Source organism: Bradyrhizobium sp. CCBAU 11430 (genome assembly GCF_028128855.1).
Taxonomy (GTDB): domain Bacteria; phylum Pseudomonadota; class Alphaproteobacteria; order Rhizobiales; family Xanthobacteraceae; genus Bradyrhizobium; species Bradyrhizobium ottawaense.
Genome location: NZ_LBJV01000073.1, coordinates 1 through 113,652, shown reverse-complemented (window position 1 = coordinate 113,652; position 113,652 = coordinate 1). Strand labels below are relative to the sequence as shown.

The window sequence follows — 113,652 nt, the reverse complement described above, 5'->3', positions numbered from 1 at the left end:
CTTCATCGCGGGATCGTCGACGGCGTAGCCGCCCGACGTGGTCCTGGAGATCGCGTTGGCATAATTGCCATAGCCGAGCTGGGGGCCCGCCTCCTTCACCGTGCCGAGCCAGGTCTGGTCGATGAACTGGTAGAGCCCGTGGGCGGATGACGTCGTTGCACCCGCCGTCGGATCGAAATCCGATTCCATCTTGGCGGTGGTCAGCATGTACTGGAAGCTGACGCCGGAGACATTCGAGGCCTGCTTGATCGCACCGGCGACGCGCGCCCGCGACGGATCGAGAACCGCCGTCTGCGTGGCACTGAAATTGTCGACCGACATGATGAAGTGCCCGCCCCGCGCGGCGTTGAGCGGCGCCGGCAATTCGGCGCCTGTCGTCTCACCGTGGGACAGGTATGGTTAATGCGGGGTTAAACTGGCCCTCGCTGTCATGCCGGGGGGCGCGTAGCGCGAGCCCGGAATCCATCGCAAGGCATTACGCGCAGCTGAAGGGATTCCGGGCTCGCACCTGCGGTGCGCCCCGGAATGACAGCGAGCTACTTCTTGTAGACCGCGTTCGGGTCGAACAGCCGCTCCGCATCGGCGAAGACCAGCTTCGCCCCGCCGCCTTCGGCCTCGACCTTGCGATAGAAGCAGGATCGCCGCCCGGTGTGGCAGGCCGCGCCGATCTGCTCGACACGGATCCAGACCGCGTCCTGGTCGCAATCGGTCCGCATCTCGATCACGCGCTGGGTCTGACCCGAGGTCTCACCTTTTCGCCACAAGGCATTGCGTGAGCGGCTGAAGTACCAGGCCTCGCCGGTCGCGATCGTCTTGCGCAGCGCCTCCTCGTTCATGTGCGCGACCATGAGCACATCACCGGTGGCGACGTCGGTCGCGACGCAAGTCACGAGGCCGCTCGCGTCGAAGCGCGGGAGGAAGGACAACCCTTCCTCGATCTCATGGGAGTGAGCGGACATAGCGACCCTCGCCGTTAACTTGCGAGGTCAGCGCTGCAGGCCTCGCACCAGGGACAGGAAACGGGCCTGCTCCGCCGGGTTGTCGCGGAACATGCCGGTGAAGCGGCTGGTGAAGGTGGAGGCGCCATGCTTGGCGACGCCGCGCACCGACATGCAGGTATGCTCGGCCTCGATCAGCACCGCGACGCCGCGCGGCTTGAGGACCTCGTCGATCGCAGCCGCGATCTGCGCCGTCAGATGCTCCTGGGTCTGGAGCCTGCGGGCGAAGATGTCGGTGAGGCGGGCGAGCTTGGACAGGCCGACGACGCGTTCCACCGGCGTATAGGCGATGTGCGCCCTGCCGTAGAACGGCATCATGTGATGCTCGCATTGCGAGGTGAACTCGATGTCGCGCACCAGGACGAAATCGTCATACCCCGCGGTCTCGCCAAAGGTGCGGTCGAGCACCTCGGCCGGGCATTGGTGATAGCCCTGATAGAGCTCGTCGAAAGCCTCGACCACGCGGCGCGGCGTGTCGAGCAGGCCCTCGCGCTCGGTGTTCTCGCCGATATAGGCGAGCAGCGTCTTCACCGCCTGTTCGGCCTCGGTGCGCGCCGGGCGCGGCTGATCGGCGCGGACGGCGGCCGCGAGGAATTCGGCGGGATCAAGCTCGGCCGGTCGGCTCTCGGGCTGCCGGTCGGAGGGCATGTTGGGGCGGATGGATTTGATGGTCGCGTCCATGTCTACTCCGTTCGACGGCCTTGCGGCCGGAGTGTCACCGGCAGACGGGGCGGCATGCCGCCGGACGCCTGAAGAGAACAGTTGAACCCGGCGAAATGGTCCTCATCTCTCCCGTCGGCCGCATGGCCTATCGCCACCGCCGCTGGACTGTTTTTCCGCCAGTTCCGACCCTATATAGGACCGTGGACGGCGCCCGCCAAGGCCGATCCGATGCGGAAGTGCTGGACTCCATCACATGCTGAACGACATCTACAACAAGCGGATCATCGAGTTGGCCGGGAATATTCCGCGCCTCGGACGGCTGCCGGACCCCGATGCCTCCGCCACCGCCCACTCCAAACTGTGCGGCTCGACCGTGAAGATCGATCTCAAGATGGAGGGCGACAGGGTCACCGACTTCGCCCATGACGTGAAGGCCTGCGCGCTCGGACAAGCCTCCTCATCCATCATGGCAAGTCGCATCGTCGGCTCGACTGCGAGCGAACTCCGTGAGTTACGCGAAACTGTTCGCAAGATGCTGAAGGAGAACGGTGCGCCTCCTGAAGGTAAATGGGAGGAGATCAAGTTCCTCGAGCCGGTCCGCGACTACAAGGCGCGGCACGCCTCGACGCTCCTGACCTTCGATGCGGTGGTCGACGCCATTGGCCAGATCGAAGCCAAGGCCAAGCAGCCGGCTGCGGCGCAGGGCTGAACTCCCCGGAACGACACAGGGCGTCGCAAAGCGACGAACCCGGAATCACTATCAAGATTTCAGAGCTTACTTCTGCGTCGCCGGAGCCGGCGCGGCCACGCCACCGGTCGGCACCAAGGCTTCGGCCGTCTTGGTCGACTTGGCAGGCTGCGACTGCTCCGGTTCCGCGCCGAACCTCGCCTGCGTCTTCGGCGCAAGCTCCGCCATTGCCGGAGCAGAGATGTCCACATGCGGCAGCACGTCGGCGACGAGGTCGGTCGTCACGAGATTGGTGAGCTTCAGCTCGCCGGCGTCCAGCTCATGCAGGTCTTCCCAGGGCGGCACGCTGAGCGCGAGCGACAGCAGGTCACCGGCTCCGCCCATGTCGAAGGTGTATTTGGCAAGCCGGCCGATGTCGCGTTCCACGATCATCAGGTCCTGCGCGCTGTAGCTCGCTGCCTTGGCATCGTCGGCGCGGTCGCCCATCCAGATCTGGTGGACGCGGACATGGGCAGCTTCGGGCACGTAGCGCTTCTTGCCGGCCAGCAGCAGGAACACACACATGGATTCGCAATAGGCCTCTGGCGCAACCGCCGGGCGGGCGGACTGCCCGCCGCGGAGACTTACGCCGACCGTGGTCAGGAGTCCGAGATTGCGGAAGCGTCGGCCGAGGGTGATCGCGTCGTTGACGGAACCGCCGCTGGAATCGAGCACCACGGTGGCGCCGCCGAGCTGCCGTCCGCGGGAAAACTCCTCGAAATCCTTCGGTGTGTCAGCGGTGATGATGCCGACCGCGCTGACCCAGCCGCGGCAGTTCGGCTCGCAGGCAATCCAGTTGAACTTCATCGGCAGCTTGCGCTCTTCGAGAGCAACACCCGCGCGGGCCGATGACCCGAGTGTCGCGACGGCGCCAGCCAGCACGACTCCACAGACGGCGGTTCCCACCAGCAACCAGCCGCGAAGATTAAGGGAGTTCAGAAGTCTCAATCTGGTTCCTTCCCCAAGCCCCTAAGGTCCCTAACAATCCTTGGTAGCGCCCTCTGAGTCCATCATACAGGCGTATGTTTCTACACATGGACGTCACAAAAATGGTATCCGTGGGAATACAGATCGTCCACAGGTACTTGCTGCACTGCTCCCAAAAAGCACGCAAAATATGGCGCGCAAACAACAGCTTACAGTTCCCTGCGCCGGAACCGTGCAACACCTCGCCTAACCTCGCAGCACATCGCACATGAAGCATTCAGCCTGCGGGCATTGTTCCAGTTCCGTCGAAGGGGCGTTTCGGCTCCCGCGCAGATTCGGCCGTGCGTTGATTTGGCTCTACCGGCACACGCTGTCGCCCTTGGTCGGTTACAATTGCCGGCATCTGCCGACTTGCTCCGTCTATGGCGACGAGGCGATCGAACGGTTCGGGCTCTGGGCCGGCGGCTGGATGACGCTTGCGCGCCTGCTGCGCTGCAATCCGTTCGGCACGTCGGGCATCGACAATGTACCGCTCACGGCACCGCCAGGCGCGCACTGGTATCTGCCATGGCGCTACGGCCGCTGGCGCGGCGTCAATGCATCCTGAGATTGCTGTGATGCTTTGCGCATCGGTGGCCTGAGGGGAACCGCAAGCTTTCTTCCCGCGTTGTTTCGATGCTCCCCCGGGAGGAAACAACAATGCGCTGGAAAATCAGCCCTCATCTTCACTTCAGGCTTTCTCACTTCAGGCTTTCTCACTTCAGGCCTGGGCCCACCCCCGGCTCCAGGCGGCACCACGACCCCAGAACCCTGGATCTGCTCGCGATCGTCGCCTTGCTCGCGCTCGTGCTTGGCTCCGGCTGGTATCTGGCGACGAGCTTAGCCACCGCGCCGAGCACGACGGCGTTCATCGTGCCAAGCCAGAGCGTGCACTGGTAGCTAAAGCGCAATGAGAATTGGATGAATCGTTGTCGCTTTAGCCTGTTGTTTGCGCATGATCATTTCGGAAAACCGCTTCGCACTTTTCCGAATCATGCTTAGCGGAACCAGTAGAAGCGCCCGGGCGGCGGCGGGATCGGCTCGGGCGGCCGCAGCCGTTTCGGACGCGGCGGCTTCGGCGTCGGATCGGCCGACGAGGTGGCCTCCCCGCCCGGCGCCGTTTCGGTACCCGGCACCCTCACCGCCAGCAACAAATTGGACTCGTGCATCCGCCAGCGGTAGCCGACGCCGAAATCGATCGGCTGGGCCCGCGTGAACAACTCGGAATAGCGCTCCTGGTAGCGGCCGGGGAATTCGTCGATCGGCCCGAGATAGCGGCCGAACGGGAAGAACCGCCATTGCCGCGCGCCGTAGTTCGCAAGCGGAATACCGGAATCGTCCTGGATGATGGTGGCGCTGTTGGCGAGCAGCCAGTCGCGAACGACGGTGAAGTTTCCGGAGTGCATGAGATAGGACGCACTCTTGAGCAGGCTGTTGCCGGGCCCGAGCGTCTCGCAGAATTTCAGGAATCCGGTGTTGCGCGCGCCGGCATTGGAGAGGTCGGTCGAGAAATAATGCAGCGTGCGCGCCTCGCCATCGCTGCCGGCGAAGGTGATGCGAACGCCGCGCGTCGCGTTGCGCCCCGGATTGTCGTCGCCGACATGCAAGCCCCCCTTGTCGTCGAGCGCGATCATCTCGACGTTGCGGATGGTCTTGCCGGAGCGCGCGAGGAAGACATAGAGGATCGGCAAGGTCCCGTTGACCTGGTTGGCGTGCAGGTCGACCTTCATCTGCTTGGTGATGAAGAAGGAAAAGCTCAGGATCGAGCCGAGCGAGCGCTCGACATTGTAGAGCGCCGCGCCGACCGCGCCGCGCGGCAGCCGCGTCAAATCGGGCACGGCGCCGACCGGCTCCAGCGCGCCGAGCACGTAAGTGCTGGCCTTGGAATGGAAAGCGTTGGCGTAGAGGAAATCGGGGCCGCTGAACATGTAGAACATGGTCGGCCGGGGCGCGGCGAGATTGACGTCGGCCCAATCGCGGATCTTGGAGAGCTGGCGCTGTTCGAGCTGGGCGAAGGCGCCGTCGAAGAACTTTGCATGGCGCTGCCAGCCCGGATCCTTCGTGAGCGGCACCAGCGGCGAGTCCGCCGAAGGCTGCATGCCCGCGAGGAAGCGCGCGGTGTCGTCGAAGCTCACCTCGGCGGCGTGCGCGGACGAGACGGCCGCAGCCAGCAGGGCAAGAGCTGTGGCCGCAATTCTGAGGGGACGAAACATGTCTATGCGCGATCGTGTGAATTGCCAGCGGCGACCGGCCGCCTGCGGAAAACAGCATAAATCAACAGGCCCGAGAGCATGACGAGCATCCCCGCGAGCGACTGCAGCGGCCGCTCGGTCAACAGGTAGTACATCATGAACGCGGTCACGAGCAGGAAAACCAGCGGCGTGAACGGGTATCCCCAGGCGCGATAGGGCCGCGGCAGATCGGGATCGGTGATGCGCAGCTTGATGACGCCGGCGACCGTGAAGAACGAGCAGAACAACAGTGCGAACTGGATGAAGTCGAGCACCGCCTCGAAGCTGCGCGTGAACAGCAGCAGATTGGCGACGGCGAGCTGGAACAGGATCGCATAGGCCGGCGCGCCGCTCGCCGATCGCTTCGAGAACACGCGCAAGGCGGGAATGTCCTCCCCCATCGTCATCATCACGCGCGGGCCGATCCACATCATGGCGCTGATCGAGGAGATCAGGCCAACGCAAATCATCGCGCCGACGATCCGACCACCGAGGCTGCCGAAGATGGCGCTGCCGGCGACGCTGGCGACATCGAGCTGACCGGCAAGCGCACCGACCGGCGTCGAATGGAGAAACACCGCGTTCAGCGCGACGTACAGCACGAGCACGATCAGCGTCCCCGCCAGCAGCGCGCGCGGCAGATTCCGCTGCGGCATGTTCATCTCGCCGATGATGTAGGTCGCGGCGTTCCAGCCCGAGAACGAATACATCACGAAGACGAGCCCGATCGCAAACGGCGCGCTGACGATGTGGGCGAGATCGCCCGGCTGCGGCGTAAACGTGATCGGTTGCGGGGCAGCGATGACGAAGCCGGCGACCAGGAAGGCGACGATCAGCGCGACCTTGATGATCGTCGCGATCAGCTGGAAGGTCGAGGAGTGCCTGACGCCGGTCAGTTGCACGAGCGAGACCAGCCACACCACGGCGATGGCGAGCGGGATCGGGGGCAGATCGGGCACGACAGATTTGGCGTATTCGCCGAACGCCATCGCGGCGAGCGCAACGGGCGCGGCAAAGCCCACCGTCGCCGACACCCAGCCGGCGAGAAAGCCGAAGGCGGGATGATAGGCGCGACCGAGGAAATTGTACTCCCCGCTCGAGCGCGGAAACATCGCCCCGAGCTCGCTATAGGCGAACACGCCGCACAGCGCGACGATGCCGCCGACGGTCCACAGCAGCAGGATCGAAAAGCCGGACGGGATGTCCTTGACCTGGAAGCCGAGGCTGGTGAAGACGCCGACCCCGATCATGTCGGCCACGACGATGGCGGTTGCGACCAGAACTGAGACCCCGGTCCCGCTTCCGGTCAGCCGGCCAGTCCAGGGCGCGGTTCCCGCATTTGATGCCGTCATCGGGGTCCTTAACCTCAGGCGTCATGCCTCATGGGCGCATCGTGCAGGTTGGCCCAGTCAATTCAAGCAGGGTTAACAAGGGCTAAATGAGGCGACGGAAGCGGGTAATAAAGCACCGCTTATCCCGCCCCCGAGCGATAAAGCGGCGCCCGCCCCGGCATCCTCCCCACAATCAGGACACGATTGCATGGTCCTTTTGAGCGTTCCGGATGTGGGGAAGTTTCTCCGGACACTTAACGTCACCTAAACGCCAGCGGCGCAATTGTCTTGAGATGCCGATGGACGTGACTTTGGGGTCATGGGTGGATGGTCGGGGCCGTTCCGAAATTGAGAGCTGACATGCGTGCCGACCGGACGACATCCGGTGCGCGCGGTCATGCGCTCCGGATCGGCCTGATCTCAGCCTTGGTGCCGCTGTCCCTGACACTGGTTCAATGCGGCAAGGCGCCCAATCCGGCGGCGCTCGCCGCGAACTCGCAGGCCAATGTTCAGGTCGTTGCGAAGACAAATCAGCAAGTCGCGAGCGGCGACACGTTCGAGGATCGCTTCCCGGCTCCGCAATTCGGGGAGCGCTTTCCCTCGGCGAGCGAGAGTTTTCTGCAGCGGCAGATGTCGGACTTCTCGCCGAAGCGCGCCGTGCAGCAACCGTCGCCGGAGCAGGCTCCCTACAGGGTCGCTTCGCTCGAGCCGCAGGTCCCCTACAAGCGTTCGCCCCGCGACGACCTGACGACGCTCGTCAGCATGAAATCGTCGGCCTTTCCCTATTTCGGCAACAACCCCGCCTCCGACGCGCCGTTCCTCAACATCGCCAAGGGCGACCGCCGCGGCCATCGCAGCTATTCCGGTCGCGTGTTCTGGCAGGACGAGACCTACAATGACAGCCGCGTGCTGATGCACGTGCCCGAGCATTTCGACGTCCGCAAGCCGGGCGTGATCGTGGTGTTCTTCCATGGCAATGGCGCGACGCTCGAACGCGACGTGCGTGATCGCCAGCTGGTGCCGAAGCAGGTCACCGATTCCGGCGCCAATGCCGTGCTGCTTGCCCCACAGATGGCGGTCGATGCCGCCGATTCCAGCGCCGGCAAGTTCTGGCAACCGGGCGGCTTCAAGCGCTTCATGGCGGAATCGGCCGACCACCTCGCCCGCGTTACCGGCGATCCCAACAGCGCCCGCGCCTTCGCCAACATGCCGATCGTGATCGTCGGCTATAGCGGCGGCTTCCTGCCGACGGCCTGGAGCCTGGAGGTCGGCGGCATCAGCGACCGCGTCCGCGGCGTCGTGCTGCTCGACGCCGTCTATGGCGAAATGGACAAGTTCGCGTCCTGGATCGAGAGCCACCGTTCCGGCTTCTTCGTCAGCGCCTACACCCGCCACACCGCGCGGCGCGACCGCGAGCTGATGAGCATGCTCCGGCAGAAGGGCATCAGTGTCGCCGAGGACATGGACGGCCCCTTGCGTCCCGGCAGCGTGGTGTTCGTGGAGACCGGCGACGGCATCACCCATCGCGACTACGTCACCCGCGCCTGGACGCGGGATCCACTCAAGGACGTGCTGGTGAAGATGTCGGCGACGCCGGCGCTGGCGCTGACCCGCGTGGCGGCCACCAGTTCCGCCGCATCGAGCCGATAGGTTTGGATATTGGTGCAGCCGGTGTCCGGCTGCATTGCCTGCAATTCCCTCAGGCTCTGATCAAAATGTAATGTTGATGGTCGAAATCCCCGGAAGCCACCGGATTGCTTCCGCCAGCAAGGCTCATACTTTGCCGGCCAGTTTGTGATTGGAATTTCGCGGGGACAGGCAGTGCGTCAGGGATTGTACAAGGTCGACTTCCACACCGTTCATGGAACGGGCTGCGGCGTCGTCTACGTGATGGATGGCAAGATGCGCGGCGGCAATTCCGCTTTCGCCTTCATCGGCACCTATACGGGCGAAGGCGACAGCATCAAGGTCAAGATCTCGACCCAGCGCTACAACGACGACCCCTCCTTCAAGGCTCTGTTCGGCACCGACCGGATCACGCTGGCGCTCGCCGGCCGGGAGGACGGCGACAACGCGGAATTCGAAGGCAACGCGCTGCAGGCGCCGGGCGTTGCCTTCCGGGCCGTGCTGAGCCGGATCAGCGACTGAGCATCAGCTCATTCAAGATTAGCTCTTGTAAGTATTAGCTCTTGGGCAGCTTCGGAATGCTCTCGGCAAAGCCGTTGAAGCAGGCCAGCCGCTCGTCCTCTTCCTTGAAGAAGCGGCAATCGGCGTAGCCCTTGGCCTTCGCCGGCTTCGGCTTCGGCGCTGGCGCGATCACCGCGTCGTAGCAGTTGAGGCGGTCCTTGGTGCCGTCGTCGAGTTCGAGGCAGGCCTGGAGCCGGGCCGCGATCGACTGCGGCTTGCCCTTCGGCGCTGCGGCCGGCTTGGCCGCCGCCTCTTTGGTCCCTTTGGGCTTGACCTGCACCAAGGGCTTGTCCCCCACCATCGGTGGCTTGTCGGCTTGCGCAAACGCGGAGGCTGAATAGAGCACCGCGGCAACCGCCAGAATCATCCTCATTTCAGTCAACTCTCTTTGGTCCCCATGACCGGCGTTCTAGCGCTCCCGCGCGCGGTTTGCCAAGCACATTGCGTACACGAAGCCGCGGGATTCAGGCCGTTGCAGCCGCAGGCCGGGGCCGGGTCAGGACCACCAGGATCAGCGCCAGCACGACGAAACCGACCGCGACGAAGCCGAGCGCATGCAGGAGTTCGCGGGCGAACAGCAGCCCGCCGACGGCGGAGCCGACCGCCTGGCCGATATAGAGAACGGACGTATTGAGCGCGACGGTTGCCGATGCCAGTGGCGGCGCGGCCGCGACCAATCGCACCTGCTGCATCGAATTGGTCGAGGCAAAGCCGAGGCCCCAGATCGCGACCCCGACCGTCATGAAGGCAAGCGTGCCCGCGCCGAGCGCCCAGCCCGTGATGCCCGCAAGCAGCAGGCAAGTGAACAGCAGCGAGGTCCGATACGGTCCCGAGGTGTCGACGATGCGGGTGGCGATGACGACGCCGAGGAAGCCGCAGACGCCGTAAAGCGCGAACACCATGCCGATCGCATCGGGACCGGCGCCGGTGAGCTTCTTGAGCAGCGGGCCCATGAAGGTGAACACCACGAACTGCCCCGACATCTGCAGCATGGTGATCGCCAGCAGCAGCAGAATCGTCCTGTTGCGGCCGACCTCGCGCCAGGTCTTCAAATCCACCGGCGCGCCCTTCAGGCCTGCCGGAAGCCGCAGCAGCAGCAACAGGAAGCTGATGCAACCGAGCACGCCGATCTCGCCATAGGCCGCGCGCCAGCCGTAGCGGCTGGCAATGAAGGTGATCAGCGGAAGGCCGACGGCGGCAGCCAGCGACCAGCCGAGGAAGATATAGGCGATGGTGCTGCCCCGCCGCTCCACCGGCACGATCAACGCCGCCGTGCCGGCGGCCTGCGGCGTGTAGAGCGCACCGACCGCTAGCATCACGAGACGGATGGCGAGAAGGCTGGTGTAATCGGGTGCAAAGGCCGAGGCGAGATTGCCGAAGGCGAGCACCGCCAGCGTCGTCGTGAGCAGCGTCCGCCGTTCGATGCGGCTCGTCAGCCAGGCCGTCACCGGCGAGCCGATGCACAGCGTGATCGCGCCGAAGGTGATGAGGAGCCCGGCCGCGTGAATGCTGACGTCGAGCCCCGTCGCCAACTCCGGCAGCATGCCCGCCGGCGCCAGCACCGAGCAGCCGGTGACGAGATTGCCGAGCATCAAGGCGGTTGGCGCGAAACGCGGGGCGCGTGCATTTTCCATGCAAGTGCATGTAGAGCAGCCGCGGGCCAGTTAAAGGGCCGGTGCGAAATAGTTCGTGCGCACGCCCGTTTTATGCGCCAATTTTCTTGGATTTGCCGGATTGCGCAGGCCGAATCGCCTGATATATCGCTCGTTCCCGCTTACCTGCGCTCGTTCGCAGGAGTGAGCCTCAGGAGAAAAGCAATGACCGACCAGTCCAAGGACCAGCCGAAGTCCGAATCCGGCTTCCAATATTCCCTCAGCAATCTGAAGCCCGTGACCCCCGCCGCCAAAGTTACCCTCACCTTCCCGGACGGCGCCCAGCGCCAATACGACCAGAGCATCACCGGCCTCGATATCGCCAAGGGCATCTCGCCGTCGCTGGCCAAGCGCACGGTCGCGATGGCGCTCGACGGCGTGGTCGCCGACCTCAACGACCCCATCGAGGCCGACGCCAAGCTCGAGCTGATCAGCCGCGACGATCCACGCGCGCTCGAATTGATCCGCCACGATTGCGCTCACGTGCTCGCTGAGGCCGTGCAGACGCTGTGGCCGGGCACGCAGGTCACCATCGGTCCCGTGATCGAGAACGGCTTCTATTACGACTTCTTCCGCAACGAGCCGTTCACGCCGGAAGACTTTGCCGCGATCGAGAAGAAGATGCGCGAGATCATCGCGCGCGACAAACCTTTCACCAAGGAAGTCTGGGATCGCGAGAAGACCAAGCAGGTGTTCCGCGACAAGGGCGAGGCCTTCAAGGTCGAGCTGGTCGACGCCATTCCCGGCACCGAGCCGATCAAGATCTACTACCAGGGCGACTGGTTCGACCTGTGCCGCGGCCCGCACATGACCTCGACCGGCAAGGTCGGTAACGCCTTCAAGCTGATGAAGGTGGCCGGCGCCTATTGGCGCGGCGACAGCAACAATCCGATGCTGACCCGCATCTACGGCACCGCCTTCGCCAAGCAGGAGGACCTCGACGCCTACCTGAAGCAGATCGAGGAAGCCGAGAAGCGCGACCATCGCAAGCTCGGGCGCGAGCTCGACCTCTTCCACTTCCAGGAGGAAGGTCCGGGCGTCGTGTTCTGGCACCCGAAGGGCTGGACCATCTTCCAGCAGCTGATCGCCTATATGCGCCGGCGCCTGACCGGCGATTACAGCGAGGTCAACGCGCCGCAGATCCTCGACAAGGTGCTGTGGGAGACCTCGGGCCATTGGGGCTGGTATCGCGAGAACATGTTCGCGGCGCAGTCGGCCGGCGACGAGGCCGAGGACAAGCGCTGGTTTGCGCTCAAGCCGATGAACTGCCCGGGTCACGTGCAGATCTTCAAGCACGGCCTGAAGAGCTACCGCGACCTGCCCTTGCGCCTCGCCGAGTTCGGCGTGGTGCATCGCTATGAGCCCTCCGGCGCCATGCACGGCCTGATGCGCGTGCGCGGCTTCACCCAGGACGACGCGCACATCTTCTGCACCGAGGACCAACTCGCCGAAGAGTGCCTGAAGATCAACGAACTCATCCTGTCGACCTATGCGGACTTTGGCTTCACCGGCGATCTCACGGTGAAGCTGTCGACGCGGCCGGACAAGCGCGTCGGCACCGACGAGATGTGGGATCACGCCGAACGCGTGATGGCGACGGTTTTGCGCGAGATCCAGTCGCAGAACAATCACATCAAGACCGAGATCAACCCGGGCGAAGGCGCCTTCTACGGGCCGAAGTTCGAATATGTGCTGCGCGACGCCATCGGCCGCGACTGGCAGTGCGGCACCACGCAGGTCGACTTCAACCTGCCGGAGCGGTTCGGCGCGTTCTACATCGACCATGACGGCGGCAAGAAACCGCCTGTCATGGTGCACCGGGCGATCTGCGGCTCGATGGAGCGCTATATCGGCATCCTGATCGAGCACTATGCCGGCAACTTCCCGCTCTGGCTGTCGCCGGTGCAGGCGGTGGTCACGACCATCACCTCGGAAGGCGACGAATACGCCAAGGTGGTGATGGAGCAGGCACGGCGCGCCGGGCTTCGGGTCGAGATCGACCTGCGCAACGAAAAAATCAACTACAAGGTCCGCGAGCATTCGCTGGCCAAGATCCCGGCGCTGCTCGTGGTCGGCAAGAAGGAGGCCGAGACGCATGCGGTGTCGGTCCGCCGCCTCGGCAGCGACGGCCAGAAGGTGCTGACGACCGAGGAGGCGATCGCCGCCCTGGTCGACGAGGCGACCCCGCCGGACGTCAAGCGGGCGCGGGGCGCGGTCTGACGGCGTTCAAGCGGCTCTATCTTGCCCGACTTTGATGAGGGACTCGGCCGGAATGCCGAGGCCCTCATGCAGCCGTCGGATCATGCTGAGTGTCAATTCGCGCCGCCGGTTGAGCACTTCGTGGACCCGGTTGCGGCTGCCAATAAAGGGAATCAGGTCCCTCGGCTGCAGACCGCCCTGTCCATATGATATTTGATGGCTTCGACCGGGTCCGGAAGGTCCAGTCGGTAGTGCTTCCGCTCCCACGCCTCCACGAGCGTCACAAGCACGTCAAGTCGATCGCCCTCAGGCGAGTTCCGGCGCGCACTCATCAACGTCTCGATCTCCTTGAGCACGCGACGATAGTCTCGGTTAGACTTGATTGGAGCGATTTCCATCATCGACCTTCTAAATGGTTTGCGCATCGATTGCGTCGTCCTGCCGGTGTGTTCCAACAAAACGGATATAGACCACGCGGTATGGATAGTTGATCCAGACCACCACGCGATATTTGTTGCCGGCGACGTTGAACATGACGCGGCCATCCCTGAGGATACTGGCGGTTCGGATATCTCTCTTGACGTCCGCGGGCTTCGCCCAATCGGCCTGCTTTACCTGCCGAAACCAGGCCATCAGGGGATCGCGCGCATCGGAGGCCGCCTCGCCGGCCCGATCTAGAAAAGCCTTGATCGTGCTGAGCGCGATGATCCTCATTCAACTCATCTTAGCATAGTCCCATCTTGGGACCATAACCTTCTGGACGGGCGCAGCTGTCGAACTCATAATCACTCTAAAATCCCTTCCATTCGTCCCCTGCCGGGCCTATCTCCCGGCGAGAACAAAGCCATAAGGACGCCCCGTGCCCGACGCCATCGAACTCCTGAAGACCCGCCGCTCGGTCAAGCCGCGCGAAATGACCGGGCCTGGCCCCTCGGCGGCCGAGCTCGAGACCATCCTTACCATCGGCGCCCGCGTGCCCGACCACGGCAAGCTCGCGCCCTGGCGCTTCATCATCTTCGAGGGCGACGCCCGCCAGCGCGCCGGAGAGGTGATTGCCAAGGTGTTCGCCCGGAAGAATCCCGGTGCGCCCGCCGCCGACGTCGAGACCGAGCGCAAGCGCCTCACCGACGCGCCGCTGGTGATCGGCATCGTCAGTTTCACGAGGCCGCATCCGAAGGTGCCGGCGTTCGAGCAGGAATTGTCCGCCGGCGCCAGCGCCATGAACATCGTCACGGCCGCAACCGCGCTCGGCTATGGCGCCTGCTGGCTGACCGGCTGGTTCTCGTTCGATCGCGACGTGCTCGATGGCCTCGGCCTCAAGCCGGACGAAAAGCTCGCCGGCTTCATCCATATCGGCACGCCGACCAAGCCGAGCGAAGACCGTCCGCGACCGTTCCTTTCGGAAATCGTGACGCGTTTTTAATCGAACGCTTGTTGACGCCTCTGGCGTCTTGCGGCTTTCATCCCGGCCAGGGAGGAAGCCGGTATGAAGCGTCGTGATTTTCTGGTCGGGGCCGCGCTGCTCGCCGGCACGATGGCACGAAGCCGCGCCGCCGACATCCCCGCCCCGTCGTCCGAGGGGCTGGATCGCATCACTTCGTATTTCGACAACGAGGTGGGAAGCGGCCGGTTGCCGGGCGCCGTGATCCTGGTGCAGCAGCACGGCAAGCCGGTCTATCAGAAGACGTTTGGCGTGCGCGACGTCAGGACCAGTCTTGCGATGACGCCGGACACGATCTTCGCGATCCACTCGATGACCAAGCCGATCACCTGCCTTGGTGCGATGATGCTGATCGACGAGGGCAAGCTCGCCCTCACCGACCCCGTGTCGAAATACGTTCCCCTGTTTGCCGACACCAAGGTCGGCCTCGAAGTCACCCTGCCCGACGGCAAGCTGGAGCTCGATCTCGTGCCGCCGGTCCGCCCCGTCAACATCGAGGATTTGCTGCGGCACACCTCGGGCATCAGCTACGATTATATCGGCGGCAAATGGGTCGAGCAGGCCTACAAGGCCGCCAACATCTTCGAGGGCCAATTCAACAACCGCGAATTCGCCGACCGCATCGCCAAGCTGCCGCTGGCGCGGCAGCCGGGAACGCTGTGGCGCTACGGCCATTCCACCGACGTGCTCGGCAGCGTCATCGAGATCATCTCGGGCCAGACGCTGTATCAGTTCCTGAAGCAGCGCATCTTCGATCCGCTCGGCATGAGCAGCACCAAATTCGCGCTGGCGACCGAGGACGAACTCGCCCGGATGGCGCGGCCGCTGCCGAACGATTTCATCCTGCTCGCCGCCGAGCGAGACCGCCTCGATCATCCCGAATGGCAGTCCGGCGGCGGCGGCCTGCTCTCGACCATCACCGACTATCAGCGCTTCTCGCAGATGCTGCTCAACGGCGGCGAGTTCGAGGGCAAGCGTTACCTGAGCCCTGCCGCGTTCAAGGCGATGACGACCGATCATATCGGGCCCGGCTCCGGCGTCGGACGCGACTATTTCTATTTTCCGGGCGACGGCTTCGGTTATGGCTATGGCCTTGCGGTGCGGACCGATCCGGGCAACGCCAAACCGCCGCCGCCGGGCTCGCTCGGCGAGCTGAAATGGGACTCAGGGAGCGGCACCTATTTCGGCGTCGATCCCAAGCTCGACATGATCTACCTCATGATGCAGCAGACCCAGAACGAGCGCAGCCGCATCACGCCCGCCTTCAAGGCGCTGGTCTACGACTGCTACCCCGAGGGGCTACGCCGCCCGTGAGGCGCGCTGACCGAAATCGGCGAGCAGCTTTGCGATCTCGGCCGCAGGCCGCGCCGCGCTGAACAGAAAGCCCTGCACTTCGTTGCAGCCTTCGGCGCGGAGCCAGTCGAGCTGATCCTCGGTCTCGACGCCCTCCGCGGTCGTGGTGATGTTGAGGCTGCGGCCGAGCCCGGAGATCGCGCGCACGATCGCGCTGCAATCGGGCCGCTGCGCCAGATCCTTGACGAAGGAGCGGTCGATCTTGATCTTGTCGAACGGAAAGCTCCTGAGATAGCTCAGGCTGGAATAGCCGGTGCCGAAATCATCCATGGAGATGCCGACGCCGAGCTCGCGGAGCTGGTGCAGGATGGCAAGGTTGGCATCAGTCTCCGCCAGAAAGACCGACTCCGTGATTTCGAGCTCGAGCCGCCGCGGCGACAGGCCGGACTGCGCCAGCGCCGAGATCACGATTTGAACCAGGTTGCGGCTGCGGAATTGCGCCGGCGACAGATTGACCGCGACCTTGACGTCGGCAGGCCATTTGACGGCCTCGGCGCAGGCTTCGCGCAAGACCCACTCCCCTAACTGCGTGATGAGGCCGATGTCCTCGGCAACCGGGATGAACTCCGCCGGCGAGATCATGCCCTTGTCCGGATGGCGCCAGCGCAGCAGCGACTCGAAGCCGGAGATGCGGTCGGAGGCGATCGACACCAGCGGCTGATAGTGCAGCTCGAACTCGCCATTGGCGAACGCACGGCGCAGATCGAGCTCCATGTCGCGGCGCTTCTGCGCCTGCAGGTCCATCTCGCGCTCGAAGAAATGGTGCACGCCGCCGCCGTCGGACTTCGCCCGGTACAGCGCCATGTCGGCATTGCGCATCAGCTCTTCCGGCGTCGTGCCGTCGCCGGGCGACAGCGCGATGCCGATGCTGGCGCCGATCACCATCTCCTGACCGTCGAGATCGTAGGGTGCCTTCAGCATGTCGATCAGCAGGCCAGCGCAGGCGCTGGCCTCGTTCGGCGAGACGTCGGCGGCAAGGATCACCGCGAATTCGTCGCCGCCGAGCCGGGCCGCCAGATTGCCGCCGCGGACGGCAAGGGTCAGGCGTTCGGCGACGTCCTTGAGCAGGCGGTCGCCGACGGGATGACCGAAGGAATCGTTGATGTTCTTGAACAGGTCGAGATCGATGTAGAGCACGCCGACCCGTTTCCCCGCTGCCTGCTCCAGCGCCTGCTTCAGGCGCTCCCGGAAATATTCGCGGTTCGGCAGGTCGGTGAGCCCGTCATGGTGGGCCATGTGCGCGATGCGCGCCTCGGCCTTGCGGCGTTCGGTGATGTCGACCACTGCGACCAGATAGCCGTCGCGATCGTCGAAGGCGACACGGCGGCCGAAGGTGAGCACCTCGATCTCGCTGCCGTCGGCGCGCAGATGCCGCCAGTTGCGCGAGGAGTGATAGGCTTCGCCAACGCGCTCCAGCGCCTCGGCGTGGCTGTCCCACTCGTCTTCCGGCCAGATCTCGTGCAGCTTCATGCGCAGGAAGGTGGCGCGGCTGTAGCCGTAATGCTGGACCGCGGCGTCGTTGACGCCAAGGAACTCCTTGCTCTCAGCGTCGAACACCCACATCGGCATCGGGTTGCTGTCGAACAGCAGGCGGAACGAGGCGTCGCGCCGCTTCAACGCGGTGACATCGGAGATCGTCAGCGAGACCACGTCGGCGAAGGCCGTGGCGCTGAGGCGGAGGTGGCGTCCGTCGCTCTCGATCTCGAGCTGCTCGCCGCGGCCGCCCGCGACGGCCTTGAGCAGGAAGTCCATGATCTCGGGCGAGGCCAGCAGCGTGTTGCCCTCGCCGATCCGCCGCCACAACAGACCTCCGCTCGCGACCTTCAGCAGCGCGCTTGCGCTGTTGTTGTGATGCACGACCTGGAGATCGGACGGCTTGCCGCCGGCATCGCGCACCGTCGCCAGCGAGATCACCGCATCGTCGGTCGAGGCGAAAATCGCATCCAGCAGATTGTACTGCGTGCCGCGCTCGTTGATGTAGGCGCCGACCAGCGTGGCGCCCCAGCGCGAGGCCGTCGGCAGCGCCAGCACATCGTAGGTCCGGACCATGCCGTCGCGCACGCAATGCGCGCTGGCGTGGTAAGGTCGTCCATTGGCAAGCGCGCTCGTCGCCGCTTCCGACAGTGCGGTGGCGCAATCCGGCGACAATTCGGCGACGGGAATGTCCCAGCGCTCCTCGCCGAGCCATTTCTGCACGTAGCGTCCGCTGCGCGACAGCTCGAGCCTGCCGTCGTTTCTCAGCAGCGCGATGTGATCGGCGAGCCGTCCGAGACTGCCGAGCATCACGTCCTCGTAGCGCGGCAGCCGATCGCCCGGCTTCAACGCGGCACGCCATTTGCGCTGAAGCACCGGGATGTCGTCGAACATTTCGGCGGCCGGTTTTCCCGACACTTTCTTCGCGGCATTCATGGCAGTCCCCAACGCACTTTCTCGGCGCATCCAATGCAGCTGCGCTTAACGACATGTAAAAAGGCCGCAGGCGCGGGTTCCGTTCGGCGATTATGACAGTTTTAAGTCGGGTGTTGGTTAGTGGGCGTTAGCGACTATGACGGTCGCGCGAAGGGGCTACGTCCGGGTGTGCGTTCGAAGTTCGGGCCCGCGTCTCTCGTGTCCCGGACGCGCTGCAATGCTCTTCGCGTTGCGGCGCAGAGCCGGGACCCAGCAAGCCACAGCACGTGCTGCAACATGGGCCCCGGCTCTGCAGCGCACCGCTGAAGAAGCGCTGCGCTGCGTCCGGGGCACGAGAGTCGTCATTGCGAGCGCAGCGAAGCAATCCAGGCTGCCGCCGCGGAGACAGTCTGGATTGCTTCATCGCAAGAGCTCCTCGCAATGACGGCGTGTGAAGTAGCAGCTTCCGGCTCTCTCGTGTCCCGGACGCGCTGCAACGCCCTTCGCGTTGCGGCGCAGAGCCGGGACCCAGCAAGCCACAGCACGTGCTGCAACATGGGCCCCGGCTCTGCAGCGCACCGCTGAAGAAGCGCTGCGCTGCGTCCGGGGCACGAGACCTATTCAATAGACACACCTTCGCAGCCTCGCGGCGCATTTCGCCCGAGCTTTGCTTGATCGCTTCACCCCCATTTGAAAGAGGGCGCAGGGAAGGCCGGGAGCCGGTTGGCTCCCATGGCCGCCTGTGCGCAAGATCTGCGTGTGCAGAAAGGCACAGGCGGAAAGACCACAGGGCAACCGGAGCATCCCGGCCTTCCCTGCGCAGTGGCTTTACGGCTTATGTCGTGCTCTCCCCGGGGAGCGATGCGCTATTGCCCCCGTCGCCTTGCGGATGGCTGGCGGATGCGTCCGGTTGGACGACATCCATCACCACAAGACTTGGCGCACAGACCCCGGGCGCCAGGACCACACGATTTTGCCGTACGCCGATCACACCGGTCGTGTGCGCGATACTTTCGCTCACGGCTCTCCGCCCTGCGAAAGCACTTCGCGCCGATGCAACTAGCGTCCACCGCCGCCCGGCCCGCGTTCGTGACGATCGCGATACGCCCCTCTTCCTTGGGCCGGGTTGCGTGACACATATGCCATTTCCGAATTTCGGTAAAATGGAATATTTTTGATGACACGGATTGACCCACGGCTCGGGTGTTTTGCCCGTCGGGCAACGCAAGGGCTCGTGGGAACGCGTTCGTAGGTGGGCAAAGGCGCAAAGCGCCGTGCCCAGCATCTCTCTCCACTCGGGCCAATCGTGGGCACGCTTCCGCCTTCGCTCTCCGGGCTACGGAGCCGCGCCGGCGAGACGTTCGATCACGATATCGAGCAGCGCGCGCAGACGGGCGAGCCGCCTGAGATCGCGATGATAACCGACATAGGTGTCGCGGCCGGGCGGCGCCGTTCCGATGTCGAGCGCGACCAGACGGCGGTCGCGGTCGCCGAGCGGACGCGGCAGCACGGCAAAGCCGCCGCCGCTCGCGCAAAGCTCGGCCTGCACCTGCCTGTTGTTGCTGCGCGAGGCGACGGCTGCATTCGGCAGCGCGCGCTTCAGCCAGACGGCGTCCGGCATGTCGGCGAACTCGGCATTCATCGTCACGACGCGGACAGCGCTGCCGTCGCCGGCGCGCGGCGGCTTGCTGCCCCTCTTGCCATAGAGCGCGTAGGGAATGTGCAGCAGCTTTCTGGAGATCACCTCGGGCTCGCTGAACGGCTTGATGCGAAAGACGAGATCGGCTTCACGCCGCGGCAGACTGTAGAGCCGCGCATCGGTCAGGAGCTCCACCGTCACCTTGGGGTGACGCTTGCCGAATGCGGCGATCACCGGCGACAGCATCACCGTCCCGAACCAGTCCGACGATGACAGGCGGAGCAGGCCGTCGAGTTGCGTCTCCGCACCGGACACATGGCGCTCCAGCGCGAGCGCCTCGTCCTCGATCCGCTCGGCATGGCGGAGCACGGCGGCGCCCTCGTCGGTCAGCACCAGGCCATCCGCCGTGCGCTGGAACAGCGTCTGTCCCAGCGACGTCTCGAGCGCGCGAAGCCGCCGGCCCATCGTCGGCTGGGTCTGGCCGATTTTTCGAGCGGCAGCGCCGAGCGTGCCTTCGCGCGCAATTGCCAGGAAGATGCGCAGATCACTCCAGTCCATCAGGATTCCTGCCATACAGAAATGTATGACGATTGTACAACCTTGTTCCTTCTCATGCAAAATTTCATGGGCATATTGAGCCGATCACGGAGCAAGACGATCATGACGAGACAATCGACGATGCGCGCAAATGTCCTGGAGACCCACAACGCTCCCTTGCGCCTCTCAACCATCTCCACGCCCGAGATCGGCCCGCACGACGTGCTGGTGCGGGTGCGCGCAAGCGCGGTCAATCCGCTCGACACCAAGATCCAGGCCGGCGCCGCGGCGCATGCGCGCCACCCGCTGCCGGCAATTCTCGGCATCGATCTCGCCGGCGTGGTCGAGCTGGCCGGGCGCGAGGTCTCGCGGTTCAAGCCGGGCGACGAGGTCTACGGGATGACCGGTGGCGTCGGCGGCGTACAGGGATCGCTCGCCGAATTCGCCGCGGTCGATGCCGATCTCCTCGCATTGAAGCCTGCCAATCTCGGCATGCGGGAAGCTGCCGCGCTGCCGCTGATCGTCATCACGGCCTGGGAAGGCCTGATTGATCGGGCGGCGTTGAAGGCGGGCCAGAAGGTATTGATTCATGGCGGTGCGGGCGGCGTCGGTCATGTCGCGATCCAGATCGCGCGCGCCTTCGGAGCGGAGGTGTTCGCAACCGGTTCGCCGTCGCAGCGCGCCACCATCGAAGGTTTCGGCGCCGTATTCATCGACCGCGACAGTTCGGTCGAAGCCTGCGTGGCGCAGCACACCGGCGGCCGCGGCTTCGACATCGTCTACGACACCGTCGGCGGCAAGGTGCTCGACGCTTCCTTCGAAGCGGTGCGCCGCTTCGGCCATGTGGTGAGCGCGCTCGGCTGGGGCACGCATGCGCTTGCGCCGCTGTCATTCCGGGCAGCCACCTATTCAGGCGTGTTCACGCTGCTGCCGCTGCTGTCGGGCGAAGGCCGCGCGCATCATGGAGAGATCATGGCGGAGGCCACGCGCCTCGCCGAGGCCGGCAAGCTCGTGCCGCTGCTCGACGCCAGGCGCTTTACGCTGGAGAACGTCGACGACGCCTATGCCCTGATCAGGGATCACGCCGCCAAGGGCAAGCTGGTCGTCGATATCTGAGGTGGAGCTTGTAGCCGGATGGAGCTGTGCGCGCCGCTAGTCTTCGCTGGACGCGGCGGAGCGGTTGCGCAAATAGGCCTGCGACAACAGGAAGAACAACGCGCGCTCGCCATGATATTTGGCGGAGGGCCGGGTGCGCTCGAAACCGTCGGCAAAGATCTTGCCAGACTGGTCGCACACCTGCCATCGCCAGCCAAACCGCTTGCGCCTGGTGAGGATCACTTCGAACATGCCGACGAGCTTGGTCCCCTGCTCCTTGCCGGTCTGGCAAAGGCATCCAAGCCCCTGCTCCGGCCTCCCCCATTAGACGGATGCCCGACATATAACCCAGCGGAGTGGAAAGAGAATAAAATTGATGATCGGAAATTCGTCTCTTGCACCGCTGTGATGAGGACGGCGGGGGTGCGGGAATAAGCTTTCGCCAGCGGTGTTTGCCTCGGCCCCAGGAGGCAATCTGCTGGCGCTTGCAGTATTCAAAGCAGAACACAGGGGGTGGTGGGGATGAGCATTTTGCTTACCAGTCCCCACGACGCATGCGACGGTAACAGGAGATGCACGTTCGTGCGCTCGATGAGAATTGCCGTGCCGGACGTCAGGTCGGTGTCAGGTTGCGGGCGGCACCGCCGCCAGGACCTTAGCGCGCGAGACCTTAGCGCGCGACGGCCTTAGCGCGCGACGACTTCCACCTCGCCGTCGACGCCGTTGACGACGTTGAATCCGCGCTCGTAGACCTTGCCCTCGTTCTTGGCGATGGCGCGGTATTCGCCTTCGGAGAGCACGACGCGCGGGAAGGCGCCGATCGATTCCTTGATGACGTCGCCGCCCGGGGTCAGCACCGACCAGGCGGTGTTGGCGAGCGCCTCGCCGCCCCTGTCGCTGACCAGCTTGAGCGTGATCACGGCTGCGCGGTGGGTGATGGTGACGTCGGTGAGCTTGCTGGCCTGGACGCGGATGTCGGAGCGCACCACCGAATTGGCGTCGCCATAGTTGGAGATGATGTAGTAGGTGCCCTCCGGCAGCAGCACGACGTCGCCGGCGGCGACGTTCGGCACCAAGGAGGCACGCTCGCCGGATTCGAACTGGCTGCCCTTGTAGATCGCGAACGAGATCTGGTTCTGCGGAATGCGGCTGGTGCCGACCCGGCCCTCGATCCGCAGGCCCCCGGCCGGGAGCACGAAGGACTCGCGGTCGGTCTCGGCCTTCAGGCTGACGGTGCGCACCGCGCTGACGAGGCCGAAGGCGACGTGCACGACGTAATTGCCGGGCGGCAGCACGATATTGGGCGTGGCGCTGCGGTCCTCGCGGATCAGCTTGAAGGTGCCGTTCTCATCGGGACGGTCGGCAAACACGCGCCAGACCAGGCCGCTGGTGATCGCCGGAGAATCCTTGCCGTATTTCGCGGTCAGCGACAGCACGCCCTGTCCGGGCACGGCCGCATTGAGCGGGGCGGCCGGCGGCACGGTCGTGACCGCGGGCGGCGGCATGCTGGGGGTCGTCGGCTGCATCAGGGTCGGCGGCAGGCTCGGGGGGCCGGCGCCAGGGCCGGAGGGCGGCGCCAGGCTGACGGCGCCGCCGGGGTCGGGCACCGAAGCCGGCGGGACCGGCGGCGGACGATCGGAGAATAGCTGCGCCTGCGCAGCGTTTTGGCCTGAGGTAACGAGGCACGCGGCAAGGATCAGCGCCGGCAGCAGCCTGCCGCTGCGCCGCCATCCGATGATGCCGTCACCCCCGCGTGTCATGCCCCCTGCTTTTCACCGAAAACGCGGCAAATTCAAGCCTCTGAAACCCCAGGAAATACGGGCCCGGTCCGATTGATGGAACCCGGTTGACGCCTGCGTGATTAGTCCAGCGGCAGCCAGCTCTCGCCACACTGCTGCCCCCTGCTTCCCGAACGGTATAAACCATGCTTGGCCCTCGCTCTGGTGCGGCGGAAGTCCGGTGCCTACTCTGGTGTCGAGGGCTGGCCCGGGTAGGAGAGTTTCGGTGCTTGATATCTTGAAGGGTCGTGGTGGGAACGGCTCGAACGGTGAGAAGATTGGCCTTGGCCCCACCCGTCGGCCGATCATCGGCCTTGCCCTCGGCGGCGGCGCGGCGCGCGGCTTTGCCCATATCGGAATCCTCAGGACCTTGATCGCCAACGGCATCGTGCCCGACGTCGTGGTCGGCACCTCCATCGGCGCCGTGGTCGGCGGCCTCCATGCGGCCGGCCGACTCGAGACGTTCGAAGAGTGGGGGCGCAGCCTGCAAGGGATGCGCAACATCCTCGGCTATCTCGACATCCGCCTCAACGGCTCCGGCCTGCTCGGCGGCGAGAAGCTGGCGACCCGCCTCGAGAACGCGGTCGGACAGACCCTGATCGAGGACCTGCCCATCAAGTTCGCAAGCGTCGCGACCGAGGTCCGCACCGGCCACGAAATCTGGCTGACTCGCGGCCGCGTCGTCGATGCGATGCGCGCTTCCTACGCCCTGCCCGGCATCTTCTCGCCCGTCCTGATCGGCGACCGCTGGCTGGTCGACGGCGCGCTGGTGAACCCGGTGCCGGTCTCGGCCGCCCGCGCGCTCGGCGCCGAAATCGTCATCGCCGCAAATCTTTCCAGCGACATCTTCACCCATTCCACGACGATCTATTCGCACGGCGCACCGCCCACGCCGGTCGCTCCGGGGGCCGAGGAGCCGACGGCCAAGCGGCGCTTCCCGCGCCTGTTCTCGCCCGAGAGGACGATGAAGCGCGAGTTCTTTGGCGGCAATGGCCGGCCCGGCATCTCCTCGGTGATGGTGGATGCCTTCAACATCATGCAGGACCGCATCACCCGCGCCCGCCTTGCCGGCGATCCGCCGGATCTGTTGATCACGCCGCGGGTCGGCCAGTTCGGCTGGTTCGACTTCCACCGCTCCGAAGACCTGATCGCTCATGGCACCCGCGCCGCGGAGCGCGCGCTGGAGTCGATCCAGGAGGCGATCCATGTGCTGGCGCCGGCGCCCGAAGGCACCGCGCCGAAGGCGGGCGAGCAGACCTGATCAGGCCGTCTTGATGTAGTCGCGCAGGGCTTCCTGCTCGGACTCGTATTCCTGGACCCGGCGCTTGACGATGTCGCCGATCGAGATCAGGCCGACCACCTTGCCGTTGTCGATCACGGGCAGATGGCGGAACTTGCCCGAGGTCATCATCTCCATGAGCTCAGCGACTGTGTCGGTCTCCTTGCAGGTCACCACCTTGCGGGTCATGACCTGAGCGACCGGCTCCTCCAGCGCGCCGGCGCCGCGCTCGCCGAGCACGCGGACGATGTCGCGCTCCGACAGGATGCCCTCGAGCCGGCTCTGGTTCATCACCAGCACCGCGCCGATCTTCTTCTCACCGAGCAACTTGACCGCGGCAGCCAGCTTCGCGTCGGGCTCGACGCTCATGATCTGGTGGCCCTTGGTGTTGAGAATGGAACGTACCGTCATTGTTGCCTCCCTGAATCGGACCCGTCCGCCACTTGGCGGTCCGGACTTGTTCTTCGAGTCTTCAACTAACAGTTTAGGCGCCGGTTGCAGGCTCAGGCGCTTTGCGAAGCATCGCCGCTAGCGGCTTGCAGCTTCGGAACATTCTTCCTGCAAATGATGGATGAATTCGGGCCGCGCCGCAAGCGCCGCTTCAAATACGGTCTGAAACGTCCTGTGATGACGCATCCGCAGCATCGTTTCGCACGCGCGGCACGGGATCGAACAGGGCGAACAGCAGCAGGCCGGCAAAGAAGCCGCCGATATGCGCCTGCCAGGCCACGCTCGTGGTTTCGGAATCGATGCCGATCGCACCGACGCCGAAGATGATGTTGACGCCGAACCACACGGCGAGGAAGCCGACCACCCGCCCGTCGCGCAGCGCGCGCGACAGCGGCAGCGCCGGAACCTTTGCTGCGGTATCGGCGTCCGACCGGTTGAACGACAGGAAGCTGCCGCGGACGAAGGCGAAGCGGATCGCGGCTGCCATCGCGCCCGACACCGAGGCGGAGGCGCCGATCATCGGCGCCACCGCGTGCTCATGGGTGACGAGATGGGCGAGCGCGCCGGCCGCCGCCGTCACCGCCAGAAAAAGGAAGAACCTGACCGCGCCGAAGCGCCGCGCCAGCGCGCTGCCGAACGGCAAGAGCCAGAGCACGTTGAAGCCGAGATGGGTCAGATTGGCGTGCAGCAGCGAATAGGTGACGAACGTCCAGACCTTGGCGCCCGACCCGCCCGGGATCTGCAGATTGAGCAGCGAGGAATCGTAGCGCTTCGGGATGAAGCCGAAGACGTCGATGGTCCAGTTCTCGAGCTCGGCCGGCAGCAGCACCCGCAGATGGATCACCGCCAGCAGGACGATGTAGGCGGTCAGCGCCACAGGCAGCGTCAGGACCGGCTCGCGCGGAGCCTCCTCATGGGCGGCCGCCAGGCCGGGCTGAGAATCCTGCGGCGGAGAATCGTGCGGGGAATCCAAGGCAGCTTCGCTTTCAGGCGCGATCGGAACGATCCGTTTGGAGATAGTCGCCTTTGCCGGCCTTGCGCAAGTGCACAAAAGGAAAAGGCAGGGCCCTGGGAAGCCCTGCCTGTCCGTGTCGGCCTTCCGGTACCGGAGGAATGAAGGTGTATCCCCACCCCTCCCCGCGGCCCGTGACCAAACTGTTTGACGCCCTGTGTACAGACCCCGCCGAGAACCTGGATGAAAGCGGCGAGGCTTGCGACTGCGATCACCATAGCAGCGACGCGTGAGGCGCAAAGGCCATAGTTAATTTAACGTTAACGACGCAAAGACTACCTTAACGAGGGCGAAAACGCCCTCCCGGCATGGACGCTGCAAATCCCCTCCTGCACAACATCACAAGGGATCGCGGGTGCACTGAAGCGGGACAGCTTTGTCCCTTCGAGGTTGCACCCCGGGATAAGCGTTCAGACATGAAACATCCGTCGAGCCGCGCGTTCTTCGCGTATTGGGACAAGAAGCGCGGCGCCGCACGGGCCCCTGATAGGGCCGACATCGATCCGGCCGCGGTCCGCCGCCTGCTCGGCGACATTTTTGTCCTCTCCTGCGAGCCCAATCTCGGCTTTCCCTTCCGCGTCGCGGGCACGCGCGTCTGTGCGCTCGCGGGGTGTGACCTCAAGGACCAGAGCTTTGCGGCGCTGTTCACGGCCGCGAGCCGCGGCGAGATCGAGGAGATCACGACCATCGTCGCCGACGAGGCGTTAGGTGCGATCGCCGGCATCACGGCCGCGCGCGAGGACGGCAGCAAGGCCTATCTCGAGCTGTTGCTGCTGCCCTTCAACGCCCGCCCGCACACGCCGGTGAGCGTGACAGGCGTGCTCGCGCCGTTCGACGACGAATGCGGCGCGCTTTCAACCTTCACCCTCACCTCCTGGCGCTATCTGCACCAGCCGGAGAAGCTGCTGCCGCGCGCGATCCGCAAATTGCAGATCGCACGCGGGCTGATGGTGTATGAGGGGCTGAGATAGTCTCGCGCACGCGGATGGCCGTTTTTGCCGGATCTGCGTCATTCCTGATGTCGTTGCCAAGGGTTAGCTTCCGCCTCGCGTGAAGCAACGAGGTTCGGGTGACATCATCATGACATGGCGCGTTCTGGCGTTGAGCGGCCTCGGCTGCGTGGCGCTGCTGGCGGCGATCGGCGGAACCTGGCTATTGCTGCTGCCGGGCACTCCGGCTCGGGGAGCCGCGCCCGCAATTTCCAGGGACGAGACCGAGGCGACGCTTGCGGCGCTGAAGCCGCCGAAGCGCGAACGCCCGCTGATCGCCATCGTCGGCATCAACGACATGACCGAGACGACAGACTATCTGATGCCCTACGGCATCCTCGCGCGCGCCGATGTCGCCGACGTCCTCACATTGGCGACGCAGCCCGGACCCGTCACGCTCTATCCCGCGCTGAAAGTGCAGCCGCATGCGACCATCGCCGAGTTCGACGCTGCGCATCCCGACGGCGCCGACTACGTGATCGTGCCCGCGATGAGCCGCGAAGACGATGCGGTCGCCCTGCAATGGATCAGAAGCCAGGCCGGCAAGGGCGCGATCATCGTCGGCGTCTGCGTCGGCGCCAAGGTCGTTGCCAACACCGGGCTGCTCGACGGCCGGCAGGCCACCACGCACTGGTATTCGGTGCGCGATCTGCAGAAGCATTCCGCGATCCGCTATGTCGCGGACCGCAGGCTGGTGGTCGAGCGCGGCGTCGCGACGACGACCGGCATCACCGCGTCCATGCCGATGGCCCTGACCCTGGTCGAGGCCATCGCCGGCCGCGCCAGGGCCGAAGCGGTCGCCGGCGACATCGGTCTTGCGGAGTGGAACGCGCGCCATCGCAGCGCGGCGTTCCAGTTCACACGCCCGTTCGCGCTGACGGCGATCGCCAACACGCTCGCATTCTGGAACCGCGAGCAACTCGGAATCGCGCTGACGCCAGGCATCGACGAGGTCTCGCTTGCGCTAATCGCCGATGCGTGGTCGCGCACCTATCGCTCGCGTGCCCTCACCTTCGCTGCCACGGCAGAGCCGCAGACGAGCCGCGGCGGTCTCCGCATCCTGCCGGACAAGATCGCGGCCGACTGGCCGGCAAAGCTGACGCCGCCGGCCGCCGCCGGTTTGCCGCCGGCGCGAGCGCTGGACCAGACGCTATCCGCCATCGACGCGCGCTACGGCTCGCGCACGGCCGACTTCGTCGCGATGCAGCTCGAATATCCGAGATAGATGCGCCGTTACGGCATCGCCAGATGCCAGGCGCCGTTCAAGAAGCCGTCGCCGGTGACGTCGCCGGGCTTCTGGTCCTTGGCGAAGGTGTAGAGCGGCTTGCCCTTGTAGGCCCACTGTTTCGAGCCGTCGTCGCGGGTGATGATGGTGTAGCCGTCACCGGCCGCATCGCTCGCCTCGGCCTTCAGCACCGGCCAGTTCGTCGCGCATGGACCGTTGCAGGCGGACTTGCCGTCCGCGTCCTTGTCGAAGGTGTAGAGCGTCATGCCCTTGGCATCGGTGAGCACGTTGCCCTTGTCGGTCTTGCCGGTCTTGGTCGGCGGTGCGGCGAAGGCGGCGGGAACGATCGCGAGCGAGAGTGCCAGCGAGAGCGCGAGGCGGATCGGGGACGTCATGATATCTCCTGTCATGCAATTGGCTTGCATGGGTAGGACGCCGCACGCGGCGTCGTATTCCTGAGAGGGCGGCAAAGATATTTTTCGCTGCGCGCGCCGACGCGGCGGAATAAACTGGGTCAACCGAGACGGAAAGACATGAGCAAGCCGCACTGGCGTCCCGCGCACGCATCCGACCTGCCCGCGATCAGCGCGATCGCGGCGCAAATTCATCCTGCTCTTCCTGAGAGCCCCGAGGTGCTCGCGGAGAAGATGCGGCTCTATCCCGACGGATGCCGCGTGCTGGTCGCGGGCGACGAGATCGCCGGCTACGGTCTCGCGCATCCCTGGAAGCAATACCGGATCCCGCCGCTCGACGGCTTGCTCGCACGACTGCCTGACGATGCGGATTGCCTCTACGTCCATGACGTCGCGGTCCTGCCCGACTTTCGCGGCGGCGTCGTGCGCCCCTATGTTGCTGATGTTGAACAGTTGGCGCGTGCGTCAGGCATCGCAACGCTCGCGCTGGTCTCGGTCTATGCCACGCGGCCGCTGTGGCAACGTCTCGGCTTTCGGCCCGTCACGGCGGACGCGGCACTGCGCGCAAAGCTGGCATCCTATGGCGAAGGCTCGACGTACATGCTGCGCGACCTTACCGCGGTGTAATGTCCCTCGCCGGCCGGCCGGCTCACGCGGGCGTGAAGCCGCGCCCTCGAACCGGGTCAGGTGGCGCTCCGTCGAAGGTGTGTGCGAGCCGTTCCGGTCTCGCCGAACCGAGGCTGGAGAATATCCATGAAGCTCACGTTGTCGAAGATTGCCTTGATTGCATGCGTTGCGACGAGCGCGTTCGCCGCGACCAGCGCCAACGCGGCGCCCCACCGAACCGATGGCTGCCAGTTCGCCTTTTTCGAAGGCTGTGGCATCGTGTTCGAGCAGCCGAACCCCGGCCGCTCCCGCAGCAGCGTCATTCCCGTCCGCGATACCTCGCCGACCTACATGAAGCAGACCGACCCGCGCTACAGCTCGTCGATGCGCGATGCCGGCGGCGGCGGCGGTGGTGGCGGCGGCGGTGGTGGTGGTGGCGGCGGTGGCCGCTGAGCTCACACCCGACTTTTCAGATGATGTCGCCGGTGCAACCCGGCGGCATCATTGTCGTCTGCGCTGAACGGTGCCGGTTCAGCCGCGATGCTTTTTCTTCTTCGGCTTCTTTCCAGGCGCGCCCTTCGCGGGCCACGGCGTGACCGACGGCTCTGCGTGACCCGGCTTGTTCTTGTGCTTCTTCTTGCCGAAGGACGGAGCATCGTCGAATTTCGGCCCGCGCTCGCCCTGAGGCTTGCTGCGCGGCTTGAATTCACTCTTGTCGCGTGGACGATCGTCGCGACGTTCCCGATGATCGCTGTCGCGGCTCTCGCGCCGGGGCGGGTGTGACCGCTCCTCCGCAGGCGCCTGTTGCTGCGGCGCGCCCGCCATCGGCTCGAGGCGGATATTGTCTTCCTTGTCCGGACGCTTGATCTTGACCGCGAAAGACTCCGCGACCCGCTCGGAAATCTCGAACTCGGTCGTGGTGTCCATGATCTTGATGGCGCCGATATCGCCCTTGTCGATGCCGCCGCGACGGCAGATCATCGGCAGCAGCCAGCGCGCTTCCGCATTCTTGCGTCGTCCGATGTTGGCGCGGAACCAGACGCTGGCCTCTCCCATGCCGTGACGCGGCGAGGATTTGCCTGATTTCGATCGCGGCCCCGCAGGGCGATCGTCGCCGCGTGAGGTGCGGCCATCGTCGCGCGGCGTGCGAACATTGTCCCGACCGCGATCATCGCGCGGCCGGCCGCTGCGCTCGCCGGGATCGAGGATGTCCTCGGGCGACGGCAGCCGCGCGCGATAAAGCCGCGCCAAGGCAGCTGCGATATCCTCGGCCGACCGCTCGGCCAGCAGCGCCTGGGCCAGCACCAGATCGTCCGCCGTCGTCTCCTCGGTGAACAGCACGTCCTTCATGCGCTCATGGTCGAGCTTGCGGATTTCGTCCGCCTGCGGCGCCGTGCCCCAGTCGGCATCGACACCTGCGAGATTGAGCAGCAGCTCTGCGCGACGCCGGCGGGCGGGCGGCACCAGCAGGACGCTGGTCCCCTTGCGTCCGGCGCGCCCGGTTCGGCCCGAGCGGTGCTGCATCACCTCGGCGTCGTTGGGCAGGTCGGCATGAATGACGAGGTCGAGGCTCGGCAGGTCGATACCGCGGGCGGCAACGTCGGTGGCGACGCAAACGCGCGCGCGGCCGTCACGCAGCGACTGCAACGCCATGGTCCGTTCGTTCTGCGTCAATTCACCCGACAGAGCGACGACGGAAAATCCGCGCTCCAGGAGCGCCGCCTGCAAATGCCTGACGTGATCGCGCGTGCTGCAAAACACCAGCGCGCTCGGCGCCTCGTAGAAGCGCAGCACGTTGACGACCGCATGCTCGGCATCGGCGGGTGCGATCCGGATGGCGCGGTACTCGATATCGGCATGACCGCCTTCGTCGCCGGCGACTTCGATCCGGAACGCCTGCTGCTGATATTGCTTGGCGAGCGCGACGATGCCGCGCGGAAAGGTCGCCGAGAACAGCAGGGTGCGGCGCGTCTCCGGCGTGGTCTCGAGGATGAACTCCATGTCCTCGCGAAAGCCGAGATTGAGCATCTCGTCGGCCTCGTCGAGGACGACCGCTTTCAATTCCGAGATGTCGAGACGGCCGCGGCGCAAATGATCGCACAGCCGGCCGGGCGTACCGACGACGATGTGAGCGCCCGCGGCGAGCTCGCGCTGCTCGCGGCGCGGATCCATGCCGCCGACGCAGGAGACGACGCGTGTCTCCGCATGCTGGTAGATCCAGGCGAGTTCGCGCTGAACCTGCATCGCGAGCTCGCGGGTCGGCGCCACGATCAGGGCGAGCGGTGCGGCCGCCCGCTCGAACCGCTCGGCATCGCCGAGCAGATCCTTGGCCATGGCGAGGCCATAAGCGAGGGTCTTGCCGGAGCCGGTCTGGGCCGAAACCAGGAGGTCGCGGCCGGCGGCTTCGTCCGCGAGCACGGCGAGCTGAACGGGGGTCGGTGAATCATAGTTCCGCTCGGCCAAAGCGCGGGCGAGCGGCGGGGTCAGGGCCGGAAAAGACACGGGATGGAGAACCTTGGTTAATTCAGGCGCGCAAACGGTGAGCCGAGGGGCCTGAGCTCGCGTGCGCGGCAAACGGCCCACCCGCACGCTGGATTTGATCTGGGTGCTCTTTACGCCAAGAGTTTGGAAATCACCATGCCAATGATGCATGGCTTCGCGAAAAGAGCCGCGCCTCAGAGGTTGCAGCGGATTTTTGCGGCCACCTTGATTAACATCGGCGCAACGGGGTCCGGCGGCAAGGCAAATGGGCCGAGATCGAACCGAGTTAGAGGGGGAGCGCAACGATGCGATTGGCAGTCATTTCTGACATCCACGGCAATCTTGCTGCGTTGGAGGCCGTGCTGGCCGACATCAAGGCGCGCGGCGTCGATCGCACCGTGAACCTCGGCGACTGCGTCACCAGCCCTTTGTGGCCGAAAGAGACTTTCGAGGCCCTGCAATCGCTGGCGTTGCCGACCGTGCGCGGAAACCATGACCGCTGGATCGAGGAGTTTCCGGACGACAAGCTCTCGCCGGCAGGCCTGTTTGCGCGTCGCGCATTGACTGCGGAGCAACGACGCGCGCTCCATGGCCTGCCCTCGCAAATTCGTCTCGACGACGGGATCCTCGCCTGCCACGGCACGCCCGACAACGATACGGCGTGCCTGCTGGAAGAATCGCTCGACGACGGCCGCTTTGTCCCGGCACGCCGCGAGGTGCTGGCGACGCGCCTCGCAAGCGAGCCGACGGCGCGCGTGGTGCTGTGTGGCCATAGCCACCGCCAGGCCGCGGTTCAGGGACCGGGCGACTGCCTGGTTCTCAATCCGGGAAGCGTTGGTTGCCCCGTCTTCGCGGACATTCCGTATGCCGCAAACCTGGAGCACCGCTCGCCTCACGCCCGCTATGCGATCCTCACGAAAAAAAAGAGGGGCTGGCAGGTCGAGCTGCTGGCCCTCGAATATGATTGGGACGCCGCATCGGCGCGTGCGCTCGCCAACAACCGCCCCGAATGGGCGCAGGCCATGTTGACCGGATGCGTCAAATAGCCGGCTGCGGCGAGATCTCGGACCGCATCGGTACGGCAAGATCGACCGGTCAACGAGGACGATCTTGTCGCACCCGCCCCGCGATCCCAAATCGTGCCTCACGAGAGAGCAACGGAGAAAACATGACAGGTAGCATATCGCTGGCCGACAAGCTCGCGACCTTTGAGGATCATTGGTCGCCGCGCACGGTCACGACCTTCAACGATTGCGACGTGATGGTGGTGAAGGTGAAGGGCGAGTTCACCTGGCACAGGCACGAGGACACCGATGATTTCTTTCTCGTCCTGAAGGGCAATCTGGACATCGAGTTGCGGGATCGCACGGTGACGCTTGGTCCGGGCGAACTCTACGTCGTGCCCAAAGGCGTCGAGCATCGCCCGGTGGCGCGCGAGGAGGTTCATCTCCTGCTCATCGAGCCGACCGGCACGCCGAATACCGGGGACAAGGCAACCGCAGCAAAGCGCAAGCTCGCATAGCGCGCAGCGCGCCTGCGCGGTCTAATCCCTGGAGGCCGCCAGTCCGCTGAAGCTGCCGACCAGCCTGGCTCTCACGCGCGCAACAGCGTCCTTGACCGCACGGGCCAGCGCCCGGATGGCGCGCCAGGCTTCGGTCGCCTGCAGCCACGCCTTCGCCCCGGCGTATTTTCCGTAAGCCCAGGCAAAGGCGCGAATTCGCATCAGCTTGTCGCGTGTGAGATGAAACAGGCGCTCGACCAGCACCAGCTTGAGCAATTCGCCGACAATGAACGTTACCGCGCCGCTCAGGAACTGACCGGTTGCGGTGAGATAAGCAGCGACCGGCTTGACCGGCTCCAGAACGATGACGGGCACGGAGAACAGAGCGAGCGACGCATAAGGCGACAGCGATCTGATCCAGGTGCGCAAACGCCTGAATTCGAAATGCCGTCCGACCCAGCGCGCTATTGGCCGCGCCACGGCCATGAAGACCGCGTCCACCACGAAGTAGATGGCAGCTAGCACGTACGTGACGGGTTTCAGGATTCGCTTCACGATCGCTCTCCTGGGAACTGAAAGCCGCAACCTGGACCTAAGTTTCACCGCGGCGTGAATAAGTCGGGGATTTCCGGTGGAACTTTTCGGGCGACGGGACGGTAACCGCTAAATCTCGGCATAGATCTCCAGAAGATTGCCGTCGGGGTCGCGGAAGAACAGCGTGCGATGCCCGAACGACTGGTTGGTCGGCGGCGACACCAGCGCGACACCCTGCCGAACGAGTTCGTCGGCGCATGCATCGACCTCGGCCGCGGAGACCTTGAACGCCAGCTGCAGCGAAGCACTGCCCGGCGGCGTCGGCGCATCGGCGGCGGTTCGGCTCGGTCGCGCCAGCGCCAGCGTGTTGCTGCCCAAGCCAAACTCGATCCAGTTCGGCGACAGCTCGCGCAGCAGGGGAAAGGCGAGGATGTCCTCATAGAAGCGGCGCATCGCCGCCATTTCGCGCACGAAGATGACGGTGTAGTCGATCGCGCGGATGGCGTTGAAGGGGGAGGAGGCGCGTGGGGTTCGGTCGAGTGTCTGTTCGTTTGTCATCGCGTCCTTCATTCCGTAATTCCGTCTCGTAGCCGCATGGAGCAAAACGGAAAGCAGGGCCGGTGTCCCCGGATGTCGCTTCGCTCGTCCGGGCTCCAGGCTAGAGACTTATCGCAGCAAGCCGCCACTGTAGCGCAGCTCATACAACTGCGTGCCATCCTGCCGCGCAATCGTCTCGACCCCATGAAAACGATCGAGCGCGCCTTCGACCTCGTTGCGGTAGAGCATCCCCGCCTGTTCGAACCGGCGCGGTCCGCGGTATGGCTGCTCGACGCTCACAGCCAGCAGCGCGTGACGCAGGAATTTGTAGATCGCGAGGAAAGTGTCCCGGTCCGTGATCTCGGCACGGGCGCCACCGCTGTAACTCATCGACCAGATGACGCGGTCGTCCCGGGAGACGGTCTCCTGCCCGACGAAAAATCCCATCCCGAAATAGATATCGCGATAAGCGTAAGGCGGCGCGCGATGCTCGAGCTGTTTTGAGCCGGCGAGCAGCGGTGCGGCCACCGTCGCGTCGTCGTCGAGGCCGGCATAGGTGCGCCGCTTGGCCTCGACCAGGAACGCCGCGAGATCGTGCGGGATCGACGGCATCTTCTATTCCACCAATTCGGGCCACGGCACGATGGTCGACTTCACCGTCTTCATCGCCATGGCGTCCTTCACCGCCTGCGCGACGCCTTCCTCCGTGAACGGATAGATCGTCTGCATCTTCAGCCAGGGATATTTGCCCGCCGTGCGATAGAGCATGTCGACGCCGAGCGGCAGGTCGTTGCCGGTGAAGCCCCAGGACCCGAGCACGTTGAGGTCCTTGGCGCAGATGCGGTGCCACGAGGTATCGATCGAGCCGGCATCGGTGAACTGGCCCATCTCGACATAGGTGCCGCCGTCACGCAGCATCTCGATGCCTTCGGGGCCGGCGGTGGGGTGCCCCGAGCAGTCCATCACCAGATCAGCCCCGAAGCCGCCGACGATCTCGCGCACACGCGCGATGCGCTCCTGCGGCGATCTGATCTCCTCGATGTTCACGGTCGCCTCCGCGCCGAACTCGCGCGCCAGCTTGAGCCGCGGCTCCTCGGGCGCACCGACGCAGATCACGCGCCCTGCCCCCATCTCCTTCGCAGCCGCGACCGCCAGAATGCCGATCGGGCCCGATCCCTGGATCACCACCGTGTCGCCCCAGGAAAAACCACCGGCGCGGCTGGCGCGGTTGAAGGCGCGGATGCAGGAGGTCAGCGGCTCGGAGAGAGCACCGAGCCGCAGCGACATGTCGTCGGGCAATTTGTAGATCTTGGTGCCCGGCAGCATCTCGAGATCGACGTAGACATATTCGGCCCAGCCGCCCCACATGTGCGGCGCCTTGTCGAAGCCGAGATAACGGCCGTAATAGACCGGCGTTAGGCATTTGTTCGCGGTCTGCGGATAATGGATGCAGTAATAGCAATGGCCGCAGGGCATCAGCGGCGGGATCATCACTTTTGATCCGACCTTGAGCGGCTTGCTCATGAAGTCCTCGGTGAACTCCTCGCCGCATTCGACGATGACACCGCCGAGCTCGTGGCCGAGCGTAAACGGCCAGGGCAGCGGCTTCGGCCAATGTCCCTTGAGGATATGCAGATCAGTGCCGCAGACCCCGCAGGCGCCGACCTTGATCAGCGCGGCCTTGCGGCCGACCTTCGGCCACGGCACGGTGCGAATGACGGGCTCTGAGCCCGGCCCTGCATGGGTGCAGACGCGAATGGATTCCATGGCTATTTCCTCGATGCCCGTCTGTTATGATTGATTGGCGCGGGCTGAGGCGAAGCGTATGTGAGATGTACGCGCGTGCCAAGATGCAGGAATTCGTGGCCCTCATGAGCGACTTGTCCGCCGTAGCTCGGAGAGCGAAGGCGGAAGCGACATGCGGGATCAGCGGCCCCGGATATCGCTGCGCTCATGCGGGCTTCGGGGCTGCTACAACCTCAGCCGTCATCCTGAGGTGCGAGACGTGCGGCGCGTAGCGCCCCGCGGGGAGCCTTCGAAGGATGACTCCGGGAGCTTGCGGCTCATCCTTCGAGGCGCGCAACAGCGCGCACCTCCAGCGACAACCGCTTCGCGGTTGCGCAGGGATGATGATTGAGTGTGCTGCGACAGTGCATGGCTGATCTTCGTGAGCGTCCAAGTCTTGAGCGCATACCTGCGACCGTGTAGGGACGAATTGAACCCCACCCAGGTGCCCCCTTGAACCCCCTCCCCCAAAATCCCGTCGCTGCGTCCGGCTCGTTCGCGGCGATGAAGTCGGTGCCGTACCGGCTGCAGTTCACCGCCCATGTGCTGGCGATGATGGCCGACAACATCGAGCATGTGATCAGCTATTGGGTGGTGTTCCAGAAATTCCATTCGCCGGCGCTGGCGGGTTTTGCCGTGCTGTCGCACTGGCTGCCGTTCCTGCTGTTCTCGGTCGCCGTCGGCGGGCTTGCCGACCGGTTCGATCCGCGTCGCATCATCCAGTGCGGCATGCTGCTGTTCATCGTGGCATCGAGCGGATGGGGTTTCTTCTTCATCACCGACACGATCCAGATGTGGCACGCGATGCTGCTGCTGGTGATCCACGGCTGCGCCGGCGTGCTGTGGCAGACGCCGAACCAGTTGCTGCTCTACGACCTCGTCGGCCCCGCCGACCTGCCGAGCGCGGTGCGGCTGAACGCGATGGCGCGCTATCTCGGCATCCTGGTCGGGCCTGCCGTCGGCGGAATCATCATGCTGACGCTCGGCACCTCGCACGGCATCATCTTCAACACGCTGTTCTATCTGCCGATGCTGCTCTGGCTGTTCTGGGCGCCTGTGCGCGACAACAGCGTGGCGGTGCGGCGCTTTGCCGTGCGCGGCCTTGCCGACATCGTGCTGACCATCCGCGCCATCGGCACCCAGCCGACCCTGACGGCCATGACCTGGCTTGCCGGCCTCACCTCCTTCATGATCGGCAATGCCTACCACGCCCAGATGCCGGGCTATGCCGGCGATCTCGGTCATGGCGATCCCGGCGTCTCCTACAGCGTGCTGCTCGCGGCGGATGCGGCCGGCGCGGTGCTCGCCGCTATCGCGCTGGAATCCTGGGGACGGCTCAAGGGCACGCCGCGCACCGCGATCATGCTCGCGATGCTCTGGAGCGCGGCGCTGCTCGGCTTCGCCACAGTGCGGATCTATCCGGTTGCGATCGTGCTGCTGTTCTGCGCCGGCTTCTTCGAGCTATCGTTCAATACCATGGCGCAGGCCCTGGTGCAGGTGAATGCCCCGCACGACATTCGCGGCCGCGTCGTCGGTCTTTATAATATGGCGGGGCTCGGGATGCGGGCGTTCAGCGGCATCACCGTCGGGCTGTCGGGCGCTGCGATCGGCATTCACTGGTCGCTCGGGCTGTCCGCCGCGGTGCTGCTGGCGCTGCTGGTCCTGCTGCAGCGGCGGGCGATGAGGCCGGCTTGAGCATCCCTCCGGGTGTGGCTTTTCGAACGCATTGTGTCAGTCCGTTACCGCCGCACCCAATCCTAACGCGGCATTAACCCTATGCACCTTAGGGTCGTCCCGGACTCCGCCCGGGCGGGGGGTCGGGTGTTGAAAATGGCGTTGGCGAACAAAAAATTTCTTCCGGCCGCCGAAGAGCGTCGGCGTTTCCAGCGGGTGAAGGTGCACCTGCTCGGCCGCTACATGCTGCCGGACCGCCGCGAATTCCCCTGCCAGGTGATCAACATGTCGCCGGGCGGCCTCGCGCTGCTCGCCCCCGGCATCGGCAATGTCGGCGACCGCGTCGTCGCCTATCTCGACCATATCGGCCGCGTCGAGGGCAAGATCACCCGCATCATCGACAATGGCTTCGCCATGACGATCGGGGCGACGCCCCGAAAGCGCGACAAGCTCGCCGCGCAGCTGACCTGGCTCGCCAACCGCGACATCCTCAATCTGCCGGAGGACCGCCGCCACGACCGTATCGTGCCGCGCAACCCGATCGCGGTGCTGACGCTCGAGGACGGCACCAAGATGACCTGCCGCATCATCGACCTTTCCTTGTCCGGTGCCGCCATTGCCGCGGAGAACCGGCCGCCGCTGAAATCGACCGTCATGCTCGGCCGGGTCCAGGGCCGCGTGGTCCGAAACCTCGAAGACGGCTTCGCGCTGGAGTTCGTCCACGCGCAGCCGATCGAGACACTCGAAGAGAGCGTTACCGCGCGGTAAAGCGCAGGGACGCCAAATCCCCTGTATTTCCAGCCCCGAAGGCGGCTTCCGTAATGCGGACGCCGCCTTTTTCGTGCGTGATGACGAACCTCGCGCCGGTTAACGCACAGCCCCTTTGCACGTTGAAATGGCGGTTCCGCCAGTGTTTCCGCGTTAATCGATAAAATTTGAATCAATTGCAGTTGTTTCAAATTTTATGAGAATTCGATTCAAGTATAGATCGAATTCGCCGCGCCTTTTACTTGTATTCGTCTCGACTTGACTTGGTTGACTTAGCGGCAACTCAAAAGCTCCGTGCGAAATGTGGTCCCAACAAGAAACGGGGGCCGCAATGTTTGACTTCAAGGGACAGGGGAAAGGGCTGGCGCTGGCTGCCATGCTCTTCGGGATCAGCGTGGCAGCGCAGGCCGGCGAGAGCCGTCTGCTTTACGCAAGCCTCGGTGACACCACGCGTGCGCCGATCGGCTGGGTCGAGTTCTGCGCGGACAATACCGCCCAGTGCCAGGGCACGCCGGCACAGCCGCGCGACATCGTGATGTCGCAGGCCGCATGGCGTGACCTCGTCAAGGTCAATCGCTGGGTCAACGAGACCGTCAAGCCTTTGACCGACCAGGAGCACTGGGGCGTGATCGAGAAATGGTCGCTGCCGACCGACGGTTACGGCGACTGCGAAGACTACGTGTTGTTGAAGCGCAAGATGCTGATCGATGCCGGATGGCCGCGCCAGGCTCTGCTGATCACCGTCGTGCGCGACAAGAAGGGCGAAGGACACGCGGTGCTGACGGTGAAGACCGACAAGGGCGAGTTCGTTCTCGACAATCAGAACGAGAACGTCGTTGCCTGGACGGAAACCGGCTACCGCTTCGTCAAGCGCCAGTCGCAGAGCGATCCCAACGTCTGGGTCTCGCTGGGCGATACCAAGCCGGCGGTCTCCACCGCCAGCGCCAGAGATTAAGAACGAGACAAGGAGTTACGCGACCCGGTCACATCCCCACCCCTCCCCGTCCCAGACCGGTTCGCGCGCGGCCAGCCATCCCCCAATGGCTGGCCGCAACTTTTTGGGGGATGCGTGATCAGTCCTGTGAGGACCAAGGCACGCGCGCGGCGGTGAAATCGCGCCAGGTGCCTTGCAAGGCCGGCTTGATGCCGATCGATGCACGCGCCTGCCAGCCGGCGATCGCGGCGCCGGCGATGGCGCTGTCGGGATCGGCTCCGAGCCCGTCGAGCAGCGAAGCCGTGACCGCCATGTCGTTGTAGGCGCCGAGCTCCTCCTGCAAACCGGCCAGCCTGCGGGCAAATTTCCTCGCGGACTTGCGATCCGCAAACAGCGGCAGCAGGAACTCGCTGAGATAACGCAGCCGTTTGGTCGCGAGCCGCACCCGGTGCAGCTCGTCCATCGTGAGCGACTTGAAGCGGCGGCCGCGCTTGAGCACCTTGGCGTATTGCTCCGACAGAATGCGCTGGGCGAAGTTGACGGCGGGCTCGGCGAGCCGGCCGAGATCTTCGGCGGCGACGTGGTTGCGCCAGCCCCGTGTCTCGATCCAGTTGCCGAGGCCGATCAGGAACATGGCGCAGCGGCGATCGTCGAGCGCCTGATGCGCCTTGCGATAGGCCTCGGACTGGCGCTCGGCCGCAGCCCGGCCGAGCGCATCGAAGCCGGCGATTGAAGGGCAAGCCTTCGCGATCGTCGGCAGGGTCTCGAGCTGGAACACATCCCAGTCGCGTGCGGCGGACAGGTCTTGCGCCAGCCAGCGCGCTTCCGACCTCAATGCGTCGAGATTGCTCAGCGCGCCGACCGAGCGCATCAGGTCGAGCGCCGATCGAATCCGGCGCAGCGAGACACGCAGCTGATGCACGCCTTCCGGATTGCGCCCGTCCTCGGCCGCCGGCCGCGACTGAAGCAGATGAAGGAAGCACGAGCGCAGGATCGTCGCGAAGGCTTCGTCGAGCGTCACCGACGGATCGAGACGAAGTTTTCGCGGGCGTCGTGCCGAGGGCGGCACGCCCGCGGCAAGGTCGAAGCCGCGCGCCGACTTGCTGCGGATGGACGGCTTCACCGCGCCGTGCTCCGCAAGCCGCAACGCGACCTCGTAGATCGTGCTCGCGCTGCCGCTCTTGAGCTCCAGCTCGATCTCGCTTACCGGCAGCGATCGATCACTCGCCGTGAGCACGCCATGGTCGAAGGCGATCTCGACCGTGCCGGACGGCAGGTCGATCATCCGCGCGTGGCGATGGACATCAGCGGTGAAGATAGCTTCGAGCGGCTGCGCTTCGAGATGGCTGCGAAGTTTCTCTGGAATGAACGGCATCGCCAGAGCGAGATCGGGCGCAAGCGAGGCCACGCTCGCCTCCCACTCGCCGCGGCGCAGCGGATCGTCCGCCACGTCGGTCTTCACGGTCTGCACGAAGCGCGCGCCGCTCTGGCGAACGCGCAGGCTCAGGCCGTTGCGCCGAAGCATCCGATCGGGCGTATCATAGTAGACGGATTTGAGGTGTTTTCGCGAGCCCTTGTTGCGCGCATTCGCCGCAATGACCGGCGCGGCGTTGAAATGCGCCATGCGATCGGCATCGACGAGCAGCTTGAGCTCGATCTCGCCGGGGTGCGCGGCAAGGCTCGACCGAGTTGGTTCCGGAGCAGGCGGGGCATCTTGCGATGGCGTCTGATCACTCACAGCGCCCTCGACGATCGCAGGTTCCGCGCCGGGCTCGGCCGGTTCAATCTGCCTGAGGAAGCCGGCGACGACTTGCGTCCTGTTGTTGTCCTTCGGGACAGGATTCCCGTCCGGCGCACTCGGGGTTTTGCGAGCCGGGGTTGCGTCTGATTTCAGCATTTACGGTGACATGACAGTTCAATGACAGAGCGACAGCATATAGCGGGAGCGGCCGGCGAGGAATAGTCACGTTATGCAGCAGTGCGTGATCATCGACACGACGTGCCAGACGCAGGAATCCGGCAACGCTTGTCACAATCCGGCGTGCCAATACGAGCTAAACTGCCCTGAGCGCAGCAAATGATCAATTCGACGAGCGAAATTCGCTGCTCTCGAAACCGAAATGAACGCGCCAGCGAGTTTGACCCATGCTAGCCGAGAAATTCTTCCTGGTTCTGGAGACGCTGAGAAGCCATGCCCCCGATGACAGGCCTGCAATTGTGACAAGCCCTGGCCGGCCTGCCGCGGTTCCGGAGATCGCGGCTGGTTCGCGGCGCAACAGGCCGGTTGCGGAGGATCCCCCTAGGCCACCTCATGTCTGGCAGGCGCGCAAGATGTGATCGACGCGCGCGCTTGTCAGCGTGCGAGGATGTTCTTGTAGACCTTGCCGCCCTTCATGATCACCACAAAATTCTTCGCGGGATCTTCGACGAGCTTGATGTTGTCGAGCGGATTGCCGTCGACCAGAAGGAGATCGGCGAACGCGCCCTCCTCGACCACGCCGAGCTTGCCCGGATAGGGATTTCGCGGACCCGACAGGCTCAGCAATTCGGCATTGGCCGACGTCGCCATCGCCAACGCTTCGGCCGATGTGTACCAGCGCGTGAGTGCGGCCAGCATGGCGCCCTGTCGATCCGCCAGCGCCTGCGAGAACAGGACGTCGGTGCCCCACGCGGTCTTGATGCCGTACTTCTTCGCGAGCGCATAGACGCGGTCGGTTCCGGCAACCACCTGTTTCATCTTGTCCTGCTCGGCGGGGCCGAGCGCGGCGGCACCGGAGATATCCAGGAACGGTTGCGTGCTCAACCAGATCCCCTTCTCCGCAATCAGCTTGGCGCTCGCCTCGTCCATGAGATGACCATGCTCGATGCATCTGACGCCGGCTGCGACCGAGCGCTGGATCGCGACCGGCGTATAGGCGTGCGTAGCAACATAGGTGCCCCAATTGTCGGCGGCTTCGACCGCCGCGCGCAGCTCGGGCTCGGTGAAGGTGGAGACGTCGAGCGGGCTGCAGGGCGATGCAACGCCGCCGCCTGCGGTGAGTTTGACCTGCGAGGCCCCCTGCATGAGCTGCTCGCGCGCGCGCACACGCACCTCGTCCGGACTGTCGGCCACCATGCTGCCGCCGATCCGCTCCATGCGGCTCAGCATGCCGCCGATCGTTCGCGGCAGATCGGAGAGCTGGCGGAAGTCGCCGTGACCGCTGGTAACGGTGATTATGGCGCCGGAGGGATAGATGCGGGGACCTGCGACGAGGTCCTCGTCGATGGCCTGCTTCAGGCCGAAGCTCGGCCCGCCCATGTCGCGCACGGAGGTGAAGCCGCGCATCAGCGTGGCCGTCGCCTCGCTGGCGGCAAGCAGGTTGTTATATCCGATATCGCCCGCAAGCGCGGCCATCGGCGTCGGGCGCACCAGCATCACGTGCCAATGCGCATCGATCAGTCCCGGCATCAGCACGCGGCCGCCGCCGTCGATCACCTGGCCGGCGGCCGCGATGTCCGCGGCCGAAATCTTCTCGATCTTCCCATTTCTGACGAGGACGTTGGACGCGGCCGAGAGCGCGGCGCTCTTGCCGTCGAATATCCGGACGTTGCGAAACAGGACGGCGGAGTCCTGCTGGGCCTTCGCCGAGGAGGCGCTGCCGAGGATCATTGCAACGGCCGCAAGCAGCGTGGCGATTCCGGACACTCTGGCCGGCATCCTCAAACCCGACATGGCCGGCCTCCGCTGAGGTGCAGGGCTACGGGAGGGGTGATGGCAGGCACGCAACGTCTCGGTGCCAGTTGACGCCGACGTCTGGCCTCCGTCAACTGGCCACGACAGCGGCAAATATGCAGTCCTGCCATCTACATTGATGAGAGGTCGCCGCGATCGGCTCCAATTTGAATCAAACAGATATCGCCGTTGTGCGAAATCAGGGAACGCGCCCAGCGCGTCCGCAAGGACTGCACGCCTCACTCTGCGGCTTCAAGATTGGCGGGTTTGTCGATGTCGCCGAGCGGAGACACCGCAGGGCCGTTGAGCGCGGTGCCATCCGGGGCGAATTGCGAACCGTGACACGGGCAATCCCAACATTGCTCGAGCGCATTCCAGTGCACGACGCAGCCGAGATGGGTGCAGCTTGCCGAATGCAGATGCAAATGTCCGTTCCGGTCCCGGCACGCCGCGATCTTCTTCAGGCCGCTCCGGACGAGGCGCCCCTCCCCGGGGCGCAGACGTTCGACGCCCGCGATCTCGCTCGCCGTCAGATACTCCGCGAAATTCTTCAGCGGCGTGATGTTCTCGCTGATGAACTCGCCGATGTTTTTCTGAATCTTGCGTGCCGGGGCGTAGACTTCCTCCCACGGGCTCGCCCCGGTCATGACGAGATCTGCAATCAGCATGCCCGCCACCAGCCCGTTCGTGATGCCCTGTCCGGAGTCACCACTGACGATGAAGAGATGCTCCTCGCCGGGGCTGCGGCCAATGAAGCCGACGAAATCGCTCGGCTCCAGCACCTGACCTGACCATCGGTGAGTGACCCCGCGCAGCGCCGGCAATCGCTCGCGCGCCCAGCGCTCGAGCGCGGCAAGGCGCTGTGCGCCGTCGTCCGCTTCACCGGATTTGTGATCTTCGCCGCCGATGATGACGAGATCCTCCTCCGCAGAGAGCGGCTGAAGCCTGACATAGTGATAGGGATCGAGCGTGTCCCAATACAGCGCATCCTTGAGCGCGCCGGCCGGGATTTTGGCGGCGAGCGCATAAGTGCGGTAAGGCGCCTGCTTGGTATGGATCGCGACCTGCACATTGACCGGCGAGTTCGTCGCGACGACCACGTCGGCGGCGCGGACCTCGTAGCCCGAGCCGGTCGTCACGATCATGTCGCCACGCGCTTGACGGATGCTTTCAACGCAGGTGTCGGCGTAGAGCTGCGCCCCGCGGCGCTGAAGTGCGCCGGCCAGTCCGGCAAGATATCTGGTCGGGTGCAGGCGCGCCTGGCGGGCAAAGCGCAACGAGCGCACGAGACCTCCAGAATGGAATACGGTCGGCTCGGCGCAATTTTCGACGGGAATCCCGAGCTTGCGACAGCAATCCAATTCTGTATCCAGCTCGGATGCAGGCGTTTCGGGCGCCTGCACCCAGTAGCCGTCGACACGCCGAAAATCACAATCGATGTGCTCATCGCGCTGAATGGCCTCGGCGCGGGCGATTGCGGCTTCGACGCTCTGATAATAGTGCCGCGCACAATCTGGGCCGCGGACCCTGACCAATTCGCCGTAGCCATCGTCGAGCGCCGTCGCCAGATGCGCCGTGGTGCGCGCCGTCATCCCGCTACCAATGCCGCCGCGATCGAGCACCGCGACGGAGCGTCCATGGCAGGCCAGTTCATAAGCCACGGACAGCCCGGCTATTCCAGAGCCGATGATAACGACGTCCACGGCCACGGTGCGCGACAGCGCGGGGGCATCCGCGACCGAAACATCCATCCAGAGCGATCGCGTGTACTCGTCCCGTACGTTCATGACGCTGCTCCTTCGAAAAGAACAACGATGCGGCAGAATGTGGGTTCCTGCCCACCCTGCGCAGCGCAAACGCCATCGAAAGTCCCGGCGCTGATTAGGAACCTTCGTCGCGCTCGCGCTTGAACCGGCATGAAAGATCCATCACCCGGGATGCGCAGGGCATTACGTCATGCCCAACTGTACGGTCACTTGCTCGTCCGAAATGACAGGCTGTATTACCCGGGAGGTAACCATCCCATCTGCTCGGTGCAGCTTGCACGGGAGATGGTCAGGTCAGGATGGATGACAAAGCGAGGCGGCGACTACGAGATCACCCCCGACGGGCAGCTCGCCGCAGAACGCGAACTCAGCCACTGACGCGGGATCGCAGCTCTCGGCGGCGATTCCCGGCGCTTGCGATCGATGCGGATCAGACGCCCAGCACGTCCGCGAGCCGCAGCTCGTCGGCGGCGGGGTCCTTGAGGAACAGCTCGTCCTCGATCTCGGTCAGATGCGAGAGCATCTGCGCGCGCGCAGCCTGCTTGTCGCGCTTGCGGATCGCGGCGACGATGCCGGCGTGATGATCGGTGCCGCAAGCGGGCGTGTCGTGGCGGCGGTACAGCAGGATGATGAGCGAGGAGCGCGCGATCAGCTCCTTGAGGAAGCTGAGATAGATGCTGTGGCCGCTCATCTCGGCGACAAGCTTGTGAAACTCACCGGAAAGCCGAACCGAGGCGCGCGCGTCGCCGCGCAGCTCGGCCTCGCGCTCCTCGGTGAGATGTTGCTGGAGACGATCGAGCCAGGCCGGCGACATCGCGTCGATGGCATGATCGACGATGGTGGGCTCGATCAGGCGCCGCGCCTCGAACACCTCGCGGGCATCGGCGGGCGTGGGGCGCGCGACGAACGCGCCGCGGTTCTTCTCGATGTTGACGATGCCCTCATGCGCAAGTTGCTGCAGCGCGGTGCGGACCAGGGTGCGGCTCGCGCCGTAGATCTCGCCGATCTCGTCCTCGCCGAGCTTCGTGCCCGGCAGCAGGCGATGCTCGAGGATCGCGGCGGTCACGCCCTCCCGGATGCGGCTGACGCGATCGCTCGCGTCTGGCGCGTCGGATTTGGGGCGGGTCTTGGCGGCCATTGGTTCGAGAGTTGGGCTTGAGGGCTCGGTCGACGACGTTCGCTTTTGAATTTTAGTCGACGACCTGTATCCAATCACAGGCGAAACTTTATACAATCTTCGCCTATTTTGTGTGCAAATCACCGTGCAGGCGGCGGGCAGCCCGGATGCACCGGATTCGATCTAACGATCTGACTCCGCTGCACAGTTTTGAGAAATCGGCGGACCGAAGCTGGTTGGCACGGACCTTGCGGAGAGAGGCCGGAAGCACCGCCCCTCCCCGGACACGCCATGGCCACTCCCGCCGCTCTCGAACTGGTCGCCGTCACCAAGCGCTACGACACGACGCTGGCGGTCGACACCGTCAATTTGAAGATCCCGGCCGGCACCTATTGCTGCCTGCTCGGCCCGTCCGGCTGCGGCAAGACCTCGACCCTGCGGATGATCGCGGGCCACGAGGCGGTCAGCGGGGGCGACATCATCCTCGGCGCGCAGAACGTCACCGACCTGCCGCCGGCCGAACGCGGCACCGCGATGATGTTCCAGTCCTACGCGCTGTTTCCGCATCTCAGCGTGATCGACAATGTCGCCTTCGCCCTGAAGATGCGCGGCGTCGACAAGCCGACGCGGCACAAGCGCGCCGGCGAACTGCTCGAGCTGGTTGCGATGAGCCAATATGCGGGCCGTCTCCCGGCACAGCTCTCCGGCGGCCAGCAGCAGCGAGTCGCACTCGCCCGCGCGCTGATCACCGAGCCGCAGATCCTCCTGCTCGACGAACCGCTCTCCGCGCTCGATCCGTTCCTGCGCGTGAAGATGCGCGGTGAATTGAAGCGGCTGCAGCGCGAGCTCGGCATCAGCTTCATCCAGGTGACCCACGGCCAGGAAGAGGCGATGGCGCTCGCCGACCACATCGTGGTGATGAACCACGGCCGGATCGAGCAGCAGGGCACCGCGCGCGACATCTTCCACCATCCCCGCACCGAATTCGTGGCGCGCTTCATCGGCGGCCACAACGTGCTCAGCGACGCCGGCAAGCTGATCGCCGTGCGGGCCGATCAACTCGGCATCGCGCCGTTCATCGACGGTGGGTTCGGCGCGCCGGCGCGGCTGATCCAGACCGAGTACCAGGGCTCCTACATCGCCGTCTCGCTCACGCTCGACGACGGCACCGCCCTCTTCTCTCACGTTCCCGAAGCCACTTTCGACGTCCACCCGTTCCGTCCGGGCGATCGCGTGCTGGCCACCTGGGATCCCGCCAAGGCGCAACGCCTGCAATAGCGCCGATCGATCACTGGAATGCGCAACAGAGGAGTGACTGACATGAGCGAGACCACCAGGACAAAGGGCGTCAGCCGCCGCACGCTGCTCAAGGGCACCGCCAGTCTGGCCGGCCTTGCCGCCGGCTCCGGCGCCATCACCGGCTTTCCCTATGTGAAGTCGGCCGAGACCAAGGTGCTGCGCTATCTCGGCACCGCCGTGAACGAGGGCGACGACATCTCCAAGCAGTGCCTGAAGGACACCGGCATCAAGATCGAATACATCACCGCGACCACCGACGACGTCACCAAGCGCGTGATGACCCAGCCGAACTCCTTCGACGTGCTGGACACCGAATATTTCTCGCTGAAGAAGATCGTGCCGTCGGGCAACATCCTTGCGCTCGACGCCAGGAAGATCAAACAGTTCGACAACATCACGCCTGTCTTCACCAAGGGCAAGACGCCCGGTGGCAAGAAGATCGGCGGCCAGGGCACCGCGCCCTGGAAGGTCCTCTATCTCGAAGGCAAGGACTCCAAGAAGTTCGCGACGTCGGCGACTGAATTCGTCACGCTGATTCCAACGGTCTACAACGCCGACACGCTGGGCATCCGCCCCGATCTGATCAAGCGTCCGATCAGCTCCTGGTCCGAGCTGCTCAACCCCGAATTCAAGGGCAAGGCCTCGATCCTCAACATCCCCTCGATCGGCATCATGGACGCCGCAATGGTCGTGGAAGCCACCGGCAAGTACAAATATGCCGACAAGGGCAACATGACCAAGGAAGAGATCGATCTCACCATGAAGGTGATGACCGAGGCCAAGAAGGCCGGCCAGTTCCGCGCGTTCTGGAAAGACTTCAACGAGAGCGTCAACCTGATGGCATCAGGCGAAACCGTGATCCAGTCGATGTGGTCGCCGGCAGTCACCAAGGTCCGCTCGATGGGCATTGCCTGCACCTTCCAGCCGCTGAAGGAAGGCTATCGCTCCTGGGCCTCGGGCTTCTGCGTCTCCAAGGGCGTCTCGGGCGCGAAGCTCGAATGGGCCTATGAGTTCGTGAACTGGTTTCTGTCAGGCTATGCCGGCGCCTATCTCAATCGCCAGGGCTACTACTCCGCCGTGCTCTCCACCGCGAAGGCGCATATGGAGCCCTACGAGTGGGCGTACTGGATGGAAGGCAAGCCGGCCGAGAAGGACATCAAGGCACCCGACGGCTCGCTGCTCGAAAAGGCGGGCGCCGTGCGTGACGGCGGCTCCTATGAGGACCGCATGGGCGGCGTCGCCTGCTGGAACGCGGTGATGGACGAGAACGACTACATGGTCCGCAAGTGGAACGAGTTCATCGCAGCGTGATTTGATGGACACGTCAGAGGACATCCTGCAACAGGCATCCCCGGACCTCGCCCGGGGACCCGACACCGCGCGCGCCGCAAAGGCCGCGCGGTTGTCGCCGTCCTTCATCTCCTGGCTCCAGGCCGGGCCGATGATGCTGGTGTTTCTCGCCTTCTTTCTCATTCCGCTGGTCTTCGTCGTCATCGTCTCGTTCTGGGACTACAACGAATACCAGTTGCTGCCGGCGTTCTCCGGCCGCGGTTACACCGACACGTTCGAAGGCTGCATCGCGCAGCTGCCCGATCTCTGCACGATCGGCAAGACTTATGTGAAGACGCTGAAGCTCTGCTTCCTGGTCTGGGCGATCACGCTGTTCATCGGCTTCTGGGTCGCCTATTTCCTCGCCTTCCACGTCAAGTCCAAGACCTGGCAGATGGGATTGTCGCTGCTCTGCACGATCCCGTTCTGGACCTCCAACGTGATCCGCATGATCGCCTGGATCCCGCTGCTCGGGCGCAACGGCCTCGTCAATTCGGGCCTCGTCAAGACCGGCCTGATCAACCACCCGCTGGAATGGCTGCTGTTCTCCGAATTCTCGGTGGTGCTGGCGCTGGTGCACCTCTTCACCTTCTTCATGGTGGTGCCGATCTTCAATTCGATGATCCGCATCGACAAGTCGCTGATCGAGGCCGCCTATGACGCCGGCGCGACCGGATTCCAGACGCTGGTCAACGTCATCATCCCGCTGGCAAAGCCGGGCATCGTCATCGGCTCGATCTTCGTCATCACCATCGTGATGGGCGACTTCATCACCATCGGCGTGATGGGCGGCCAGCAGATCGCAGCTGCCGGCAAGATCATCGAGACGCGGGTCAACGCGCTGCAATTCCCGGCCGCTGCGGCCAACGCCGTGATCCTGCTCGCGATCACCTTCCTGATCATCACCATGATGTCGCGCATCGTCGACATCAAGAAGGAGCTCTGAGCATGAAGGAAGGACGCCCGCGCTCTTTCTACATCCTCGCGATCTTCTTCGCGGCCTATGTGCTGTTCCTCTACGGCCCGATGATCGCGATCTACGTGCTGTCGTTCCAGGGGCCGCAGGGCGGCCTCACCTTCCCGATGAATGGCGTGTCGACCTTCTGGATCGCAAAATTGTTCCAGGGCACCGGCATCGTCGATCTCGGCGCGGCCTTCCGCCGCTCGCTATTGCTCGGCATCATCGTGATGATCGTCACCGTCGTGCTGTCGGTCGCCGCCGGCATGGCCTTCCGCAGGAAGTTCAGGGCGCAGAGCATTCTGTTCTATTCGGCGATCGCCAGCCTGATCGTGCCTTCGATCATCACCTCGCTCGGCATCTCCCTTGAATTTCGCATCATCGACGATCTGATCAAGGCGCATTGGAACGAGAATTTCGAGACCTCGATGGGCCTGCTCACATCGGGTCTCGGCGCACACCTGACGTGGACGTTGCCGTTCGGCCTTCTGATCATGTTCGCGATCTTCAACCGCTTCGATCCCCGCCTCGAGGAAGCCGCGCGCGATCTCGGGGCGACGCCGTGGCAGACGTTCCGCCATGTCGTGCTGCCGATCATCCTGCCTTCCGTAATTGGCATCGGCCTGTTCGGCTTCACGCTATCCTGGGACGAACTCGCCCGCTCCAGCCAGGCGATCGGGGCGGTGAATACGCTGCCGCTCGATCTGCAGGGCCTGACCACCACGGTGACGAATCCCGACATCTATGCGCTCGGCACAGTGATCTCGGCTGTCTCGTTCACGGTGATCACGCTTGCGCTCGGCACCATCCACATGCTCAACAAGCGGCAGGCGGCCAAGGGTTCGGACGCCGGCAAAGGCCTTGTCTGAGAAGGGACTTGTCTGCGAAGGGACTCGTCTGATCGAAATGCGACTGCACATCGTCAATCCCAACACCACTGCTACGATGACGGCGAAGATCGCCGCTGCAGCGCGCAGCGTCGCCCTGCCCGGCACGGTGATCGATGCGCGGCAGCCGACAATGGGCCCGGTCTCGATCGAGGGATTTTACGACGAAGCCTTCGCCGTGCCCGGCATGCTCGGCTGCATCCGCGAGGCCGACCGCGATGGTGCGGAGGCCCACATCATCGCCTGCTTCGACGACACCGGCTTGGATGCCGCCCGCGCCATCGCGAAGGCGCCGGTGATCGGCATTGGAGAGGCCGGCTTCCACATGGCGAGCCTGATCGCCGCGCGCTTTGCCGTGGTGACGACGCTCGGTGTCTCCATCGTGCCGATCGAACATAATCTCAAGAAGTACGGCCTCGCCGAACGCTGCACCCGCGTCCGCGCCGCCGAGGTCCCGGTGCTTGCGCTCGAGGAGCGCAACACGGACGCGCTCGCAAAGATCTCCACGGAGATCACGGCCGCGATCCGCGACGACCGGGCGGAAGCCATCGTGCTCGGCTGCGCCGGCATGGCCGATCTCGCCGCTGAGCTCGCCACCACCCATGGCCTGCCCGTGATCGACGGCGTCGCTGCTGCGGTGACGCTGGCGGAATCACTGGTGCGGCTGGGCCTGAAGACCTCCCGCCTCGGGCCCTACGCGGCACCGCGCGCGAAGACCTATTCCGGGCCGTTTGCGCCGTTTCAACCTTGATTCCCGCGCCAGGGCGGAGCCTTGGAAGCCGCAAGACCCGCTGATTCCTGGTTTTTTGGCCCTTAGCCTCTTTTTGGTCCCATTCCTTGCGGAAACGTAACACTTTCGGGACGCCCCGGCGACCTCTGGTTGCCGGTCTTCGCCACTCACCAAGTTTCAATTTGGGTTTTGTCAGCGATGATCGATCTCGCCCAGGACACACCGTCGAACCCCCTGCTTCGCCTTGGCGCCCAGCCCATCGCGCTGACCGCCGCTGCGCTGCTGCTCCTGATCGCGGGGGTGACCTCGATCGCGATCTGGCGGGCCTATACCGGCGCCGCACCTGAAGCTGACCGGGTGGTGGCATCGCGGCAGCTCCAGGCCCGTACGGCCCAGGCCTCCGAGCAGCTGGTCGAGAAGACCAAGGGGCTGGAGGCGACCCAGCAGGAATCGATCGACCAGCTCCAGGTCGTGCAGGACCAGCTCCAGACGATGAAGCGGCTGATGGCGGCGCAGCAGGCCGACACCAAGCGCCTGTCCGAACAGGTTGCATCGCTGAACGAGTCCATCGACGGCTTGCGGCAGTCGTTTGCCAGCGCACGGGCGACCGAGGTTGAAACGCCCTCGGTTACCCGCAGGAAACCGGCGCGGCACCGTGTCCACGCCAGTGCGCGAAAGCGCTCGCGCGGCTAACTCCCACCACGCCCCGTGGAACTTTATTTTCGCCACTTGTGAACTGGATCACATTCAGCCGTATGATTCCGCGCGATGGTCGCCCTTACCGGATGGCGTGAGCCGATTTCAATGTCCGGGGCTGGCAAGGTCGTTGACGGTATACTGCGTCAACGGCCTTGTTTTTTGTGGGACGCTATTCGCAGACGTCCACGCGGCGAATACGCCAGCCCGCCGGCGTCATGACGCGCTTGCGCGCGACGTAGCAGCCGCCATAACCGTCGTTGTAGTCGCCGTAGCCGGTACTATAATAGTACGGATTGCCGTAGTAGGGGGAGCCGTAGCCGTAATAACCGCCGTAGTAGCCGGCACCGGCGATGCCCGCTCCGATCGCGACACCTGGCCAGAACCCGCCGCCATGCCAATGGCCGCCATGGCCCCAGCCGCCCCCGCCGTGCCCCCAGCCGCCATGTCCCCCGCCATGTCCGAATCCGCCTGCGTGGACCACCTGCGGCGCCGACAGCCCGACTGCCGCGACGGCCAGCGCCGCCATCATCATCCTGCGTAACATCACTCGATCCTCCGCGTGGACACGCTCCACGCTTCAAAGCGGGATCAAGCTAACGTCACTTGGGCATTCGGGACAGCCACGCTGTCTCACTTCCGCGCGAGGATCAGCAGCCGCGACAGATGCTCTTGAGCTTCTTGTCGAGCATCCGATTCTCGGCATTGACGGCGGCATCGGCGCCGCCGCCTGTGCCGCTGCCAGTCGTACCGCCGGAGCCCGGGCCGGATGACTGAGCCGTACCCAGGCTGTTGGTGCCGGGCGGTGGAGCCGGCGAGTTGGCGACGCCACCGCTCGATCCAACGGAGCCTCCAGTCGATCCCGCGGCGCCTCCGGTCGATCCGGCCGAACCGCCGCTCGCCTGCGCGAACGCGGCGGCCGGCATCGCTGCGAGGGCGAAGATCACCATCATGGTCTTGATCGAGACGGTTGCAGGCGATGCAGCCATGAGAATTCTCCTTTGCCGGTCAACCGCCGCGGCGAAGGCAGGTTCCGGAACAAATGCCGTCACGTCAGCTTGAAAGCGAGGAGGCTCAATCAGGATGACCGATCGCGATCCTTTTGCAGAAGGCGAACGCGCCGCGCGCGACAACATTCCGGCCGAGGCCAATCCCTATCTCGGCGGCAGCGACGAGCATGCGCTGTGGGCCGCCGGCCACGAGAAGGTCGCAGGCGCGACCGAAGCGCGCGAATCCGAGGGAAGCTGACGTCCCGCTCCGGATCGCGCACCGATCGCTATGCGGCCGCCACCCTATTCTCGGTCCGGTCCTCGACCATGGTCACGAACATGTGGGACTCTTCGCTGGCGCCGCCGATCTGAACCCGCCGTGCGGAGATCACGCGACGCCCGCGCGCGGGATTGTCGATGGTGTCGATGATCGGCGCGAGCTGCTGCTTCTGCGCGAGCAGCTGCTTGTCGCGCCGCTCGATCAGCTCGGCCGCCTCCGGGGAGAACAATTCCCGCGCGGTCTTGCCGATGATCTCGCCGCGCGACATGCCGATCATCTTCTCGGCCGCCTTGTTGACGAAGACGTAGCGCAGATTGCGCGCATCCTTGGCGATGATGCCCTCGGCCACGTTCTCGATGATGGTGGCGAGGAAGCGCTCCATCCGCTCGAGAATGCGCTCGCGCTGACGCTGTTCGGTGACGTCCTCCTGCACGGAAACCCAGCCGCCGCCGTCCATCGGACGCTCGTAGATCTTGATGATGCGGCCGTCGTTCAAGGCGATCTCGTAGGCCGCCGGCTCGCGCCTGGCGATCCGGTCGAGAACGGCCGCGACATATTTCGCGACGTCGCCGCTGAACAGCCCGCTCTTGACCCGGTGCTGGAGGATATCCTCGAGGGTCGATCCAGCCTGGATCGTCTCGGGCAGATTGTAGATCTGCCGGTAGTTCGAGTTCATCGCGACCACGACCGCCTTGCCGTCGAGCATGATCAGTCCCTGCGGCATGCTGTTGATAGCGGCCGAGAGCTGCCACTTCTTGGCCTGGTACTTGTCGTTGAATTGGTCGCGCTCGGTCCTCGCGGCGTCGCGCGCCTGGGCGGTGCCGAGCTCGAGCTCCTCGAGCTCGAAGATGCGCGCGACGGCGTCGCGGAAGTTCTGCACGGCGCGCGCAAGACGTCCGATCTCGTCGTGACGGCCGAGATGCGGCACCTCGCTCTTGACGTCGCCCTGCGCGATCCGGTCGGTCGCCTGCGTGATATCGGCCAGGGCGCCGACGACCGAACTGCGCATGACGACGACGTTGAGCGCCGCCAGCATCAAGGCGGCGAGTCCGAGTGCGAACAGATAGGCAGCCGCATAGCGGTTCTCATTGGCAAGCTCGTCCGCCTCGCGGGCGCGCTGCTGGTAGATGCGCTCGAGCGCCTCGATATCGCTGTTGAGCTTGCTGCGCACGATGCGGTTGGCGTCGTTGTCGCCCCATTCGCGCCCCGCGGCCGGGCTGATCTCGATCCCGCGCCGCACCAGTTCCTGACGGAAGTCGATGAATTGCATGATGCGCTGGCGGAAGCTCGCGAACAGCTCGGCGTCGTCGTTGCCGACGTTCTTCTCCATGCTCTTCACGGCCTCGGCGAGCTCGTGGTTGCGCCGCACCAGCCCGTCCGCGAACGGCTTCATCGCACGACGATCGGCCGACATGTAGATGCCGCGTGATTCCATCACGATGGCATAGATCAGCGCATTGATGCGCCCGACGCCGATCGCCGCCTCGGCGGCGGTGACATGCATGTGGCGATACGTCATCTGCAAGCGTACGGACTGGACCGACATCACCAGGAGGAAGGTGGTGACAATCGCAAGGAAGGCGGCAATGCTGTAGACCTTCTCGGCGACCGTCAGCGTGTCGGCGCCGCGCGCGAGTCTTACGAACTTCTTCAATAGATTGGTTCCGGCACCGAAGCCGGATCCCAGCGCCGTCGCATCCATGGCGCCGCTCCTCCTGGTTGAAAACGCTCAACAATAAGCGTGATCGCGCTAGCGGAGGATTAAAGTACCGGCCTGTATTTGTACGGTACGGAACCGTGCCACTGGGCGGACCGGCCGCGCAGACTTTCTCAACCGATCCGCTTCAAGCCCTTTTTGAAGCGCGGACCATTGGCGACGTAGAACCTGGCCGCGCTTCCCATTCGCTGCACCTGGGCGTCGTCGAGCGTGCGGATCACGCGCGCCGGTGAGCCGATGATCAGGGAACGTTCGGCAAACTCCTTGCCCTCGGTGATGACGGAACCGGCTCCGACGATGCTGTTGCGGCCGATCTTCGCCCCGTTCATTACGATCGAGCCCATGCCGATCAGCGCGCCCTCCTCGATGGTGCAGCCATGAAGGATGACATTGTGGCCAACCGTGCAGTTCCGGCCGATGTGAAGCGGAAAGCCGAGATCGGTGTGGCAGGTCGAGCCGTCCTGCACATTGGCGCCCTCGCCGATCTCGATCCATTCATTGTCGCCGCGCAGCACCGCGCCGAACCAGACGCTCGCACCCGGCTTCAGGCGCACGCGGCCGATCACGGTGGCGGTCTCGGCGATGAAATAATTGCCGTCGGCGGGAAGGTCGGGCGCCTGCCCGTCGAGTTCGTAGATCGCCATGGAGGTCTCCTGTCGCGTTGACCACTGGCATAGCCAAACGGCAGCCGCGACGCAAAGGCCCCGCGTCGGCAGCGCTCAATGCGCGGGCGTCAGCCCAGAACGCCGGCCGCGCGCAACGTCATCAGGAAGAAGGTGCCGCTCATCATGCTCCAGAAGCCGGCGATGAGGGTCGCCATCATCACGAACTCGGCACGGCGGCTTTCCACGCGCATGCCGCGCAGCGTGTTGCGCATGATGATGAAGGGCGCGGCGAACACCAGGAACGGCACCGCAGCGAAGGTCTTCGGCGCCACGCCGTCCTGCAGCAGGCCGAAGCCGGCGGGCCGCTGCGCCAGCGCCTGGTATCCGTTCACGAGCGCACCCGCGAGCGCGAAACCAATGCAGATCGAGAAGAAGGTGTTGAAAGCTTCAGGTGTCATCGGAACGGTCCGCCCTTACGCAACGCCGAGCATTCCTGTGACAAATGGTGCCGGTTAACGCTACATTATCCTTAAGGGAAGGTTAACGCCGCCGTCCCGTCCACGCAGGGCCGTCCCCGCCCCCCGCAGCCGGGAACGCTGCGCGAAATCGGCGCCGCATGGCATATTCGCCGCTGATTCGTCGGCCACCGGCCGACTTCCGGCTCGACCTCGCGCAAGCTCATGACGGTGTTTTCGGCAGTTCCCCATAGGTCCCCCCGCACGCGCACCTGGGCGCATGCCGTCCCGATCGTGCTCGGCGGCATTGCCGCGGTGTGCGCGGTCGCGCTCGTCGCCTATCTGTTGTGGCCGACCTGGGGCACCCGCGGCGCGAACGCCCCGGACAAGCTGCCGGTGAGCGTCGGCGGCACGCTGTTCAACCTGCCGGTCACGGCGATCCGCATGAAGATCCAGCGGCACTCCGGACCGCAGGAGCGTATCGACCTCGACTTCCTCTATCCCTCTCTGGAGCCGCCCGGCACGCCAAAGCACGTCACCGCCGACACGGTGGAAGCGGCGGTGCAATCGATCGACCGCATCTTCCTGTCGATCACAGCCCATCACGATGCGCTCTCGCCCGAGCAGCGAACTGCGACGATCTATCCGCGCTATCTCGACCAGGCCGCAGCGATGCCCGCGGACGGCCTGACGATGCGGATGTTCCGTGCTGACACGCCCTACGGCAGCGAAGATTTCTATTCGGCTGCAAGCCCCGCGCTGACCGCGCGCTGCACCCGCGATGCGTCAACGCCCGGCATGTGCCTGTCCGAGCGCCGCGTCGGCGGCGCCGACCTCACCTTCCGCTTTCCGCGCAGCTGGCTGTCACAGTGGCGCGATGCGGCGGAGGCGATGGACAGGCTGACGGCGCAGTTGCGCGGACCGAAGGGGTAAGCGCGGCCGCGAGATCGGCTTGCAGGCCGGGCTCAACCCACACCGAACAAAATCTCGAAAACAACCCCATGCGGGCAGGCTCAATCCTGCCCCTTCCGCGCCCGATAATGGCTCGGCGTCGTGCCGACCGCCTTGCGGAAGGCGCGGTTGAAATTGGCCTGCGAGGAAAATCCCGCGGCAAACGCGATATCGACCAGCGGGCGATCGCTGGTCGACAGGAGCCGCTTGGCGAGATCGAGGCGCTGACGGCTGACATATTCGTGCGGTGCAGTTCCGGTCGCCGCCTTGAAGCTGCGGGAGAAATGCGCCGGGCTCATGCAGGCCACCGATGCAAGATCCTTCACGGTGAACTCGCGCTCGACGGATGCGTCGATGAATTCCGTGACGCGCGACAGGCGCCTCGCATCGAGCGGTTTCTGCACGGCATAGGATTGCTTCAGCCGGACTGAACTGGCGGCGTAGCTGTGCACCAGATGGGCGGACAAGGCCCGCCCCAGGCTTTCGATCAAAAGGCGGCCTGTGGAGGTCTCCTGCGCGAGCTCCGCGAGAATGCGGTCCGCGACGTGCTCGATGAACATGTCCCGGTCGATGCTCTCGTAGCGGATCGACATGCCCGAGGGATCGATGTCGAGATCCCTGAGCATGGTGTCGTCGAACGGCTTGCCCGGAAGAAAGAGATGCAGGCATTCCTGCATCTGGTCCTCGACGCGGATGAAGTCTTCGCGGATGCCGGCCGGGCAGAGCCAGACGGTGCCTCTCCTGCCGAAGGTGCGCTGCCGCATGCCGGCGCCTTCGCGGTCGACGACCGAGCTGCCGCGGAGCAATATCGCGATCTCGGTGTCGCGCGGCAATTGCGGAGGGAGGTCGCCCGGCTCATGACTCCATCGTTCGGCCAGGAGATGCCCCCACCGCCGGTCGTTGGACGTCTGGAGCATTCTGCCGGTCACATATTTATCGACAGAGTTGCCAAGCATACCCATCGGAAATCTCCGCCAGATCACGCGATGTATGGGTAGAGAGGTATTGCCGGTTCAGGCAATTAGCATGCCAGAGAACCGGCAGGGCGTCCACCGGCCGAGAGCAGTCCGGGACAACAACACCGCACGTTTTGAAAAGCCAGGGCGCGCCCGGCCGCCGCATCCTTCGGACCGTCTTGAATCAGGAAGCGGAGAGATCCATGGCGAGGTCCACGGTCATAGGCGCATGCCCCCACGACTGCCCCGACACCTGCTCCATCCTGACCACGGTCGAGGACGGCAAGGCGATTGCCGTCCGCGGCAATCCTGATCACCCGTTCACGCGCGGACGCCTCTGCGTCAAGGTCAACAATTACGAGGAGCGCGTCTACAGCGACAAGCGCGTCCTCTTTCCGCTGAAGCGGGTCGGCCCGAAGGGCTCACGGCAATTCCAGCGGATCTCCTGGGACGAAGCCATCGACACCATCGCATCGCGCTGGAAATCAGTGATCGCCGAGCACGGCGCGCAGGCGATCCTGCCCTACAGCTATCTGGGCACGCAGGGCATCATCAACGGGTTGAATGTCGGAGATCCCCTCTTCAACAAGTTAGGGGCGACGGTTCTGGAGCGCACCTTCTGCGACTCTGCCTCTTGCACAGCGTACATGATGACGATCGGGCACACGCCCGGCGTCGACCCCGAAAGCTTCGTGCACTCGAAATACATCATCCTGTGGGCCTGCAACACGCTGAGCACGAACTCGCATCACTGGCCGTTCATCGAGCAGGCAAAAAAGGCCGGCGCCAAGCTCATCGTGATCGATCCCGTCCGCACCCGCACCGCGCGCCTCGCCGACTGGCACATTCCGATCCGGCCCGGCACTGACGCCGCGCTCGCGCTGGCGATGATCCACGTCATCATCAAGGAGAACCTGCTCGATCGCGATTACGTCGACAAATACACCATCGGCTACGACGAGCTGGTGGACCGCGCGGCGAGCTACACCCCGGAATTTGCGTCGCAGGAAACTGGCATTCCCGTCGACGACATCCTCAAGCTGGCCAGAGAATTTGCGACCACACCGCCCGCCGTCATACGCATCGGCGTCGCGGTCGAGCGGCATGCCGGCGGCGGCCAGACCGTGCGTGCGATCGCCTGCCTTCCGGGGCTGATCGGCGCCTGGAAGCATGTCGGTGGCGGCCTGCTCCAGCTGCCGATCTGGGCCTTCCCGGTCAGATGGGACGTCTTGATGCGGCCCGACCTCCAGCCCGAGAAGATGCGCGTGCTGAACTCCTGGCGCCTCGGCCTGGCGTTGACCGGCGAACTCGGCTTCGATCCGCCGATCAAGGCGCTGTTCGTCTACAACGCCAACCCGATGGCGATGGTGAGCGAACAGGCCAAGCTCGAAAATGGGCTCGGACGCGAGGATCTCTTCACCGTCGTCAGCGAGCACTTCCTGACCGACACCGCCAGATATGCCGACATCGTTTTGCCCGCAACCACGCAGCTCGAGCAGAAGGACATCATGTTCTCCTGGGGGCACCTTTACCTCTCCTACAACAACCAGGCGATCGCGCCGCTTGGCGAAGCCGTCTCCAACACCGAGCTGTTCCGCCGCCTGGCGCGCGCAATGGGCATCACCGACCCCACTTTCTTCCGGACCGACGACGAAATCATCGAAGCTTCGCTCGACTGGAGCAATCCGGTTCTCGAAGGCATCACGCTCGACGGCGTCAAGACCAAGGGCTATGCGCGCCTCAACATGCCGGCGCCCGCCGACTGGGCGCCGCATCGCGAGGGCAATTTCCCGACCGCCTCCGGCAAGTGCGAATTCAAATCGACGATCGCGGGCGGCGGCAACTTCGTGGTGCCGCTGTTCCGCCAGGGCTACAACGGCGACCAGGATGCCACGCCCGTCGATCCCCTGCCCCACTACATCCCGCCCAACGAGAACCCGCGCACGGCGCCGGTGCTCGCCACGCGCTACCCGCTCAGCCTGATCTCGCCGAAGAGCCACGCCTTCCTGAACTCGAATTACGGCAATCTTCCCGCGCAAACCGCCCAGGCCGGCGAAGAACAGGCGGTGCTTCTCAATCCAGATGATGCCGCACAGCGCGGGATCGTCGCCGGCGCGCCCATTCGCGTATTCAACGATCGGGGCTCATTCGAAGCCTTTGCGACCGTTTCGTCCGATATCATGCCTGGAGTCGTGGTGGCGCCGTCCGGTTACTGGCAGCGGTCCAATCGCAAGGGCGCGACGGTCCACGTGCTGACGCCGCCGGCGTTCGCCGACCTCGGCCGAGCCCCGACCTTCTCCGACATCCTCGTCCAAGTCAGCGGGGCCTGACGATGACTTATGTGGTCACCGACAATTGCCGGGGGTGCCGATACACCGAATGCGTCACGGTGTGTCCCGTCGAGTGTTTTCACCTCGATGAGTCCATGACCTATATCGATCCGGAAAACTGCATCGACTGCGGCGGTTGCGCGCCGGCCTGCCCGGTCGGTGCGATCGAGCCCGACTATCGCCTCGCAGCCGACAAAAAATTCTGGATCGACGTCAACCGCAAGCGCGCTGCCGAAACTCCCGTCATCAGTGGCCGCCTGCCGGCGCTGCCCGGAGCGGACGAACGCCGGCAGGCGCTGGGCCGATGACAGGCCTCGCTTCAAGCGAAGTCCGCGTCGCCATCGTCGGCAGCGGACCGAGCGGCTTCTACACGGCCGAGGCCCTCTTGCGTTCGGGTGCATCTGTGACGGTCGACATGTTCGAACGGCTCCCGGTGCCGTACGGGCTGGTGCGGTTCGGCGTGGCGCCCGACCACCCGAAGCTCAAGCAGGTGACGGCAGCGTTCGACCGCATCGCCGCCATGCCCGGCTTTCGCTTCTTCGGCGGTGTCACGGTCGGAGACGATGTCACGGTCGACGAGCTGCGTGAGGCCTATAACGCCGTCGTGTTGGCAACGGGCGCCGAACTGAGCCGGCCGCTGGGCATTCCGGGCGAGGCTCTGCCGGGGAGCCACAGCGCAGGCGATTTCGTCGCGTGGTACAACGGACACCCCGATTTCGCCGATCTCAGCTTCAATCTCGACCATCAGGCGGCAATCATCATCGGTCACGGCAATGTCGCACTCGACGTCGCACGCATTCTCGCCAAGACCGCCGACGAGCTGCGACAGACCGACATCGCGCGCCACGCGCTCGAGGTGCTGGCGGCGAGCCGGATTCGCCAGATCTCCATCGTCGGCCGCGGCGCACCGGTGCAGGCCAAATTCAGCGCCAAGGAATTGCGCGATTTCCTCGAATTGAGGTCATGCGACACGCTCGTCGACGACCGCGATGTCACGCCGAAGGACTTCGAACCGCAGCATCCCGCAGATCCGGAGCTGGTCGAGAAGCTGTCGCTGCTGCGCGGATTTTCGCAGCAGACCGCGACCAGGCCGCGCCACTGTGTCTTTCGATTTGGCTTCTCGCCCTTCGCGATCCACGGACGAGACCGGGTGGAAACCCTCTCGGTGACGCACCGGTCCGGCGCCGTCGAGGACATCGCCGGCGGCCTCGTGTTCGGCAGCGTCGGCCGCAGGACGGCGCCCGTCACCGGCGTACCCTACGACACACATCGCGGCGTTCATGCCAATGCCAATGGACGTGTCACGAACGGGCATTGCGTGATCGAGGGCCTCTATGCCTGCGGATGGAGCAAGCGCGGTCCGAACGGCACGATCGGCACCAATCGCGGCTGCGGCATCGCCACGGCAGAGGCCGTGCTGGCAGATCTTGCGCATCGGCGAGCGCGCCCGGACACGCCGGATGCGCTGCTGGCACGCGTCGTCGGCCGCGTCACCCGCGTCGTGAGCTATCCGGACTGGATGGTGATCGATACTGCCGAGAAATCCAGGGGAGCCCTGCTCGGCAAGCCGCGGGAAAAATTCGTCACAATCCCCGACATGCTCGCAGCGGTGGGCGCGTAACCCCGGAACCGATCGCGCCACCGGACCGCGCTAAAGCGCGATGCGATCAGGATGAATCGTCATCGCGCTTCAGGTTGTTGTTCAAGCATGATCTTTTCGGAAAACCGCTGCGCACTTTTCCGGACCACGCTCGCATCTATTCCTGATCGACGAGATCGTCTTCGAGGATCGCCATCTGGAACTGGAACGAGCGGTCGTCGTCCTCGTCGTCGACGAAGAGCACGCCGATGAATTCCTCGCCGATATAGACTTCGGCGGAATCGTCCTTCTTCGGCCGCGGCACGACGCGGATCTTGGGATTGCCGAATACGCGCTTCAGATACGCATCTAACTTTCTGACTTCTTTGACGTCCACGGCAAGTCTCCGATCGAAAATGGTCGGCGGGTTTTAGGACGAGACGCGACGAACCGCCAGCATGAATTGCCAAAGAATTTGGGGACCGAAAGGGCCGGAAATCCGGCCCTTTTCGCCTTCAAGGCCAGGTCTCAAAGCCCCATCGCGTTGATCATCTGATCCATCGTGCGCGACGGTTCGGCGCAGCCGGCCTCGCCGACGACCTTGGCAGGCACGCCCGCAACGGTCACGTTGTGCGGCACGGGCTTGACCACGACCGAGCCGGCCGCGATGCGCGCGCAATGGCCGATCTCGATGTTGCCGAGAATCTTTGCGCCGGCGCCGATCAGGACGCCGTGCCGGATCTTCGGATGACGATCCTCATTCTCCTTGCCGGTGCCGCCGAGCGTGACGCCATGCAGGATCGAGACGTCGTCCTCGATCACCGCCGTCTCACCGCAGACGAAGCCGGTGGCGTGGTCGAGGAAGATGCCGCGGCCGATGCGCGCGGCGGGATTGATGTCGGTCTGGAACACCGCGGAGGCGCGGCTCTGGAGATAATACGAGAAATCCTTGCGGCCTCTCAGATAGAGCCAGTGCGCGAGGCGATGGGTCTGGATCGCGTGAAAGCCCTTGAAGTAGAGCAAGGGATCGATGAAGCGCGAGGTCGCGGGATCGCGGTCGTAGACGGCCACGAGATCGGCGCGGAAGGCGTTGCCAAGATCGGGATCGTCGCGCAGCGCGTCCATATAGGCCTGGCGCACCAAGTCGCCCGACAATGCGGAGTGATCGAGCCGCTCGGCGACGCGGTGGACCACCGAATCCTCAAGGCGGCTGTGATGCAGCACGGACGAATAAATGAAAGTCGCAAGCTCCGGCTCGCGACGGACGATGTCCTCCGCTTCGCCCCGGATCCGATCCCAGATCGGATCGAGCGATGCGAGCTTTCCTCCCGGATTGACCTGATGCACTGCCATGGATTTGCTCTTTGGGATTTGCTCTTTCGAGTGGGCTCGTTTTGCCCGCTCTATAGCATAGTTTAGGCGACGAAGTCCTGACCGGCTTGCCTGGGAGTGAACAGCGCCTTGCCCCGCGAAAGCATGCCAAGACGTTGAAACAAAAGATTTTTTTCGAAGCCCCCAAGCGGCAAGGTTGGCTCAAAGTGGTCAGAGTTTTGCCAAATTCAAGTCGGGCGGCGTCAAACTATTGGTGAATTCTCTCCCGACCGTTATTGCGAGCATGGTTCGGGGCGAGGACGGGGAGCAGATTTGAGCATCACCACCGATCAATTGCGCGGGCGCGCCGCGGATACGCTTTGGCTGCGTCTGGCGGCGGTGGCCCTGCCCCTCCTGATGATCGCGCCGGCGTTCTGGAACGGCTACCCGCTGTTGCAATGGGATACCGGCGGCTATCTGGCGCGCTGGTACGAGGGCTATCTCGTCCCGAGCCGCTCCACGGTGTTCGGCCTCTATCTGCACTATGGCGAAAGTTTTGGCTTCTGGATCAACCTCGCGGTCCAGTCGCTGGCAACGCTATGGCTGTTGCAGCTCACCCTGCGCGTGCTCTCGATGATGCAGACCTTTCGCTTCGTCGCGATCAGCCTTGGCCTGATCCTGTCGACCGCGCTGCCCTGGCTTGCGAGCATGCTGCTCACCGACATCTTTGCCGGCCTCTCGGTGCTGTCGCTGTTTCTCCTGGTCGTCGGCGCAAGCCGCACCTCGGCGCTCGAGAAGATCTCGCTGTTCGTCTTCACCGCCTTTGCCGCCGCCACCCACAGCGCCACGCTCGGCGTGCTGCTCGGTCTTTGCGTCGCGGGCTGGATCGCCCGGCCGTTTCTCAAGGAGCGCCTACCGCTGGCGGGATTGGCGCAGGCCAGCCTCAGCATCGTTGCGGGCGGCCTGATGCTGGTCTCGGCGAATTATGCGCTGTCCGGCAAGCTGGCCTGGACGCCCGGCGGTTACGGCGTCGCCTTCGGCCGCATGATGCAGGACGGCATCGTCGCGCGTTACCTCGACGACCATTGCCCGCGCGAACGCTACAAGCTCTGTCCCTATCGCAATGAGCTGCCGGCGACGGCAGATGAGTTCCTGTGGGGCAAGAGCATGTTCAACACGCTTGGCCGCTTCGAAGGCATGAACGAGGAGATGGGTTACATCGTCGTGCAGTCGCTCAGGGATTATCCGGCCTGGCAGGCCGGCGCGGCGTTGCGGGCGATGGGCCAGCAATTGCTGCATGTCGCGACCGGCGAAGGCACCAATGGCTGGATCCCGCACACCCGTGGCATCATCGAGCGCTACATCCCCGCGCAGGCCGCGCCGATGCGCTCCGCGCGACAGCAGAATTGGCAGCTCGACTTCACCGCGATCAACTGGCTGCACGTGCCGGTGGCGCTGGCCTCGATGCTGGCCCTGGTCGCGCTGCTCGGCAACGCGCTGGCAAACCGCCGGCTCGACGACCTGACGCTGCTGGCGGCGACCGTGACGCTGGCCCTGCTCGGCAACGCCTTCATCTGTGCCGTCATCTCAGGCCCGCACGACCGCTATGGCGCGCGGATGGTATGGGTCGCCACCTTCGTGGTGCTGGCGGCGCTGGCGCGGCGGTTTGGCGACGACGTCAAAGCGCCATGAGATTGGAATGAAGAGTCATCGCGCTTGGTTTCGTCCGAGCAGCGAACGCTTTCATCGAAAGCAACACCCGGAACTGACTTGGCGTTCAACAGCCTATCCGCGTCGGCAAAGAACCAGAGTCCGATAGCAGCCCCTGGGCGGACTCCAAGCACTCTCGAGCGACCCGCTTGCACGTCCGCTCGTGGGCCCCTTTGCCGACGTTCCAACCCGCCTCGAGCTGAGGTCCGGACTCCAGGATGCCGAAAGGTCAGCGCCCGGCGCCGGAATTCCCGCCCGTTCCCAGGAACAAAATTTAATTTATTTAATTTATTTAATATGATTTAATCGCTTTTACCCCTCTGGAGACACTGCAATGCCAGACCAAGACGACGACCGACGGGAATTCTTGAAGACCTGCGGAAAGTTCGCCGCCGTGACGCCGCCGACCATCACCCTTTTGCTATCAACGTCCCTCACGTCCAACGCGATTGCACAGTCTGGCGCGAGGGCGGTTCACCACGACCATCAGCACCATGGCAACAATGGCTGGGGCAATGGCGGCCGCGATGGCAGCCCCAACGGGAAGGACGATAGAGGCCGCTGAGCCGACGCGCGGCCTCCGGAAGGAGACACAATGCACCCCAGGCGCCGCGACGTAGATTGGCACTTCGCCTCCACGATCGTCTCGTTGATATGGCTAGTGATCTTGGCTGCCGCGCTCATAGCGGTGCTCCTCCGAGCCCAATCCTGAACGCACAGGCGAAAAGGGCCTCGGGAAAGCGAGGATCGCGGCTGCCGGAACCACAAATGGGTTACCACGTGTTTCCCGATCGAGCGGAAGGACCGTGTTCCCGGGAGAGGCACCAGCTCGCATCCCGTTGCCCGCGATGGCGGCTTTCCTATCGCACGTCAGTTTGAAGGTCCGCAGGTGTGCACCGCTACCTGGCCAGCGGCGTTGAACTTCAAGACCGCGCTGACCAGGCCTTCACGCACGACGTAAGAGATCAGCGCTCCCTCCTCCGCCTGCTGTAAGTTGTCGAGCTTCGACGCAGGATATTGGATCATCCGATCGACCCAATACGCGCGATGACCTTCGGGCCCTGTAATGGTCTTCGTGCAACCGCAACCGCAGACGATGACCGCGTCTTCAGCGTACATCCGCAAGATCGTGTCAACATCGCCGGCGCGGTAGGCATCTAACCAATCGACCGCCGCGGCCATCGCGTCAAAGGACATACAAGCACCTCGATGCCAAAAATCGAGATTTGGCCGGCATACCAGCCAAGTCTCTCTTTCGAGAATTTTGGTGTCCTCGCCAGGTTAGGACCATATGCCGAAAGTCATAGCCTCAACGGCAAGTGGAACGGTTGGACGGGTATCCTGTTTTCCCGCCGCCATCCCCTAGGGCAACGCAGTCGGCCCGAGCTTGGAGCGGGAGGCGTTGATGAAGGAGTCTTGCGCGATCCTCTTCGCCCAACGGCTGAACGACCTCTCTTCCCGACTCTCAGAACTGGAAGATCTCCGCCTTCGAGTCGAAGAGGCGGAGCGACGCGCCCGGGCTGGGCATAGATTACAGTCGCCTCCCAAAATAGCCGCCTCACGCGGGGGGCATCTTACGTGCAAGCGCCCCGGGTTCGCGCGGACCTGAAGGGAGCGGACAGCCCCTTGTGATGGGACATTTCAGGATAGCGGGGCAACAACCTCCTGGCCTCAGACACCATGCCTCAGCCGCGGCGCGAGAGGAAATCCAGCACGCCGGTCTTGTAGACCTTGTCGCCGACCGCGCGCATGTGGTCGCGGTTCGGAATGTCGAGCACTTCGGAGCCGGGGATGATGGCACCGAGCGCGCTGGCACTTCCTGCGACGTCGTCGGTGGTGCCGACCGCGATCAGCACGGGCACGTCGATACGCGCAGCTTCGTCCCTCGTCATGAGGTCGCGTGTGCCGCGCAGGCAGGCGGCCAGCGCACGGCGGTCGGAGCGGGTCTGATCGGCGAACGCGCGAAAGGTGCGGCCGACGGGATCGGTGACGTCGTCGAGATCTGGCGCTTCCAGCGCCTTGGCGACGTTCTCGCCGGGGCCCGTGCCCTCGATCAGGCCGCCGATGCCGATGCCGCCGAGGATTGCCGAGCGCAGGCGCTGCGGCTCGTTGAGGGAGAGCCACGCCGCCATCCGTCCGCCCATCGAATAACCCATGATGTCGGCCTGCGGGATCGCGAGATGATCCATCAGCGCAAGCACGTCGCCGGCCATGGTCGGGATCGAATACTGCGCGGGCTCGTAGAGCTTTGCGCTTTCGCCATGGCCGCGATTGTCGAGCGCAATCACGCGGCGGCCGTTCTTGCGCAGCTCCGAGACCCAGGTCGGATAGACCCAGTTCACGTTCTTGCTCGAGGCAAAGCCGTGCACCAGGATGATCGGATCGCCCTCGCCTTCATCGAGATAGGCAATTTCAACGGCGCCGTTGTGAAAGCTCGGCATCAGCAGTTCCGTGGTGTTGTGGGGAGTGATTGATCTTAGAGCACGATCCGGCAAAGCGTGCAGCGGTTTTCCGGCAACATCATGCTCAAACAATAGCCTGGAGCGCCGCGCGCCTCACGCCGTGACGGCCGCGTTGGCCAGAGCAGCTTCCGCGGCGATCCGGGCACGGCGAAGCCGCCGCGCCCGTTTGCGATCGCACCAGGCCTGGGTCAGGCGCTCGGTGGTCGCCTTGATGGAGGAGAGAAGGCCGAACAGCGTCAGTGCCGCGCTGAGCAGCCAGAGCGCCAGATTGAACGCGCCGCCGATCAGCAGCAGGGCGCCCCGACCCAAAAGCTTCATGATCGCGCGCGTCTTGCCGCCTTGCGCTTCGGCAAGCCGCGCCGCGCGCGCGACATCCTTGGGACCTTCGGCGATGCGCAGCGTGTCCATCGCCCCGCGCGTGCCGGTCTTCTCGGCGACGCGCGTGACATCCTTGCCAAGCCGGACCAGCGCACCGGCCTTCTCGGCCCGGAACGCCGCCTTGATCGCGCTGACGGTCTCGCCCGGCCGCAGCACCGAGCCTGATACCACCGCATTCCGCAGCGCCGGCGTGTCGACGACCTCGCGCGCGGAACGGCCGGCCCAGACCGCCAGCCCCTCGCCGAGCCGCCCGACTTTGCGTGCATCCTTCACCAGCGTCAGTCCGGCGCGCACCGGCGCGGCACCACCGACGGACACGTAGGTTGCCGCCGTCACCGCAAGGCCGGCCGCCGCAAGCCCGAGCACGAGCCGGTCGGTGTCCTCGCCCATGGCAAGATGCTTGCCCTCGCGCACCACGTCCCTGATGTCGCCGATCACGAAGAGATCGCCCGCCACCGTCCCCGAGAGGCTCGCGACATCGTCGGCATTGCCGGTGACGAGGCCGGTGGCGAAACGTTTGGCGAAATGCGAGGTGGAGCTTTCGGCTTTGACCGCGTCATTGACGCGGCCCAGGAGGTCGTCGGGCAGCGCGATGTTGCGGTCGCGCGCGAGCGCGACAAAACTGTCGGCGAGATCCGCATCGCCGGCGGCGAGTGCGGCCTCGATGTTGTCCTGAACCAGATGGTCGTTCTGCCGCAGCAATGCATCGAGCTTCAGCTCGGAGAGCACGGCCGGATCATCCTGGGCGGCGAGGATCGCGCCGGCCTCGCGCGCGTGCGGTGCTACCTGCGCGAGCATGAAGCCGCACGCGGCGATACCGGTCAACGCTGTGGTGATTCGCAGCCACTTCATGTGGAAAAGCCCGGAAGTCCCTGGGATCCCTTGCGCCGGTCGATTCGTCATTCGGCGCAAATTTGCTCGTCCACAGACATAGTATGCCAAAATTGCGACACAACGTCCCCGACGAAAGAAGGGCTTCTCTCAGGCCTTAAGATTGTGTCGAATTTGCATGAGCAAATGAGCATGGGGCAATTGCGAACCTTTCGGTTCCGCTGGACTAGCAATCATCCACACCCACCAGTATGGTCCGCGGCGCCTTAAAGATGCCGCGTCAGTTCGTGATTGTGTCTGCCGCCATTGCCACTCCAGGATGAGTTACGATGTCCGACCATGTCGTCCCGCACTTCCATAACGATGCCGGTGTCCCCGTCATCGAGATCGGCTCGCAAGAGTTCATGTGCGTTGGCGCCAACCCTCCGTTCGACCATCCGCACGTCTTCCTCGACCTCGGCAACGACAACGAGATCATCTGCCCCTACTGCTCGACGCTGTACCGCTTCGCGGCCGATCTGAAGGCGGGCGAAGCCCGCCCGCCGGAATGCGTCCTGAAGGACAAGGTGGCCTGACCGTTTCCATCGGTCAGGGGTGGCGCTCTCCCGCACGATTGTCATCGCCGGTGCCGGCATCGGTGGACTGACGGCCGCGCTGGCGCTGGCAGCCCGCGGCTTCCGCATCGTTGTGCTGGAAAAGGCCGAGCGGCTCGAAGAAGTCGGCGCCGGCCTGCAACTCTCCCCCAATGCCAGCCGCGTGCTGGTCGAGCTCGGCCTCACCGAGCGCCTCAGGCTGCGCGCCGTCATCCCGGAGGCGGTCTCGATCATGAGCGCGCGGGCCGGCGGCGAGCTTTTGCGCATGCCGCTCGGCGAGGCAGCTTCGCTGCGGGCCGGCGCTCCCTATTGGGTGGTGCACCGCGCCGACCTGCAATCCGCGCTGGCCGGTGCTGTCGCCGATCATCCCGACATCGACCTCAAGCTGGGCGCGACCTTCGAAGATGTCGCGCCTCATGCCAAGGGGCTGACGGTGGTCCATCGCAGCGGCACGATCCGCCGCAGCGATCTCGCCAGCGCGCTGATCGGCGCCGACGGCATCTGGTCGACGGTCCGCCAGCATCTGTTTCCCGAGGTGCAGCCGCGCTTCTCCGGGCTGATCGCCTGGCGCGGCACGCTGGATGCCACGCAACTGCCAAAGGACTACACCGCGCGCCGGGTGCAGCTGTGGATGGGGCCGAACGCCCATCTCGTCGCCTATCCGATCGCGGGCGGACGCCAGATCAACGTGGTCGCTGTGCTGCCGGGCACCTGGAACAGGCCGGGCTGGAGCACGCCCGGCGATCCGCTGGAAGTGATGGACGCCTTCGCCGCGCCGCGCTGGCCGGCCTCGGCGCGGATGATGCTGGCCACGGTCGACAGCTGGCGGAAATGGGCGCTGTTCGGCGTGCCCGACGGCTGCCCCTGGAGCAGAGGTCCGGTGGCGCTGCTCGGCGATGCCGTGCATGCGATGCTGCCTTTTGCGGCCCAGGGCGCCGGCATGGCGATCGAGGATGCCGCGGTGCTCGCCCGGCATCTGAGCTTTGAAGCCGCCGAGAGCACGGCAGGCATCAGTGCTGCGCTGACGCAATACGGCCGTGCCCGTCAGGCGCGGGTGCGGCGGGTGCAGCGGACCGCGCGGCAGCAGGGCCGCATCTATCATCTCGGCGGGCCGCTTGCGGCCGCACGCGATCTTGCGATCCGCGCGCTCGGCCCGGACCGCATGCTGGCGCGGCAGGACTGGATCTACGGCTGGCGGCCCTGATGCGAAGCGCCGCCAGCGCGGCGCCTCAGCGGGACGTTTTCCCGGATTTCGAAGCGGGCTTGGCAGCCGCCGCGGGCGACAATTGCGTGGCAGGCGGGGTCGCCTCCGGCGGCGTTTCCCGGCACTTGTTGCGGCGCCAGGCGTCTTCGGCCATTTGCGCCGACCCGCGCACGGCAACATAGTCGTTGCGATAAGCGAGCTCGGACACCACGGCGCCACCCGTCCCGGTCTCCGCCTTCTCCATCAACCCCCGCAAATCGTCAGTGCGCTTGGCGAGCGACTTGCGCTCGGCCTCCAGCTGCTTGCAGTCGTACAATTCGTATTTGGCGGGATCGGCAAAGGCCGGCGCGACCGTCTCGCTCATGCCGGCGCAGCCGGACAGCGCGGCGCCGGCCGCAAGCAGCGCGAGGAGCGCGCCGAAGCCGCGCGGCGAAGTGGAAAACGAAGCAGCCATGCCGGATGAATAGTCCCCTTGGATTGAGAATGCCTAAAGCAACAACAGATGTCCGGATTGAGGCTTTGCCTTGTGCGCCCGGCTCGCTTAAGGAAGAACCGTCCCTCCGGGCTCGCAACGCGCCAATTCCAGACGGCCAGGATGGACTTAAGTGTTTGATCTCGTTGGATCAAGCGGGCATGGCGGAATTGGTAGACGCAAGGGACTTAAAATCCCTCGGTGCGCAAGCGCTGTGCCGGTTCGACCCCGGCTGCCCGCACCACGAGATTTGATGCTCCGCGATGAAGGCGGTCTACCCTCCGCTTCAGCTGAGCGATCATCGAACACGCCTCCGGTGACGTCTCGATCTGCCCAACAGCTCTGTTGCACGGCTTCAGCATCTGAAGATCGCCCTCGCCCGAGTCCAAGCAGCCGCTTCACCGAAAGCAGGCGACGGATCGATGATCGAGGCGGGATTTCAGCGCATCGAGCGCGCGTCGGAGCACATCATGTTCCTGTCGCATGAGCCGTCAACTTTAAGGCGATTGTGCTGCACATGTCCTTGAGAAATGTGGCGCTCGCTGCTAACCCGAGCGAGAACAAGGCGCAGGCTCCATGGCTCAAACCTCCTTTCCCGCCCAGTCCACGACGGAAGGCCTGAAAGTCGGGGCCGATACGTATTCGAGCGCAATCGCCGACGCGCAGAACTACATGAACTGGGTTATCGACCAGTTCCGTCCCTACCTGAAGGGTGCGATCCTCGAGGTCGGGTTCGGGCATGGGCTCTACAGCAGAGTGCTGGGCGAGCTGGGCGATTATTGCGGCGTGGACCACGACCGCGAAAGCGTCGAACGTGCCGCCAAGGCGATGCCCGATCGCAAGTTCGCCGTCTGCGACATTCTGGTCCGCGATCAGCTGAGTTCCCTGTTTCCCCAAGGCGTCGATGCGGTCTTCACCATCAATGTGCTCGAGCACATCGAGGATGACGCCACGGCGGTTGCCAATTTGGTCCAGGTGCTCAAGCCCGGCGGCCATCTCCTGATCAGCGTTCCCGCCCTGATGCTGCTCTACAACGATCTCGATCGCCTGGCGGGACACTGCCGCCGCTACACCACCGCGCGCCTCGCCAAGCTGCTCGCCGATCAACCGGTCGAGCTGGTCCGGCTGAATTACTTCAATCCGATCGGCGGGCTGGGATGGCTTGCCAATCGTCTGAAGCGGCATCAGTCGCTGAACGATACCGCCGTCAACGGGCAGATCGCCCTGTTCGACAAATATGCCGTGCCGCTGTCGCGGGCGCTCGATCCGCTCTCGCGAAGCTTCTTTGGGCAATCCGTCACCTGCATTGCACGCCGCTTATGATTTCAGTCGTCATTCCTGCGCTCAACGAGCGCAACGGCATCGTTGAAACCATTGATCGAGCCAAGGCGGCCCTCGACGGCGCTCAGCTCACTCCCTATGAGATCATCATTGTCGACGATGGTTCGGCCGACGGCACCGGCGAGCTTGCCGAACAGGCCGGTGCAAAGGTGCTGAGGCATCCCCACAACATCGGCTATGGCCGCTCGCTGAAGGATGGAATTCGCGCTGCGTCCTACGACACGATCGTCATCAGCGACGCGGATGGCTCCTACCCGATGGAGACGATCCCGGCGCTGGTCGCGCGCTTCAACCAGGGGTTCGACATGGTCGTCGGCGCCCGGACCGGGCCCAACTACCGCGAGTCGAGGCTGAAATCGCCATTGCGCGCGATCCTCAAGGCGATCGTCGAATTCACCGCCAACCGCGAGATCCCCGACATCAATTCCGGCCTGCGCGTGTTCGGCCGGCAGGTCGCGATCTCCTATTTCGAGCATGTCAGCGACCTCTTCAGCTTCACGACGTCGCTGACGCTCGCCTACATGATGAACGCGAAGTTCGTCGACTACATCGACATCGACTACAAGGAGCGCATCGGCCGCTCCAAGGTGAACCTGTTCCGCGACTCCATTCGGACACTGCAATACGTCCTGGAGGCCTGCACCTACTACAATCCGCTGAAGATCTTCGTGCTGCTGGCGATGATGTGCATGGCGCTCGCGCTGGTCTCGCTGATCGGCGGGATCATCCTGCAGGTCGTCAGCGCCTTCGTGCTGGGCGTCGGCGCGATCCTGCTCAGCATTCTCGTCGTCGCCATGGGACTGCTCGCGGTGCTGCTGAAGCAGATCATGAATCAGCGACCATGACCTCCCGCGGCAAGGGAACGCGATGTGCGGCATAGCGGGCATCTTTCATCGTGACGGTCGGCCCGCCGACGGCCGTGCGGTTGCGGCGATGTCGGCAGCGCTGGTCCATCGCGGGCCGGACGGCGAGAGCACCTGGCTGGACGGCCCCGTCGGCCTCGCCCACCGCCGGCTCGCCATCCGCGATCTCTCCGATGCCGGGCGCCAGCCGATGCTCGATGCCTCGGAACGCATCGTCGTCACCTACAATGGAGAGATCTACAACGATCACGAGTTGCGCAGCGAGCTCGAGCGATCGTTCGGCGTCCGCTTTCGCAGCACCTGCGACACCGAGATCCTCCCTTACGCGTATCTCGCCTGGGGTGAGGCGATGTTCGAACGCCTGGAGGGATTTTTCGCGATCGGCCTGTGGGATCGGCAGGAGCGCCGCCTGATCCTGGCGCGCGACGGCATCGGGATCAAGCCGCTGTATTATTCCGAGAACGGCAGCCGCGTTCTGTTCGCAAGCGAGATCAAGGGACTTGCGGCGGGCGGAGACCTCACCGCGCGGATCGATCCCGTGGCCCTGCATACCTATCTCGCCGCAGGCCATCCAGGGACGCAAACGAGCCTGTACCAGGACATCAAGCAGCTCCCGCCCGGCACGATGATCGGATTCACCGAGCGCGAGCGAACCGAGCGACGCTTCTGGCGGCCGGTGCGTGCGCCTGCGATCCGCGACCTCGACGAAGCCGTTGTCCGGCTGCAATCGACGATCGAGACCGTGGTCAAAAGCCAGATGGTGAGCGACGTGCCGCTCGCCGTGCTGCAGAGCGGCGGCATCGACAGTTCGCTGATCAGCCTGACGCTCGGCCGGCTCGGCTTGAAGCCGCCGCTGTTCACGGCCGGCTTCACCGAGAAAAGCCATGATGAAACCGCGGTGGCGCAGCAGATCGCCACCGCCGCCGGCCTGTCGCTCAACGTCATCGACGGGGAAGCGGGCGAGGATGCCGAGGCGTCGCTGCGGGCGGTGGTCTATCATTTCGACGGCCAATGCGCCGACACGGGCGCGCTGGGCTTCTATCATCTGGCTGGTGCGGTCCGCCGGCATTCCACGGTGGTTCTGTCCGGCGATGGCGGAGACGAGTTCTTCGCCGGATATGAGACCTATGCCGCGACCATGATGGCGGAGCGCGCGCGCCACGTCGTTCCGCGCGGCCTTGCCGGCCTGACCGGACGCCTCGCCTATGCGTCGGTGCGCGGCAACGAGAAGCGGCTTCCGGCAGCGGCGCAACTCGCCCGCTTCGCACTCGGGTTGGGCGAAGCCGGCAACAGCCCGCATCTGCAATGGCGGCGGCTCGTTCCCCGCTTTCTCGCCGAGAAGATCTATGACCGCGGTATGGCCGATCTTGCATCGACTGACCCGTTCGCGGAATACGCCGAATATTATTCGGAGCCGCATGACAACGTGCTGGATCGGGCGCTGATCGCCGACCAGCGCTTCCATCTGCAAAGCGTCCTCACCAAGGTCGATGCCATGAGCATGGCGCATGGTCTCGAAGTGCGCGTGCCGATCCTCGATCGACGGGTCATGGACCTCGCCGGCAGCCTCGATGTCTCGCTGCTCAATCCCTGGCCCAAGGGCGCACCGAAATATGTGTTGCGCAAACTCGCCGAGCGCCTGGGCATGCCGGGAGAGGCCGCATGGTCGCGCAAGCGCGGCTTCAACGTGCCGATCGCGCAACTGATGCGACGCGGTGGGCTGCGGCCGATCTGCGACCGGGTGCTCGACAGGGAGGCCGACGTTTTTGCGCCCTTCCTGAAACCGGAGGCGATCCGGCTGCTGTGGACTGCGCATCGCGAGGCCAGGAGCGACAATGCGTTCGCGCTGTGGCCGATCCTGACGCTGGGCATCTGGTTGACGGGGCTTGCGACCCCCTCGCCGCGCCGAGCGTAGGGAGCGGGCACATGCCGGACCTGAAGGACCAGACGATCAACGATTTCGGCGAGCAATGGACCGCGTTCCGCGAAAACCCCGCCTATTACGGCTCGGCGGACCTGCTTGCCGATCTGTTCGGTCCGTTGCTTTCCCTCGACGAGGTCAAGGGCAAGCGGATCGCCGATATCGGGAGCGGCACGGGACGCATCGTCAACATGCTGCTCGATGCCGGGGCGGATCGTGTCGTCGCGGTCGAACCCTCCGATGCCATGCTGGTCCTGAAGGACAACACGGTGGCCCGGGCGGAGCGCATCGACTATTTGCAGGCGCCCGGCGACCGCTTGCCGCCCGATCTCGGGCTCGACTATGTGGTTTCGATGGGGGTGCTGCATCACATCCCCGAGCCGGCGCCGGTGGTTCGCGCGGCCTATGATGCGTTGCGCCCCGGCGGACGCTGCATCGTCTGGCTCTACGGCTACGAAGGCAACGAGACCTATCTGTCGCTCGCGATCCCGCTGCGCAAGCTCACCGTGCTGCTGCCGCACCGGCTGCTGGTGGTGCTGTCGCATGGTCTGGAATGGGCGCTGACAGCCTATATCGGGCTGTGCCGGATATTGCCGCTACCGATGCGGTCCTACATGCGTTCGGTGCTGGCGAAGTTTCCGCGCAGCGTTCGCCGCTTGACCATCTACGATCAGCTCAATCCCGCCTACGCGAAATACTACACGCGCGCCGAAGCGGAGGCACTGCTGTCGGATGGCGGATTCGGGGATGTTCGGCTCTACCACCGCCACGGCTATAGCTGGACCGTGTCCGGCACCCGGCCCGCATGACGGGCGTCGAGCAGCAGGACCCAGAAGAACATCAGCGCGCTGAAGAGCTGGATGGAATTGTCCTCGGGGGAACTCCCCGTCACGAAGATCAATGAGGGCATCAGGAGACCGACGGTGAGCGCGGCGGCCAGTGCCCTGGCTGGAAGATCGACCAGCAGGATCGCGGCATAGAGCGCGAGCTCGAAGAAGGCATATTCCTTGAGGCGCGGCGAGCTGAGATAGAGCGCAAACATCGCCAGCACCGTGATGCGCATGGCTGCACGGGGGTGATCCATCAGCCAGCGATCCACTCGCGCAGGAAGCGAATCTCCCTCGTGCGCCGGGCGGCTCCCGATCAAGCGCAGGATGGACAGGGCGAACGGCACGAGCACCAGTGCGGTCACGGCGAAGGCATAGGTTGCGAAGATCGCCGGTTTGCTATCGATCAGGCCCACATGCCCCATCAGATCCCGCGCCAGCAGCAGCAGGGACGGATTGCTCTCGAACAGCTCGACGAGGTGCTGGTCCGGAATCTTTCCGGCCACCGCAAGTTGCCAGCTCGCGAACAGATCGGGGTATGCCAGCCGCGATATCAGGATCGGCAAGGCGAAGCTGAACACAGCCATCGCGATCAGCATCAGCTTGCGGCGGCGCGGCAGCGGCAGGAAGTACAGCGCGGCCAGCACGGGAAAGAACACCAGCTTGAACGACATCACGAGGCCGAGCAGCGCGGCGCCGGCGAGGCGCGACGGAAAGCTGCGGTCCTCTGCCGCTCCGGATGCGGGCGGAGAAAGCAGAAGCCTCAGCGCGATCGCGGTCAGCACGCCGCTCAGGATCGCGAAGTTGCCCGACGCCTGGACCCATTCGAAACCGACGAATGCGCCGAGCGCGCAGAGCACCCTGAGCCCAACGTCGCGAGCGCTCGGGCGCGCTCGGCCAAGACCGGGCACGCCAAGACCGGGCAAGCCAAGACCTGGCAAGAGAAGGCCGCAGAGCACGGCCAGCACGGGAAAGATAGTTTTGTAATGAGCGACCAGAATGCCATCCGCGCAAAAGGGACGGAAGGCCTCCAGCGTCACCGGCAGATAGGGGTAAGAGAGCTTGGTGCCCTTCAGGTTCTTGACGAAGTAGGGATCGAGTCCGCCGGCATAGGCATCCACCGCCGCGCAATTGACGCGAGTGTCCCAGCCATATTTCACATCGAGCCCGACGTCGCTGGCGAGATTGCCGATCACCAGAAGCGCGGTCAGTGCGATCAGGCAGGCAAGCCAGAGGTTACGCCTCGAAGCCATGTCGGCCGAGGGCTCCAACCAACGTGCTGTACCGCTGACATCAGACACAATCGGATACCTTGTTTGGCCTGGTTTCTCTCGGCGCCGGCGCGGCGCCTCATCGATCGGCCGCCACAGTGGACAGGAGGCGTTTCCGTTTCATCCCGCCGGACCCGACCTGCCCCGCTCGGCGCCGATCTTTAGGGAGGGATGGTGAATCACTGGTTTCCGGGCCATAGCAGGACCCGCGGTCGGCTCGCGCGGGGGCTTCCCCTCACCAATTCTTGTCCGCCCCTCCTCCGCCTGCCAGCCATCCCGAAACATGGGTTGTGCAACGCAGCATGAGCGATGGATAAAGTCGCTCAATTTCAGAGGTGAGCTTCTTGTCTGACGTCAATGCCGACGATTGGGTGTCCGCGGGACACCGCCCGATGGGATTTCCAGAATTCGTCATCGTGATCGCGTCCATCATGGCGCTGAATCCGCTTGCGATGGACATGATGCTGCCTGCACTGCCCAATATCGGGGCAGCCTTCAACATCCCCGTCGCCAACCATCTCCAGCTGGTGCTGTCGACCTTCCTGATCGGTTTCGGCGCCGGCCAGTTCGTCATGGGTCCCCTGTCGGACCGCTTCGGCCGCCGGCCGGTGCTGCTCGGCGGTATGGCGGTCTATGCGGTGGCGAGCGTGCTGGCGGTCGCGGCACCCTCATTCGAGACGCTGCTGCTGGCGCGCGCGCTGCAGGGGCTCGGCACCTCGGCCACGCGCGTGATCGCGACCTCGATCGTGCGTGACTGCTATGTCGGCCGCCGCATGGCGAGCGTGATGTCGCTTGCCATGATGGTGTTCATCGCGGTGCCCGTGATCGCCCCCTCGTTCGGACAGGCGGTACTGCTGGTGACGGCGTGGCGCGGCATCTTCGTCGTACTGATGCTGTACGGCCTGCTCGCACTCGCCTGGTGCGTGCTGCGGCTGCCGGAAACCCTCCCCGAGTCCGGACGTAGATCGCTGGCGCCCGCCGATGTGCTCTCGGCATTCCGGCAGACCCTGACCAATCGCCAGACCATCGGCTATGCCACGGCCGCCGGCAGCGTCATCGGCGCGCTCTTTGCCTTTGTCTTCTGCGCCCAGCAGGTCTTCACCGGCATCTATCACCTCGGCCATTACTTCCCACTCGCCTTTGCCGCGATTGCAGCCGGCACGGCCGTCGCCGGCTTCCTCAATGCGAGACTGGTCGGGCGGCTCGGCATGCGCGTGATCTCGCATGGCGCGCTGACGCTCTACACAATCGTCGCTGCCGTGATGCTGCTGACGGAAATGCTCGGCATCCTGCCGCTTGCTCTGTTCATGGTGCTCTCGGCTCTGATGATGTTCTCGTTCGGCATGATGGTTGCCAACTTCACGGCGCTCGCGATGGAGCCGCAGGGCCACATCGCCGGGACCGCCTCCTCGCTCTACGGCTCGATCACGACGCTGATCGGAATCGTGGTCGGCATGGCGATCGGACAGAGCTTCGACGGAACGCTATTGCCGTTCTCGATCGGCTTCTTCCTGTCGACGCTCGCTGCGCTCGCGATCGTGCTGGTGGTGGAAAAGGGCCGGCTGTTCAAGCCGTATCATCGTCCCGTCGCTTAAGGAACTTCCCGATCGCCTCGATGTTGTCCTGCAGCAATTCGAGAGGTCACATTCAATGGAACCGGAACACCGGGACGACCACCACGACGTCGAACGGCGGAAGACGGAACGTTCGGAGCCGAGCGCAGAGCAGGCCACGTTGACGACGCCTTTGGCGAGCGAGGGCCTCGAGCAGATCCGCGACAGTCATTGCTGAGCGCGGAGCCTATTCCGAACCGCGCCTGCTGGCGCTGAAATCATCCGCAGCGCTCTTGGGTATCATCCGCATTCCCCGGGGCCGCACGATCAGAGCGACCACCTCCCGCGAGAGACCGGGCCGCCCCCACAGGGTGGCCCGCACGGTGAACTCGCGCCTGACGAAGTGCCCGGTCTGCGAGGACGCCCACGCCATCCACCGCGTGCAAGATTCCTGGTCGCGGAAACACAGCGCGGCCCAGCCGCGGTCGAGCGACGTCTTGCGCGGCAAGCCCAAGGTCTGTTCGTACTCGAAGGGCGCCGCATGACGTGGATGGTCGGGGCTGTAGAACGCGGAGGCGAAGGCCAGCGAACCATCACCACTCACCGCGCTCAGCGGCACGCCGGTCTGCTCCCGCCACTCGCGCGTCAATTCACTAGCCGCCTGGGCGTAAAGATTCCGGCCCTCCTCATACCCGTGATCATTGCGATAGACGGCATGGATCGGCGCGGCGATCAGGACGGCCGCGAGCGCGACGCCGGCCACGATCACGGTGAGGTTGACCGTGTAGAAGCGCTCGATCGGGTAGCTCGTCCCGCAGACCACGAGAACGGTGAAGAGGAACAGTCCCTGCAGCGCCCATAGCGACGGCAGATCGGTGCCCATCACGAGCGACGTCACCACCGGCAGCACGATCGTGCCCATCGTGACGTAGAACAAGAGCCGCAGGCCCGGGCCCATTGCGGCGAAGTCCGCGGGAAACCGCTTCAAGCGCGTTCCTGCGACGAGCACCCAGAACACGGCCGACATGCTCATCGCCGCCGCCAGCCCCAGCAGAAAGTTTCTCGCCTCGCCGAGTGAGGTCGCAGCGTTGCCGCCGGTGTGCGCCAGCGCGTAGGTGAAGGTCGACGCGCCCGTCGTCGCGAGCCAATAGACGTGAGGTGACAGCGCCGCGAGCCCGACGACGACCGAGATCCAGGGCGAAGCGGAGGTGAAATAAGCGCGCCGCGCCGGGTGCGCCAGCGCGGCAAACGCGAAGCTCGTGACGAGAAAGATCGAATAATATTTGCCGACCATCGCCAGCGCCGTCGTGCATCCCATTGCGACCGCCCACAGCGGGGCGCGCGTCTCGAATGCGCGCAGGAAGCACCAGGTCGCCAGCGGCCAGACCGCCAGCAGCACCGAATTGGCATTGAAGCGCTGGGCATGGAATTGATAGACCGGCGTCAGCATCAGGAGCAAAAGCACCAGGATGCGCTTGTGCCCGGTCACGAATTGCCGCGCGATCCGATCAACGAAGATCAGCGCAAGCCCGGCATTGGCCATCGCCATCAATTGCAACGACCAATCGCTGAGCGGAAAGACAGAGGTCCAGCTGGCGGCAATCCAACCGGTCAAGGGCGGATGCTTGTGATAGCCCCAGGCGAAATGCTGCCCCAGCATCCAGGCCTCGAGCGTATCAGGGTGCAGTCCGCCGCCGGCATAGGCGATCGCCAGATAGAGCGTCCAGATCGCGACGAAACAGCCGATGAGGAGCGGAACGGCCCAGCCCGCCTCGACGCCATCGAGCCAATGCAGGAAAGGCCGCCGCCAACGTGCCGGCGCGCGATCGGACCGTTCGGCCATCGCCTGGAATGCAAAATCGATCGGCACGGGAATCAGGTTGAGGAGGGAAAGTGATGCGCAAGGACGACGCATCTATTTCAAGATTGAAACAAATAGCAATGACTGGAAACTGGAAAGGTTAAAAGCCGCAACGCCTTTTCCGCCGGCGCAAGACCACAAAAGACAACGGCGCCGCTGATGACAGCGGCGCCGCGTGGTGAAGACGAAGGCTACGTGAATTCGCCTCCCCTTACTCCGACTTGTCGACGTTCCAGAACAGCGGCGTCGCCGGGCCGTCGAGCACGCCGGTCAGCGATTTACGCCAGCCGCTCGGCAGCAGGTACTGCCCCAGCGGGATGTAGATCACCTGCTCATAGGCTTCCTTCTGGATGTCGGCGGCGATCTTCTTCTGCTCGTCGATCGACGGCGCGCGGACGAACGCGTCCTTGAGCTGCTCGATCTTGGCGCTTTCCGCCCAACCGAACCAGCCGCCCTTCTTGCCCTGGCCGCCGATCGAGAGATTGGCGATCGGGTTGGAGACGTCGGCCGCGACCCAGTTGGTGAAGAACATGTTCCAGCCACCCTCCTTCGGCGGCTTCTGACTGGCACGGCGGCTCACCACCGTCTGCCAATCGGTCGCTTGCAGATCGACCTTGAAGCCGGCTTCGCGCAGCAGCTGGGCCGCGACGATGGGCTGGGCCTTGAGCGTGGTGACGTCGCCGGGCGCCATCACCACGACCGGGGTGCCGTCATAGCCTGACTCGGCGAGCGCCTTCTTGGCCTCCGCCATGCCATTGCCCTTCACCAGGGTCTCGGCGCCGACCTCGGTCGCGAACGGCGTATCGCAAACGAAGAACGCACCGCAGATCTTCTGGTACTTGGCATTGCCGACCAGCGCGTCGAGAACGTCCTTCTGGTTCATCGCCAGAAGAGCGGCACGTCGCACCTTCACGTTGTCGAACGGCGGATAGAGGAAGTTCATCCGGCCGAGCGTCTGAAAGCCGAACTTGTTCGAGACCTCGATCGTGATCTCCTTGTTTGCCTCCAGCACCGGCAGCATGTCGTAGGGCAGGTTTTCCATGAAGTCGATGTCGCCCGACTGCAGCGCGTTCACGGCGGTCTGCGAGTCCGGCATGGTGATCCATTCGACGCGGTCGACCTTCGCCACCTTGCCGCCGGAGGTCCAGCTCGCCGGCTCCTTGCGCGGCACGTAGTCGGTGTTCTTGACGTAGACGGCCTTCACGCCGGGCTGGAATTCCGATGCCACGAACTTGAAGGGGCCCGAGCCGATCTGCTCGGGGATCTGCTTGTCCGGCGGCGTCTCGGCGAGGCGCTTCGGCATCATGAAGGCGACGCGCGAGGACGGCTTGCCGATGGAATCGAGCACGAGGCCGTAGGGCTCCTTCAGCTTCAGCGTGATGGTCTTGGCGTCGGTCGCCTCGATGCTCGCGGTGAAGTCCAGGAGCTTCTGGCCCATGCCGTCGACCGCGGCCCAGCGCTTCAGCGAGGCGACGCAATCTTCCGCCGTCACCGGCGCACCGTCATGCCACTTCAGGCCGTCGCGCAGCGTGAAGGTGTAGGTGAGCTTGTCGTCGGAGATCTTCCAGTCCGCCATCTGCGGCTGGATCTTGAAGCTCGAATCGGGAGCCACCAGCGTGTCGTAGACCATGTAGCCATGGTCACGCGTGATGTAGGCCGTGGTGAAGATCGGATCGATGATGCGCAGATCCGAATGCATCACCGCCGTAATGGTCTTGCCGGCTGCAAGCACTGGCGAGGCAAGCGCCGTCGAAAGCGCAACGACAGACAGCGCAAGTTTGGAGGCAAACGCGCGAGGCCCCCGGCGCATGAAGTGGAACATAAAAAGTTTCTCCTGACGTGAAACTGTTCAAAGGCAGGTTATTGGTTAAGCATGCGGCTCGTTCCTTGGGCGAACTAACCTCATGCAATGCCTTTATCTTTCGAGACTTGCAGACAGTGCCGAGCGCGTCAATCCGGTTTCGCTGCAAGCCCTGGCGGCGCGGGCACGGGCTCCACAAGGATCGGTTTGGCTCTACAACACTCTCCACTCGTCCTGCCCCGCAGCAGTGCAATGCGCATTCCATCTTTCGAAGCTTGAGAGACATTGAGATGAATCCAGCCAATCTTCCTTTCGATTCCGAGGCGATGCTCCAGGGTCTGCGCGGCTGGGTCGAATGCGAAAGCCCGACCTGGGACGCCGGTGCGGTGAATCGCATGCTCGATATCGCAGCGCGGGATATGGCGATCATGGGTGCGACGATCGAGCGCATCGCCGGCCGGCAAGGTTTCGGCGGCGTGATCCGCGCGCGCTTTCCGCATCCGAAACAGGGCGAACCGGGCATCCTGATCGCCGGCCATATGGATACCGTCCACCCGGTCGGTACCATCGAGAAGCTGAAATGGCGGCGCGAGGGCAACCGGTGCTACGGCCCCGGCATCTACGACATGAAGGGCGGCAACTACCTCTCGCTGGAAGCGATCCGGCAACTGGCGCGTGCATCCTTCCCCACGCCGCTGCCGATCACCGTGCTGTTCACGCCGGACGAGGAGGTCGGCACGCCCTCGACCCGCGACATCATCGAGGCGGAAGCCGCGCGCAACAAATATGTGCTGGTGCCCGAGCCCGGCCGCGCCGACAACGGCGTCACCACCGGACGTTACGCCATCGCACGCTTCAATCTCGAGGCGACGGGCCGGCCGAGCCACGCCGGCGCGACGCTGTCGGCGGGACGCTCGGCGATCCGCGAGATGGCGCGGCAGATTCTCGCCATCGACGCGATGACGACGGAGGACTGCACCTTCTCGGTCGGCGTCGTGCATGGCGGGCAATGGGTCAACTGCGTTGCCACGACCGCCACCGGCGAAGCGCTCTCCATGGCCAAGCGGCAGGCCGATCTCGATCGCGGCGTCGAGCGGATGCTGGCGCTGTCGGGCACGGCCAACGATGTCTCCTTCAAGGTGACGCGCGGGGTGACGCGTCCGGTGTGGGAGCCGGATGCCGGCACTATGGCGTTGTATGAGAAGGCGCGCGGCATCGCCAAGTCGCTTGGCGCCGAACTGCCGCATGCGAGTTCCGGCGGCGGCTCCGACGGCAACTTCACCGGTGCGATGGGAATCCCGACGCTCGACGGCCTGGGCGTGCGCGGAGCCAATGGCCACACGTTAGAGGAGTATATCGAAGTCGAGAGTCTCGTTGAGCGCGGCCGGCTGATGGCCGGGCTGCTTGCGACGCTGGAGTGACCGGATTGGATGAGCGCGCCTGGCGCGCCGCGATATTTCGTCTGGCGGGCACGCTCCGCTGGCCCCCTTGAAGAGGGGGCGCCAAAACAGCTGGCCGCACTGCAAAAACTGTGGCCCTGATGGCACGGGAATTGCTGAAATGTTAGGCTGGTGGCAGAACAGGCTATGACCGCTGCCGCCGATTTACTCTAATCTGACGGATCCAACTTGCTCGGATATCTCCTTCGCCGAATCTTCGCCGCCGTGCCCGTGATGGGCGTCGTCGCGCTGTTCGTCTTCCTCCTGCTCCGCCTCACCCCCGGCGATCCCGCCGCGATCCTCGCCGGCGACAATGCAACGCCGGAACGGCTCGAGCGCATCCGCACCTCGCTAGGCCTCAACGAGCCTTTGATCGTGCAGTTCATCACCTGGGTGAACAAGCTGCTGCACGGCGATCTCGGGACCTCGCTGATCTCCAATCTGCCTGTCATGAAGATGATCGGCCAGCGCGTCGAGCCGTCGATCTCGATTGCGCTGTGTACCATCATCCTCGCCGTGATCGTGGCGGTTCCCCTCGGCGTGATCGCCGCGTGGAAGCACGGCACCTGGATCGATCGCTTCGTGATGGGGCTTTCCGTGCTCGGCTTCTCGGTGCCGGTGTTCGTGGTCGGCTACATCCTGATCCAGATCTTCGCGATCGAACTGCGGTGGGTGCCGGTGCAGGGCTTCCGCAGCATCTTTAACGGCTTCGGACCGTTTTTCGAGCGCATGATCCTGCCGACCTGCGCGCTCTCCTTCATCTACATCGCGCTGATCGCGCGCATGACGCGCGCGGCGATGCTCGATGTGCTCGGCGAGGACTATGTGCGCACGGCGCGCGCCAAGGGCATCAACGAGGTCGCCGTGATGATGCGGCACGCGCTGCGCAACGCCGCCGTGCCCGTCATCACCGTGATCGGCACCGGCTTTGCGCTGCTGATCTCCGGCGTCGTCGTCACCGAGAGCGTGTTCAACATTCCCGGCATCGGCCGCCTCACCGTGGATGCGGTGCTGGCGCGCGACTATCCGGTGATCCAGGCGATGATCCTGCTGACGTCGCTGATCTATGTCGTCGTCAACCTTCTCATCGACGTCGCCTACACCCTGCTCGATCCCCGGATCCGGTACTGAGGCAAGGATAAGGACAAACATGTCGGTCGATACCCTTCCCCAGTCCTCCATTCCGATCACGTCGCCGCTACGGCCGCGCTTCGGCTTCCTCACCTCGACGCCGATCATCGCCACGGCGACAGTCTTGCTCGCACTGATCATCCTGATCTCGATCCTGGCGCCGCTGATCGCGCCGCATGATCCGATCCAGCTCGCGCCGTCGCAACGGCTCAAGCCGTCGTCCGCGCAATTCCTGCTCGGCACCGATGCCTATGGTCGTGACCTGTTGTCGCGCGTCGTTTATGGCGGCCGCATCTCGCTGCTGATCGGTATCGGCTCGGCGATCCTGTCGATCGTCATCGGCCTTGCGATCGGCCTCGTCTCCGGCTTCTTCAAGCTGGTCGATGCCGTGCTGATGCGGGCCATGGACGGCCTGATGGCGATGCCGAGCATCCTGCTCGCGATCGCCGTGGTGTCGCTGTCCGGTGCCAGCCTCTGGACCGTGCTGATCGCGATCACGATCCCCGAGATTCCGCGCGTGGCGCGCCTGGTCCGCTCGGTCGTGCTGTCGGCGCGCGAGGAGCCTTACGTCGAGGCGGCGATCTCGGTCGGCTCGTCCTTGCCGAAGATCATGTGGCGGCATCTGATGCCGAACACGGTGGCGCCGCTGATCGTCCAGGGCACCTATATCTGCGCCAGCGCCATCCTCACCGAGGCGATCCTCTCCTTCCTCGGCGCCGGCATCTCGCCGGAGACGCCGACCTGGGGCAACATCATGGCCGAGGGCCGCCAGTACTTCCAGATCAAGCCGTCGCTGATCTTCTGGCCGGGCCTTCTGCTCTCGATCGCCATCCTCAGCATCAATCTGATCGGCGACGCCGCCCGCGACGCACTCGATCCGCGCATGAAGCAGCGGGAAGGCAAGTGATTTGTCTCGCCGGCCCTGCCCCTTATTCCGTCATTGCGAGCGAAGCCAAGCAATCCAGTCTGCATCCGCGGAAGGACTTCTGGATTGCTTCGTCGCTTCGCTCCTCGCCATGACGATGGAGTGACCTGATGACCAACACCGTCCTCGACATCAACAACCTCGTCGTCTCCGTCGGCAAGAAGCCGGGTGGCCCAAAGATCATCGACGGCATCTCGATCCAGGTCCGCGAGCGCGAGACGCTGTGCCTCGTCGGCGAAAGCGGCTCGGGCAAGTCGGTGACCTCGCTGACCACGATGGGCCTCTTGCCGAAGGGCACGCTGGTTCCGACCAGCGGCAGCATCAAGCTGGTCGGCGAAGAGCTGCTCACCGCGACCGACCGCCGCTTGCGCCAGCTCCGCGCCACGCAGATGGCGATGATCTTCCAGGAACCGATGACCGCGCTCAATCCGGTGGTGCCGGTCGGCCGCCAGATCGACGAGGTGCTGCGCGCGCATACCAATCTCGACGCCAGGGCCCGCAAGAAGCGCATCCTCGACATGATGGAGCAGGTCCACCTGCCCCAGGTCGAGCGCATCTTCGCCTCCTACCCGCACCGCCTTTCCGGCGGTCAGCGCCAGCGCATCATGATCGCGATGGCGCTGGTGCTGGAGCCGAAGCTCTTGATCGCGGACGAGCCGACGACCGCGCTCGACGTCACCACGCAGAAGCAAATCCTGTCCCTGATCCGCGAGCTCCAGCGCGATCACGGCACGGCCGTTCTGTTCATCACCCACGACATGGGCGTGGTCGCCGAGATCGCCGACCGCGTCGCGGTGATGCGGCAGGGCCGGCTGGTCGAAACCGGCCCGCTCGAGACCGTGCTGCGCAATCCGACCATGGAATACACCCGCAATCTGCTCTCGGCGGTGCCGAGCCTGGTGCCGCGGCCGCCGCGCGAGGAGAGCCGCGAACCGGTGGTGCTGGAGGCCAACGATCTCAGCAAGGTCTATAAAGAGCGCGCCTTCTTCGGCAAAGGCCGCGAAGTCGTCGCCGCCGACAAGGTGACGCTGACGCTGCGCAAGGGCCGCACGCTCGGCATCGTCGGCGAAAGCGGCTCCGGCAAGTCGACCGTGGCGCGCTGCATCGTCCGCCTGATCGATCCGACCTCCGGCGGCGTGCGCCTCGCCGGCCGCGAGATCGCCGGCATCTCGCGTCGCCTGCTGCAGCCGCACCGGCAAAAGATCCAGATCGTGTTCCAGGATCCCTATCGCTCGCTCAACCCGCGCGTCACCGTCGGCGAGAGTATTGCGGAGGGCCCGATCAATTACGGCGTCGCGCATGCCGATGCGATGAAACGTGCCCGCGAGCTGCTCGAGCTCGTCGGCCTGCCCGCTGACGCGGTATCGCGCTATCCGCACCAGTTCTCCGGCGGCCAGCGCCAGCGCATCGCCATCGCGCGCGCGCTCGCGCTCGATCCGGACGTGCTGGTCGCGGATGAGGCTGTCTCCGCGCTCGACGTCTCGGTGCAGGCGCAGGTGCTGGAACTCTTCGACGAGATCCAGAAGCGTCTCGGCATCGCGATCCTGTTCATCACCCACGATCTGCGTGTCGCAGCGCAGATCTGCGACGAGGTCGTGGTGATGCAGCACGGCCGCGTCGTCGAGCAGGGCCCGGCTGCCGAGGTGCTGACGCATCCGAAGGAGGCCTACACCAGGGCTCTGCTGGACGCCGCTCCGGGGCGCGACTGGGATTTTGCGAACTTCCGGCCGGTGTCGGAGGGCGTGGCGGCCACGGCGTAGCAACACTCACCGCTGTCATTCCGGGGCATCGCGAAGCGATGAGCTACGGTGCGCAATTGCGCACCTGAGAATCCATCGCGCCTCAGAGTCTGTCGTCGGATGGATTCCGGGCTCGCGCCCAAGCGGGCGCGCCCCGGAAGGACGGCGGAGCAGCATTCCCAAAACAGCTTGACCCTATGCGCGGCGCGAGTGCGTCCCACCTTGCTCTCGCCGCAGGGCCAAGGCTAACGTCGCGCCCTCTTGATTGATTGGACTGAACTGAATGACACGCATCGCCGTCGGCGGCTTCCTGCACGAGACCAACACCTTCGCTCCCACCAAGGCGACCTTCGCCGACTTCCAGCATGGCGGCGGCTGGCCGGCGATGACTGAAGGCGCCGACGTGCTGAAGGTGATGCGGCGCATCAATGTCGGCCTTGCCGGCTTCGTCGACAGCGCCGAGGCCAACGGTTGGGAACTTGTTCCGACGATCGCCTGCGGCGCGAGCCCGTCGGCGCACGTCACCAGGGACGCCTTCGAGCGCATCGTGAAGGTGATGGTCGACGGCATCAAAGCTGCCGGCCCGCTCGATGCGGTCTATCTCGACCTGCACGGCGCGATGGTGACCGAGCATCTGGACGACGGCGAAGGCGAGATACTGGCGCGCGTGCGCCGCGTCATCGGCAAGGACGTTCCGCTGGTCACGAGCCTCGATCTGCACGCCAACGTCACGCCCGAAATGATCGCGCATGCCGACGCGCTGATCGCCTACCGCACCTACCCCCATGTCGACATGGCCGAGACCGGCCGCGCCTCTGCGCGACATCTCGCGCTGCTGCTCAAGTCCAAGCAGCGCTTTGCCAAATCGTTCCGGCAATTGCCGTTCCTGATCCCGATCAGCTGGCAATGCACCAACGACCAGCCGACCAAAGGCATCTACGAGAAGCTCGCCGTGCTGGAGAGCGATGCGGTTCCGACGCTGTCTTTCGCGCCGGGCTTTCCCGCCGCCGATTTCCGCGATTGCGGCCCCAGCGTGTTCGCCTATGGCAGGACGCAAGCGGATGCCGACCGCGCCGCCGATGCGATCGTGAAGCTGATCGAAAGCCACGAGGACGATTTCGACGGCAAGATCTGGTCGCCCGACGAGGGCGTGCGCCACGCCATGGAACTTTCAAAGAGCGCGAGCAAGCCGATCATCATCGCCGACACCCAGGACAATCCCGGTGCCGGCGGCGATTCCGACACCACAGGCATGCTGCGCGCGCTGGTGCGCAACAAGGCGAGCGCCGCGACCGGGGCGATCTACGATCCGGTCTCGGCCAAGGCCGCGCATGATGCCGGCGTCGGTGCCACCGTGACGCTGTCGCTCGGCGGCAAGTCAGGCATCCCCGGCGACGAGCCCTATCGCGAGACCTTCGTGGTCGAAAAGCTGTCCGACGGCCGCTTCATCGCGCCGGGCCCTTACTATGGCGGCCGCGAGATGGAGATGGGTCCCTCGGCAGCCTTGCGCATCGGCGACGTCCGCGTCGTCGTCTCCTCGCACAAGGCGCAGCTCGCCGACCAGGCGATGTACCGCTATGTCGGCATCGAGCCGACCGAACAGAAGATTCTGGTCAACAAGAGCTCGGTGCACTTCCGCGCCGATTTCGAGCCGATCGCGGAAAAGCTGATGATCTGCGCCGCGCCCGGCGCGATGCCGGCCGACACCGCCACCCTGCCCTGGACGCGTTTGCGGCCGGGCATTCGCATCAAGCCGAACGGCCCCGTTTTCTCGCCTCCCTCAAGCTAACTGGACAGAACCCATGCCCACGATCGACCGCATCGACGGTTACGCCGACGAGCTCACCGCCATCCGCCGCGACCTGCACGCCCATCCCGAGATCGGATTCGAGGAAGTGCGCACCTCCGGCATCGTCGCCGACAAGCTGAAGAGCTGGGGCATCGAGGTGCATCGCGGTCTCGGCGGCACCGGCGTGATCGGCGTGATCAAGGGCAAGGGTTCGGGCAACAAGCGCATTGGCCTCCGCGCCGACATGGACGCGCTGCCGATGGAAGAGAACACCAATCTGAAGTGGAGCTCGAAAATCCCCGGCCGCTTCCACGGCTGCGGTCATGACGGCCACACCACCATGCTGCTCGGCACCGCGCGCTACCTCGCCGAGACCAAAAACTTCGACGGCACCGTCCACCTGATCTTCCAGCCGGCCGAGGAAGGCCTCGGCGGCGCCCGCGCGATGATCAAGGACGGGCTGTTCGAAAAATTCCCCTGCGACGAGCTGTACGGCCTGCACAACGCGCCCGACCTCAACCACGGCGAGATCGCGATCCTGCCGGGCCCGGCGATGGCCAGCGCCGACTTCTTCGACCTGCGCATCACCGGCTATGGCGCGCATGGCGCGATGCCCGAGCGCTCCAAGGACGCGGTGGTCATCGCGACCACGCTGGCGCAGGCGATCCAGACCATCGTCAGCCGCAATGTCGAGCCGCTGCAGGCCGCGGTGGTGTCGATCACCCAGATCCACGCGGGCTCCGCCTACAACGTCATTCCCGGCGACGCGCATCTTTGCGGCACCATCCGCACCTTTTCGAAGGAAGTTCGCACCCTGGTCAGCGAACGCATCCGCACCATCTGCGCAGGCATCGCAAGCGCCTACCAGTGTGTGATCGACGTCGACATCCGCGACACCTTCGGCGTTCTGGTCAACCAGGTCGAGCAGTCCAAGGTGGTCGAGGACGTCGCGCGCACCATCGTCGATCCCGCCAACGTGATCACCCGCGCCCAGCCCAAGATGGGCAGCGAGGATTTCGCCGACATGCTGGAGACCATTCCCGGCGCCTATTTCTGGGTCGGCCATGATGGCAACGTGCCCGTGCACAATCCCGGCTTTGTGCTCGACGACAAGATCCTGCCGATCGGCGCCAGCATGTTCGCCCGCATCATCGAAACGCGCATGCCGGTGGGCTAGCGATGCATAAGAAGAGCGTCGAAGATGCCGTCACCTCGCTGCACGATCTGTCCGCGGTCGATCTGATCGCAGGCTATCGCGCCAAGCAATTCTCGCCGAGCGAGGTGCTGGAGGATTTGCTCACGCATGTCGCTGCGTGGGAGCCGCATCTGAAGGCGCTCTATGCGTTCGATCCCGACGGCGCACGCGAGGCCGCCAAGGCCTCGACCGCGCGCTGGACCGGCGGCGAGCCGTCCGGCGCGCTCGACGGCGTGCCGGTCACGGTGAAGGACAACATCGCGACCAAGGGCGTGCCGGTGCCGCTGGGCGCTGCCAGCGTCAAGCTCGTGCCGGCCGAGAAGGATGCCCCGCCCGCCGCGCGCCTGCGCGAGGCCGGCGCGGTCATCTTCGCCAAGACCACCATGCCCGATTACGGCATGCTGTCGTCCGGACTCTCCAGTTTCCACGCACTCGCGCGCAATCCTTGGGATCTCTCGAAGAATCCCGGCGGCTCCAGCGCGGGCGCAGGCGCTGCGGCCGCGGCCGGCTACGGTCCGCTGCATCTCGGCACCGATATCGGCGGCTCGGTCCGCCTGCCCGCGGGCTGGTGCGGCCTCGTCGGGTTGAAGCCGAGCTTCGGCCGCGTGCCGATCGACCCCACCTATGTCGGCCGCGTCGCCGGTCCGATGACCCGCACAGTCGACGATTGCGCGCTGATGATGAGCGTGATCGCAAAGCCCGACCGGCGCGACGGCATGAGCCTGCCCGCCGAGCCGCTGAACTGGAAGGGAGCAGAGAAGTCTCCGCGCAAACTCCGCATCGGGTTGATGCTCGATCCCGGCTGCGGCCTGGCGCTGCAGAAACCAGTGCGCGAGGTCGCGGTGAAGGCGGCGAAAGCGTTCGAATCCGCGGGCAGCGTCGTGACCGAGGTCGACGGCATCCTCACCCGCGAGATGCTCGACGGCCTCGACAACTTTTGGCGCGCGCGGATGTGGGATGATCTGGCCAGGTTGACGCCGGCCGAGCAGGCGAAGGTGCTGCCTTATATCTTCAAATGGGGCGCATCCGGCGCAAAGCTGTCGGGCGTGGATGTCATCCGCGGCTTCAACCAGACCATGGCGATCCGCGCGGCGGCGTCGAAGCTTTTCTGCGAGCTCGATTACGTGATCTCCCCGACCGCACCGAACGTGAACTATCCGGCGGACTGGGCCTCGCCGACCAACGACCCCATGAAACCGTTCGAGCACATCGCCTATACCGTGCCATGGAATATGTCGGAGAACCCTGCCATCTCGATCAACGGCGGCTTCGACGCCAAGGGTTTTCCCATCGGCGTGCAGATCGTCGGCCGCCGCTTCGACGACATCGGCGTGCTCGGCATGGCCAAGGCTTTTGAGGGCCTACGCGGGCCGCAACGACCCTGGCCGAAGCCGCCGGCTAACTAATCGCACCGTCGTCATTCCGGGTTGCGCCCTCTTGGCGCAAGCCCGGAATCCATTCATCAGCACTACTGATGCCGAGAGATGGATTCCGGGCTCGCGCTTCGCGCGCCCCGGAATGACGTGGTAGAGAGACCGAGAAAGAAACAAGGAAGGAAACCGCCATGGCGTATGAGACGATCAAATACGAGGTCGCCGAGCAGATTCTCACCATCACGCTGAATCGGCCCGACAAGCTCAACGCCTTCAACGCGCAGATGCAAGGAGAGCTGATCGACGCGTTCGACGCCGCCGACAAGGACGACAACGTCCGCGCCATTATCGTCACCGGCGCCGGCCGCGGTTTTTGCGCCGGCGCGGATCTGTCGTCCGGCGCCGACACGTTCGACCGCGACGCGCGGCGCGGCCCCGTCAAACGTTTCGCCGACGGCAAGGTGGACTACAGCGATCCGCAGGTGCGCGACGGCGGCGGCCAGGTGACCTTGCGCATCTTCAAGTGCCTCAAGCCCGTCATCGCCGCAGTGAACGGTCCTGCGGTCGGCATCGGCGTCACCATGCAGCTCGCGATGGACATCCGCATCGCTTCGGATGCCGCGCGGTTCGGCTTCGTGTTCTCCCAGCGCGGCATCGTGCCGGAGGCGGCCTCGAGCTGGTTCCTGCCGCGTATCGTCGGCATCTCGCAGGCGCTGGAATGGTGCTATTCGGGCCGCGTCTTCCCGGCGCAGGAGGCACTGGCGGGTCGTCTCGTCAGCAAGGTCGTCGCCCCTGACGATCTCCTGCCGACCGCCCGCGCGCTCGCCAAGGAATTCGCGGCGAAGACCGCACCGGTGTCGGTCGCGCTGATCCGCCAGATGATGTGGCGCATGATGGGCGCCGACGATCCCATGGAAGCCCACAAGGTCGACAGCCGCGGCATCTACGCCCGCGGCCGCTCCGACGACGTCAAGGAAGGTGTGGTGTCGTTCCTGGAAAAGCGCCCCGCGCAGTTCAAGAACAAGGTGTCCAGCGATATGCCGGACTATTTCCCGTGGTGGACGGAACGGGAGTACAAGTAACGCTCTCGTAGGGTGGGCAAAGCGAAGCGTGCCCACGCACTTTTCGCCATCGAGAGAGATGGTGGGCACGGCGCAAGAGCGCCTTTGCCCACCCTACGGCACTTTCACTCCATCACCAGCGCCACGCGCCCGATCGCCTTGCGGTCGAGCAGCAGCCGCATCGCCTTTGCAAACTCCTCCAGCGGCAACCGATGCGAGACGTTGGGGCGCAGCTTGCCCTCCTCCGCCCATTGCAGCAGCGCCTTCAGGCGCGCCTCTCCCAGCGCAGGGTTCTTTCGTACCGCCTCGCCAGCGCGCACGCCGAGCACGCTGGCGCCCTTGATCAGCAGGAGGTTGGTCTTGGCCGAGCCGATGCCGCCGGTGAAGCCGATCACCAGCAGCCGCGCGCCCCAGGCGATGCAGCGCATCGAGTCTTCAAAAACCTGACCGCCGACGGGATCGAACACGACGTCCGCGCCGCGACCGTCGGTGATGCGTTTAACGGCGTCGCGAAACGGCTCGCGGTCATAGCGGACGAGATGATCGGCGCCGCGGGCCTTGGCGATGGCGAGCTTCTCGTCGCTGGACGCCGTCGCGATCACGGTCGCGCCCAGCATCTTGCCGATCTCGACGGCCGCCAGTCCCGTGCCGCCGCCGGCGCCATGCACCAGCAGCACCTCTCCCGGCTCGATCCGCCCGCGATCGATCAGCGCATGATAGGCCGTGCCATGGCCGGCAAGATAAGTCGCAGCCTCGGCGTAGTCGAACGTCGACGGCTTAAGGGTGAGCTGCGACGGCGCGACGATGGCTTCGTCGGTGAATGCGCCGTGCCGCATCTTCACGATGACCTTGTCGCCAACAGAAACGCCCTTCGCCTCCGCACCCAATTCGGTCACGTCACCGGCAGCTTCCATGCCGGGCGTGAACGGCAGCTCCGGCTTGAGCTGATATTGGCCGGCGGCCATCAGCACATCAGGAAAATTCAGCCCGGCCGCGCGAATCGCGACCCGCACCTCGCCCGGCTTTAGGGCGCGCGACGGAAACTCTTCCAGCCGCAAGGTTTCGGGCTCGCCGAGCGAGTGGCAGACGACGGCGCGCACCATCAGGCCGCACTCGCCTTGCTGCGCTTGAGCGCCTCGCGGATCAGCGGCAGCCGGTCATTGCCGAAATACATGTCGGTCTTGTTGACGAAAATCGTCGGCGAGCCGAAGCCGCCGCGCGCGACGACCTCTTCCGTATTCGCCTTGAGCTGATCCTTGATCGCTTGCTCGGCGATGCCGGCGAAGAATTTCGGCTCGTCGATGCCGACCTTCCTGCAGATCTCGGCGAGCACGGAGTCCTGCGAGATATCCTTGTCCTCGCCCCAATAGGCATCGAACACGGCGGTCGCGAACGGCACCATGTCCGCGGCCAGCCAGATGCAGCCGCGCATCGCCTTGACGCTGTTCACCGGAAACACCGTCGGGGGCATCTTGATCGCAAGGCCAGCCGACCGCGACCAGTCCTGAAGATCCTTCTTCATGTAGCGCGCCTTCAGCGGCACCGGCGTCTCGCGCTGCGCGTAGACGCTCGGATTGACCGTGTTGAAGATGCCGCCGACCAGGATCGGCCGCCAGACGATCTCGACGCCCAGCTCCTTGGCGAGCGGCCGGATGTTGTGGAAGGCGAGATAGGTCCAGGGGCTGGAGCAGTCGAAGAAGAATTCGATCATGGCGTTTCCTTTGCTCTCGTCATTTCGGGGCGCGCCCTCTTGGGCGCGAGCCCGGAAACCATTCGCTCCTGGCTCTGCGGCCCGATGGATTCTCGGGTGCGCAATTGCGCACCATAGCTCGCGACTTCGTCGCGCCCCGGAATGACGGCGTGGCCGTCACTTCCTTCCCAACACTTCCTTAGCCCTTTGGCCGAACATGATCTTGCGTGATTCCTCGTCGAACGGCTCTTTCACGAATTTTCCGATCGCAAGCCCCGCCTGCACCTGCGGCCTGGCGCGGACCTCGGCATACCAGCGTTTGACGTTCGGATAGTGGTCGAGCGTAAAGCCCTGCGCCTTGTGGGTCATGGTCCAGGGGAAGCAGGCGATGTCGGCAATGGAATAGTCGCCGGCGACATATGCGCCGGTCTTCTCCAGCTGCCGATCGAGCACGCCGTAGAGCCGGGCCGCCTCGTCGCGGTAGCGCTCGATCGCATAGGGGATCTTCTCCGCCGCATAGAGCGCAAAATGCCCGTGCTGGCCGAGCATCGGCCCGAGGCCGGCCATCTGCCACATCACCCATTGAATTGTGGCGGAACGCCCGCGCAAGTCGGCGGCCAGGAAGCGGCCGGTCTTTTCCGCGAGATAAATCAGAATTGCGCCGGTCTCGAACACCGGGAACGGGCTGCCACCGTCGGCGGGTGCGTGATCGACGATCGCGGGGATGCGGTTGTTCGGGGAGATCGCCAGAAACTCGGGACTGAACTGCTCGCCGGCGCGGATGTCGACGGGCTTCACCGTATAGGGAAGTCCGAGCTCTTCCAGCATGATCGAGATTTTCCAGCCGTTCGGCGTCGGCGCGTAATGGAGATCGATCATGACCTTTCCCTCGGCATCCTTTGGCCTTCCCTGTCGATGCCGCCAGCTAAAATAACGACTTTTGTTGTTCTGTACCTCGACGTTAGGACATGGCAGGAAGGGGCGCAACACAACCTGCCGGGAGGGCCGCCATGCTGTTTCCAACCACGATCGCCGGCTCCCTGCCGAAGCCGGAATGGCTTGCCGAACCCAATATGCTCTGGGCGCCCTGGAAGTCACAGGGCGAGGAGTTGCTCCGCGCCAAGCGCGACGCGACATTGATCTGGCTGAAGATCCAGGAGGACGCCGGAATCGACATCCTCACCGAGGGCGAGCAGGCCCGCCAGCATTTCGTGCACGGTTTTCTGGAGAAGATCGACGGCATCGATTTCGCGCACAAGGTCGAGATGGGCATCCGCAAGGACCGCTACAAGGCGATGGTGCCGCAGGTGGTCGCCCCGCTCCGGCTCAAGGGCCGCGTCCATGCCTTCGAGGCGCGCGCGGCGCGCACGCACACGAAGAGGAAGCTGAAGTTCACCCTGCCCGGCCCGATGACCATCATCGACACCATTGCCGACCGCTACTATGGCGATCGCGTCAAGATGGCGTTTGCCTTTGCCGAGTTGCTCAACGAGGAGGCCCGGGCGCTGCAGGCCGACGGCGTCGATCTCGTGCAGTTCGACGAGCCCGCCTTCAATGTCTACATGGACGAGGTCAACGATTGGGGCATCAAGGCGCTGGAGCGCGCTGCGCAGGGCCTCACCTGCGCCACCGCCGTGCACATCTGCTACGGCTACGGCATCAAGGCCAACACCGACTGGAAGGAAACGTTAGGCAGCCAATGGCGGCAGTATGAGCAGATCTTTCCGGCGATCGACGCCAGCCCGATCCAGCAGGTCGCGATCGAATGCCGCAATTCGAAAGTGCCGCTCGATCTGCTGGCGCTGCTCAAGAACAAGATCGTGCAGGCCGGCGTGATCGACGTTGCGAGCGACACGGTGGAGACTGCGGAGGATGTCGTGAAGGTGATCGACGCGGTGTCGAAATTCGTGCCCAAGAGCAACATCATCGCCACCACCAATTGCGGCATGGCCCCGATGCGGCGCGAGATCGCCGAAGCCAAGCTGATGGCGCTCGGCGCCGGTGCCGCGCTGGCGCGCGAGAAGCTCGGGTGACGGCTGGGATCCGCAGGCCGCCCTGCTAGTCCAGCGCGGTCGGATGCAGCGCCGGTTGATATCCAGCGTTCAGCGCACGCAGCGTGGACGGGGGCGTCAGCAGCATTGGGCTCTCCAGCTCGCGCTCGGCGGGGGCATAGCCGGCTGGCGACCATAACAGCGCCCTTCCCTGCACCACCAGAAAGCTCTCCTCGCCCCGTTGAACCATCGCGCCGTCGGGCAATTCTGCGAGCGGCACCGGCACTGCGTGCAGGCGCTTGCGGCCATGATCCAGACGCTCGAGGTGGAGCTGGGCGTCCATCGCCTTCGCACTCACCTTGCTCACGCCATTACCCCTCTCCCACGCCGCGCGAAAGCGGTTGGCATCCTCGCGCCGGCAGAAGAAGCAGGGCCGGTGACCTGCGGCAAAGGCGGTGGCCTCGTCGAGAAAGAACAGCTCGGTCCAGCTCCGCCGCGCCATCACCGGCCGGCGCCAGCCGCGGAATTCGCACAGGCATGTGATCCAGGCCGGCGACGACCAGCGCTTCTTCAGGAGCGTCTTCGTCGCGGGATCGTGGATGATGCCGCGATTGCCGGTGAACGTGCCGCGATGCGGGGTGGCGATGATGTCGCCGAGCGGTGTGACGCGGTTTTGGAGCGGGCGAGTGGCGAATGGGGAATTGCGAATTGGGGATTCACTACTCGCCATTCGCCCCCCGCCATTCCCACTTGGTCACGCCGCGCCGTCGCGGAGCGGCGGGTGGTAGGACAGCGCGGTGTCCCAGGGGAAGAAGATCCAGGTATCCTGCGAGACTTCCGTGATGAAAGTGTCGACCAGCGGGCGGCCCTTCGGCTTGGCGTAGACGGTGGCGAAATGCGCGTCGGGCAGCATCTCGCGCACCAGCTTGCCGGTCTTGCCGGTGTCGACGAGATCGTCGACGATCAACAGCCCCTTGCCAGTGCCACCACCAAGCTTCATGGCCTGTTCCGAAATACCCTTGAGAACCTGGAGGTCCCCCTGCTTGTCGTGGTCGTAGCTGGCGACGCAGACCGTATCGATGATGCGCACGCCGAGCTCGCGCGCCACGATCGCGGCCGGCACCAGGCCGCCGCGGGTGATCGCGATCACGGCGTGGAACGGGCCGACCTCGTTGAGCCGCCAGGTCAGCGCCCGACAGTCGCGGTGGAACTGGTCCCACGAGACCGGGAAGGCCCTGCCCGCCCGCTCCTGCGCACTCAGTTCCGGTGCTTCACCTGCCATTGTCGTCTCCTGCTTCGCCTGCCGGCAAATTCCCTGCTAACGAGTGATGTTCAATCCTGCCAGCATTTCCTTCACCGCGCTCATGGCTGCCGCGAGCTTGTCAGCATCGCGCGAGCGCACCACGAGGTTCGTATTCGGCTTCTGCTCTTCGTCCATGAAGGGGTAGCTGCCGATGATGGTGTCGGGATGGGCGGCGGCGATCGCGCGCAAGGGGCTGCCGATGTCGCCTTCCCGCGCATTGGCGCGGACCGATTCGGAGAGCATGCGCACGCCCGATTTCAGCTTGGGCGAGACGATGTCCATCATCGCCTGCATGATCGAGGGCACGCCGGCCATCACGATGACATTGCCGATCTTGAAGCCGGGCGCGAGGATGGTCGCGCTCTGGATCAGCTCGGCACCGTCGGGGATGCGGGCCATGCGCAACCGGGCCTCGTTGAGATCCTGCTCGCTCCAGCGCTCCTTGAAACGGGCGACCACCTCCGGATGGTGGTCGATGCCGACTCCGAACGCCTTGGCGACGCTGTCGGCGGTGATGTCGTCATGGGTCGGCCCGATGCCACCGGTGGTGAAGACGTAGGTGTAGCGATGCCGCAGTGCATCCAAGGCAGCGATGATATCGGGCTCGTCATCGGAGACGACCCGGACCTCCTTCAGGTCGATGCCGATATTGGTCAGGTATTCGGCGATGAAGCCGATATTCTTGTCCTTGGTCCGGCCGGACAGGATTTCGTCCCCAATGACCAGAATGCCCGCCGTGACGATCTCGCTCATAACTTAAGTCCCTCACCTGTGGCGCCGACTTTGCCGAGGTAACGCGTTGAAGTCACGCGGTTTTGCTGTCGAAATAAGCAGTCCTCAGCCATTTTTTCAGGCAAGCCGCCGGCCATCCCCGACAAATGCTGCCAGTCCATGCTTATCGCGCTGGCCCGGCCCTTGCTACCACATGAAAGTCATGCACTCTTGCCGCATGGTCAGGACGTTGCGGCTTCACCAGGGCCTGGCGACCTGTCCATTGGCGCAACGCCTTGCGGAGAACAGTCGGCATCTATGGCAGTCGCGTTTGATGAAATGAATATTCCGGGCGGGGACCTTCGCCCCGCCTACCAGGAGCTGGCGCGCTGGCTCAAGGAGACGCCTCCCGAGGCGCTTGAATATCGCCGCCAGGAGGCCGAGCTGCTGTTCCGCCGCATCGGCATCACCTTCGCGGTCTATGGAGAGGCCGAATCCACCGAGCGCCTGATCCCCTTCGACGTGATCCCGCGGATCATGTCGGGCAAGGAATGGGCACTGCTGGAGAAGGGCCTGAAGCAGCGCGTGCGCGCGCTCAACATGTTCCTGCGCGACATCTATCATGGCCGCGACATCCTGCGCGCCGAGATCGTGCCCGACGATCTGATCTTCCAGAACCCGGTGTTCCGGCCCGAGATGAACGGCCAGCAGGTGCCGCACGACGTCTATGTGCACATCGCCGGCATCGACATCGTCCGGGTCGATGCCAACGACTTCATCGTGCTGGAGGACAATGCGCGCACGCCGTCCGGCGTGTCCTACATGCTGGAAAACCGCGAGATCATGATGCGGTTGTTTCCGGATCTGTTCGCCCGCCACAAGGTGGCGCCGGTCGAGCGCTATCCGGACGAGCTGCTCTCGGCGCTCCGCTCCGTCGCGCCGCTCAGCGCCTCGGGCGAGCCGACGGTCGCCCTGCTCACCCCCGGCGTCTACAACTCGGCCTATTACGAGCACTCCTTCCTCGCCGACAAGCTCGGCATCGAGCTGGTCGAGGGCCGCGATCTCATCGTCAAGAACAACGAAGTGTTCATGCGGACGACCGAGGGCGTGAAGCGGGTCGACGTGATCTATCGCCGCGTCGACGACGACTTCCTCGATCCCCTCACCTTCCGTCCCGATTCCGCGCTCGGCGTGCCCGGGCTGATGTCGGCCTATGCGGCCGGCAACATCACGCTCGCCAACGCCGTCGGCACCGGGATTGCCGACGACAAGGCGATCTACTCCTACATGCCGGACATCGTGAAATTCTATCTCGGCGAGGAGCCGATCCTGAAGAACGTGCCGACCTGGCGCTGCCGCGAGCCGAAGGACCTCGCCTATGTGCTGGATCATTTGAGCGAGCTCGTCGTCAAGGAGGTGCACGGCTCCGGCGGCTACGGCATGCTGATCGGGCCCGCCGCGACGAAGGCGACGATCGAAGCGTTCCGCGAGAAGCTCAAGCGCGAGCCCGAAGGTTTCATCGCGCAGCCGACGCTGGCGCTCTCGACCTGCCCGACTTGCACCGCAAGCGGCCTCGCCCCGCGCCACGTCGATTTGCGCCCCTTCGTGCTCACCGGCAGCAAGAGCACGACCATCGTGCCGGGCGGCCTGACACGCGTCGCGCTGAAGGAAGGCTCCCTGGTGGTGAATTCGAGCCAGGGCGGCGGCACCAAAGACACCTGGATCCTGGACGAGTAGTCAGATGCTGTCGCGTACCGCCGAAAACCTCTACTGGCTCGCCCGCTACGTCGAACGGGCCGAGTATCTCGCGCGCACCATCGATGCGACGCTGCGCGTCACCGCGCTTCCCGCCGCCTATATCGGCAAGACCAATGAATGGGACTCGGCGCTGCTCACCGCCGGCGTCGCTGCCAGCTTCTATCAGACCTACGAGGAAGCCAACGAGCACAACGTCGTCGACTACCTCTCGTTCTCCGTGGACAACCCATCCTCGATCAGGAACTGCATCGAGGCGGCGCGGCTGAACTCGCGCTCGGTCCGCACCGCGCTGACCAGCGAGATGTGGGACACCATCAACTCGGCCTGGATCGAGCTTCAGGCGGTCTGGAGCAAGGGCACCTCGACGCGCGAGGACCTCGCAAAATTCCTGCGCTTCGTGCAGGAGACCTCGCTGCGCTTCGACGGCTCGGCGTACCGGACCATGCTGCGCAACGACGCCTACTGGTTTTCGCGGATGGGCGTGCATCTGGAGCGCGCCGACAACACCGCGCGCATTCTCGACGTGAAGTATCACGTGCTGCTGCCCGAGGAGGAGCATGTCGGCGGCCCGCTCGATTTCTATCAGTGGAGCTCGATCCTGCGCTCGGTCTCGGCGCTGACGGCCTATCACTGGGTCTATCGCGAGACGCTGAAGCCGTGGCTGATCGCGGACCTGCTCATCCTCAACGACACGCTGCCGCGCTCGCTGGCCAGCTGCTACGGCAATCTCGTGCGCAACCTCGACCAGATCGGTGTCGCCTATGGCCGCCAGGGCCCGGCCCAGCGCCACGCCCGCGGCATCCGCAACCGGCTGGAACACAGCAATATGAACGACATTTTCCAGCATGGCGTGCATGAATTCATTCAGGAATTCATCACCGACAATTCCAGGCTGGGCGAAATCATCACGAAGCAGTATTTGATCTGATGTCACCCGGCTGACGACATGGGATACCGTCATGGCCGGGCTTGTCCCGGCCATCCACGTTCTTGCTTTCGCGCGACGAGGAAGAAAGTGGATCCCCGGGACAAGCCCGGGCACGACGAGCTTCTTTGCGGCGACAGTCGGGCCTAACCACTAACGACACGGTCCACCATGCGCCTGCGAATCCTGCACACCACGACCTATCGCTACGAGCCGGCGGCCACCAGCGTGATCCAGATCCTGCGCATGACGCCCGGCAGCCATGACGGGCAGTATGTGGCGGAATGGCAGATCGACGTCTCCACCGACACCAAGCTCGACACCCACGAGGACGCCTTCGGCAACGTCACCCATGTGCTGTCCTGCGGGCCTGTCGGCGACATCAAGATCACCGCAGAAGGCCTGATCGAGACCCACGACACCGGCGGCGTGCTGCGCGGGACCGACGAGCGTTTTCCGGCCGGCATGTTCTTGCGCGCCACCGATCTCACCTCGGTCAATCCGGCGATGATGGCGGTTGCGCGCCAGTTGCGCAGCGAGGCCGAGAGCGACACGCTCGGCTTCCTGCATACGCTGATGACCGAGATCGGCGATCACATGACCTTCGACGAGGACCCGACCAACAGCGGAACCTCGGCGGCGGAGGCGTTCACGCTCAAGCGCGGGGTCTGCCAGGACTACGCGCACATCTTCATTGCCTGCGCCCGCACCGGCGGCGTACCGGCGCGCTTCGTCTCCGGCCACTTCCTGCGCTCGGACGGCACGGTGCATCAGGACGCCGGCCATGCCTGGGCTGAAGCCTACGTTCCCGATCTCGGCTGGGTCGGATTCGATCCCGCCAACAGCATCTGCGCCACCGACGCCCATGTCCGCGTCGCGATCGGCCTCGACTATCTCGGCGCAGCCCCGGTGCGTGGCACCCGCTATGGCGGCGGCGCTGAGACGCTGGCCGTGGCCGTGAAGGTCGAGCAGGCCGGCCGCGGCGGGCCGTCGCAATCGCAATCCCAACGGCAGAGCTAGGCGCAGCCGTCCGAAGCATGGGTCGTGCTACACTCGCGGGGATCGAAGCTGCCCCCCGCGAGGTACCAATGGCCACTGTAAAGCTGCTTTCGGACGATGAACTCTCCACCGAAGCGCGCGCCGTCTTCGACGATATCCGCAAGGTGCGGAAGTCGGACTTCGTCAACAATTTCTGGCGCGCGTTGGCGCATGATCCGAAGACGCTGCGCAGGACGTGGGAGAGCATCAAGGAGGTGATGGCTCCCGGCGCACTCGATCCCAAGGTCAAGGAAATGCTTTATGTCGCGGTTTCCATCGCGCATGGCTGCAGCTACTGCATCCATTCGCACACCGCCGCTGCACGGGCCAAGGGCATGACGGAGGCCGAATATGCCGAGATGCTCGCCATCGTCGGCATGGCCGCGGAGACCAACCGGCTGGTCACGGCACTCGGCGTGCCGGTTGACGAGGCGTTTCTCGTGGATGCGGCGGATTGAGTGACAGAGCTAGCTGCCGCTCCCCGGAATGACGACCTTCCCATGGGAATCGGGGGTTGGACCGGCCTCCGAAATTGGCTAGTAATTCCGCGCAAACGCGTTCGGGGACTGGAAATGACCTATTGTTGCGGAATCCTGGTTCGGGACGGTCTGGTGATGATCGCCGACACCCGCACCAATGCCGGCCTCGACAACGTCTCGACCTTCCGCAAGCTGCACATCTTCTCGAAGCCCGGCGAGCGCATCATGGCGATCGCCAGCGCCGGCAACCTCGCCATCAGCCAGTCGGTGCTGTCCACGCTGACCGAAGGCCTGGAGGACCCCAACACGGGTGAGGTCGAGACGCTGATGAACGCGCCGACCATGTTCCAGGCCGCCCAGCGCATCGGCCGGGCGATCCGCGCCGTGCACGCCACCGAAGGTCCCGCGCTGAGATCCGAGGACGTCTCGTTCGACGTCTCGTTCCTGTTCGGCGGCCAGATCAAGGGCTCGCGCATGCGCCTGTTCATGATCTACACCGCCGGCAATTTCATCGAGTGCACCACCGATACGCCGTACTTGCAGATCGGCGAGCACAAATACGGCAAGCCCGTGCTCGACCGCGCCATGCATTACGACGTCGAGCTGTACGAGGCGCTGAAGACCGGCCTGATCTCGATGGATTCGACCATGCGCTCCAATCTCGGCGTCGGCCTGCCGATCGACGTGCTGGTGGTGCGCGCCGATGCCTGCGAGGCCGATCTCAACCATCGCATCGAGGCGGGCGAGCCCTATTTCCACGATCTGCGCTCGCGCTGGTCGGCGGCGCTGCGCGCGGCGCACCAGAACATTCCGCGGCCGCCCTACAAGAACGAAAAAGAACCCAAAACCTGACAGCATGAGAAAAGGCAGGAAACAATGAGCGAAGCAAAGAAGATCGCAGTGGTGACGGGCGCCGGCACCGGTGTCGGGCGCGCCGCGTCGCTGGCATTGATGAACACCGGCTTCACCGTGGTGCTGGTCGGCCGCCGGCTCGACATGCTCGAGGAGACGGCAAAGCTCGGCCCCGCCGGCAAAAGCCTGTGCGTCACCGCCGACATGACCAAGCCTGATTCGATCGCGGCACTGTTCGACAAGGTGAAGGCGACCTACGGCCGCCTCGACGTGCTCTTCAACAATGCCGGCATGGGCGCCCCCGCCGTCAACTTCGAGGATCTCGGCCTCGAGCAGTGGCAGGCGGTGGTGAACACCAACCTCACCGGGCCGTTCCTGTGTACCCAGCACGCCTTCCGCATCATGAAGGATCAGACCCCGCGCGGCGGCCGCATCATCAACAACGGCTCGATCTCGGCGCACGCGCCGCGCCCGTTCTCGGCGGCCTACACCTCGACCAAGCACGCCATCACCGGCCTGACCAAGGCCAGCAATCTCGACGGCCGCATGTACGACATCGCCGTCGGCCAGGTCGACATCGGCAACGCCGCGACCCCGATGACCGATCGCATGGTCAACGGCCCCGGCGTGCTGCAGCCTGACGGCACCACCAAGCACGAGCCGCGCATGGATGCGAAAGCGGTCGGCGATGCCGTGGCCTACATGGCCGGCCTGCCGCTCGATGCCAACGTGCTGACCATGACGGTGATGGCGACCAAGATGCCGTTCGTGGGGCGGGGCTGAACTCAAAATTGCGAAAACAACCCCATGCACAGTAGGGATCTCTTTGATTCCTCTGTGCTTTGTCCGAGACTTTCGGGGGGCATCCAGTCCCGTGCCCCGGACGCGGCGCGGCATGCAATGACGCGCCGCTGAGCCGGGGCCCATGCCTCCGCGATCTCGTGCTTGGCCTCCTGGGTCCCGGCTCAGCGGCGCGTCACTTCGTTCCGCACCGCGTCCGGGACACGAGACATTCCCCTACTCCAAACTCTCCACCTGCCGCAGGCTCGGAAACAGCTTCATCCACAAAAGCGCCACCGCAACGGTGGCAACGCCGCCGAGCACGGCGGCCGGCATGGCGCCGAGCAGTGCGGCGGCCACTCCGCTTTCGAACTGGCCGAGCTGGTTCGAGGCGTTGATGAAGAGGAAGTTCACCGCGCCGACCCGGCCGCGCATCTCGTCGGGCGTGGACAGCTGCACCAGCGAGAAGCGGATCACGACGCTGATCGTGTCGGCAGCACCGAGCACGGCGAGCGCGAGCACCGACAGCCACATCCAGGAGGACAGCGCGAATACGATGGTGGCGAGGCCGAACACGATCACGGCCTGGAACATGCGCAGGCCCACGTGCCTCGAGATGGCGTGACGTGCCAGCACCATGGTCATCAGGAGCGCACCGACCGCCGGCGCGGCACGGAGCACGCCGAGCCCGACCGGACCGGTCTGCAGGATGTCGCGGGCATAGATCGGCAGCAGCGCGGTGACGCCGCCGAACAGCACCGCGAACAGGTCCAGCGAGATGGTGCCAAGGATCGCCGGATTGCTGCGAATGAAGCGAACGCCGGCAAAGATGTTGTCCGAGTCCATCCCCTGCTTCGCGATCGCCTGCGGACGCGGCCGGATGAAGCCGGTCAGGATCATGCCGAAGATCCAGAACAGCACCATCATGGCATAGGCAAGATGCGGGGCGACCGCATAGGCGAAGCCGCCGAGCGCCGGGCCGGTGATGGTCGCGACCTGCGCCGCCCCGCTGGAGACTGCGGTGGCGCGCTGAAGCGAGCCCTGCGGCGCGATCAGCGGCAGCAGCGCCGCCGTGGTCGGGCTCTCGAACGCGCCGGCAATGCCGAGCACGAAGGTCGCGATGAAGATCTGGACTTCGCCGACCGCGCCGAGATAGGTGATGATTGCGAGATAGAGCGCGGTCGCCGCTTCAACGAGCTGGCAGAGCTGGACCACCCGCTTGCGCTCATAGCGGTCGGCGGCGTGGCCGGCGACGAACACCAGGAGCGCGGTGGGCAGGAACTGCACGAGGCCGACCATGCCGAGGTCGAAGGCCGAGCCGGTGAGATCGTAGATCTGCCAGCCGATCGCGACCGCCGCGATCTGGCTGGAAAAGCGCGACAGGCTGCGCGAGAGCAGGAAGAACAGGAACGCGCGGTGGGCGAGGAGCGCGCGGGCGCTGACCGGCGGATGTCCGGAATTTAGCTGCTCTGGCATCGCCTTTTGGGTCACCCTCGGACCGCTCTCCCCCTCACTGTCGAAGGCCCCCGCGTGGCCGAGGTGGCCCCGCTTGTCAACAGTGGGCCGCTTCTAGCGGCTCCCGGCATTGCCTTTGCAGCGCCGGCCCGGCCATAATCATTGAGGGTTTGGGGACATCATGCTGCGTTTGCAATCGGCACTCGGCATTTTCGCATTGCTGTTGATCGCCTTCGCATTGGCGGAGAATCGGCGCGCCGTGTCGCTGCGGCAGGCGGCGATCGGCCTCGTCGCCACCTTCGTCACCGCGATCGTGCTCCTGAAGCTGCCGGTCGTCGCGCACGCCTTCGGCGCCATCAACGATGCGGTCGGCGCGATCTCCGCGGCCTCGCGCGCCGGCTCCGCCTTCGTGTTCGGCTATGTCGGCGGCGGCGCCCTGCCCTTCGACCTCAAGGTGCCTGGCGCCGATTTCATCCTGGCGTTCCAGGCGCTGCCGATCGTGCTGGTCATGAGCGTGCTGACGACGCTGCTGTTCTATTGGCGCGTGCTGCCGCCGATCGTGCGCGGCATGGCCTGGCTGCTGGAGCGGACGCTCGGCGTCGGCGGCGCGGTGGGCCTCTCGACCGCCGCCAATATCTTTCTCGGCATGGTCGAGGCGCCGCTGTTCGTGCGGCCGTATCTGAAGCAGATGACTCGCAGCGAATTGTTCCTGGTGATGACCGGCGGCATGGCGGGCATCGCCGGCACCGTGCTGGTGCTCTATGCGACGCTCCTTGCTCCTCTCATTCCCGACGCGGCCGCGCACTTCGTCATCGCCTCCGTGCTGGGCGCGCCGGCCGCGATCCTCGTCAGCCTGATCATGGTGCCTGAAACCTCCAACACGCGTACCGGCGGCACGCTCGAAGATCCGGAGATGGAAGTCTCCAGCACGATGGATGCGATCGTGAAAGGCACCAGCGCGGGGATCGAGCTGCTGATCAACATCGTCGCCATGCTGCTGGTGCTGGTGGCGCTGGTCTATCTCGTCAACGCCATGCTCGGCCTGCTGCCGAATGTTGGCGGCGCCGCGATCTCGTTGCAGCGCCTGCTCGGTCTCGTGATGGCGCCGGTGTGCTGGCTGATGGGGCTGCCATGGGATCAGGCGGTGACGGCCGGTAGCCTGATGGGCACCAAGACCGTGCTCAACGAATTGATCGCCTATGTCGACTTTGCGAAGCTGCCGGGCGATGCGCTCGACCCGCGCTCGCGACTGATCATGCTCTACGCGATGTGCGGCTTCGCTAACTTCGCCAGCCTCGGCATCATGATCGGCGGCTTGGGCGTGATGGCGCCGGAGCGGCGCGAGGAGATCAACGCGCTGGGATTGAAGTCGATCGTATCAGGAACGCTGACGACGTGCTTGATGGGGGCGGTGGTGGGGGTCATCACGTGACCCGTGGTGATGCCGTAGCCTGGTCAACTGCACAATTTCGACTTCTGCAAGATGCGGCGCACCTCGGCCAGCTTGGCACGGCAGGGCTCGACCGCCATGGCCTTCGCCTCGCTCGTTCGTCCCTGCGCCCACAGCAACACCGCCATCAAGCCCTGTGCCCCGGAGCGCACCGGCCCACCCGCCACATCTGAAGCGGCGAGCGACAGGGCGGTTCGCGCCTCCGTCTCGGCGGCACTGAGGTTGGCTTGTTCCAGGAAGAAGACCGCACGGAACACGTGGGCCCGCGCGTCTTTTGGGTAGCGGGTGACGAGATCGAACGACCGGCTGACCATCTCGTCAGCCTTCGCCGGCACTTCCGACGCGCGGATATAGTGCACGGCATCGGCCATGTAGGACGAATAATGAACGGCGGCGAAGCCGGCGCAGATCAGAGATCCGAGGGATGCTGCAAGCAACGTCATGCCGGCGCTCCGCGGCAGGCTGTCATAGGACCAGAAGGCGAGCCACGGCGTGATCGCAAGCGCGGCACCGGCCACCGCACCGCCTGCATGGGCATAATAGTTGACATTGCCCGAGGCGCCGAATGCCAGCGGCAGCAGTGCGGGAACACCGAAGAAGAGCGACGTCTTCAGTCTCGATATGGTTTGATCGGCGTCCGCTTCGGGCTCGAAGCTCGCGACGAACAGCGCGGCGATGAGCCCGGTGATGGCGCCGGACGCGCCCACGCCCACCGTGCCGGGGCCATTGCCCAGCAGAGAGCCGACCTCGCCCGCCACTGCACTGGCGACGAAGATCAGCGCAAACCAGCCACGGCCGATCAGAGACTCCAGCCTGACGCCGACGATGAACAACCCAATGCAGTTGCTGACGAGGTGCCACCCGCTGCCGTGCAGCAGCGGCGCAAGGCCAATCCTCCACCACTCTCCTCGTCCGACAACGAGATCGTAGCCCGACGCGCCCTGGGCGATCAGCGAGCGGACGTCGAGGTCACCATCCCGCGCAACGTCGATGGCCAGGCTGCGTTGCAGAGCGAAGATCAAAAGCAGACCGAAAATCAGGCCAATGGTGAGGAAAGGGATATCGGCCAGAAGCCTGTTATCGCCAAAAAGCGTCCCTTCGCTCGGCAAGGGCCGAGCGGGGTCGCGCACGATCTCCCGCACGGTCGGCGCGGCGACGGGTTGAAACGACGCTCTTGACGGCGGCGCCGTAACGCCGCGTCGGCCAAAAGTGTTGGTCGCCATGAAAGCACTCCCGCGTTTTCACATCCTTGAGTTGCCGCGAGAGGTATTTTCGATTGGTTAGCGCCCGCCCTGCAGGTCAGCTGAAACCATCCGACTGGTAATTGCCCGGTTTCCCAGATCGCGTGCTTTTTAGCGATCGTGACGGGAACGCTGACGACGTGCTTGATGGCGGTGTGGGGGCTGGAGTCGCGACGGTCCTGCAGCCCGGATGGAATGCAGCGCAATCCGGGCTACGTACCCATCACAGCAATGACGTAGGAGAGAGATCGGCCTACGCCTTCAATTCCACCGTCCTGAACTCCGCCGGCAGGATCACCTCCAGCAGTTCGACGTCATCCGAATAATCCAGGATCATGTGCTTGATCTTCGGCGGCTGGGTCCAGGCGCTGCCTTCTTTCATCAACGTCTCGCCCTGCCCGTCCATATAAGTCTTCACCCAGCCCTTGAGCACGTAGACCATCTGGAAGTCGACGTCGTGAAAATGCAGCTTTGACACCTCAGCCGGATCGCAAGGACCTTGCAGCCGGATCACGTGCGCTTGCGCGAGGCCATGGCTAGCGTCGGCGATGCCGAGGTCGCGGTATTTCGCGTAAGCGCGCAGGCCATCGGCCTTGAAGTCTTCCTCGCGGTGATGGCTGATCGCGATGCGCTGCCTGGGACGTGCGGGCTTCTTCGGTACGGCAGTGCGAGCCTTTGCCTTCACCGCCTTGCGTGCCGAGGATCGCGCCGCCGCTTTGGCGCCGCTCCGCTTCTTCACTGCGGTCTTCGTTGCGGGTCTTGATGCCTTTTGCTTGACCATTGTCTGCCTCCCTGATCTGAGCGCGCCCGCCGGACGGGTACAACCCGAGCACAGATTATCCAGTCTTGGATGAGGCGGCAATTGCCGGGCGCAAGGCTAGCGGCTCGATGACCCGATCGGTCGTAGCTTGTCCCAAGCTGTCGTGGCGAACGGCCGTCGTCTCGTATTCGTCCTCCCGCTGAATTAATCTCGAAGAGAGATTCTGGGGGATTGAAGCCATGGGCAACAGCGTAGGTCAGCGTGCATTTCAAAATGCCCGGCTTCAGAAACGGCAAAAGGCCGAAGTGCTGCCGTTGCTCGGGCATGCGCTCCAGCTACACAAGATCGGGCTTCTCGCCGAGGCCCAGGCTGCCTATCGGCAACTCCTGCAGCTCGCGCCCAACCAATTCATGGCGCTGCACATGCTCGGTGCTTTGGAGTCCGACGCCAAGAATTTTCAGCAAGCCGAAATCCTGCTGAGCCGGGCGGTCGCCGTGGATCCGCAATCTGCCGATGCTCATATGAGGCTGGGCGTCGCGCTCAACGGGCTGCGGCGTCACGACGAGGCCTGCGCGAGCTATCGAAAGGCCCTCGCCTTGCGGCCCAACCACGCCGCAACCCTCTCCAATCTCGGTAACGCGAGCGTGGCCCTCGATCTTCACGAGGAGGCGCTTCACAGCTACGACAAGGCGATCGCACTCGACGCAAGCCTTGCCGAAGCCCACAACGGCCGGGGTTGGGCGCTGTGCCGTCAACGCAATTATGACGAGGCCGTCGCAAGCTTGAACCGCGCGCTGTCGATCAAGCCCGACTATGCCGCGGCGCTGGCGAACCGTGCCACGGCTTTACGGGAACTTCAGCGATTTGACGAAGCGCTGGCAGACGGCAATCAGGCAATTGCGCTGGCACCCGACGACGCGAATGGGTGGCTCGCGCGGGCCAGTGTCCTGCTCCAGATCCAGCAAATTGCCCACGCATCCCACGACTGCCAGCAGGCGCTGGCGATCGATCCCGATTCCATTCAAGCTCACCTGGTGCTGGGTCTTTGCCTCGCCGGACTTGGCCGGGTCGACGAAGCCCTCGCCAGTTTCGACAGAGCCCTCGACATCCAGCCTGACCTGCAGAGCGCGATCTCCAACAAGATATTCACGCTCGATTTTGCGGGGGACGCCACCGTTGAACGGCATCAGCAGGCGCGTCAGGTGTGGTGGGAGCGTGTCGGCGCGAAAATCGCTTCAGGCGCGGCGGGCCCGCATGACAACAACCGCGATCCGGACCGCCGTCTGGTGCTCGGCTATGTCTCGTCGGATTTCAACGCGCATTCGGCTGCGTTGATTTTCAAGCCGGTGCTCCAACACCATGACCGGGCACAGTTCGAGGTCGTGTGCTACGCTTGTTCGTTGAAAGTGGATGCGACGACCGGTGAATTTCAGGGGATCGCCGATCGCTGGCGCGACGCCTCGCAATGGACCGAAGATCGCCTCACCGCCGAGATCCGCGCCGACGGCATCGACATCCTGATCGATCTGTCCGGCCCTACCAGAGGCAACCGCCTCGGCGTGTTTGCGCGCAAGCCTGCACCGATCCAGGTGCACGGCTGGGGTCACGGCACTGGCACCGGGCTGCCGACGATCGATTATCTGTTCTCGGACCCGGTCGCGATTCCCTTCGAGGTTCGGCATCTGTTTGCGGAGACCGTTGTCGACCTGCCGTGCTTCGTGACGCTGGCCTCGCTGCCGACCGAGATTCCGCGGGCACCTACGCCGGCGATCTCGAACGGCTTCGTCACCTTCGGCGTCTTCAACCGCATCAGCAAGATTTCGGACGAGGCGGCGCAAGTCTGGTCCAGGATTCTCGAGCGGGTGCCGGGCTCGCGACTGCTGATCAAGGATGTTGCGCTGGACGACCAGCTGGTCCGCGAAAATTTGCTGGCGCGGTTCGAGGCTTGCGGATTGCCGGCCGAACGCGTCGATCTGCTCGGCGCCACCTTGCGAAGCGAACATCTGGCATCGTTCAATCGCGTCGATATCTGCCTCGACCCGTTCCCGCAGAACGGCGGCGTCAGCACGTGGGAAGCCTTGCAGATGGGCGTGCCGGTGGTGGCGAAGCTCGGCAACAGCCTGCCCAGCCGTGCTGCCGGCTCCATCCTCACCGCTCTCGGCTTGCCGGACTGGGTCACGGACAGCCATGAGGCGTATATCGAAATCGCAACGAGCCGAGGTTCTGAGATCAGCGAGCTCGACAGGTTGCGCCGCGAGCTGCCCGACAAGATCCGGGCCGCAGCCGCCAGCAACCCCGTCTCATACGGGCGAGCGGTCGACGAGGCCTATCGCGCGATGTGGAGACGCTATTGCAGCGAGGGCGCCTGATCGCCCCTCAGGCGATCCCGGGAATAGTGCGTTCGTCCGACGAGCTGCAAGGGAGATATCGGTAGGGTTGGCAAAACGACTGGTCCGCCATAGCTCGAAGAGCGACGGCGGAAGCGTGCCTACCTTCCGCGCGCGATCATGGAGAGATGGTGGGCACGGCGCTTAAGCGCCTTGGCCCACCCTACGAGACCGATATTCGTCTCAATGCAGCCGGAACACGCCATCCACGGCGCGCAGCTCGGCCGGCTTGATCAGCTTGGAGTGCGCGACGGTGACCGAATGGAGGGGACCGTCCAGCTTTTCCTGCCAGAAGGCCAGGAAATCCTTCAGCGCCGGGAATTTCGGAAACATGTCGTAGTTCTGCCAGACGTAGGTCTGGAGCAGCGAGGGATGATCCGGCATCCGGTAGAGGATTTGTGCCGTCGTCAGCCCGTAACCTAAAAGCTGTTTCCGAAAGTCCTCGGAAACGCCCCCACTCCGCACGCCCATGCCAACCTCCTTTGCAGGAGCGCATTCAAGGGGCGGCCTGGTCGGTGTGCGCCTTACGAGCCACCCGGTACTGATGCGCTCACATGAGAGAAATGTGACGCAAACTGACAACCCATCTCAAGCCCAAAAGTTTAACAAGCTGTTGAAATTCAATGCGTTAGCAGCAGATGGATCACCGTGCTAATACGGCTCGGCCTCGGTTAACGATGGAAAAGAGATTCTGGCAGTCCGCGCTTCCGGGTGCTGATTTTTCTGCTAGAAGCCCTTGCTCCCGCAAAATTCCTGTCCTATTTCAGCCTCGCCTGTGCTAGCACTCGCGGGCACAGATTGCTAACAGACGAAAATCATCAACTCGTGCAAATGCTTAGGAGAGCTGCATGAAATTCCGTCCGCTTCACGACCGCGTCGTGGTCAAGCGCATCGACGCAGAAGAGAAGACCGCCGGCGGCATCATCATCCCCGACACTGCCAAGGAAAAGCCCTCCCAGGGCGAAGTCGTCGCCGTCGGCCCCGGTGGCCGCGACGAAGCCGGCAAGCTGATCCCGATCGACCTCAAGGTCGGCGACCGCGTGCTGTTCGGCAAGTGGTCCGGCACTGAAGTCAAGATCGACGGCGTCGATCTCTTGATCATGAAGGAAAGCGACATCATGGGCGTCCTCGACGTCCCCGCTTCCAAGAAGAAGGCGGCCTAAGAGCCCCTCTCTCCCTCCAGTCAACCTCAAGGAAAATTCCAGATGGCAGCCAAAGAAGTCAAATTCTCGGTTGAAGCGCGCGACAAGATGCTGCGCGGCGTCGACATCCTCGCCAACGCGGTAAAGGTCACGCTCGGTCCGAAGGGCCGCAACGTCGTGCTCGACAAGTCGTTCGGCGCTCCCCGCATCACCAAGGACGGCGTCACCGTCGCCAAGGAGATCGAGCTCGAGGACAAGTTCGAGAACATGGGCGCCCAGATGGTGCGCGAAGTCGCCTCCAAGTCCGCTGACGCGGCCGGCGACGGCACCACCACCGCCACCGTGCTGGCCCAGGCGATCGTGCGCGAAGGCGCCAAGTCGGTTGCCGCCGGCATGAACCCGATGGACCTCAAGCGCGGTATCGACCTCGCGGTCGAGGCCGTCGTTGCAGACCTCCAGAAGAACTCCAAGAAGGTCACCTCGAACGACGAGATCGCCCAGGTCGGCACCATCTCGGCCAACGGCGACCAGGAGATCGGCAAGTTCCTCTCCGACGCCATGAAGAAGGTCGGCAACGAGGGTGTCATCACCGTCGAGGAAGCCAAGTCGCTCGAGACCGAGCTCGACGTCGTCGAGGGCATGCAGTTCGACCGCGGCTACATCTCGCCCTACTTCGTCACCAACGCCGACAAGATGCGCGTTGAGATGGACGACGCCTACATCCTCATCAACGAGAAGAAGCTCTCCTCGCTGAACGAGCTGCTGCCGCTGCTCGAGGCCGTGGTGCAGACCGGCAAGCCGCTGGTCATCGTCGCCGAGGACGTCGAAGGCGAAGCCCTCGCGACCCTGGTCGTGAACCGCCTGCGCGGCGGCCTGAAGGTCGCGGCCGTCAAGGCTCCGGGCTTCGGCG

Annotated in this window: 108 protein-coding genes, 1 tRNA gene and 1 pseudogene (1 of these 110 only partly in view); 59 read left to right on the top strand and 51 right to left on the bottom strand. The window is 64.6% G+C overall.

The genetic code is table 11. The features are described 5' to 3' along the window. From XI04_RS35330 to folE, 3 genes are all read right to left on the bottom strand, one after another. Window positions 1-363: the 5' end (the start) of a lytic transglycosylase domain-containing protein gene (locus XI04_RS35330; protein WP_271608907.1), read on the bottom strand. The gene continues 699 nt to the left of window position 1, outside the view; 363 of the gene's 1,062 nt are visible here — the first part of the coding sequence; its start codon is at window positions 361-363; its stop codon lies off the left edge, out of view. A gap of 173 nt (window positions 364-536) precedes the next feature. Beyond that, entirely contained in the window at window positions 537-959 is a 423-nt protein-coding gene (gene hisI, locus XI04_RS35325; RefSeq protein WP_028141102.1) for a phosphoribosyl-AMP cyclohydrolase, read from the bottom strand. Between the two features lie 27 nt (window positions 960-986). Continuing rightward, window positions 987-1,679: a GTP cyclohydrolase I FolE gene (gene folE, locus XI04_RS35320; protein ID WP_271608908.1), complete on the bottom strand. Its 693-nt coding sequence runs from the start codon at window positions 1,677-1,679 to the stop codon at window positions 987-989. A gap of 235 nt (window positions 1,680-1,914) precedes the next feature. On the opposite strand from folE, the gene XI04_RS35315 reads away from it, so the two are divergent. Continuing rightward, complete coding sequence (locus XI04_RS35315) at window positions 1,915-2,370, top strand: iron-sulfur cluster assembly scaffold protein (RefSeq protein ID WP_028141104.1); 456 nt, start codon at window positions 1,915-1,917, stop codon at window positions 2,368-2,370. Window positions 2,371-2,436: 66 nt separating this feature from the next. On the opposite strand, the gene XI04_RS35310 is transcribed toward XI04_RS35315, so the two are convergent. Further along, window positions 2,437-3,336: a hypothetical protein gene (locus XI04_RS35310; protein ID WP_028141105.1), complete on the bottom strand. Its 900-nt coding sequence runs from the start codon at window positions 3,334-3,336 to the stop codon at window positions 2,437-2,439. A 247-nt stretch (window positions 3,337-3,583) separates the two neighbouring features. Between XI04_RS35310 and yidD the strand changes: the two genes are divergently transcribed. Together yidD and XI04_RS35300 are read left to right on the top strand one after the other, a co-directional pair. Continuing rightward, window positions 3,584-3,922, top strand: coding sequence for a membrane protein insertion efficiency factor YidD (gene yidD / locus XI04_RS35305; RefSeq protein WP_028141106.1), 339 nt, complete (start codon window positions 3,584-3,586; stop codon window positions 3,920-3,922). A gap of 92 nt (window positions 3,923-4,014) precedes the next feature. Next, window positions 4,015-4,254: a hypothetical protein gene (locus XI04_RS35300; RefSeq protein ID WP_038950521.1), complete on the top strand. Its 240-nt coding sequence runs from the start codon at window positions 4,015-4,017 to the stop codon at window positions 4,252-4,254. Window positions 4,255-4,352: 98 nt separating this feature from the next. On the opposite strand, the gene XI04_RS35295 is transcribed toward XI04_RS35300, so the two are convergent. Beyond that, complete coding sequence (locus XI04_RS35295) at window positions 4,353-5,567, bottom strand: hypothetical protein (RefSeq protein ID WP_271623901.1); 1,215 nt, start codon at window positions 5,565-5,567, stop codon at window positions 4,353-4,355. 2 nt (window positions 5,568-5,569) lie between these two features. Next, the gene (locus XI04_RS35290; protein WP_028141109.1) at window positions 5,570-6,937 is read right to left on the bottom strand and encodes an APC family permease; all 1,368 of its coding nucleotides are present in this window, start codon (window positions 6,935-6,937) and stop codon (window positions 5,570-5,572) included. Window positions 6,938-7,276: 339 nt separating this feature from the next. Between XI04_RS35290 and XI04_RS35285 the strand changes: the two genes are divergently transcribed. Both XI04_RS35285 and XI04_RS35280 read left to right on the top strand, forming a co-directional pair. After that, window positions 7,277-8,566, top strand: a complete 1,290-nt coding sequence (locus XI04_RS35285) for an alpha/beta hydrolase (RefSeq protein WP_049806704.1) — start codon at window positions 7,277-7,279, stop codon at window positions 8,564-8,566. 171 nt (window positions 8,567-8,737) lie between these two features. Continuing rightward, entirely contained in the window at window positions 8,738-9,064 is a 327-nt protein-coding gene (locus XI04_RS35280; protein WP_038950525.1) for a GrlR family regulatory protein, read from the top strand. Window positions 9,065-9,098: 34 nt separating this feature from the next. Here the strand turns inward: XI04_RS35280 and XI04_RS35275 are convergent, their stop codons facing one another. Together XI04_RS35275 and XI04_RS35270 are read right to left on the bottom strand one after the other, a co-directional pair. Next, the gene (locus tag XI04_RS35275; RefSeq protein ID WP_028141112.1) at window positions 9,099-9,476 is read right to left on the bottom strand and encodes a hypothetical protein; all 378 of its coding nucleotides are present in this window, start codon (window positions 9,474-9,476) and stop codon (window positions 9,099-9,101) included. A gap of 91 nt (window positions 9,477-9,567) precedes the next feature. Continuing rightward, complete coding sequence (locus XI04_RS35270; protein ID WP_271608909.1) at window positions 9,568-10,737, bottom strand: MFS transporter; 1,170 nt, start codon at window positions 10,735-10,737, stop codon at window positions 9,568-9,570. Between the two features lie 183 nt (window positions 10,738-10,920). Here XI04_RS35270 and thrS point away from each other — a divergent pair, with 183 nt between their 5' ends. Next, entirely contained in the window at window positions 10,921-12,975 is a 2,055-nt protein-coding gene (gene thrS, locus XI04_RS35265; RefSeq protein ID WP_271608910.1) for a threonine--tRNA ligase, read from the top strand. Between the two features lie 6 nt (window positions 12,976-12,981). On the opposite strand, the pseudogene XI04_RS35260 reads toward thrS, so the two are convergent. Next, window positions 12,982-13,352, bottom strand: a pseudogene (locus XI04_RS35260) (helix-turn-helix domain-containing protein). Window positions 13,353-13,362: 10 nt separating this feature from the next. Then, entirely contained in the window at window positions 13,363-13,668 is a 306-nt protein-coding gene (locus tag XI04_RS35255; protein ID WP_038972388.1) for a type II toxin-antitoxin system HigB family toxin, read from the bottom strand. 145 nt (window positions 13,669-13,813) lie between these two features. Here XI04_RS35255 and XI04_RS35250 point away from each other — a divergent pair, with 145 nt between their 5' ends. Together XI04_RS35250 and XI04_RS35245 are read left to right on the top strand one after the other, a co-directional pair. After that, the gene (locus tag XI04_RS35250; RefSeq protein WP_271608911.1) at window positions 13,814-14,377 is read left to right on the top strand and encodes a nitroreductase family protein; all 564 of its coding nucleotides are present in this window, start codon (window positions 13,814-13,816) and stop codon (window positions 14,375-14,377) included. A gap of 63 nt (window positions 14,378-14,440) precedes the next feature. After that, window positions 14,441-15,709, top strand: a complete 1,269-nt coding sequence (locus XI04_RS35245; RefSeq protein WP_038950530.1) for a serine hydrolase domain-containing protein — start codon at window positions 14,441-14,443, stop codon at window positions 15,707-15,709. Here the strand turns inward: XI04_RS35245 and XI04_RS35240 are convergent. Further along, window positions 15,695-18,157 (bottom strand): putative bifunctional diguanylate cyclase/phosphodiesterase, encoded by a 2,463-nt coding sequence (locus tag XI04_RS35240; protein WP_271608912.1) that lies wholly within the window; start codon window positions 18,155-18,157, stop codon window positions 15,695-15,697. The genes XI04_RS35245 and XI04_RS35240 overlap by 15 nt on opposite strands. A gap of 1,315 nt (window positions 18,158-19,472) precedes the next feature. Beyond that, entirely contained in the window at window positions 19,473-20,333 is an 861-nt protein-coding gene (locus XI04_RS35235; protein ID WP_028141120.1) for a LysR family transcriptional regulator, read from the bottom strand. Between the two features lie 102 nt (window positions 20,334-20,435). Here XI04_RS35235 and XI04_RS35230 point away from each other — a divergent pair, with 102 nt between their 5' ends. Continuing rightward, complete coding sequence (locus XI04_RS35230) at window positions 20,436-21,428, top strand: zinc-dependent alcohol dehydrogenase family protein (protein ID WP_245448774.1); 993 nt, start codon at window positions 20,436-20,438, stop codon at window positions 21,426-21,428. Window positions 21,429-21,464: 36 nt separating this feature from the next. Here XI04_RS35230 and XI04_RS35225 read toward each other — a convergent pair whose 3' ends face one another. Then, on the bottom strand, window positions 21,465-21,659 hold the full coding sequence (locus tag XI04_RS35225; RefSeq protein ID WP_018322145.1) for a hypothetical protein: 195 nt from the start codon (window positions 21,657-21,659) through the stop codon (window positions 21,465-21,467). A gap of 434 nt (window positions 21,660-22,093) precedes the next feature. After that, window positions 22,094-23,167 (bottom strand): hypothetical protein, encoded by a 1,074-nt coding sequence (locus tag XI04_RS35220; protein WP_028141122.1) that lies wholly within the window; start codon window positions 23,165-23,167, stop codon window positions 22,094-22,096. Between the two features lie 244 nt (window positions 23,168-23,411). Here XI04_RS35220 and XI04_RS35215 point away from each other — a divergent pair, with 244 nt between their 5' ends. Next, entirely contained in the window at window positions 23,412-24,446 is a 1,035-nt protein-coding gene (locus tag XI04_RS35215) for a patatin-like phospholipase family protein (RefSeq protein WP_028141123.1), read from the top strand. Here the strand turns inward: XI04_RS35215 and XI04_RS35210 are convergent, their stop codons facing one another. Further along, the gene (locus tag XI04_RS35210) at window positions 24,447-24,875 is read right to left on the bottom strand and encodes a CBS domain-containing protein (protein WP_028141124.1); all 429 of its coding nucleotides are present in this window, start codon (window positions 24,873-24,875) and stop codon (window positions 24,447-24,449) included. A gap of 190 nt (window positions 24,876-25,065) precedes the next feature. After that, window positions 25,066-25,887, bottom strand: a complete 822-nt coding sequence (locus tag XI04_RS35205) for a rhomboid family intramembrane serine protease (protein WP_271608914.1) — start codon at window positions 25,885-25,887, stop codon at window positions 25,066-25,068. A 455-nt stretch (window positions 25,888-26,342) separates the two neighbouring features. Between XI04_RS35205 and XI04_RS35200 the strand changes: the two genes are divergently transcribed. Both XI04_RS35200 and XI04_RS35195 read left to right on the top strand, forming a co-directional pair. Then, window positions 26,343-26,897 carry a PAS domain-containing protein gene (locus XI04_RS35200; protein WP_271608915.1) on the top strand — a complete coding sequence of 185 codons (555 nt, stop codon included), beginning with the start codon at window positions 26,343-26,345 and terminating at the stop codon, window positions 26,895-26,897. 109 nt (window positions 26,898-27,006) lie between these two features. Next, window positions 27,007-28,140 (top strand): DJ-1/PfpI family protein, encoded by a 1,134-nt coding sequence (locus tag XI04_RS35195; RefSeq protein ID WP_271608916.1) that lies wholly within the window; start codon window positions 27,007-27,009, stop codon window positions 28,138-28,140. An 8-nt stretch (window positions 28,141-28,148) separates the two neighbouring features. Here XI04_RS35195 and XI04_RS35190 read toward each other — a convergent pair whose 3' ends face one another. Continuing rightward, a complete protein-coding gene (locus XI04_RS35190; protein ID WP_038949892.1) occupies window positions 28,149-28,535 on the bottom strand; it encodes a COG4315 family predicted lipoprotein in 387 nt (128 codons plus the stop codon). A 138-nt stretch (window positions 28,536-28,673) separates the two neighbouring features. On the opposite strand from XI04_RS35190, the gene XI04_RS35185 reads away from it, so the two are divergent. Further along, window positions 28,674-29,180 carry a GNAT family N-acetyltransferase gene (locus XI04_RS35185; protein WP_038949893.1) on the top strand — a complete coding sequence of 169 codons (507 nt, stop codon included), beginning with the start codon at window positions 28,674-28,676 and terminating at the stop codon, window positions 29,178-29,180. 126 nt (window positions 29,181-29,306) lie between these two features. After that, on the top strand, window positions 29,307-29,612 hold the full coding sequence (locus tag XI04_RS35180) for a hypothetical protein (protein WP_038949894.1): 306 nt from the start codon (window positions 29,307-29,309) through the stop codon (window positions 29,610-29,612). Between the two features lie 78 nt (window positions 29,613-29,690). Here the strand turns inward: XI04_RS35180 and XI04_RS35175 are convergent, their stop codons facing one another. Further along, the gene (locus tag XI04_RS35175; protein ID WP_271611512.1) at window positions 29,691-31,661 is read right to left on the bottom strand and encodes a DEAD/DEAH box helicase; all 1,971 of its coding nucleotides are present in this window, start codon (window positions 31,659-31,661) and stop codon (window positions 29,691-29,693) included. Between the two features lie 284 nt (window positions 31,662-31,945). On the opposite strand from XI04_RS35175, the gene XI04_RS35170 reads away from it, so the two are divergent. Both XI04_RS35170 and XI04_RS35165 read left to right on the top strand, forming a co-directional pair. Continuing rightward, window positions 31,946-32,686, top strand: coding sequence for a metallophosphoesterase family protein (locus XI04_RS35170; RefSeq protein WP_212428699.1), 741 nt, complete (start codon window positions 31,946-31,948; stop codon window positions 32,684-32,686). A 122-nt stretch (window positions 32,687-32,808) separates the two neighbouring features. Then, a complete protein-coding gene (locus tag XI04_RS35165) occupies window positions 32,809-33,162 on the top strand; it encodes a cupin domain-containing protein (protein WP_028141133.1) in 354 nt (117 codons plus the stop codon). Between the two features lie 21 nt (window positions 33,163-33,183). Here the strand turns inward: XI04_RS35165 and XI04_RS35160 are convergent, their stop codons facing one another. The 4 genes from XI04_RS35160 to XI04_RS35145 all read right to left on the bottom strand — a co-directional run bounded on the left by XI04_RS35160 (window position 33,184) and on the right by XI04_RS35145 (window position 35,979). Then, window positions 33,184-33,696 carry a hypothetical protein gene (locus XI04_RS35160; RefSeq protein ID WP_038972398.1) on the bottom strand — a complete coding sequence of 171 codons (513 nt, stop codon included), beginning with the start codon at window positions 33,694-33,696 and terminating at the stop codon, window positions 33,184-33,186. Window positions 33,697-33,804: 108 nt separating this feature from the next. Continuing rightward, complete coding sequence (locus XI04_RS35155; protein ID WP_212428698.1) at window positions 33,805-34,233, bottom strand: VOC family protein; 429 nt, start codon at window positions 34,231-34,233, stop codon at window positions 33,805-33,807. A gap of 108 nt (window positions 34,234-34,341) precedes the next feature. Next, complete coding sequence (locus XI04_RS35150; protein WP_271608917.1) at window positions 34,342-34,824, bottom strand: DUF5680 domain-containing protein; 483 nt, start codon at window positions 34,822-34,824, stop codon at window positions 34,342-34,344. Between the two features lie 3 nt (window positions 34,825-34,827). Beyond that, window positions 34,828-35,979 (bottom strand): zinc-binding dehydrogenase, encoded by a 1,152-nt coding sequence (locus XI04_RS35145; RefSeq protein WP_212428697.1) that lies wholly within the window; start codon window positions 35,977-35,979, stop codon window positions 34,828-34,830. Window positions 35,980-36,450: 471 nt separating this feature from the next. On the opposite strand from XI04_RS35145, the gene XI04_RS35140 reads away from it, so the two are divergent. From XI04_RS35140 to XI04_RS35130, 3 genes are all read left to right on the top strand, one after another. Further along, window positions 36,451-37,692 carry an MFS transporter gene (locus XI04_RS35140; protein ID WP_271608919.1) on the top strand — a complete coding sequence of 414 codons (1,242 nt, stop codon included), beginning with the start codon at window positions 36,451-36,453 and terminating at the stop codon, window positions 37,690-37,692. 135 nt (window positions 37,693-37,827) lie between these two features. Further along, window positions 37,828-38,439, top strand: a complete 612-nt coding sequence (locus XI04_RS35135) for a PilZ domain-containing protein (protein WP_026202686.1) — start codon at window positions 37,828-37,830, stop codon at window positions 38,437-38,439. Window positions 38,440-38,770: 331 nt separating this feature from the next. Then, window positions 38,771-39,394 (top strand): transglutaminase-like cysteine peptidase, encoded by a 624-nt coding sequence (locus XI04_RS35130; protein WP_271608920.1) that lies wholly within the window; start codon window positions 38,771-38,773, stop codon window positions 39,392-39,394. A 118-nt stretch (window positions 39,395-39,512) separates the two neighbouring features. Here the strand turns inward: XI04_RS35130 and XI04_RS35125 are convergent, their stop codons facing one another. The 4 genes from XI04_RS35125 to XI04_RS35110 form a co-directional block, all read right to left on the bottom strand. Continuing rightward, on the bottom strand, window positions 39,513-41,270 hold the full coding sequence (locus XI04_RS35125; protein ID WP_271608921.1) for a CYTH and CHAD domain-containing protein: 1,758 nt from the start codon (window positions 41,268-41,270) through the stop codon (window positions 39,513-39,515). A 456-nt stretch (window positions 41,271-41,726) separates the two neighbouring features. After that, window positions 41,727-43,085, bottom strand: a complete 1,359-nt coding sequence (locus tag XI04_RS35120) for a metal-dependent hydrolase family protein (protein WP_271623900.1) — start codon at window positions 43,083-43,085, stop codon at window positions 41,727-41,729. A 239-nt stretch (window positions 43,086-43,324) separates the two neighbouring features. Continuing rightward, window positions 43,325-44,872 (bottom strand): FAD-dependent oxidoreductase, encoded by a 1,548-nt coding sequence (locus tag XI04_RS35115; protein ID WP_028141144.1) that lies wholly within the window; start codon window positions 44,870-44,872, stop codon window positions 43,325-43,327. A gap of 409 nt (window positions 44,873-45,281) precedes the next feature. Then, entirely contained in the window at window positions 45,282-45,989 is a 708-nt protein-coding gene (locus XI04_RS35110; protein ID WP_271608923.1) for a GntR family transcriptional regulator, read from the bottom strand. Between the two features lie 270 nt (window positions 45,990-46,259). Here XI04_RS35110 and XI04_RS35105 point away from each other — a divergent pair, with 270 nt between their 5' ends. The 6 genes from XI04_RS35105 (at window position 46,260) to XI04_RS35080 (ending at window position 51,864) form a co-directional block, all read left to right on the top strand. Then, a complete protein-coding gene (locus XI04_RS35105; RefSeq protein ID WP_271608924.1) occupies window positions 46,260-47,246 on the top strand; it encodes an ABC transporter ATP-binding protein in 987 nt (328 codons plus the stop codon). A 42-nt stretch (window positions 47,247-47,288) separates the two neighbouring features. Further along, a complete protein-coding gene (locus XI04_RS35100) occupies window positions 47,289-48,578 on the top strand; it encodes an ABC transporter substrate-binding protein (RefSeq protein WP_271608925.1) in 1,290 nt (429 codons plus the stop codon). A gap of 4 nt (window positions 48,579-48,582) precedes the next feature. Further along, window positions 48,583-49,542 carry an ABC transporter permease gene (locus XI04_RS35095; RefSeq protein ID WP_038949909.1) on the top strand — a complete coding sequence of 320 codons (960 nt, stop codon included), beginning with the start codon at window positions 48,583-48,585 and terminating at the stop codon, window positions 49,540-49,542. A gap of 2 nt (window positions 49,543-49,544) precedes the next feature. Continuing rightward, window positions 49,545-50,423 carry an ABC transporter permease gene (locus XI04_RS35090; protein ID WP_038949910.1) on the top strand — a complete coding sequence of 293 codons (879 nt, stop codon included), beginning with the start codon at window positions 49,545-49,547 and terminating at the stop codon, window positions 50,421-50,423. A gap of 37 nt (window positions 50,424-50,460) precedes the next feature. Further along, a complete protein-coding gene (locus XI04_RS35085) occupies window positions 50,461-51,192 on the top strand; it encodes an aspartate/glutamate racemase family protein (protein WP_038949911.1) in 732 nt (243 codons plus the stop codon). Window positions 51,193-51,369: 177 nt separating this feature from the next. Beyond that, the gene (locus XI04_RS35080) at window positions 51,370-51,864 is read left to right on the top strand and encodes a hypothetical protein (protein ID WP_271608926.1); all 495 of its coding nucleotides are present in this window, start codon (window positions 51,370-51,372) and stop codon (window positions 51,862-51,864) included. Between the two features lie 175 nt (window positions 51,865-52,039). Here the strand turns inward: XI04_RS35080 and XI04_RS35075 are convergent, their stop codons facing one another. Next, window positions 52,040-52,414: a hypothetical protein gene (locus XI04_RS35075; protein WP_028141151.1), complete on the bottom strand. Its 375-nt coding sequence runs from the start codon at window positions 52,412-52,414 to the stop codon at window positions 52,040-52,042. A gap of 103 nt (window positions 52,415-52,517) precedes the next feature. Then, the gene (locus tag XI04_RS35070) at window positions 52,518-52,856 is read right to left on the bottom strand and encodes a hypothetical protein (RefSeq protein WP_038949915.1); all 339 of its coding nucleotides are present in this window, start codon (window positions 52,854-52,856) and stop codon (window positions 52,518-52,520) included. Between the two features lie 94 nt (window positions 52,857-52,950). On the opposite strand from XI04_RS35070, the gene XI04_RS35065 reads away from it, so the two are divergent. Continuing rightward, window positions 52,951-53,115, top strand: a complete 165-nt coding sequence (locus XI04_RS35065; RefSeq protein ID WP_162832279.1) for a hypothetical protein — start codon at window positions 52,951-52,953, stop codon at window positions 53,113-53,115. A gap of 28 nt (window positions 53,116-53,143) precedes the next feature. Here XI04_RS35065 and XI04_RS35060 read toward each other — a convergent pair whose 3' ends face one another. From XI04_RS35060 to XI04_RS35050, 3 genes are all read right to left on the bottom strand, one after another. Then, the gene (locus tag XI04_RS35060; RefSeq protein WP_271608927.1) at window positions 53,144-54,838 is read right to left on the bottom strand and encodes a PAS-domain containing protein; all 1,695 of its coding nucleotides are present in this window, start codon (window positions 54,836-54,838) and stop codon (window positions 53,144-53,146) included. A gap of 128 nt (window positions 54,839-54,966) precedes the next feature. After that, entirely contained in the window at window positions 54,967-55,497 is a 531-nt protein-coding gene (locus XI04_RS35055) for a gamma carbonic anhydrase family protein (RefSeq protein WP_038972407.1), read from the bottom strand. Window positions 55,498-55,586: 89 nt separating this feature from the next. Further along, window positions 55,587-55,916, bottom strand: a complete 330-nt coding sequence (locus XI04_RS35050) for a DUF6949 family protein (protein WP_018322105.1) — start codon at window positions 55,914-55,916, stop codon at window positions 55,587-55,589. Between the two features lie 222 nt (window positions 55,917-56,138). Between XI04_RS35050 and XI04_RS35045 the strand changes: the two genes are divergently transcribed. After that, window positions 56,139-56,846: a hypothetical protein gene (locus tag XI04_RS35045; RefSeq protein WP_028141156.1), complete on the top strand. Its 708-nt coding sequence runs from the start codon at window positions 56,139-56,141 to the stop codon at window positions 56,844-56,846. Window positions 56,847-56,926: 80 nt separating this feature from the next. Here XI04_RS35045 and XI04_RS35040 read toward each other — a convergent pair whose 3' ends face one another. Beyond that, the gene (locus tag XI04_RS35040) at window positions 56,927-57,826 is read right to left on the bottom strand and encodes an AraC family transcriptional regulator (RefSeq protein WP_240536450.1); all 900 of its coding nucleotides are present in this window, start codon (window positions 57,824-57,826) and stop codon (window positions 56,927-56,929) included. Window positions 57,827-58,023: 197 nt separating this feature from the next. Here XI04_RS35040 and XI04_RS35035 point away from each other — a divergent pair, with 197 nt between their 5' ends. Genes XI04_RS35035 through XI04_RS35025 form a run of 3 tightly spaced genes read left to right on the top strand, consistent with a single transcriptional unit; the run spans window position 58,024 to window position 61,771 of the window. Then, complete coding sequence (locus tag XI04_RS35035) at window positions 58,024-60,150, top strand: molybdopterin-containing oxidoreductase family protein (RefSeq protein WP_271608928.1); 2,127 nt, start codon at window positions 58,024-58,026, stop codon at window positions 60,148-60,150. A 2-nt stretch (window positions 60,151-60,152) separates the two neighbouring features. After that, window positions 60,153-60,458, top strand: coding sequence for a ferredoxin family protein (locus tag XI04_RS35030; RefSeq protein ID WP_028141159.1), 306 nt, complete (start codon window positions 60,153-60,155; stop codon window positions 60,456-60,458). Next, a complete protein-coding gene (locus XI04_RS35025) occupies window positions 60,455-61,771 on the top strand; it encodes an FAD-dependent oxidoreductase (protein WP_152102747.1) in 1,317 nt (438 codons plus the stop codon). Before XI04_RS35030 ends, XI04_RS35025 begins: the two co-directional genes overlap by 4 nt. Before the next feature lie 136 nt (window positions 61,772-61,907). On the opposite strand, the gene XI04_RS35020 is transcribed toward XI04_RS35025, so the two are convergent. Then, entirely contained in the window at window positions 61,908-62,126 is a 219-nt protein-coding gene (locus tag XI04_RS35020; protein WP_007602550.1) for a DUF3126 family protein, read from the bottom strand. A gap of 131 nt (window positions 62,127-62,257) precedes the next feature. Next, window positions 62,258-63,082, bottom strand: coding sequence for a serine O-acetyltransferase (gene cysE / locus XI04_RS35015; protein WP_038949923.1), 825 nt, complete (start codon window positions 63,080-63,082; stop codon window positions 62,258-62,260). Window positions 63,083-63,373: 291 nt separating this feature from the next. Here cysE and XI04_RS35010 point away from each other — a divergent pair, with 291 nt between their 5' ends. Both XI04_RS35010 and XI04_RS35005 read left to right on the top strand, forming a co-directional pair. After that, the gene (locus XI04_RS35010) at window positions 63,374-64,732 is read left to right on the top strand and encodes a hypothetical protein (RefSeq protein ID WP_028141162.1); all 1,359 of its coding nucleotides are present in this window, start codon (window positions 63,374-63,376) and stop codon (window positions 64,730-64,732) included. A gap of 352 nt (window positions 64,733-65,084) precedes the next feature. After that, window positions 65,085-65,315, top strand: coding sequence for a hypothetical protein (locus XI04_RS35005; protein WP_038949924.1), 231 nt, complete (start codon window positions 65,085-65,087; stop codon window positions 65,313-65,315). A 305-nt stretch (window positions 65,316-65,620) separates the two neighbouring features. On the opposite strand, the gene XI04_RS35000 is transcribed toward XI04_RS35005, so the two are convergent. The 3 genes from XI04_RS35000 to XI04_RS34990 all read right to left on the bottom strand — a co-directional run bounded on the left by XI04_RS35000 (window position 65,621) and on the right by XI04_RS34990 (window position 68,442). Then, window positions 65,621-65,947, bottom strand: a complete 327-nt coding sequence (locus tag XI04_RS35000) for a nuclear transport factor 2 family protein (RefSeq protein WP_028141163.1) — start codon at window positions 65,945-65,947, stop codon at window positions 65,621-65,623. A gap of 488 nt (window positions 65,948-66,435) precedes the next feature. Next, the gene (locus tag XI04_RS34995) at window positions 66,436-67,191 is read right to left on the bottom strand and encodes an alpha/beta fold hydrolase (RefSeq protein ID WP_028141164.1); all 756 of its coding nucleotides are present in this window, start codon (window positions 67,189-67,191) and stop codon (window positions 66,436-66,438) included. 114 nt (window positions 67,192-67,305) lie between these two features. Continuing rightward, window positions 67,306-68,442, bottom strand: coding sequence for a hypothetical protein (locus XI04_RS34990; protein WP_028141165.1), 1,137 nt, complete (start codon window positions 68,440-68,442; stop codon window positions 67,306-67,308). A 308-nt stretch (window positions 68,443-68,750) separates the two neighbouring features. On the opposite strand from XI04_RS34990, the gene XI04_RS34985 reads away from it, so the two are divergent. Both XI04_RS34985 and XI04_RS34980 read left to right on the top strand, forming a co-directional pair. Then, complete coding sequence (locus XI04_RS34985) at window positions 68,751-68,996, top strand: zinc-finger domain-containing protein (protein WP_007602543.1); 246 nt, start codon at window positions 68,751-68,753, stop codon at window positions 68,994-68,996. A 19-nt stretch (window positions 68,997-69,015) separates the two neighbouring features. Then, window positions 69,016-70,218 (top strand): FAD-dependent monooxygenase, encoded by a 1,203-nt coding sequence (locus tag XI04_RS34980; RefSeq protein ID WP_028141166.1) that lies wholly within the window; start codon window positions 69,016-69,018, stop codon window positions 70,216-70,218. A 25-nt stretch (window positions 70,219-70,243) separates the two neighbouring features. Here XI04_RS34980 and XI04_RS34975 read toward each other — a convergent pair whose 3' ends face one another. Next, window positions 70,244-70,672 (bottom strand): twin-arginine translocation pathway signal, encoded by a 429-nt coding sequence (locus tag XI04_RS34975; RefSeq protein WP_095426173.1) that lies wholly within the window; start codon window positions 70,670-70,672, stop codon window positions 70,244-70,246. Window positions 70,673-70,845: 173 nt separating this feature from the next. Here XI04_RS34975 and XI04_RS34970 point away from each other — a divergent pair. The 5 genes from XI04_RS34970 (at window position 70,846) to XI04_RS34950 (ending at window position 75,624) form a co-directional block, all read left to right on the top strand. After that, window positions 70,846-70,934 (top strand) — tRNA-Leu (locus XI04_RS34970). Window positions 70,935-71,266: 332 nt separating this feature from the next. Further along, on the top strand, window positions 71,267-72,013 hold the full coding sequence (locus XI04_RS34965) for a class I SAM-dependent methyltransferase (RefSeq protein ID WP_271608929.1): 747 nt from the start codon (window positions 71,267-71,269) through the stop codon (window positions 72,011-72,013). Then, window positions 72,010-72,876, top strand: a complete 867-nt coding sequence (locus XI04_RS34960) for a glycosyltransferase family 2 protein (RefSeq protein ID WP_028141168.1) — start codon at window positions 72,010-72,012, stop codon at window positions 72,874-72,876. Before XI04_RS34965 ends, XI04_RS34960 begins: the two co-directional genes overlap by 4 nt. Before the next feature lie 22 nt (window positions 72,877-72,898). After that, complete coding sequence (gene asnB, locus XI04_RS34955) at window positions 72,899-74,809, top strand: asparagine synthase (glutamine-hydrolyzing) (RefSeq protein ID WP_271623899.1); 1,911 nt, start codon at window positions 72,899-72,901, stop codon at window positions 74,807-74,809. 11 nt (window positions 74,810-74,820) lie between these two features. Then, entirely contained in the window at window positions 74,821-75,624 is an 804-nt protein-coding gene (locus XI04_RS34950) for a class I SAM-dependent methyltransferase (RefSeq protein WP_271608931.1), read from the top strand. On the opposite strand, the gene XI04_RS34945 is transcribed toward XI04_RS34950, so the two are convergent. Then, window positions 75,588-76,895: a hypothetical protein gene (locus tag XI04_RS34945; RefSeq protein ID WP_049802011.1), complete on the bottom strand. Its 1,308-nt coding sequence runs from the start codon at window positions 76,893-76,895 to the stop codon at window positions 75,588-75,590. The genes XI04_RS34950 and XI04_RS34945 overlap by 37 nt on opposite strands. A 362-nt stretch (window positions 76,896-77,257) precedes the next feature. On the opposite strand from XI04_RS34945, the gene XI04_RS34940 reads away from it, so the two are divergent. After that, window positions 77,258-78,508, top strand: coding sequence for a multidrug effflux MFS transporter (locus XI04_RS34940; RefSeq protein WP_038949929.1), 1,251 nt, complete (start codon window positions 77,258-77,260; stop codon window positions 78,506-78,508). 205 nt (window positions 78,509-78,713) lie between these two features. Here the strand turns inward: XI04_RS34940 and XI04_RS34935 are convergent, their stop codons facing one another. Continuing rightward, on the bottom strand, window positions 78,714-80,309 hold the full coding sequence (locus XI04_RS34935) for a glycosyltransferase family 39 protein (protein WP_333916511.1): 1,596 nt from the start codon (window positions 80,307-80,309) through the stop codon (window positions 78,714-78,716). 229 nt (window positions 80,310-80,538) lie between these two features. Continuing rightward, window positions 80,539-82,149, bottom strand: coding sequence for an ABC transporter substrate-binding protein (locus XI04_RS34930; RefSeq protein ID WP_028141174.1), 1,611 nt, complete (start codon window positions 82,147-82,149; stop codon window positions 80,539-80,541). A 269-nt stretch (window positions 82,150-82,418) separates the two neighbouring features. On the opposite strand from XI04_RS34930, the gene XI04_RS34925 reads away from it, so the two are divergent. The 8 genes from XI04_RS34925 to XI04_RS34890 all read left to right on the top strand — a co-directional run bounded on the left by XI04_RS34925 (window position 82,419) and on the right by XI04_RS34890 (window position 92,801). Continuing rightward, window positions 82,419-83,549: a M20/M25/M40 family metallo-hydrolase gene (locus tag XI04_RS34925; RefSeq protein WP_271608932.1), complete on the top strand. Its 1,131-nt coding sequence runs from the start codon at window positions 82,419-82,421 to the stop codon at window positions 83,547-83,549. Between the two features lie 207 nt (window positions 83,550-83,756). Then, on the top strand, window positions 83,757-84,698 hold the full coding sequence (locus XI04_RS34920) for an ABC transporter permease (RefSeq protein ID WP_028141176.1): 942 nt from the start codon (window positions 83,757-83,759) through the stop codon (window positions 84,696-84,698). Between the two features lie 19 nt (window positions 84,699-84,717). Beyond that, window positions 84,718-85,605, top strand: coding sequence for an ABC transporter permease (locus XI04_RS34915; RefSeq protein ID WP_271623898.1), 888 nt, complete (start codon window positions 84,718-84,720; stop codon window positions 85,603-85,605). A 128-nt stretch (window positions 85,606-85,733) separates the two neighbouring features. Beyond that, complete coding sequence (locus XI04_RS34910) at window positions 85,734-87,383, top strand: ABC transporter ATP-binding protein (protein ID WP_095426169.1); 1,650 nt, start codon at window positions 85,734-85,736, stop codon at window positions 87,381-87,383. A gap of 262 nt (window positions 87,384-87,645) precedes the next feature. Beyond that, the gene (locus XI04_RS34905; RefSeq protein WP_271608934.1) at window positions 87,646-89,151 is read left to right on the top strand and encodes a M81 family metallopeptidase; all 1,506 of its coding nucleotides are present in this window, start codon (window positions 87,646-87,648) and stop codon (window positions 89,149-89,151) included. Window positions 89,152-89,164: 13 nt separating this feature from the next. Beyond that, on the top strand, window positions 89,165-90,328 hold the full coding sequence (locus XI04_RS34900; protein WP_028141180.1) for a M20 aminoacylase family protein: 1,164 nt from the start codon (window positions 89,165-89,167) through the stop codon (window positions 90,326-90,328). Between the two features lie 2 nt (window positions 90,329-90,330). After that, on the top strand, window positions 90,331-91,752 hold the full coding sequence (locus XI04_RS34895; RefSeq protein ID WP_028141181.1) for an amidase: 1,422 nt from the start codon (window positions 90,331-90,333) through the stop codon (window positions 91,750-91,752). A 158-nt stretch (window positions 91,753-91,910) separates the two neighbouring features. Beyond that, entirely contained in the window at window positions 91,911-92,801 is an 891-nt protein-coding gene (locus XI04_RS34890; protein WP_028141182.1) for a crotonase/enoyl-CoA hydratase family protein, read from the top strand. 104 nt (window positions 92,802-92,905) lie between these two features. Here the strand turns inward: XI04_RS34890 and XI04_RS34885 are convergent, their stop codons facing one another. The 3 genes from XI04_RS34885 to XI04_RS34875 form a co-directional block, all read right to left on the bottom strand. After that, on the bottom strand, window positions 92,906-93,883 hold the full coding sequence (locus XI04_RS34885) for an NADPH:quinone oxidoreductase family protein (RefSeq protein WP_028141183.1): 978 nt from the start codon (window positions 93,881-93,883) through the stop codon (window positions 92,906-92,908). Beyond that, window positions 93,883-94,491 carry a 2-hydroxychromene-2-carboxylate isomerase gene (locus XI04_RS34880; protein ID WP_038949934.1) on the bottom strand — a complete coding sequence of 203 codons (609 nt, stop codon included), beginning with the start codon at window positions 94,489-94,491 and terminating at the stop codon, window positions 93,883-93,885. The genes XI04_RS34885 and XI04_RS34880 overlap by 1 nt, the downstream gene beginning before the upstream one ends. A 156-nt stretch (window positions 94,492-94,647) precedes the next feature. Next, window positions 94,648-95,349, bottom strand: coding sequence for a glutathione S-transferase N-terminal domain-containing protein (locus tag XI04_RS34875; protein WP_038949935.1), 702 nt, complete (start codon window positions 95,347-95,349; stop codon window positions 94,648-94,650). A gap of 131 nt (window positions 95,350-95,480) precedes the next feature. Between XI04_RS34875 and XI04_RS34870 the strand changes: the two genes are divergently transcribed. After that, a complete protein-coding gene (locus XI04_RS34870; protein ID WP_097668546.1) occupies window positions 95,481-96,503 on the top strand; it encodes a methionine synthase in 1,023 nt (340 codons plus the stop codon). A gap of 25 nt (window positions 96,504-96,528) precedes the next feature. On the opposite strand, the gene XI04_RS34865 is transcribed toward XI04_RS34870, so the two are convergent. Genes XI04_RS34865 through XI04_RS34855 form a run of 3 tightly spaced genes read right to left on the bottom strand, consistent with a single transcriptional unit; the run spans window position 96,529 to window position 98,517 of the window. Further along, complete coding sequence (locus XI04_RS34865) at window positions 96,529-97,191, bottom strand: hypothetical protein (RefSeq protein ID WP_049806658.1); 663 nt, start codon at window positions 97,189-97,191, stop codon at window positions 96,529-96,531. Window positions 97,192-97,215: 24 nt separating this feature from the next. Then, entirely contained in the window at window positions 97,216-97,743 is a 528-nt protein-coding gene (gpt, locus tag XI04_RS34860; RefSeq protein WP_028141188.1) for a xanthine phosphoribosyltransferase, read from the bottom strand. Between the two features lie 36 nt (window positions 97,744-97,779). Beyond that, a complete protein-coding gene (locus XI04_RS34855) occupies window positions 97,780-98,517 on the bottom strand; it encodes a competence/damage-inducible protein A (RefSeq protein ID WP_095426162.1) in 738 nt (245 codons plus the stop codon). Window positions 98,518-98,793: 276 nt separating this feature from the next. Between XI04_RS34855 and XI04_RS34850 the strand changes: the two genes are divergently transcribed. The 6 genes from XI04_RS34850 (at window position 98,794) to XI04_RS34825 (ending at window position 104,310) form a co-directional block, all read left to right on the top strand. Continuing rightward, on the top strand, window positions 98,794-100,212 hold the full coding sequence (locus XI04_RS34850; RefSeq protein ID WP_038949939.1) for a circularly permuted type 2 ATP-grasp protein: 1,419 nt from the start codon (window positions 98,794-98,796) through the stop codon (window positions 100,210-100,212). A 4-nt stretch (window positions 100,213-100,216) separates the two neighbouring features. Further along, on the top strand, window positions 100,217-101,161 hold the full coding sequence (locus tag XI04_RS34845; RefSeq protein WP_028141191.1) for an alpha-E domain-containing protein: 945 nt from the start codon (window positions 100,217-100,219) through the stop codon (window positions 101,159-101,161). 168 nt (window positions 101,162-101,329) lie between these two features. Then, window positions 101,330-102,178, top strand: coding sequence for a transglutaminase family protein (locus tag XI04_RS34840; protein ID WP_038949940.1), 849 nt, complete (start codon window positions 101,330-101,332; stop codon window positions 102,176-102,178). Window positions 102,179-102,246: 68 nt separating this feature from the next. Beyond that, complete coding sequence (locus XI04_RS34835; protein WP_028141193.1) at window positions 102,247-102,654, top strand: carboxymuconolactone decarboxylase family protein; 408 nt, start codon at window positions 102,247-102,249, stop codon at window positions 102,652-102,654. 114 nt (window positions 102,655-102,768) lie between these two features. Further along, window positions 102,769-103,527 (top strand): proteasome-type protease, encoded by a 759-nt coding sequence (locus tag XI04_RS34830; protein ID WP_028141194.1) that lies wholly within the window; start codon window positions 102,769-102,771, stop codon window positions 103,525-103,527. Between the two features lie 24 nt (window positions 103,528-103,551). Continuing rightward, window positions 103,552-104,310, top strand: coding sequence for an SDR family oxidoreductase (locus tag XI04_RS34825; protein WP_028141195.1), 759 nt, complete (start codon window positions 103,552-103,554; stop codon window positions 104,308-104,310). A gap of 234 nt (window positions 104,311-104,544) precedes the next feature. Here the strand turns inward: XI04_RS34825 and XI04_RS34820 are convergent, their stop codons facing one another. Next, on the bottom strand, window positions 104,545-105,783 hold the full coding sequence (locus tag XI04_RS34820) for an MFS transporter (RefSeq protein ID WP_271593537.1): 1,239 nt from the start codon (window positions 105,781-105,783) through the stop codon (window positions 104,545-104,547). A 160-nt stretch (window positions 105,784-105,943) separates the two neighbouring features. On the opposite strand from XI04_RS34820, the gene XI04_RS34815 reads away from it, so the two are divergent. After that, window positions 105,944-107,194 carry a NupC/NupG family nucleoside CNT transporter gene (locus tag XI04_RS34815; RefSeq protein ID WP_038949944.1) on the top strand — a complete coding sequence of 417 codons (1,251 nt, stop codon included), beginning with the start codon at window positions 105,944-105,946 and terminating at the stop codon, window positions 107,192-107,194. A 23-nt stretch (window positions 107,195-107,217) separates the two neighbouring features. On the opposite strand, the gene XI04_RS34810 is transcribed toward XI04_RS34815, so the two are convergent. Continuing rightward, a complete protein-coding gene (locus XI04_RS34810) occupies window positions 107,218-108,435 on the bottom strand; it encodes a rhomboid family intramembrane serine protease (protein WP_038973679.1) in 1,218 nt (405 codons plus the stop codon). Between the two features lie 271 nt (window positions 108,436-108,706). After that, window positions 108,707-109,234 carry a cupin domain-containing protein gene (locus tag XI04_RS34805; RefSeq protein ID WP_152102738.1) on the bottom strand — a complete coding sequence of 176 codons (528 nt, stop codon included), beginning with the start codon at window positions 109,232-109,234 and terminating at the stop codon, window positions 108,707-108,709. 218 nt (window positions 109,235-109,452) lie between these two features. On the opposite strand from XI04_RS34805, the gene XI04_RS34800 reads away from it, so the two are divergent. Beyond that, window positions 109,453-111,582 (top strand): O-linked N-acetylglucosamine transferase, SPINDLY family protein, encoded by a 2,130-nt coding sequence (locus XI04_RS34800; protein WP_271623897.1) that lies wholly within the window; start codon window positions 109,453-109,455, stop codon window positions 111,580-111,582. A 201-nt stretch (window positions 111,583-111,783) separates the two neighbouring features. Here the strand turns inward: XI04_RS34800 and XI04_RS34795 are convergent, their stop codons facing one another. Next, window positions 111,784-112,071 (bottom strand): usg protein, encoded by a 288-nt coding sequence (locus XI04_RS34795; RefSeq protein ID WP_028141201.1) that lies wholly within the window; start codon window positions 112,069-112,071, stop codon window positions 111,784-111,786. A 377-nt stretch (window positions 112,072-112,448) separates the two neighbouring features. Here XI04_RS34795 and XI04_RS34790 point away from each other — a divergent pair, with 377 nt between their 5' ends. After that, window positions 112,449-112,763 (top strand): co-chaperone GroES, encoded by a 315-nt coding sequence (locus tag XI04_RS34790; protein WP_014494241.1) that lies wholly within the window; start codon window positions 112,449-112,451, stop codon window positions 112,761-112,763. Window positions 112,764-112,805: 42 nt separating this feature from the next. Then, the coding region (gene groEL, locus XI04_RS34785) for a chaperonin GroEL (RefSeq protein ID WP_271623896.1) at window positions 112,806-113,652 on the top strand (847 nt) is incomplete at its 3' end.

Coding starts and splice junctions, on each gene's coding strand:
- XI04_RS35125 (WP_271608921.1), bottom strand. CDS start 41,270: ATGCTGAAATCAGACGCAACCCCGGCTCGCAAAACCCCGAGTGCGCCG.
- XI04_RS34875 (WP_038949935.1), bottom strand. CDS start 95,349: ATGATCGATCTCCATTACGCGCCGACGCCGAACGGCTGGAAAATCTCG.
- XI04_RS34855 (WP_095426162.1), bottom strand. CDS start 98,517: ATGAGCGAGATCGTCACGGCGGGCATTCTGGTCATTGGGGACGAAATC.
- asnB (WP_271623899.1), top strand. CDS start 72,899: ATGTGCGGCATAGCGGGCATCTTTCATCGTGACGGTCGGCCCGCCGAC.
- XI04_RS34865 (WP_049806658.1), bottom strand. CDS start 97,191: ATGGCGAGTAGTGAATCCCCAATTCGCAATTCCCCATTCGCCACTCGC.
- XI04_RS34960 (WP_028141168.1), top strand. CDS start 72,010: ATGATTTCAGTCGTCATTCCTGCGCTCAACGAGCGCAACGGCATCGTT.
- XI04_RS34895 (WP_028141181.1), top strand. CDS start 90,331: ATGCATAAGAAGAGCGTCGAAGATGCCGTCACCTCGCTGCACGATCTG.
- XI04_RS34905 (WP_271608934.1), top strand. CDS start 87,646: ATGACACGCATCGCCGTCGGCGGCTTCCTGCACGAGACCAACACCTTC.
- XI04_RS35035 (WP_271608928.1), top strand. CDS start 58,024: ATGGCGAGGTCCACGGTCATAGGCGCATGCCCCCACGACTGCCCCGAC.
- XI04_RS34880 (WP_038949934.1), bottom strand. CDS start 94,491: ATGATCGAATTCTTCTTCGACTGCTCCAGCCCCTGGACCTATCTCGCC.
- XI04_RS35300 (WP_038950521.1), top strand. CDS start 4,015: ATGCGCTGGAAAATCAGCCCTCATCTTCACTTCAGGCTTTCTCACTTC.
- XI04_RS35005 (WP_038949924.1), top strand. CDS start 65,085: ATGCCAGACCAAGACGACGACCGACGGGAATTCTTGAAGACCTGCGGA.
- XI04_RS35290 (WP_028141109.1), bottom strand. CDS start 6,937: ATGACGGCATCAAATGCGGGAACCGCGCCCTGGACTGGCCGGCTGACC.
- XI04_RS34810 (WP_038973679.1), bottom strand. CDS start 108,435: ATGGCGACCAACACTTTTGGCCGACGCGGCGTTACGGCGCCGCCGTCA.
- XI04_RS34935 (WP_333916511.1), bottom strand. CDS start 80,309: ATGGCCGAACGGTCCGATCGCGCGCCGGCACGTTGGCGGCGGCCTTTC.
- XI04_RS35100 (WP_271608925.1), top strand. CDS start 47,289: ATGAGCGAGACCACCAGGACAAAGGGCGTCAGCCGCCGCACGCTGCTC.
- XI04_RS34965 (WP_271608929.1), top strand. CDS start 71,267: ATGGCTCAAACCTCCTTTCCCGCCCAGTCCACGACGGAAGGCCTGAAA.
- XI04_RS35200 (WP_271608915.1), top strand. CDS start 26,343: ATGAAACATCCGTCGAGCCGCGCGTTCTTCGCGTATTGGGACAAGAAG.
- XI04_RS35060 (WP_271608927.1), bottom strand. CDS start 54,838: ATGGATGCGACGGCGCTGGGATCCGGCTTCGGTGCCGGAACCAATCTA.
- XI04_RS35065 (WP_162832279.1), top strand. CDS start 52,951: ATGACCGATCGCGATCCTTTTGCAGAAGGCGAACGCGCCGCGCGCGAC.
- XI04_RS35270 (WP_271608909.1), bottom strand. CDS start 10,737: ATGGAAAATGCACGCGCCCCGCGTTTCGCGCCAACCGCCTTGATGCTC.
- yidD (WP_028141106.1), top strand. CDS start 3,584: ATGAAGCATTCAGCCTGCGGGCATTGTTCCAGTTCCGTCGAAGGGGCG.
- XI04_RS35235 (WP_028141120.1), bottom strand. CDS start 20,333: ATGGACTGGAGTGATCTGCGCATCTTCCTGGCAATTGCGCGCGAAGGC.
- XI04_RS35230 (WP_245448774.1), top strand. CDS start 20,436: ATGACGAGACAATCGACGATGCGCGCAAATGTCCTGGAGACCCACAAC.
- XI04_RS34835 (WP_028141193.1), top strand. CDS start 102,247: ATGGCCACTGTAAAGCTGCTTTCGGACGATGAACTCTCCACCGAAGCG.
- XI04_RS35070 (WP_038949915.1), bottom strand. CDS start 52,856: ATGGCTGCATCGCCTGCAACCGTCTCGATCAAGACCATGATGGTGATC.
- XI04_RS35095 (WP_038949909.1), top strand. CDS start 48,583: ATGGACACGTCAGAGGACATCCTGCAACAGGCATCCCCGGACCTCGCC.
- XI04_RS34975 (WP_095426173.1), bottom strand. CDS start 70,672: ATGGCTGCTTCGTTTTCCACTTCGCCGCGCGGCTTCGGCGCGCTCCTC.
- XI04_RS35195 (WP_271608916.1), top strand. CDS start 27,007: ATGACATGGCGCGTTCTGGCGTTGAGCGGCCTCGGCTGCGTGGCGCTG.
- XI04_RS35080 (WP_271608926.1), top strand. CDS start 51,370: ATGATCGATCTCGCCCAGGACACACCGTCGAACCCCCTGCTTCGCCTT.
- XI04_RS34930 (WP_028141174.1), bottom strand. CDS start 82,149: ATGTTCCACTTCATGCGCCGGGGGCCTCGCGCGTTTGCCTCCAAACTT.
- XI04_RS35150 (WP_271608917.1), bottom strand. CDS start 34,824: ATGCCGTCGATCCCGCACGATCTCGCGGCGTTCCTGGTCGAGGCCAAG.
- XI04_RS34845 (WP_028141191.1), top strand. CDS start 100,217: ATGCTGTCGCGTACCGCCGAAAACCTCTACTGGCTCGCCCGCTACGTC.
- XI04_RS35185 (WP_038949893.1), top strand. CDS start 28,674: ATGAGCAAGCCGCACTGGCGTCCCGCGCACGCATCCGACCTGCCCGCG.
- XI04_RS35075 (WP_028141151.1), bottom strand. CDS start 52,414: ATGTTACGCAGGATGATGATGGCGGCGCTGGCCGTCGCGGCAGTCGGG.
- XI04_RS35220 (WP_028141122.1), bottom strand. CDS start 23,167: ATGACACGCGGGGGTGACGGCATCATCGGATGGCGGCGCAGCGGCAGG.
- XI04_RS34990 (WP_028141165.1), bottom strand. CDS start 68,442: ATGAAGTGGCTGCGAATCACCACAGCGTTGACCGGTATCGCCGCGTGC.
- XI04_RS34915 (WP_271623898.1), top strand. CDS start 84,718: ATGTCGGTCGATACCCTTCCCCAGTCCTCCATTCCGATCACGTCGCCG.
- XI04_RS34825 (WP_028141195.1), top strand. CDS start 103,552: ATGAGCGAAGCAAAGAAGATCGCAGTGGTGACGGGCGCCGGCACCGGT.
- XI04_RS35240 (WP_271608912.1), bottom strand. CDS start 18,157: ATGAATGCCGCGAAGAAAGTGTCGGGAAAACCGGCCGCCGAAATGTTC.
- XI04_RS34840 (WP_038949940.1), top strand. CDS start 101,330: ATGCGCCTGCGAATCCTGCACACCACGACCTATCGCTACGAGCCGGCG.
- XI04_RS35090 (WP_038949910.1), top strand. CDS start 49,545: ATGAAGGAAGGACGCCCGCGCTCTTTCTACATCCTCGCGATCTTCTTC.
- thrS (WP_271608910.1), top strand. CDS start 10,921: ATGACCGACCAGTCCAAGGACCAGCCGAAGTCCGAATCCGGCTTCCAA.
- XI04_RS34985 (WP_007602543.1), top strand. CDS start 68,751: ATGTCCGACCATGTCGTCCCGCACTTCCATAACGATGCCGGTGTCCCC.
- folE (WP_271608908.1), bottom strand. CDS start 1,679: ATGGACGCGACCATCAAATCCATCCGCCCCAACATGCCCTCCGACCGG.
- XI04_RS35000 (WP_028141163.1), bottom strand. CDS start 65,947: ATGTCCTTTGACGCGATGGCCGCGGCGGTCGATTGGTTAGATGCCTAC.
- XI04_RS35255 (WP_038972388.1), bottom strand. CDS start 13,668: ATGAGGATCATCGCGCTCAGCACGATCAAGGCTTTTCTAGATCGGGCC.
- XI04_RS35030 (WP_028141159.1), top strand. CDS start 60,153: ATGACTTATGTGGTCACCGACAATTGCCGGGGGTGCCGATACACCGAA.
- XI04_RS35190 (WP_038949892.1), bottom strand. CDS start 28,535: ATGACGTCCCCGATCCGCCTCGCGCTCTCGCTGGCACTCTCGCTCGCG.
- XI04_RS35170 (WP_212428699.1), top strand. CDS start 31,946: ATGCGATTGGCAGTCATTTCTGACATCCACGGCAATCTTGCTGCGTTG.
- XI04_RS35210 (WP_028141124.1), bottom strand. CDS start 24,875: ATGACGGTACGTTCCATTCTCAACACCAAGGGCCACCAGATCATGAGC.
- XI04_RS35155 (WP_212428698.1), bottom strand. CDS start 34,233: ATGACAAACGAACAGACACTCGACCGAACCCCACGCGCCTCCTCCCCC.
- XI04_RS35025 (WP_152102747.1), top strand. CDS start 60,455: ATGACAGGCCTCGCTTCAAGCGAAGTCCGCGTCGCCATCGTCGGCAGC.
- XI04_RS34900 (WP_028141180.1), top strand. CDS start 89,165: ATGCCCACGATCGACCGCATCGACGGTTACGCCGACGAGCTCACCGCC.
- XI04_RS35275 (WP_028141112.1), bottom strand. CDS start 9,476: ATGAGGATGATTCTGGCGGTTGCCGCGGTGCTCTATTCAGCCTCCGCG.
- XI04_RS35105 (WP_271608924.1), top strand. CDS start 46,260: ATGGCCACTCCCGCCGCTCTCGAACTGGTCGCCGTCACCAAGCGCTAC.
- XI04_RS35165 (WP_028141133.1), top strand. CDS start 32,809: ATGACAGGTAGCATATCGCTGGCCGACAAGCTCGCGACCTTTGAGGAT.
- XI04_RS35085 (WP_038949911.1), top strand. CDS start 50,461: ATGCGACTGCACATCGTCAATCCCAACACCACTGCTACGATGACGGCG.
- XI04_RS34830 (WP_028141194.1), top strand. CDS start 102,769: ATGACCTATTGTTGCGGAATCCTGGTTCGGGACGGTCTGGTGATGATC.
- XI04_RS35110 (WP_271608923.1), bottom strand. CDS start 45,989: ATGGCCGCCAAGACCCGCCCCAAATCCGACGCGCCAGACGCGAGCGAT.
- XI04_RS34890 (WP_028141182.1), top strand. CDS start 91,911: ATGGCGTATGAGACGATCAAATACGAGGTCGCCGAGCAGATTCTCACC.
- XI04_RS35285 (WP_049806704.1), top strand. CDS start 7,277: ATGCGTGCCGACCGGACGACATCCGGTGCGCGCGGTCATGCGCTCCGG.
- XI04_RS35130 (WP_271608920.1), top strand. CDS start 38,771: ATGTTTGACTTCAAGGGACAGGGGAAAGGGCTGGCGCTGGCTGCCATG.
- XI04_RS35295 (WP_271623901.1), bottom strand. CDS start 5,567: ATGTTTCGTCCCCTCAGAATTGCGGCCACAGCTCTTGCCCTGCTGGCT.
- XI04_RS35225 (WP_018322145.1), bottom strand. CDS start 21,659: ATGTTCGAAGTGATCCTCACCAGGCGCAAGCGGTTTGGCTGGCGATGG.
- XI04_RS35055 (WP_038972407.1), bottom strand. CDS start 55,497: ATGGCGATCTACGAACTCGACGGGCAGGCGCCCGACCTTCCCGCCGAC.
- hisI (WP_028141102.1), bottom strand. CDS start 959: ATGTCCGCTCACTCCCATGAGATCGAGGAAGGGTTGTCCTTCCTCCCG.
- XI04_RS34800 (WP_271623897.1), top strand. CDS start 109,453: ATGGGCAACAGCGTAGGTCAGCGTGCATTTCAAAATGCCCGGCTTCAG.
- XI04_RS35180 (WP_038949894.1), top strand. CDS start 29,307: ATGAAGCTCACGTTGTCGAAGATTGCCTTGATTGCATGCGTTGCGACG.
- XI04_RS34805 (WP_152102738.1), bottom strand. CDS start 109,234: ATGGTCAAGCAAAAGGCATCAAGACCCGCAACGAAGACCGCAGTGAAG.
- cysE (WP_038949923.1), bottom strand. CDS start 63,082: ATGGCAGTGCATCAGGTCAATCCGGGAGGAAAGCTCGCATCGCTCGAT.
- XI04_RS35120 (WP_271623900.1), bottom strand. CDS start 43,085: ATGTCGGGTTTGAGGATGCCGGCCAGAGTGTCCGGAATCGCCACGCTG.
- XI04_RS35045 (WP_028141156.1), top strand. CDS start 56,139: ATGACGGTGTTTTCGGCAGTTCCCCATAGGTCCCCCCGCACGCGCACC.
- XI04_RS34995 (WP_028141164.1), bottom strand. CDS start 67,191: ATGCCGAGCTTTCACAACGGCGCCGTTGAAATTGCCTATCTCGATGAA.
- XI04_RS34870 (WP_097668546.1), top strand. CDS start 95,481: ATGCTGTTTCCAACCACGATCGCCGGCTCCCTGCCGAAGCCGGAATGG.
- XI04_RS34815 (WP_038949944.1), top strand. CDS start 105,944: ATGCTGCGTTTGCAATCGGCACTCGGCATTTTCGCATTGCTGTTGATC.
- XI04_RS34950 (WP_271608931.1), top strand. CDS start 74,821: ATGCCGGACCTGAAGGACCAGACGATCAACGATTTCGGCGAGCAATGG.
- XI04_RS35135 (WP_026202686.1), top strand. CDS start 37,828: ATGGCGTTGGCGAACAAAAAATTTCTTCCGGCCGCCGAAGAGCGTCGG.
- XI04_RS35040 (WP_240536450.1), bottom strand. CDS start 57,826: ATGGGTATGCTTGGCAACTCTGTCGATAAATATGTGACCGGCAGAATG.
- XI04_RS34795 (WP_028141201.1), bottom strand. CDS start 112,071: ATGGGCGTGCGGAGTGGGGGCGTTTCCGAGGACTTTCGGAAACAGCTT.
- XI04_RS35050 (WP_018322105.1), bottom strand. CDS start 55,916: ATGACACCTGAAGCTTTCAACACCTTCTTCTCGATCTGCATTGGTTTC.
- XI04_RS35145 (WP_212428697.1), bottom strand. CDS start 35,979: ATGGAATCCATTCGCGTCTGCACCCATGCAGGGCCGGGCTCAGAGCCC.
- XI04_RS35245 (WP_038950530.1), top strand. CDS start 14,441: ATGAAGCGTCGTGATTTTCTGGTCGGGGCCGCGCTGCTCGCCGGCACG.
- XI04_RS34850 (WP_038949939.1), top strand. CDS start 98,794: ATGGCAGTCGCGTTTGATGAAATGAATATTCCGGGCGGGGACCTTCGC.
- XI04_RS34945 (WP_049802011.1), bottom strand. CDS start 76,895: ATGGCTTCGAGGCGTAACCTCTGGCTTGCCTGCCTGATCGCACTGACC.
- XI04_RS35315 (WP_028141104.1), top strand. CDS start 1,915: ATGCTGAACGACATCTACAACAAGCGGATCATCGAGTTGGCCGGGAAT.
- XI04_RS34790 (WP_014494241.1), top strand. CDS start 112,449: ATGAAATTCCGTCCGCTTCACGACCGCGTCGTGGTCAAGCGCATCGAC.
- gpt (WP_028141188.1), bottom strand. CDS start 97,743: ATGGCAGGTGAAGCACCGGAACTGAGTGCGCAGGAGCGGGCGGGCAGG.
- XI04_RS35115 (WP_028141144.1), bottom strand. CDS start 44,872: ATGAACGTACGGGACGAGTACACGCGATCGCTCTGGATGGATGTTTCG.
- XI04_RS34885 (WP_028141183.1), bottom strand. CDS start 93,883: ATGGTGCGCGCCGTCGTCTGCCACTCGCTCGGCGAGCCCGAAACCTTG.
- XI04_RS34910 (WP_095426169.1), top strand. CDS start 85,734: ATGACCAACACCGTCCTCGACATCAACAACCTCGTCGTCTCCGTCGGC.
- XI04_RS34820 (WP_271593537.1), bottom strand. CDS start 105,783: ATGCCAGAGCAGCTAAATTCCGGACATCCGCCGGTCAGCGCCCGCGCG.
- XI04_RS34925 (WP_271608932.1), top strand. CDS start 82,419: ATGAATCCAGCCAATCTTCCTTTCGATTCCGAGGCGATGCTCCAGGGT.